Consider the following 112762-nt stretch of genomic DNA (forward strand, 5'->3'; position numbering starts at 1 on the left):
TCGAACCCGGAAGCTAAGCCTTTCAGCGCCGATGGTACTGCAGGGGGGACCCTGTGGGAGAGTAGGACGCCGCCGAACAATCTTTGTAAAGAGCCCTGCCAGGGGTTTAAATCCTTGGCAGGGCTCTTTTGCGTTTCCAGCAGGCCGGGCCTGCCGGGTCAAACTTCGCTGGGATCACTGGCGCCGCACCAGGCCCTGGAGTCCGGACGATTCGAGGTCGGGAGAACAAGCGCTGCGTACCCCCGTACCCCTGTGCGCGTGGGGCCTCCGTATACAGGTAAAGTCAGGACGCATCATTGGCACGTTCCACAGGAGGCCCCCGGGTGGAGGTCCAGGAGACGCGCGTCCAAACCGACCGCGTACTCACCATCCCGAACATCCTCAGCATGGCGCGCCTCGTCGGCGTTCCGCTGTTCCTGTGGCTCATTTTGTTGCCCGAGTTCGGCGGTCCCAAGGCTGACGGGTGGGCCCTGCTCGTCCTCGCGTTCAGTGGAGTCAGCGACTACCTCGACGGTATGCTCGCGCGGCGCTGGAATCAGATCAGCAACCTTGGCCGCCTACTGGACCCGGCGGCCGACCGGCTCTATATCCTCTCGACCCTCGCTGGCCTCACATGGCGGGAGATCCTGCCGCTGTGGCTCACCGCGGTGCTGGTCGCCCGTGAGCTGGTCCTCCTGGTGATGGTCGGCATCCTCCGCCGGCACGGCTATCCGCCGCCCCAGGTGAACTTCCTCGGCAAGGCCGCGACGTTCAACCTCATGTATGCATTCCCCCTGCTCCTTCTGAGTGATGGGAGTGGCTGGCTCCCGACAATCGCTGCTATTTTCGGATGGGCGTTCGCAGGATGGGGTACGACCCTCTACTGGTGGGCAGGAATCCTCTACGTGGTTCAGGTCCGCCGGCTCGTCAGAGCGGACGCCACGGCCGACTGAGCTCACCGATGCGCCAGTCCTGTAGGGGCCGGGTTGCCCTCATGTGAACTCCAGTGGGCCATCTGGATGGGCAAAGTCGGCATGACCGTCGTCTCTTCAAGGAGGACGCTTCCGACATGAAGGCCGTTGTAATGGCCGGTGGCGAAGGAACTCGCCTTCGCCCAATGACTTCGAGCATGCCCAAGCCGCTGCTGCCGGTGGTCAATCGACCGATCATGGAGCATGTGCTGCGCCTGCTCAAGCGGCATGGTCTAAATGAGACCGTGGTGACCGTGCAGTTCCTTGCCTCGCTGGTACGGAACTATTTCGGCGATGGCGAGGAGCTCGGCATGGAGCTCACCTACGCCAATGAGGAGAAGCCGCTCGGTACCGCGGGAAGCGTCAAGAACGCGGAGGAGGCGCTCAAGGATGATGCGTTCCTCGTCATCTCTGGTGACGCTCTCACAGACTTTGACCTGACCGAGCTGATCAACTTCCACAAGGAAAAAGGAGCACTCGTCACCGTCTGCCTCACCAGGGTTCCCAATCCCCTGGAGTTCGGCATCACCATTGTTGACGAGAACGGCAAGGTCGAGCGCTTCTTGGAAAAGCCGACCTGGGGTCAGGTCTTCTCCGACACCGTGAACACCGGCATCTACGTCATGGAGCCAGAGGTCTTCGACTACGTCGAGGCCGATACCTCTGTTGACTGGTCCGGGGACGTCTTCCCTCAACTGATGAAGGAAGGCAAGCCCATCTACGGCTATATCGCCGAAGGCTACTGGGAGGACGTCGGTACGCACGAAAGCTACGTGAAGGCCCAGGCCGACGTCTTGGAGGGCAAGGTTGACGTCGATATCGACGGCTTCGAGATCTCCCCGGGCGTCTGGGTCGCCGAAGGAGCCGAGGTGCATCCCGACGCCGTGCTCCGCGGCCCGCTGTACATCGGTGACTACGCCAAGGTCGAGGCGGACACCGAGCTGCGGGAGCACACCGTCGTCGGCTCCAACGTCGTCGTCAAGAGCGGTGCCTTCCTCCACAAGACTGTCGTCCACGACAACGTGTACGTCGGACAGCAGTGCAATCTACGTGGCTGCGTCATCGGGAAAAACACCGACATCATGCGGGCCGCCCGGATTGAGGACGGGGCAGTCATCGGTGACGAATGCCTGATCGGTGAAGAATCGATTGTCCAGGGCAACGTCCGGGTGTACCCCTTCAAGACCATCGAGGCGGGCGCGTTCGTCAACACCTCGGTGATCTGGGAATCGCGCGGTCAGGCGCACCTGTTCGGCGCGCGCGGTGTCTCCGGCATTCTCAACGTGGAGATCACCCCGGAACTGGCGGTGCGGCTCGCCGGGGCCTACGCGACAACACTGAAGAAGGGTTCGACCGTCACCACGGCACGTGACCACTCACGTGGTGCGAGAGCCCTCAAACGTGCCGTCATCTCCGCGCTCCAGACCAGCGCCATCGACGTACGTGACCTGGAGAACGTGCCGCTCCCCGTCGCCAGGCAACAGACCGCGCGTGGTAGCGCCGGCGGCATCATGATCCGTACGACACCGGGTGTACCGGACTCGGTGGACATCATGTTCATCGATGAGCGGGGTGCGGACCTTTCCCAGGCCGCGCAACGCAAATTGGACCGGGTGTACGCGCGTCAGGAATATCGGCGTGCTTTCCCCGGTGAGATTGGCGATCTACGTTTCCCCTCCAGCGTCTTCGACTCGTATACCGGATCGCTGCTGCGTGCCGTGGACACCACGGGTGTGGCCGAAGCCGGCCTCAAGGTCGTGGTCGATGCGTCCAACGGCAGCGCCGGGCTCGTCCTCCCCAGCCTGCTGGGCAAACTCGGCGTGGACGCGCTCACCATCAACCCCGGGCTTGATGAGTCGCGTCCGACCGAGACGGCCGATGGCAGGCGCGCCGGCCTGGTGCGCCTCGGCGAGATCGTGGCGTCTGCACGGGCGGCGTTCGGCGTGCGGTTCGACCCTGTCGGCGAGCGACTCTCGCTGGTGGACGAGCGTGGCCGCATCGTGGAAGATGACCGGGCCTTGCTGGTCATGCTCGACCTGGTGGCGGCCGAGCGGCGTAGTGGCCGGGTTGCGATGCCGGTGACCACGACCCGGATCGCCGAACAAGTAGCCGCGTACCACGGCACGCAGGTTGACTGGACGACGACGTCGCCGGACGACTTGACCCGAGTTGGTCGGGCGGACACCACCATTTTCGGCGGCGACGGGCGCGGTGGGTACATCATCCCCGAGTTCAGCAGCGTCTTCGACGGCACGGCGGCGTTCGTACGGCTGATCGGTTTGGTGGCGCGCACCCAGCTGACGCTGAGCCAGATCGACGCCCGCATCCCGCGGGCCCATGTGCTACGTCGAGATCTGGCCACACCATGGGCGGTCAAGGGCCTGGTGATGCGCACGGTCGTGGAGGCGGCCGGGGATCGCTCGGTGGACACCACCGACGGGGTACGGGTCGTGGAGGCCGATGGGCGTTGGGTGATGGTGTTGCCCGACCCCGCGGAGGCCGTCACTCACCTATGGGCAGAGGGCCCGGACGACGCATCGGCCGGGGCGCTGCTTGACGAGTGGGCGCACGTGGTGGACACCGCGGGCCGCTGATTCGGCACGGCCCCCGCTGGTTCCGACTGACCCCCGATGGGGTTGGTCCGGGCGGGCGGGGGCCTCGCCGCGTTTTCAGCGGGCTGAGCGGGCTGGTGCCTGGTGAACCGGCCAGCGGGCTGAGGCTCGCTCAACCGACCTGGGAGTACCGTCTCTTTGGCCCCTACCCGGCGCGCCGGTGGGGCCATTGGGTGACGGCGCTCCCGACGTGCGACGATGTGCGGCATGCCGCAGCAGCCCCCCGTTCGGAGCACCGCGTCTTGGCGCCCGCGTCCCGACGCGTCCATGTCGCTGCTGACCAATGTGATGGAGCACAGCCTCGATGACGGGTACGCCGAGGCAACGGCGCGGCGCCAAGCTGCCGGCAAGCACGGGTTGTCGCGTACGGTCAGCGCCAAGCTATGGCTCGCGGCAGGGCTGGTCCTCACCACGATCGTGGTGACCATCGGAGCCGCCGAGACACGGATAGCCGCGCCCACCGTCGCCAAGGAGCGCGGAGAGCTGATCGACCGGATCGAGTCGGAGACCTCGTCGGCCGACGCGCTGGAGGACGATGTCGATGCGCTACGCGACGATGTGGGTAACCGGCAGCGCGAGGCGCTGAAGGAACACGGCGGGGACAAGGGCGAGCTGGTGGCTCTGCTGGCGGGCGCAACCGAAGTGCGAGGCCCAGGCGTCGAGCTGGTCATCGATGATGCTGAGGGCGCTGGTGGAGGTGGCGGTGGTCCGCGGGAGAGCAACGGGTTTTCCAACACGGGCCGGGTGCGGGACCGGGACATGCAGCGCGTGATCAACGGGCTGTGGCAGTCCGGCGCGGAGGCCATGGCGATCAACGGTCAGCGGCTGACGGCCCTTTCGGCGATCAGAGCGGCGGGCGACGCCATACTGGTGGACAACAGGCCGCTCGTGCCGCCGTATACGGTGCTCGCGGTGGGTGATGGAAAGCGGCTGCGCACGGCCTTCGAGGACAGTGCAGACGGCCAGTACCTGCGGGTACTGCACGACAACTACGACATTCGCGTGCGGACCTCCGTCCAGGACGAGGTGCGGCTTCCGGTTGCCCCGACCCTGATCGTACGTAACGCGAAGCCACATACCGGTGCCGTGGACACGACCGGCACCGACACAGGAAAGGGCACACCTTGATCGCCGTACTGGGCCTCGTCGTGGGAGTCGTGGTCGGACTTGTGGTCCGCCCCGTGGTGCCAAACGTCGTTGAGCCCTACCTGCCGATCGCGGTCGTCGCCGCACTGGACGCGGTCTTCGGTGGCCTTCGCGCGATGCTCGACGGAATCTTCGACGACAAGGTCTTTGTCGTATCGTTCCTGTCCAACGTGGTGGTGGCCGCCCTGATCGTCTTCCTGGGAGACAAGCTCGGCGTCGGCGCGCAGTTGTCCACCGGTGTCGTGGTGGTGCTCGGTATTCGCATCTTCTCCAACGCGGCCGCAATCCGGCGGCACATCTTCAGGGCGTGAGGCCGATGTCCGACGATGAGAGCCCCGAGCGGTCCGAGCCGCCACACGGCCAGGAGAGCAGTCAGCCGCCGAACGCAGGCGATGGCGCGGCCGAGTCGCAGCACCAGGACTCCGAGCGGGCCGGGCATGGCAAGGAACACGGCCACCGCTTCGGCGGGCTTCGCCGCGCACTGCCCGCGGAGCGGCCCGCGCCGCGTACGGTCGCGCACCGCCCGCCGCCGCCCGAACAACCCGTCCCGGACGGTTCGATGACGGGCCGTCAACGGCTGCTGGCGAGCGTTTGGCCGCCCCGGGTGACCCGGCCGCAGCTCACCGTCGCGGTGCTGCTGTGCGTCCTTGGCCTGGGCTTGGCGATCCAGGTACGGTCAACCAACGAAAGCAGCGTGCTGCGCGGGGCGCGCCAGGAGGACCTGGTGCGCATCCTGGACGAACTGGATGACCGTACGCAGCGCCTTGAGGACGAGCGGCAGCGGCTTGTCGGGCAGCGCACCGAACTGGAGAACAGCTCGGACCAGGCCGAAGAGGCCCGTAAACAGACCAAGCTCAGGGAGCAGCAACTGGGCGTGCTCGCGGGCACGGTGGCGGCCCAGGGCCCTGGCATCACGCTCCGCATAGACGACACGCGCGGCGCCGTGAAGGCGGACATGCTGCTTGATGCGATCCAGGAGTTGCGGGCGGCGGGTGCCGAGGCGATTCAGATCAATGATGTGCGTGTCGTAGCGGGCACGTACTTCGCGGATGTGGACAGCGGCGTTGGCATCGACGGCCACAAGGTGGCCCGGCCCTATGAGTTCACGGTCATCGGCAAGCCCGAGGACTTGGAGCCCGCGCTCAACATTCCTGGTGGGGTGGTGCAAACTCTGGAGAAGGAGCAGGCGACCGTGTCCGTGGCGCGGCACAAGAAGATCGTTGTGGACGCCTTGCGGTCGGCGAAGCAGCCTGACTACGCTCGGTCATCATCGTGATGAGCGGGGGGCATATGAGGGGCCTGTGTCGCGCGCGCGAGGTTGCGGGGGGTCGGCGCACCAGAAGCGGAGTGCGTAAGGGAAACTGTCTGATGGTCACGGACGTTGTGAGGGTGTCCGGATCAGCCGGTGTGTGCATTGAGGATTTGTCCTGCCCCACGGGCGGGTCTGTTTCAGTCAAGGGGAATCGCCCGTGAAGTTGTTTGCGAAGTTGTTCGGCAAGAGCGCTCGCCAGGAGAGCGGTACTGCTCGCCACCGAGGGCATCGCGCTGCCGAAGGTGGCGGGGCCCAGGAGGAGCGCCCGCTGTTCCGGGACCAGATCGGTGACCTGTCCGGTGGGCACGGCGCAGCGTCTGGTGACCCGGCCGGAGCCCGCCCCATAGGTTCCGGTGGACCATCGACCCCACGCGCGGGTGGAGGGTCCGGGGCGCCTGTTTGTCCCAGGTGCGGGCACCAGACCGGTATGACCAGCAAGTTCTGCTCCAACTGCGGCACGCCGTTGCGCGCGGGAGCGACGGCCGAGCGAGCCTCGGAGACCACGTCCACCATCTCGATTTCTGGCCTTGAGGCCTACGACTCCGAGACGACGGGGCAAAATCCGCTGCCGTCGCTCACGCCAGAGGCGCAGGCCGCCGTGGACGCGCTGCCGGCGGGTTCGGCCCTGTTGGTGGTGCGCCGCGGCCCGAACTCGGGCAGCCGCTTCTTGCTGGACAGCGAGCTGACGACGGCTGGCCGTCACCCGAACAGCGACATCTTCTTGGATGACGTCACCGTTTCACGCCGCCACGTGGAATTCCGCCGCGGCTCGGATGGTGGGTTCACCGTTACCGACGTCGGCAGCCTGAACGGCACCTACGTCAACCGGGAGCGGATCGACGCGCTGGTGCTCGCCAACGGCGACGAGGTGCAGATCGGCAAGTACCGGCTGGTCTTCTACGCCAGCCAGCGCGGGTTCGGTATCTGAGGGAACCGAAGCACCAGGGAAGGTTCATGCATCACTCACCGTCAGGCGGTGCCGGGCGCGGCACCGCCTCCGCAGACGGCCGGCTGGTGAGCATCGGCACGGTGCTGAACCTGCTTCGGGATGAGTTTCCCGAAGTCACCATCTCCAAGATTCGTTTCCTTGAGACCGAGGGACTGGTCGAGCCGCAGCGCACCCCCTCGGGGTATCGCAAGTTTTCCGCGCAGGATGTCGAGCGGCTTGGCCAGGTGCTGCGTATGCAGCGCGATCACTACCTGCCGCTGAAGGTCATCCGGGAACACCTGGATGCCCTTCAGCGGGGTGAGACGGTGCCTTTGCCTGCGCCTGCTCAGCCCCGTGACCTGCTCGATGGGGAGAGGGGGGCGGTACCGCCGGAGCAGACGGCGGTCCGTATCGGCCGTGCGGAGCTGCTGATGGCTGCCGAGGCGGGCGAGGCGGAGCTGACCGAGTGGGAGTCGTACGGGCTGCTCAGCGCTGCCTCAGATGGCGCGTACGACGCTGGGGCGATCGGGGTGGCCAAACTCATCGCGGAGCTCGGCCGGGCCGGACTTGAACCGCGTCATCTTCGGGCCATCAAAGCCGCTGCCGACCGGGAGGCCGGACTGGTCGAACAGCTTGTCGCACCCCTTCGGCGGCACCGTAATCCGCAGACCAGGGCCCATGCCGAGGCCACGGCGCGGGAGCTTGCCGGGCTGTCCGTACGGCTGCATGCGGCACTCGTTGAAGCCGCATTGCGGGTCAGGTTGCACTGAGTGCCGGGGTGCCCGACTACCCAAACCGACCGACCAGGTCCTAGGGTTGCTGTGTGAATGAGCTCGACGTCGTGGGTGTCAGGGTGGAAATGCCTTCCAACCAGCCGATCGTGCTTCTCCGTGAAGTGGGAGGCGACCGGTATTTGCCCATCTGGATTGGGCCGGGAGAGGCGACCGCCATCGCCTTCGCGCAGCAGGGCATGGCCCCCGCGCGACCGCTGACCCATGACCTTTTCAAGGACGTGCTGGAAGCAGTGGGGCAGGAGCTCACCGAGGTCCGGATCACGGATCTGCGGGAGGGCGTCTTCTATGCGGAGCTGGTGTTCGCCAGCGGAGTTGAGGTCAGTGCCCGGCCGTCGGATGCCATAGCGCTGGCGCTGCGTACCGGTACGCCGATCTACGGCAGTGACGGTGTGCTGGACGATGCGGGCATCGCCATCCCGGACGAGCAGGAGGACGAGGTCGAGAAGTTCCGCGAGTTCCTCGACCAGATCTCCCCGGAAGACTTCGACACCAACAGCCAGTGAGCCGCCGCTGACGGCAGTCAGGCCAGGGCATTCGGCAAGCCCTTCCCGGAAGAGCGTCACCGAAACCACTCGTAGGGTGATTATCACTCGGCGTGCCGAGTGTGGCGATCGTTGACGCACCCCGAGTGACTGCCTACCGTCGAGAGGGCAGGTCAAGGACGGAGGTCGGCGTGAGAAGCACCGGCGAGGGCACGGCGGCAGGCGGTCCGTATCCGCTTCACGGGGGCGCGGCCGGCCCGGTGTCCGGGCATCCCGCCGCGGCACGGGCCGCGACACCCGAAGAACCCATGTCTGATGAGATCGGCTACCGCGGGCCCACGGCCTGTGCTGCCGCGGGCATCACCTATCGGCAGCTCGACTACTGGGCGCGCACTGGGCTTGTGGAGCCCAGCGTGCGGCCCGCGTACGGCTCGGGTAGCCAACGGCTGTACAGCTTTCGCGACGTGGTCGTCCTTAAGATCGTCAAGCGGCTGCTCGACACCGGTGTGTCGCTGCAAAACATCCGTGCGGCCGTGCAGCACTTGCGGCTGCGCGGGGTCGCGGACCTCGCGCAGATGACGCTGATGAGCGATGGGGCGACGGTGTACGAGTGCACGTCGCCTGACGAAGTCGTCAATCTGCTCCAGGGCGGACAGGGCGTCTTTGGGATCGCCGTGGGAGTGGTGTGGCGGGATGTGGAGGCCGCACTATCTCAACTGCACGGAGAGCGCGTGGACACGGGCGAAACGCTGACCCGACAGCACCCGGCCGACGAGTTGGCCAAGCGGCGTAACCGAGCGGTCTGAGCCGATTGTCAGAGGCGTACGGCACCATCGGTGAGTGTGAGAGGTACGCCGACGATTTTGCATTTGGACATGGACGCCTTCTTCGCCGCGGCGGAGCAGGCGGCCAAGCCCAGCCTGCGCGGCAAACCAGTGATCGTCGGCGGTCTAGGGCCGCGCGGCGTGGTGTCCACGGCCTCGTACGAGGCGCGCGTCTTTGGCGTCCACTCGGCCATGGCGATGGCGCAGGCCCGCCGGCTGTGCCCGAACGCCGCCTACCTCACACCGCGCTTCTCGTTGTACCGCCAAGTGAGCGATGTCGTCATGGAGCTGCTGCGAAAGCTGTCCCCGCTGGTCGAGCCGCTCAGCCTCGATGAGGCGTTCGTCGATCTGGAGGCGGGCGGTGTGGAGCCGCACTCACGGGCCGCCCAGGAGGTGGGGCACCAACTGCGTCGGGACATCGCCGCGGCGACGGGGCTCTCCGGCTCCGTGGGGCTGGCTGGCTCGAAGATGTTGGCGAAGATTGCCTCTGAGCGGGCCAAACCCGACGGCCTCGTGGTGATCGAGCCGGGCACCGAACTCGCGCTGCTCGGCCCGATGACGGTGCGGACGATTCCGGGCGTGGGGCCCGCGACGGCCGAGGCACTGCGGCGCGCGGGCATCCACACGATTGCCGATACGGCCGAAGCCGGTGAGGCGGAGTTGGTCAGACTGCTGGGCAAGGCCCACGGGGCGTCCTTGTTCGTCTTGGCCAGCGGGCGCGATGCGCGTCCGGTCGTCGCGGAGCGGGACACCAAGTCGGTATCCGTGGAGGACACCTTCGACGAGGACCTGACCGACCGCTCGCGGATGCAGTTCGAGGTCGCCCGGCTCGCCGACCGGTGCGTCGAGCGGCTGCGGGCTGCTGGGAGATCCGGGCGGACGGTCGTGCTGAAGGTCCGCCGGTACGACTTCTCGACGCTGACGCGGTCAGAAACCCTGCGCGGTCCCACGGATGACCCCTCGGTGGTGCGGGAGGCCGCAAGGCGGCTGATCGACAGCGTGGAGACCAGCGAGGGTGTGCGGCTCCTTGGCGTCGGCGTCAGTGGCCTCGCCGATTACACCCAGGAAGACCTGTTCGCTCAGGCGGCGAACGACCGCGAGGCTCAGGAAGCGGCACTGCTGGAGCGGGACGAGTCGCCGGGCTCGGGGGGCCAGCAAGGTGCCATAGAGCCGGAGAGCGGCGTCCACGCGCCCGTACGGGCCCCGTCAGCGCCCGAGCCGCCCCGGCGCTGGCTGCCAGGGCTTGACATCACTCATACGAAGTACGGCGCTGGCTGGGTGCAGGGCAGCGGCGTCGGGCGCGTGACCGTACGGTTCGAACAGCCCTGGTCGCCGCCGGGCCGGGTGCGGACGTTCGCGGTCGATGACCCGGCCCTGGAGGCGGCGGAGCCGCTCTCATTGATGCGCCCCGAGCCGCCCCCGGACGTATCGGCTGCCCCGAACGGCCCGCCCGCGCCGGACCCGCCAGCGCCCGAGATGGCGCGGCGGGCGTCCCTCCCGGCGGGTCAGCCGCCGGTGGCTGACCCACCAGGCGCGTCCTTCGAGCCTGAGATGTGCCCGAAGCCGGTGTCCGGCGGCGGGGCGGGGTCGCTGCGGCGGGAGGTGTCGAGCCCGTAATGCCGGTAGAGCTGCACCTCCTGCTCGGGCGAGAGGTGCCGGCCCACACCGAGGTCCGGGGCCTCCTTGATCAACGTACGGTCGAAGGGGACCCGCAACACCTCATCGACGACCTCGCTCGGCTCAAGCGGCACGAAGACGTCCCGGCCGAACAGGCCGGTGCGTACGGCCGCCCATTCGGGCTCGCCTGTGGCGTCGTCGAGATAAACCTCGTCCACGGTCCCAATCTTTGCGCCGTTGCGGTCGAACGCTTTGCGGCCTATCAACTGCCGTGGGTCGGTGTCCGTCTGCACCGTCCATCACCTCCAACAAGGTCATGACTGCCCTGTGACACCTACGTAAGGCCACATCATGCCGACTGGCCACTTGACGGAACACCTGGGATTGTCGCTGGTAGGCTGGCTGACGGCTGTTGACCCTGTACGGGAGAGCCCTTCGCAGCAACCGGGCGGGGGCGCCGAAGGAGCAAATCCTCCCCGGAATCTCTCAGGCACACGTACCGTACGGACGAGGTCACTCTGGAAAGTAGGGCGGGTCCCGGACTGGCATCAGCCCGGAGCCCTTCCTCACCGACGGTGAAAGCTGGGCCGCCACGCGGTCCGGTGAAGCTCTCAGGTTGAGATGACAGAGGGGGAGGCCGTACGGGTACCAGCGCCTTGGTGCCCCCCGAAGGTCGTATGACCAGGAGGCCTCCGCAGATGACCGCACACCGCATCTCCCTGACCGAACTGGAACGCGGCACGCCCTTCGATGAGCGCCACATAGGGCCCGACCGCGAGGCGCAAGCCAAGATGCTCGCCCAGGTCGGCTTCGGCTCACTCGACGAACTCACCGCAGCAGCCGTACCCGACGTGATCAAGAGCGCCGATTCGCTGCGGCTGCCCGACGCCAGGACCGAAGCCGAGGTACTCGCCGAACTGCGCGAGCTGGCCGACCGCAACCAGGTCCTCGCTCCGATGATCGGCCTCGGCTACTACGGCACCTTCACCCCGCCAGTGATCTTGCGGAACGTGATGGAGAACCCGGCCTGGTACACCGCGTACACGCCCTATCAGCCCGAGATCTCGCAGGGCCGCCTTGAGGCGCTGCTCAACTTCCAGACGGTCGTGGCCGACCTGACCGGGCTGCCGACCTCCGGCGCCTCCCTCCTCGACGAGGGCACGGCCGCCGCCGAGGCGATGGCGCTCTCTCGCCGTATCGGCAAGGTCAAGAGCGGCGTCTTCCTCATCGATGCGGACTGCCTGCCCCAGACCATTGCCGTCATCCAGACCCGCGCCGAGCCCACCGGCGTCGAGGTCGTCGTCGCCGATTTGTCCGGCGGCATCCCGCAGGAGGTTGTCGAGCGCGGAGTCTTCGGCGTCCTGCTCCAGTACCCGGGCGCTTCCGGCGCGGTGCGGAACCCGCGCGCCGTCATCGAGCGTGCCCATGAACTGGGCGCGGTCGTCACCGTCGCCGCCGATCTGCTCGCGCTGACGCTGCTGACCTCCCCCGGTGAGCTCGGCGCCGACATCGCGGTCGGCAGCACCCAGCGGTTTGGTGTGCCGATGGGCTTTGGCGGCCCGCACGCCGGGTTCATGGCCGTGGGCGAGAAGTTCGCCCGCAGCCTGCCGGGCCGCCTGGTCGGTGTGTCGGTGGACGCGGACGGCAACAAGGCGTACCGGCTGGCACTACAGACCCGTGAGCAGCACATCCGTCGTGAGAAGGCCACCAGCAACATCTGCACCGCGCAGGTACTGCTCGCCGTCATGGCGGGGATGTACGCCGTCTACCACGGCCCCGATGGTCTGGCCTCCATCGCCCGTCGTACCCACCGCTACGCCACGGTGCTCGCCGAGGGGCTGCGGGCCGGCGGAGTGGAGGTCGTACACGGTGCGTACTTCGACACGCTCACCGTGCGGGTGCCGGGCCGCGCCGCGGGAGTGGTGGCCGCAGCCCGTGAGGCTGGGGTCAACCTGCGGCTCGTGGATGCCGACCTGGTCGGCATCGCCTGCGACGAGACCACCGGCCGCGCGCAGCTCGCCGCCGTGTGGGGGGCCTTCGGCGTCAGTGCCGATGTGGAGGCGTTGGACGCCGCGGTGAGCGACACGCTCCCGCAGGAGTTGCTTCGCACGGGTGAGTACCTCACCCACCCGGTGTTCCACCAGTACCGCTCCGAGACCGCCATGCTGCGCTACCTGCGCAGGCTCGCGGACCGTGACTACGCGCTGGACCGCGGCATGATCCCGCTCGGTTCCTGCACCATGAAGTTGAACGCGACCACCGAGATGGAGCCGGTCACCTGGCCGGAGTTCGCCGCGCTGCACCCCTTCGCGCCCATCGAGCAGGCCCAGGGCTACCTCTCCTTGATCAAGGAACTTGAGGACCGGCTCGCCGAGGTCACCGGCTACGACAAGGTCTCCCTCCAGCCCAACGCCGGATCGCAGGGCGAACTGGCCGGCTTGCTGGCCGTGCGCGCCTACCACCGCGCCAATGGCGACGAACAGCGCACCGTGTGCCTCATCCCCTCGTCGGCGCACGGCACCAACGCCGCGAGCGCCGTGATGGCCGGGATGAAGGTCGTCGTGATCAAGACCGGCGAGGACGGCGAGGTGGACGCCGACGATCTGCGCGCCAAGATCGAAAAGCACAGCGCTGAGTTGGCCGTGCTGATGGTCACCTACCCATCCACGCACGGGGTGTTCGAGGAGCACATCGGTGACATCTGCGCGGCCGTGCACGACGTGGGCGGTCAGGTGTACGTGGACGGCGCCAACCTCAACGCGCTGGTCGGCCTGGCGCAGCCGGGGCGGTTCGGAGGCGACGTCTCGCACCTGAACCTCCACAAGACCTTCTGCATCCCGCACGGCGGCGGTGGCCCCGGTGTCGGCCCGGTCGGCGTGCGCGAGCACCTGGCTCCCTACCTGCCCAACCACCCGCTACAGCCCGCCGCAGGGCCCGAGACGGGAGTGGGACCGATCTCCGCCGCGCCGTGGGGCTCGGCCGGCATCCTGCCCATCTCGTGGGCGTATGTGCGGCTGATGGGCGGCGAGGGGCTGCGCCGTGCTACCCAGGTTGCGGTGCTCAGCGCCAACTACATCGCCAAGCGCCTTGAGGCGCACTACCCAGTGCTGTACACGGGCCCGGCCGGTTTGGTGGCCCACGAGTGCATCATCGATCTGCGGGGGCTGGCCAAGGAGACCGGCGTTAGCGTGGACGATGTTGCCAAGCGCCTCATCGACTACGGGTTCCACGCGCCGACGATGTCGTTCCCCGTCGCCGGCACGCTGATGATCGAGCCGACGGAGAGCGAAGATCTGCCCGAGATCGACCGGTTCTGCGAGGCGATGATCGCAATTCGCGCGGAGATCGCCAAGGTGGGGTCCGGCGCGTGGTCAGCGGAGGACAACCCGCTGCGGAACGCACCACACACGGCGGCGACGCTGGGTGGCGACTGGGACCGCCCGTACAGCAGGCAGGAGGCCGCGTTCCCGGCCGGCGTCTCTGCTTCGGACAAGTATTGGCCGCCCGTGCGCCGAGTGGACGGTGCCTTCGGTGACCGCAATCTGGTCTGCTCCTGCCCGCCTCTTGAGGACTACGACGGCTGAGCAGGTCGGGCCGGGCCCCGGGGTGCCCGCGCTGACATGCGATGGGGCCGGTGCGGCGGTGACGCCGGGCCGGCCCCTCATATGTCGGTGCTCCATGGTGCGTACATCGGTGTGACTTGCATGGTGCGTCGTGCCCCGTGCTGAGGGGCACCGTCGTACGGCCCTCCGCGTCTCAGCGGCCACTGTCGTACGACGGTGATGTGCTGACGTGCGTGTGAAGCGCGCCCGTCGTGGTGAACCTGACGTAGCTGAACCGAACTTACGCGGCGGTCATGATGTGCGCGGTGCCCAGTGGGCGACGCGGGTCGATGACCTGTCCGTTCGGCAGCAACTCCCCGGTGTCCTCGAAGAGCAGGACGCCGTTGCACAGCAGGCTCCAGCCTTGCTCGGGATGGTGGGCCACCAGGTGGGCCGCCTCCCGATCAGCAGAGTCGGCTGTCGGGCACGGTGGTTGGTGCTGGCACATGGAAGGGTTCTTTCGCTGCGATGCGGTAGCTGTCCTGCGGCTCGGTGCGGTGTCCATTGCCGCCCCCCGTAACTGTTGATTGGCCTCAGTCTTGCCCTGCGAGCGTGTTTTCGCAGGCATTTAGCGGCAGCACTTCTCTCCAGTGAGAGACGCGTCACCCATCGGGATGGTTGCTACAGACAAGACCATCCCGATGGGTGGTTCCTGGTAGCCAAATAGGACTAGTCCCTTTGGGCGGATGTGCGTGGGGTTTGCCGCACCGTTACACGCCCCGCGACCTGCGCCGTCGCGGGACGGTGGGTGCCCGGTTTCCTGGTCCTCATGCGGGCGACCCCAGCAAGGGCCCCGGGGGAAGCCGGAGCGTCAGCATCGGTAGGAGATCCGCGACCCGGTGCGGCACGTTGGGGGCTATCCCGGGAGGCGCCGGGGCAAGCGGCACCAGCAAGTCGGTCTGAGCCGGGTGACCGGCGCCGGCGTCGGCCGTCGTGTCGTGATGCAGCCACAGCGTCAGCATGTACAGCTCGGGCACGGACAGCAGCCTCGGCTGGTACGCGGTGGGCAACGCTTCAGCGCGCAACAGGGCATGTTCGGTCGAGGTCACATACGGGCCCTCACAGAAGTGCGAGAAGGCCCAGCCGTCGGGCGTGAGCATCGCCTCGGCCGCGGCGACGGCGCGATCCGCGCTGGCGATCAGGAAGCGCCAGCCGGTGAGCCGGGTGGTGGGCGTCGCGCCACGTTCGCCCCGCGGTGACACGCGGTCAAGGACGTGGACGGGCAGCGGACGTTCGGCGGTCAGTGGGCCCGATTCGGATCGCAGGGCCGGGGTGCGGGCCTCACGGACGGCGGTGGGGGAGCCGAGGGCCGTGAGGACGCTGCGTAAAGCGGGCGCTGGGGCTGGGGGGACATGCAGCGGCATAGTCGCCTCTCACTTCGAGACATGTGCTACGGGGTGCGGACGGCGCGGTCTGTGCGCGGGGTCAGAGGTGGGCCGGCACTCATTGCCAGGACGCCAACTCTCTGCCTCGATTGCAGAGTTTATACGAAGGGTGTTCCCTATACCTTTGGCGATGCACTCGCGGTCAACTCGCCAAGGCCATATCAGGCCCTTACGTTGTGGTGATTGATCCGTTTCTGTGCCATGCAATACGAAGCTGACCGCGGCTTTTATCGCGGAAGCGGAAGGCCGAAACCCGCCTGTGTTTTCTGCCACGAAAGGAGGGGCGAGCTGGTACGTCGCCTTATGCCTGCGGACTGTGCCACTGGACTCGTTATGCAGAGCTTAGCTGTCCCATAGCTTGGGCGGGGCGTTATCGATCACACTGCCTGGGCATCATCGACCGTGACTCATCCCGGCTCGGTAGCCCCAAGTCGGGCCCCATGCGGCTGCTGTGGCCGCGACCCAGTCTAGGAGGGACGCTTCTATGGGGGAGAAGGTCGTGGCAGGCGGGTTCGACCTGTCCGATCGAGAACGGCACCGCGAAAAGCTGCGGCAATGCCTCGATGCTTTCGTCCGACTGTTGAAAGAGAAGCGATTCGAGCGCCCAAAGAATCTCATGGGTCTGGAGATTGAATTGAATCTCGCTGGTTCCGACGGTGCGCCGAAGATGATGAACGCCCAGGTGCTCGAACGCATTGCGAGCGGAGATTTCCAGATGGAACTTGGGCAGTGCAACCTGGAGGTGAACATCGTTCCCCACCGTTTGCATGGACGGGTCCTCGACCAGTTGTCGGAAGAACTGCGCACCGGTCTTGCCTATGCCGATAGAAAAGCCGGAGAGGTCTCCGCCGGCCTCGTGATGATCGGCATACTGCCCACCTTGGGCGCGCACGACCTGGTCTCCGCGAACCTCTCCCGAGCCGACCGATATCGGCTGCTCAACGATGAGATGGTGGCGGCCAGGGGCGAGCACTTCACCATCGACATCGCCGGTGTGGAGCGGTTGACCTGCACCTCTGCCTCGATAGCGCCGGAGGCGGCCTGTACGTCAGTGCAGTTGCACCTCCAGGTGACGCCGAGCCGATTCGCGGCCGTGTGGAACGCGGCGCAGGCGATAGCGGCGGTTCAAATAGCGGTGGGTGCCAACTCGCCCTTCCTCTTCGGCCGGGAGTTGTGGCGCGAGTCGCGGCCCCCGTTGTTCGTCCAGTCCACTGACACCAGGCCACCGGAGTTCACGGCGCAGGGCGTACGGCCCCGTACCTGGTTCGGAGAGCGCTGGATCGATTCTGCACAGGACCTCTTCGAGGAGAACCTCCGCTACTTCCCGCCGCTGCTGCCCGTCAGCGGGGATGAGGACCCGCAGAAGGTGCTCGATGACGGCGGAACTCCCGAACTGTCGGAACTCACCCTGCACAACGGCACCATCTATCGCTGGAACCGACCGGTGTACGCGGTGTCCGGTGGGGTGCCTCATCTGCGGGTGGAGAACCGGGTGTTGCCCGCGGGGCCCACGGTCACCGACGTCATTGCTAACACAGCCCTCTACTACGGCCTGGTCAGGGCGCTCGCCGAGCAGCCGCGCCCAGTGTGGACGCGGCTTCCCTTCGAGGTGGCGACAGACAACTTCGACGTAGCGTGCCGGGACGGCATCGAGGCCAGCTTGCGCTGGCCGCGGCCTGGCCGCTCCGGGGCACTAGCGAGGGTGTCGGCCGTACAACTCGTGCAAGAAGAGCTGTTGCCGCTGGCCGCGGCGGGTCTGGACGCGTGGGGCGTGGAGCCGGCAGATCGGGACCGGTATCTCGGGGTGATCGCCGAGCGCTGTTGCAGACGGGTCAACGGCGCGTCCTGGCAGGCAGCTACCTACCACCGGGCCATGGCCACGGGCCTGGCCCGAGACGAGGCCCTGGCCGCCATGACACGCCGCTACTGCGCCTTGATGCGTACCGGGGAGCCGGTGCACGCCTGGCCCGTGGGGGTCGGGGACTGAGAGATGCGTTGGTGGCCATCGCGGCGGCGCAGGTGCCGGCCGGTCCCAGACCTCTGCCTGTGCGCCCCTGTTCCCGGGGGCGTGGGAGTTCAGTGCTGACGGATGTGAGTACGCCGACCTGTGGGAGGGGGCGCCGCGCACGGGCTCGGTGACCACCTCGCGGGCGTGGCCCCTGTGTCGTAGGGAGGCCGGTCGTCAGGCAAGCTAAGACCTTCCAGGTGGGGCGTCGCCCGCGTATCGCGTGGCCTATCGCGCCATCCCCGGCAGGTTGAGGTCTTGGAGGCAGGGCAGTGATGCGGTCGCAGGCGCGTGAGGTGACCGGTTCGGCTTCGGACGGCGGACTGTCGCAACGCACCCTGGGCACCGAGACGCTGTTGGTGCTGGCCGTGTCGCTGGGAGCGAGCGGGGTGTCCGCGCTGATCGACTTCGTTGGCTCCGCCACTGAGCCCGGAGGGCTCAGCGATCAGACCGCCAACCTCAACTCTTCCGAGGCGCCTGGCCGGCCCTGGCTCGACCTCGCCTGGCAGCTTTTTGGCATCTCGACGGCGCTGGTACCCGTCGCGCTGGTGGCTCACCTGTTGCTCAGAGAGGGCCCAGGGCTGCGGGCCATCGGATTCGACCTGCGGGCTCGCCGCTTCGACCTGGGCTGGGGCGCGCTCGTCGCGGCGGGCATCGGCGGCTCGGGGCTGTTGCTCTACATCGGAGCCCGCGCCGCGGGGGCGAACCTCACCGTGGTGCCCGAGTCGCTGCCCGATGTGTGGTGGAAATACCCGGTGCTCTTCGCGTCCGCCGCGCAAAACGCGGTACTCGAAGAGGTGATCGTGGTGGGGTATCTGCTGCGGCGGCTCGGGCAGTTGGAGTGGGGGCCGATGGCAGCGCTCGCCGCCAGTGCGGTGCTGCGCGGTTCGTACCACCTCTACCAGGGCATCGGTGGGTTCTTCGGCAACCTGGCGATGGGTGTGATCTTTGTGTTGCTCTACCGGCGGTGGGGGCGTGTGGGGCCGCTGGTCGCCGCCCATGCTCTGATCGACATGGTGGCCTTCGGCGGCTACGGGCTGCTTGAGGGCAAGGTCAGTTGGCTTCCGGAGCAGTGAGTAGCACGCCGTCGATGACGGTGACGGCTTCGCCGGCAAGGAGCGTACGGTCGCCGCGCAGCAGGGTGCGTACTCGCCCGCCGCGCGCCGAGGCCTGGTAGCCGGTCAGTTCGGTGCGACCGAGCCGCGGTGACCACAGCGGTGCCAGCGCGGTGTGGGCGCTGCCGGTCACCGGGTCCTCATCGATGCCGGACGCGGGGCCGAAGAAGCGTGACACGAAGTCATAGCCGGCATCGGGCGTCTGGGCGGGCGCGGTCACGATCACCCCACGATGTGAGAGGCGGGCGACTGCTGCCAGGTCGGGGGCCAGCTCCCGAACGGTGGCCTCGTCCGCGAGTTCCACCAGCAAATCTCCCACCTGCGGACCGGTGTCGTAGCAGGCCACCGGCTCGGCACCGAGCGCGGCGCGGAGGCCGTGCGGGGTCTGGAGGGCACGAAGCGGCGCGGTGGGGAAGTCCAACGTGATCGCGCCCCGGCCGGCGGCTTCCAGACCGGCCTCGGAGGAAGATGCCGTGGCGGTGAGTACCCCGCTGCGGGTGGCGAACCGAACCGTACCCGTGGCCACCCCGGTGGAGTGCAGCACATGGGCGGTGGCCAGCGTGGCGTGGCCGCACAGGGAAACCTCGGTCGTCGGGGTGAACCAGCGCAGCGCCCAATCTGCGTCCGGCGCGTCGGGCAGCGGATGGGCGAAGGCGGTCTCTGACAGGTTGACCTCGGCCGCCACCTGAGCGAGCCAGCCGTCGTCGGGGAAGGACTTCGAGTCGAGAAGGACGACCGCGGCCGGGTTGCCGGAGAAGGGACGGTCCGTGAAGGCGTCAACGATTCGGATACGCATAGAGCGAGCCTAAGTGGCCACTTGCGGGATGCACCAAGGCCAATGCGGCGTAGGTGGCGCTCTTGGGCGCGTAGTTCGCCGGATGGGTTCGTGGCCTACTGGGTGAGGTTGGCCTCGTACCTGTGCGGCTGAGTGGCCTTGCTCCAGCAGGGATACGCGGCTCGTGCGGACGTGGCTCTGACGGGGATGGGCGGTCACTTCGGCCACCCGGTGGAGGGCTGATCACACAGCGGGCCTGAGACACCGAAGACACACCAGTAACCGAAACGAGCATCTGTGCCGGGACACGAGAGTTGGCACTGATCGGTCCTCGTGAACTGGGTATTCCTACGGTCTGGCCACGCTACTTGGCACCGGCAATTAATTGGCGGGGTTGTTGGCACTGGCGAATCTGGCGAAGAGGGGACATCACAGTAGGTACCCTCGCGATGTCCACGGACCGTTCAGTTCCCTGGTCACCGCGTCGAGTGTCGGCCACGGAGGACCCTCTCGCAGCAAGTGAAGGACTTCTTCCCCGAATCGTCTCCCGTTCGGAAACTGGTCGCCACGGTCCCAACGCCATGCTGCGACCATCGCGAGGACGAGCTGACGGCACGTGTCCAGCAGTCCTTGGTCACTGCTCGGATAATGCTCGCAGACCGCCTCTGCGACATGAGCGAGATCGAACTCGACCGGTCCACGGCAGCACGTCTCAAGGTCGATGAACAACGGGCCGTTCTTCGTGGTGAGCACATTGCCCGGATGCGGCTCGCCGTGGAGCAACTGCTCCACGGCGCCGTGGTCTTCGATCACTCGTTGCAGGCTTTCTAGTTTGTTGCTGAGGAACACGCGGTCCGCGTCGGCGAGCTCCGGCGAGCGATCCGGGTTGGCAACGACTTCCTCCGCCTCCGCGACCCGATCTGTGAACCGTGGGCTCGGCACATCGACCTCGCGCATGCCGGCGTGTAGCCGCTCCAGCACCTCGGCGTAGCCGACTGCTGAAACGTGAGGTGTCACGGGCTCGTAGTAGCTCCATAACGTCACTGCGAAGCCATCGCGTGTGTACACACGCGGGTCCACCCGAGGCTCCAAGGCGCCCACGGGGCATCCGGCCTCGGCGAGCCGTTGAGCGAAGTCGACTTCGAGTTGTGCAGCCGGCCCCCTTGGGGCGACCCGGGCAAGGGTGTCGCACGGCGTCAGCCGCAGCGCGAGCCTGTTCGAGTTGTGGAGAACGACTGCGTCGTCGGCTGGCAGGTCGAGCGATGCGGCGACCGATGTTGCAGCCGCGATCGCGCGCGTGAGGTCGGATATCTCCACCGGCGAATCCTGGCATAGATGAGCGAGGGCGATACCAACCAGCACGGCCAGGTGCCAACTACCGTGTCCCGGCACATCATCGACCGTCTATACGGCGCGGCGTACCCGAAGCGGTCATCCCTCACTGAGACAAACCGGCGGGTTGCCGATCTTCGTTGAGACGAGATCCCACCAGTTCGACGTGCTTGAGATGGCATCAACGTTCATTGAGACGGGTCAGGGATGTGCTCCGACACCGAAGTCGGATTGCTTGCCACTGAAGTTGGACTGGTCAGTGCGACTGAGCACTTCAGTGGGCGAGTGAGCGCCTGAGTCGGCGATTGGAGCTGACTGCGTCGCGGTTCGGGTGAGCTGGGCGGCGTCGGCATCGAGCAGCGGCTTCATCTGCTGCTAGGAGGGCCGTTGCGGTCAGCCCCGGCGGCGATCGCTTCACCTGCGTGGATGATCGAGCTGAGCATCGCGTGAGCGTCTTGTAGTTGGTCGATGGAGCGGCTCAGGCGCTCGCGTTCGTGTTCGAGGTCCTGGGCCATTTCCTCGCAGGTGGGTGCCAGGATGGCTCCTTCTTCGGTCATGCAGGGCAGCACCTCCCGGATCAGGTCGGTGTTCAGCCCGGCCGCGAGCAAGATGCGGACTCGGCGCACCGCGGCCACATCCGGCTCATCGAACTCGCGGTAGCCGCTGGCCCGTCGCTGCGGTCGCAGCAACCCCTGCTGCTCGTAGTACCGCAAGCTCCTGGTGCTGACGCCGGTCCGCTTCGACAGCTCGCCGATGAACATGTGACTCCCGCCACAGAAGTTTGACTCTGACATTGACGTCAAGGTTTAGCTTACCTGCCATGACAACGAATCACAGCACCCAGGCACGTTCCACCATCGATCCGAAGCCCCTGGCGGGTAAAAGGGCTGTCGTCACCGGCGGCACCATCGGCATGGGCCGGGCCATCGTCCAAGCCCTGACCGACCGCGGCGCCGAAGTGGTGTACACCGGGCGCAGCGATCAGCGGCTCGCCGAGGCCCAGGTGGCGCTCGACACCCCGCTGGCCCACCCGGTGCGCTCCGACGCCACCGACATCAACGCCATCGCCGCCCTGCGCGATCAGGTCGCCGACCGCCTCGGTGGCATCGATTACCTGTTCATCAACCAGGGCATCGCCGAGTTCCAGACGCTCGAAGAGGTCACCGAAGAATCGTGGGACCGCATCTTCGACGTGAACGCCAAGGGCGCCTTCTTCACCGTCCAGCGACTGGCGCCACTGATGTCCGAGGGCGGGTCGATCGTGTTCACCACCGTCTCCAACGACCGCATCTTCCCCGGTCTCAGCGCCTACTCCGGGGCCAAGGAGGCCGTCGCCGCCTTCACGAAGGTGCTCGCCGCCGAACTGCTCCCTCGCAAGATCCGCGTCAACGCGATCGCCCCGGGTTTCATCCTCACCCCCACCATGGGCGTTGGCGAGCTGACCGACGAGCAACGCGCTGAGTTCATCGAACAGGGCAACGCCTCCACGCCGATGGGCCGGGGAGGCACCGTGGAAGAGGTCGCCGCTGCCGCGCTGTACCTGGCTGCCGAAGCCACCTTCACCACCGGCATCGAACTGCCCGTGGACGGCGGGTTTGGCCAAGGCCTCGGCGCATGACCGCCTCCGCCCGGTAGGTGCCGTTCTCCTGCGGTCGGCTGAGCAGGCCGCAGGAGAACATGGTGGCGGCCACATCGCCATCGCCCTGTCGATGGACACGTACACCTCATGTGCTCATGCGCCACCACCACGGGTGGGTAGTTCCCGGGTGTCACCGTTCGCGGAGGCCGGGCCAATCCGGGCGGCGCAAGCTTGTGTACCGGGGCATACCAGCTCGCTCGCCACGCCCACCGCTCAAGTCAGGCGTCGGCGGCGAGCTTCCCCTTCTTGCGGCGGTAAGCGCGCTTGGCTCGGCAGAAGTTCGAGCGGGTCAACCGGATCTGTCCGGTGGTCCTCTGGCAGCCGTGCCGCGATCAACCACCGCAGACACCGGCGCCGCCGGCAGCCGGCCAGGCATCGCATGTTCGGCATGAGGACCGGATCGGGCGTCCCGGCTGGGATGAATTCCCAGCCCACCGCCCGGCAGGCCAGTTCCATCGCCTCGAAGGCCTCGGCTGCACCGGCATCGACCAGGTCATCGGCCCGCACCTCCACGACGCGGGCGCGGCCGTCGGCGGGCCGCGCGACGTAGTCCGGCGTGTGCCAACGTCGCGGGTGCCGTCATGCCAGTGCGGCCAGAATGGCGGCGAGGCGATCGCCAGCACCTGCGGATCGCGGTCCATCAGGATGAGCTGATCCCCGCTCCAGCCACGACTCGTAGCCGACGCGGTCCCGGGCCTTTGCGCGGTAGTACCAACCCGCGAAGCTTTCCACCCCCTTGGCCCAATGGAAGTCCCGGACCGGTTCCACGGCCTCGAACGGCGCACTTCACCCCTGATCCAAGGTCTGCCGGCGCCGACGTCCCCGCTCAAGAAACTCCAGCTCCAAGACCGACAACGCAGCGTCCCCGTATGCAAGAGCCGGCGCCCCACGCTGCCCTCATCCCCCTCGGTCCAACATCGATGGCAGAAACGTAGTGGTTGTCCAACTCCCCTGGCATTCGGTCCATGTTCAGCGTCAAAGGACAAGGGAATCAACGCGCGCCGAACCTTGTCAGTCGATCGTTCCCGATATATCGTTGACGCATCGCGATCGATCAACGATGCGACGGTGGTGGAATGCGCCACCGAGCAAGCGCAAGGCAAAGGAGCGCGATCATGCGTGGGTTCGGACATGGACACGGCGGCGGCGGGCACTGCGGGCCAGGCCGGGGCGACGGCGAAGGGCGTGCCGCGTTCGGGCCGTTCGGGCCGCCCTTTGGAGGGCCGCTCTTCGGCGGCCGGGGGCGAGGCGGGCCGCGTGGCAGGGCGCGGCGCGGAGATGTCAGGGCATCGATCCTGGCACTGCTGCGCGATCGGCCGATGCACGGCTACGAGATGATTCAGGAGATCGGCGAGCGCAGTGGTGGCGCCTGGCGGCCGAGCCCCGGTTCGGTATATCCCACCCTCCAACTACTGGAGGACGAGGGGCTGATCACCAGTGTGAGCGAAGGGGGCAAGAAGCTGTTCACGTTGACCGACGAGGGGCGCGCGGAGGCGGCGGCCGGGCCGCAGGCGCCCTGGGAGGATGTCGGCCGCGGCGTGGACTGGGAGACCGCACAGGAGATGAGGCAGGCCGGGATCAGCGTGATGGAGGCGCTGGCTCAGGTCTGGAAGACGGGCACCAAGGAGCAGCGGACCGAGGCGCTCGCGGTCATCGGCGAGGCGCGTAAGAAGCTTTACCTGATCCTCGCCGGCGAAGACTAAGCCGTCGAGGACTGAGCGGCTGTCGCTTCCACGCCCGCGTCGCGGCCAGTCGGCGCGGTGCGGGCGGCCTGGCGAGCAGCCGTTCGACGTGGGCACGGGTCAGCCCGTACGCCGGGTCGATGGGCAGCAGTAGCCGGTCTCGTCGCCAGCGGCAGCGACGTACCAAACGCTCCGGGATGACATCGTCCACCCACGCGAATGGGCGCCCCGCCGCGAAGCGCAGCAAGGGTGCCCATTTGCGGCCCGCGAACAGGTCGATGGTGGGCAGCTTGGGGTCATCGGGCTGCGGCCGGTAGTGGGTGAATTCGACGACCGGTAGCGCGTCCATTCCGAGTAGCGGCGCGATATGGCGGTTGGCGTCATGCTCCCAGGTGGTCGCCCAGATGAGGTCGTACGTCTGGGAGAGCTGTCGCAGCCAGTCGGCGTGCTGGTCGGACAGTAAGACGGTGAAGTCCAGCACCTCGTGGGCGGTGAAGCCGGCGGCCGGAAGCACTGGGTTGAGCACGCCGTCGATATCGAGGAAGAGCAGCGGTCGGGTGGCCATGGGTCTCCTTAGCCAGTCGCGCGGCGAGCCGGTCGCGTGCGGCGCGAAGCCAGCCGCGTGCGGCGCGCCAGGCGGCGCACGCTGCTGTCCCGGGCGGCCCACAACCGTTGTCAGTGGAGGACGAGGCCGATACGGATAGCGGTTGCGCTCCAGGGCTGCGGGCGCCCGTGCGACCGCAGCCCAGCCCCAAGGCGTAGCACTGGCTCTCCTCCCCAAGGATGAGGCTTTGCCCGCTGTTGCCCAACCAGCGTTGGATGCCTCAATGCTCCCCTGCGCGGATGTTTCGGGCTGCGGAGACTGATGTGGTGGGAGTGTGCAAAGTCGTACTCCCTTCTCCGGCCAGGCAGGAACGGCTGGTCCGGCCGGCCCCAGCGGGCCCGGCGGCCCTGCCGGCCTGGACGGCGCCGATGCTGCTGTGCGCGGCGCGGGTGCCTCGGCCGTAGGGCTCAGCGATGAGCTGACGTCCGTGATCGCCGCCGCTCGCAGACGTGCCCAGCGCGATGGCGACCGTCAGATCGACACCGCACATCTGTTGCACACCCTGTTGGAGACGGTTCCGTGTGTGGCTGCTTCTCTCGAAGGCGGCCCGACCCAGGTGGCCCGGTTGCTGGGCTACTTGGCGCAGCGGACCATCGGCTACGGCCTGTCGTGGTATGGCACCGTCGAGGATTCCGGAGCCGTACCGCGGATGCGTGAGGGCGGCGCCCACTGGTCACCGACCGTGGAGGCGGCTGTGGCCAGAGCGGGCGAGCGGGCCAGAGCGCGCGGCGCCGTGCTGGCCCAGGGGTTTGACCTCTTTGTCGCGGTCACCGACGACCGCGAATGCCGCGCGGTGGAGGTGCTGCACCGTGCTGGCGTGGATCTGGACAGTCTGGCGTTGCGGTTGGCTGCGGAGTCGGCCCGGCTGGCTACTGAGGTTGCCAGGAGTCAACTCGATGACGGTCCTGTCAACGGCTGACATGATGTGCCGATGCACGTGTCTCAAGGAAGGGGCGCCGGCCTCGGCTACGCCCTGGCGTCGGCACTCACCTTCGGCAGTTCGGGCATCGCTGCCAAGCCACTCATCGAAGCCGGGCTCGAACCGCTTGAGGTGACCTGGCTGCGCGCGGCGGGCGCGGCGTTGCTGTTGCTGCCCGTCGCCTGGCACCACCGTCAGTTGGTGGTCAGGCGACCTGCGCTGTTGGCCGGGTTCGGTTTGTTGGCCGTCGCGGGTGTGCAGGCGTGCTATTTCGCGGCGATTTCCCGCATCCCGGTAGGTGTCGCGCTGCTCATCGAGTACCTCGGGCCGGCGCTGCTGCTCGGCTGGGTGCGCTTTGTACAACGCCGGCCGGTCAGCCGCGCCGCTGCCGTTGGTGTGGCACTGGCCGTAGGCGGTCTGGCCTGCGTCGTCGAACTGTGGGCGGGACTGAGCTTCGACGCCATCGGGCTCCTCCTCGGCCTCGGGGCGGCCTGCTGTCAGGTCGGCTACTTCCTTCTCGCCGACCATGGCGGCGGTGATGCGGAACCGGTCGATCCGCTGGGTGTCGTTGCGTACGGCCTGTTGTTCGGGACGCTCGTTCTCACCGCCATCGCCCGGCCGTGGGGAATGGACTGGTCGGTGCTCGGTGGGCGGGCGCAGCTGAACGACGCCCGGGTCCCGGCCGTGCTGCTGCTGGCCTGGATGGTGCTAGTGGCCACCGTTGTCGCCTACCTCACCGGGGTCCTCGCGGTGCGCCATCTGTCACCGCCCGTGGCTGGAGTCGTCGCCTGTCTTGAGGCAGTGGTGGCAACCGTGCTGGCCTGGGTCTTGCTGGGGGAGCAGCTGTCGGCGCCCCAGATCTTCGGTGGCGCCGTGGTGCTCGTAGGCGCGTTCATCGCCCAGACCTCGGCCCCTCAACGCGCCCCGGCCACGCCGGTTGCGGGCTCGGTGCTCGCCGAGGCGGCCAGTGCGGACGGTCGGCAACCGTACGCGGACACCCGCCACGAGGAGCGCCCCACGACAGGCGACGGCCGTGCGCGCGGCGAGGGCGGACCGGATGTCGAGACGGAGTTGTCCGGCAACTCGCAGATCACCTAGTGTGATCATCATGCCGATGACTGTTCTGCCGCCCCCTGCCGCATAAGGCGGGCGGCCACCACCGGAAGACCGAGTTCGGGGCGAGGCCCTGAGCGGTTCGACGCTGCCCGCATACGGGACGACGCGACCAACTCAAGCTGAACTCAGCTGTCTTCCGTGGGAGAACATTCGTGCTTACTCCTGTGCCCTCCGCCCTGCCCGTGGGCCGAGGGCTGGCCTACGTCACCTTCGCCGCCACCACCTGGGGCACCGCCGGTGCGGCGGCCTCGCTGCTGTACGACACCAGCGGCCTCGGCCCCCTCGCGCTCACCTTCTGGCGCACGTTGGGCGGCCTCGTCCTCATGCTTCCCGTGGTGCTGCTACGCGCCCGCCGCCGGGGGCCGATCGCACCGCGCCCGCGAGCCTCGCGGCGCGACCGTACGCTGCGCGTTCTCGTCACCGGCCTGGGGCTCACCGTCTTCCAGGCCGCCTACTTCGAGGCGGTTGAATCCACCGGGCTCGCAGTCGGAACCGTCGTCACGCTGGGCGCGGCCCCGGTGCTGGTTGCCCTGGCCGGGCGGGTCGTTGTCGGGGAACGGCTCGGCCTCGGCGGCGTGTTCGCCGTCAGCGGGGCACTTGCGGGCCTGCTGGTCTTGGTGCTGGGCAGTGAGGGGACTGGCGCTGTACGCCCGGCCGGGGTGGGGCTCGCGCTGCTCTCGGCCGCTGGGTACGCCACCGTCACCGTCTACACCCGCTACCTGGGTCGTGACGGCGGCGGCTCCGATCCGTACACCACCACGCTGACGTCGTTCGCCGTGTGCACTGCGTGCCTGTTGCCACTCGCGCTGGCGGAGGGTCCGCTACCGCAGGCGCACCACCTGGGCCACACGATAGGACTCATGGTGTACATCGCTGCGGTGCCCACGGCGCTGGCCTATGGCCTGTACTTCACCGGGCTGGCCGTGGTGCGCGCCACCACCGTCTCCGTGATCACGCTCATCGAGCCCGTCACGGCGGCAGTCATCGCCGTCGCGCTGCTCGATGAGCGGCTTACCACCGCGACGGTGATCGGCACCACCGTGCTGCTGTGCGCGGTCGCCGCCTTGGCCCTGGCCGAGGCACGGGGCGCTGGCGCGGCCGGAGGCGGCACCGCACCAGCCAGCTGAACGGCCTGCCGGCCGACCTGCCACGGGTCGAGCGCGCCGGCTGGACCGGCATGTTCGACCCGTGGGCGCCGGGTGCTTGACCGGGGCAGCCGAGTGCTGCACGTACGCACCGGGCCGGAGCGGACGGCCGTTGGCGGCACCGCTGGCACCGCTGGCACCGCTGGCACCGCTGGCACCGCTGGCAGCAACTGGTCAGCTCGTTGTGGGCTCCCAGGCGCCGCGCCGTACCTGGTGCGCTCGCGCCTGGGCGTCGCGCGGCGCGCCGCGCGAGGTCAGCGCGTCCGCCGTCCGCTGCCGGGTCCACTCCGACTTGTGGTTGCCGTACTTGAACTTCGCCCGTACGCCCGTCACCTCAAGCCGCACACCGCGGATGCCGGACAGGGCGCTGCCGTACGGTTCCTGCGCGGCGGCGACGGGCGCGGAGCCGCCCTCCGGCTGGAAGTGCGCGAGCTGGCGGGTGAGCAGCGCCGCCTTGGCGTGCGGATCATCGACGAGGTGCGCGGTGCAACTGAGCTGCACTGCCGCATAGAAGCTGGTGGGAACGCCGTGCTCGGGTGGTGTGCCGTCGGCGGCCATCCATGGGCCTGGCACAAAGACATAGTCGTCCGCGACGCTCAGCAGGACCTCCGGGTGCGCCTCGATCGCCGGCCAGATCGGATTGGGGCGAGCGAGGTGGACCAGCACTTCCTGGCGCTCACCGTCGTACGCGAAATGCGTGGGTTGCACCAGCGGCGGGGTGCCGGGTGGGCCGTTGACGGCCAGGTGGCCGAAGTCGTGGCCGGCCAGCCACGACTGCCACTCGGTGTCGTCCTGTGCGGCGTCCCAGGGATGGATCAGCATCTGTGCGCTGCCTTTCTTGCGGTTCTCCGTTGGTTCTGTGCTGGTCTCGCGCCCGGTCAGTGGCCTGGGAGATAGTCAGGGGCCGGGATGCCGGAGGCGAGGTCATCCGATGGCAGCGGCGTGCCATAGTGCCTGGCCACGGGCAGTACCCCGGCCCAGTGCGGCAGTTCGAGATCTTCGGGCTCGTCGTTGGGGCCGCCCTCGCGCCACTTCGCCGACACCTCCGCGAGGTCGAGGCGGAGCACGGCGGTGGCGGCCAATTCCCTGGCGTTCGCGGGCCTGCAATCAGCGGCGCGGCCTGGCACCACATGGTTGACCAGGGCGTCGAGTGCGGCGGTGCGCTCGGCCGGGTCGGTGACCTGGCGCGCGATGCCGTGCACCACGACGGAGCGGTAGTTGATGGAGTGGTGGAACGCCGAGCGCGCGAGCACCACGCCGTCCAGATGGGTCACGGTCAGGCACACCGAAAGGCCCGGCTGCTGCTCGGCCTGCCTGTCCTTTGGGATGGCTCCATCGGTGGGTGGGGCCGTTGGCGCAGGATCGGTGCCCGGGCCCGCGAGAGGTGCTGAGGGGCTTGCGGTTGCGGCCGGCGAGTTGGAGCTTTCCCCCGTGACCGATGCCGGCCTTTGCGCGCTTTCGCCGGCCGTCGCGGTCGGCGTTGTCCCCTCGTCGACGTCGGGCGCCGGCGCGGTTCCCTCGTCGGTGGCGGGTGCTGGCGTCGCTGCACCCGCCATGCGTAGCGGACGCGATCCCGTGGAACCGTGGACGTAGAGGCGCTCACCCACCCGGGCGTAAAGCGTCGGCAGGACGACCGGGGCGCCATCCCGTATGAAGCCGAGATGGCATACGTAAGACTGGTCAAGGAGCGAGTGGACCAGGTCGCGGTCGTACGAGGCTCGCTCACGGTCCCTGGTCGGGACGGTGCGGTTGGTCGGTTCGTACGCACCAGGCGCCGTGCCGTCGGCGGCCCTGCCGGACGCTGGCGGTGCGGCGGCGAGTGGGGGGACGGCGGATTCGGCGGCGGCCATTGCCTTCTCCTTTGTATTAGTGCATACTTGGCTTTGTGCTAGGAGAGTATCGGATCGAAGGGCGGCGTGCCGTGGAAATCGCCGCCAGCGTGGAGCGGGCCGTCGGGGTGGGCGGGCTCGCTCCCGGTGAACTATTGCCACCCATGCGGGAGTTGGCCGTCGAGCTGGGAGTCAACCCCAATACGGTGGCGGCTGCGTACCGGCATCTGCGTGACCGCGGCGTAATCGAGACGGCTGGGCGACGGGGTAGTCGAGTGCGACCTCGCCCGGCGAGCACGGCGCGGGAGATGATAGGCGTCGATGTGCCCGATGGCACTCGGGACCTGGCGACGGGAAACCCGGATATCGCGCTGCTACCTCGGCTCGGGCAGGCGCTGGCAGCGGCGGCTGAGCAGTACGAGGAGCAGCCCATGCTCTACGGGGCGCCGCTGATTTCCCCTGGCCTTGAGCGACTGGCGCGTGCCGCGCTGCTGGCCGATGGGGTGCCGGATGGGCCGATCATCGTTGCCTCGGGCGCGCTCGACGGGATAGAGCGCGTGCTCGCGGCCCATCTGCGACCGGGTGATGTGGTGGCGGTCGAGGACCCGGGATGGGGCAGCCTGCTCGACCTCATCCCCGCGCTCGGGCTGCGGCCCGTCCCGGTGGCGTTGGACGAAGACGGCCCGTTGCCCGCCCAGGTGGAGCGCGCGGTGCAGCAGGGCGCCAGGGCGCTGGTGGTCACCAGTCGTGCGCAGAATCCCACCGGAGCGGCGATCAGTGCCGCGCGCTCCCAAGAGCTGCGCGCCATGCTCGCCGACCAACCGGGTCTGTTGCTGATCGAGGACGATCATGGACATGGCATCGTGGATCTGCCCCTGCATCCGCTGGCCGGAGCCACCGACCACTGGGTGTTGGTGCGCTCGACGGCCAAGGCATACGGACCGGATCTGCGGCTAGCCACGCTCACCGGGGACTCGGTCACGGTGGACCGGGTAGGCGGCCGATCGCGCCTTGGGCCTGGTTGGGTGAGCCATCTGCTCCAAAACGCGGTCATATGGCTGTGGGAGACCGAGGCCGTTCGGCCGGAGCAGGTCGCGGCGTCGTACGCCGAGCGGCGCGACCCCCTCATCGAGGCGCTGGCGGAGCGGGGAATCGATGCGCTCGGCCGCAGCGGGATGAACGTCTGGGTGCCGGTCCCCGATGAGACCGGCGCTGTCTCCCGGATGTTGCATGCCGGTTGGGCCGTGGCCCCCGGGGCCCGGTTTCGGATGGCCTCCCCGCAGGGCATCAGGCTGACCATATCGGCGATCGATGTGGAGGAGGTTGAGGTGGTCGCGGACGCCGTAGCGGCTGCGATACGCCCGGCCCTCGCGGGACGCTACGGCTGACGGGGCTTCTTCGCGGGGCGCCCCTGGGTTGAACGGCGCGGGCCGCGCTGGGTGAGTGCGGCGCCCGCGAGGACGATGACCGCGCCGACGGGGGTGTTCCAGGTCAGCGCCTCATCCAGGACCAGGACGCCTGCTGCTGTCGCGATCACCGGGATGAAGTAGGTGACCAGGGTCGCCGTAGTGGGCCCCACCTCGGCGACCATGCCGTACTGGAGGAGGAAGGCCAGTCCGGTTCCGAGTACGCCAAGTGCCAGGACGGACAGCAGCGGAAGCATGGGGAGGGAGTCCGGGAAGGTGGCGAAGAAGGGAGTGACCAGGCCGAGTTGGGCCGTGCCGAGCAGCAGTTGGCCGCCGGCCATGGAGACATTGGAGTGCGGGACCTTCGCCAGGGTGCGGCGCACATAGATCCAGCCGACCGCGTAGCTGAGCGAGGCGATCAGCGCCATTACGGTGCCCCCCGGGTCTTGACCGGAGAAGCCCTGCCAGGCACCGAGCACGGTCAACACGCCGATGAAGCCCAGGCCGAGGCCGGCGATGCGGCGGCGGGTGGGGCGGTCCTCCGACAGCGCTACGAGGGAGAGGGCCATGCCCCAGAGCGGGGTGGTGGCGTTGCAAATACCGGCGAGCGTTGAGGAGATGTGCAGTTCCGCGTACGCGAACAGCGAGAACGGGAGGGCGTTGAGCAAAAACGCGGCCACAGTCAGATGGCCCCAAGTGCGGGCGCCGCGCGGCAGCCGCTCCCGCTTGATGGCCAGCACCACGAGCAAGACGAGCGTGCCGAACAGCAACCGTCCCAGGGTCACGTACAGCGGCGCGAAGCCGTCCGTTCCCACTTTGATGAACAGAAAGCTGAAGCCCCAGATCAGCGAGAGCACGGCGAACCGTATGCGCCAGTCGAAAAGCCGCCGGTGTCTGCCGGGAGGCGCGGACGCGGCCGTGCCTGACGGTTCTGTGGCCGTGGCGTAGGCGGTCTGCGCAGGTGTGGACGCCGATGCGTCCGGTGACTCGCCGGTCACCGCGGCCCGCCCATCTGGGAGCGGCGCGCAACCGGTGCCATGGGTCTTGGCCTGGCCCATTGCCGGGTCGGTGGTGATCGCTGCGGATTGGCCGGGCTGGGGTGGGGTGCTAGCGGAAAGGGGGGTGCCTGGGGTGGCGCGTGGGACGGAGGGTGTGCGCATGGTTATCACCATGGTGGTTGAAACCAATTAGGACAAGCGACTTTTCGTGGGCGCCATCACGTAGTATCGCTTACATGTTGAACCTGGACCGTCTACGGACGCTCTACGCTGTCGCTCGTCATGGCTCCGTCAGCGCCGCCGCCGATGGACTGCACGTGACCACTTCCGCCGTGTCCCAGCAACTGGCCAAGCTGGAGCGCGAAACCGGTCAGCAACTCCTGGCCAAGAACGGCAGAGGAGTGCGCCTAACCGATGCCGGGCGACTCCTCGCCGATCACGCCTCGCGCATCCTGTCCCAGGTCGAACTGGCCCAGTCCGATCTCGAAGCCCAGCGTGGTCAGGCCGTGGGGGAGCTGCTGCTGGGTGCCTTCCCCACCGCAGCGCGCGGGCTGTTTCCCGCCGCACTCGTCCGGCTACGTGAAGAGCACCCTCAACTCCGTGCCCGTCTTCGGGAAATGGAGCCCGACGAGGCGGTCCCGGGAGTCGTGCGCGGGGATGTGGACCTGGCGGTGGTCCTCGACTGGTACAACAAGCCCCTCCCCATGCCCGGTGGCTTGGTCAAGGCGCCGCTCCTCGACGACCCTGCCGACGTGGCGTTGCCGGCCTCGCACCCGCTGGCTAACCGGAGCGAGGTGGACCTGGAGGAGTTCGCGGGGGATGAGTGGGTCTCCTGGCCCAAGGGTGAGTTCTGCCACGACTGGTTGATGCTCACGCTGCGCGGCGCGGGCATCGAGCCCCGTATCTGCCATATGGCAGAGGAGCACCACACACAACTCGCGCTCATCGCGGCCGGGCTAGGGGTGGCGGTCGCACCGCGACTCGGACGTGGACCGATTCCGGAAGGAGTGCGGGTGGTGCCGGTACGGCACACCATGCGGCGGCATATCTACGCCATCTGGCGGGCGGACGCCGACCGTAGACCGTCCATCCGGGCGGCCGTAGACGTACTGCGTACGGCCGCGGCGGAGCTCGACACGAGAGCAGACGTGGGCCCCGCACGGGCGGTGGGGTCCACGGGACCGGCAGAGCCGGCGGAGCGAACGAGGCTGGCGGAGCCTGTGAGGCCGGCCGTGCGGGGCGGTGCCGGGGCGGGGGAGCATCCTGCCTAACGACTCCGAGCCCGGTGGGCGGCCCGGAGCGAGGGGAACCCGGAGCGTGGCGGCGCCGGAGCGTGGCGGCGCCGGCGGCGGGGCGGCGCAGTAAAGACCCCGCCCAACTGCTGCGCGTCCGCGCGGGCGCCTCGCCCAAAAGCGCCCACGGCAGCCCGGAGCGGCACTCGGTGTGAGCCAAGGTGCGGGGGAGAATGACCGCGCGGCTCGAAGGGGCACGGTGCGGGCGAAGGTGGTCGAGTGTGCCGGCGCGGCCCGCCCGGCTTAGGAGCAGGCGGGGCCGGCAGGCATCAGGTGGGTCAGCTCGGTTGTCGGGTGGGCATGATCGTGACCTGCTGGAGGTTCACGCGCGGCGGCAGCGTGGCGATGAAGCCGACGGTCTCGGCGATGTCCTGCGGGGTGAGCCACTCCACCGTTTCCTTGGAGCCCTCCAGCCACTCCCGCACCCCGTCGTCGGTGACGTGGCTTTGTAGTTCGGTGCCGACGATGCCCGGTTCCAGTGCCGACACCCGTACGTTCTTAGCGCCCAGCTCGACCCGCAGATGACGCGAGAGGTGGGTGACGTACGCCTTGGTCCCGGAGTAGACGGCGAAGTTCGGGAAGATGTTCTGTGCCGCGATCGACGAGGTGTTGATCAAGTCGGCGACGCCACGCGCGTCGGCAGCCTTGACCAACTGCGGGGTAAACGCGCCGATGGCGTTCATCAGCCCGGTGATATTCAGGTCGATCTGCCGCTGCCACTGATCGGCGGCCAGTTCCTCGATGGGGGCGGGCAGCATCACGCCCGCGTTGTTGAACAGCAGGTCAGCGCCGCCCAGTTCGGCCGCCACCCGGTCGGCAGCCGATCGCACCGCCGCGGCATCGGTTGCGTCAGCGGCGATCGCCAGGGCGGTGCCGCCGTTGTTCTCGATCCGGGCGACCAACGTGCTCAGCCGGTCCGCGCGTCGAGCCAAGACGGCGACGCGTGCCCCCAGCCCCGCGAGGTGCTCGGCCGATGCCTCGCCGATGCCGCTGGAGGCGCCGATGACAACCGCCACGCGACCGGTCAGGGGCTTGGCGAGGGTTTCTATGGACATGGGGCACACCTTCCGAAGGGAGCTGAAGCAAGGAGCGGGGCCGTGGCGATCCATCGGCCTCGGCCACCAGCACACCACCCTCGAAGCTGCATTGAAGGTGCTCTAGCAGGCCCTCAGCAGGCAGGTACCGAGGAGGCAGGTACTGGCAGGGCCACCCGGCGAGGAGTCGGCAACGCACAGGTGATTCACACTGGGGGCATGGATCGTAGAAGCGAGATTTCTGATTTTCTGCGCTCCCGTCGAGCCCGCATGACACCCGATCGGGCGGGGCTGGCAGCGGACGGTCGGGCCCGACGGGTGCCAGGTCTGCGCCGCGATGAGGTCGCTCGCCTTGCCGGCGTGAGCACCGAGTACTACACCCGTCTCGAACAAGGCCGTGCGGGGACGCCCTCCCCGGAGGTCGTCGAGGCCCTTGCCCGCGCGCTTCAGCTCGATCTCGCGGAGCGCGAGCACCTCACCGATCTGCTGGTACGGCACGCCCCGGCCCGGCGCACTCCCGCCAGTCCGCAGCGGGTCCGCCCGGGCCTGCATCTGGTGCTCAAGACCCTGGAGCACGTCCCCGCTTTCATCCTCGGCCGGCGCACCGATGTGTTGGCCGCTAATCGCCTGGCGCGCGCGGTCCTGACCGATTTCGACGCCCTTCCCGTCCCACAGCGCAACCTCGCCCGCTACTACCTCTTGGACCCGGACGCCCGAGACCGCGTAGGGGATTGGCCTCAGATCGCCGCCGAGACGGTCGCCGTCCTGCGCCTCGAAGCGGGTCGCTATCCGCATGACCGGCGGCTCGCCGACCTCGTGGGCGAGCTCACCCTGCGTTCACCCGAGTTCTCCACCTGGTGGAACGACCACCGCGTCCTGCGCCGAACCCATGGCACCAAGCACTATCACCACCCCGTGGTCGGCGATCTACACTTCGCCTACGAGTCCTTCCAGCCTCCCGGCGACAGCGACCAGACCCTGTGCGTCTACACCACCGAACCCGGCTCTCCCACCGCCGAAGCCCTACGCCTGCTGAGCAGTTGGGATGCCCCAGGACCGCCGGCGCACACTCCATCCGCAGACGCACGCTAAGCGTGCAGGGCATCACCCGTGTCGAACGTGCTGCCGTGCCAACAACAGTGGCCGGAGCTCACGGTGCACCCTGGCCAGGCGGGCGTTCGTAGGTTGCGTACGGACGCGGTGGCCCGGCGTTTAGCCGCTGAGGGACTGGTGGAGGAAGTTCGCCTGGAACCGCAGCAGGTTTTCGGTGACCGCATGGTCCGCGGGCAGATGGGTGGCCCCCGGGAGCGGCAGCACCGTGTGCGGCCGTCCGGCCGCCAGTAGTTCCGCCGAGAAGCGCAAGGTATGGGCCACCACGACGTTGTCGTCCGCGAGCCCGTGGACCAGCAACAGCGGGCGGCGCAGCAAATGCGCATGGCCGACCAGCGAAGAGCGGTCGTACGCCGCAGGCTCCTCAGCCGGATGGCCCAGGAAGCGCTCCTTCCAGTGTGTGTCGTATAGCCGTTGATCGGCGGGGGCGGCGCCGGCGACCGCGGCGTGGAAGACCTCCGGTCGGTGCAGCACGGCCGCAGCCGCTAGAAAGCCGCCGAACGACCAGCCGCGGATCGCCACCCGTTCGAGGTCGAGGCTGGGGTGGTCGGCGGCTGCCGCGTGCAGGGCGTCCACCTGATCGTCCAGCGCGAAGGTAAGCTGGTCGCGGTGGATGGCCTTCTCCCAAGCCGGTCCGCGCCCCGGGGTGCCCCGGCCGTCAGTGACCAGGACCGCGAAACCCTGCTCGGCGAACCACTGCGATACGCATGACCACCAGCCGCGGCAGCGCCGTACGAGACCTATGCTCGGTCCACCGTACGGATCGACTAGCACGGGCAGCTTTTGGGCACCGGGCGTGTGCCACGAGGGCAGGTACAGGGCGCTGCGCAGCTCCCGCTCGCCGAGTTGGAGGAAGGTTGGGCGCGGCGTGAGCAGTGGCTCCTCGGCGTATGAGTCGATGCGCCCCACGGGTGCGCCGTCCCGCAGCACCGTCACGGCGTCCCCTTCGAGCGTGCGGCTGTCGAGCACCACGGTTCCGCCGCCGCACACCGCGTCGTGCACACCGGGGCCCTCGCTGATGCGGCGGAGGCCTTCGCCCGGCGCGAATGACCACACATGGCGTTCGGTCGGTTCCTCGCTCGCGGCGAACAGCACCCGCTCGCCATCGGTGCCGAGCACGGCCTCGACCTGGAGCCCGGCGGGTGTCTGCGCCACCTGCACGGTCATCGTCGCCCCCGCGCTGTGGCTCCCGGAGCAATCGTCGTTCGCGACGGTTTGCGTGGCGTCGGTGCCTATCGGCGCCACCCGTAGCCCTCGGGTGTCGGCAGTCTCCGTTGGCCACACGCGGGCGCCGGAGGTGGTGCGTGCGGGAATGCCGGGCACGATCTCCACCCATGCCGGGTCCCGCCGTTCGTGCAGCACGCGGGTCTCGCCGGTGTCCGGGTCGGCAGTCAACACCCGCATCGTGCGCTGGTCGCGGCTCTGTACGGTCAGTACGGGCCGGGGCCGGACGGCCCCCGGCGAGCCAGCAGCCGGGGCGGCCCCCCGCGGGGAGCCCGCGGCGCCGGGCCGTACGCCCCCTACCGCCGTCTCCCAGCCAGCGGTCACCAGGTACTCAAACGCCGCCCGGTCCCAGCGCACTTCGGTGCGCTCGCCGTCGAGGGGGAGGACGTGCAGCGAGACGTCCGCGTTGGCGGTGCCGGCCGAGGGGTAGCGGACGGCACGTGGCCGCTGGAGGGGGTTCGCCGCGTCGCCGATGAACCAGCGCTGTACGGGGGTGACATCCACCCGTGCTACGAGCAAGGCCCGGCTGTCCGGCGCCCACCAAAAGCCGCGGCTGCGGCCCATCGATTCGGCGGCGACGTACTCGGCTAGTCCGTAGCTGACCTCCGGGCCCTCCGGTGCGAGCAGTAGCCGATCCGTTCCACCGCCTTGCCGGGGCCCGGGAGCCCCGGCCGAGCTGGGCGCTGCCGCGCTGTGTGGCGGCTGCGAGGCCTTCCTTGCTGTGCTGCCGCCCATCCGGTGGGCACTTTCGTGCGTTGCCGGGCTTGCCGGCGAGGTCAGTTCCACTACATGCAGCGCGCCCGCCGTGACGTAGCCGATCCATCGCCCGTCCGGGGAGAGCTGGGGATCGACAACCGGGCCAGCGGCCGAGACGGGGAACGGCGCACTGCCGTCAGTGCGTACGGCCCACAGCGCGCCCCGGAGCGCGAAAGCGGCCACATGCCCCCGGCGGTCGGTGCTGTAGGAGACCACGCCCTCCGAGCGCTCCCGGGCGCGCTCCCGGCGCAACCGTTCCGCCGCCGGAACCTCGCCGCCTACGCCCGTGAGCAGCCGGGGGTCGGCGAGCGTGCGCTCCTTGCCAGCTTCCCAGACCCAGAGCGAGCTGACTGGATCGCTGCCGCTCGCTGAGCGGACGAAGAAGACGCGACTGCCATCGGCCGAGACGGTGAACTGCCGGGGAACGCCCAGGGCGAAGCGGTGGGTGCGAGCGAACTGGGCCGGGAAATCGGTGGCGTTGTCCATCCCGACACTCTTCCAGGCCAGACCATGCTAAAACCACAGAACTGATCTTGGTCAGTCAGCGGGCTTTTCCCAGATGGAGACGTGCTGCTGGCTCTCGCCGGTGAACGGCGCGCGGGACCACCCCTCCCACCGATCACGCAGCCGCAGCCCGGCGAGCCGGGCCATCAGGTCCAACTCCGCGGGCCACACGTACCGGAAGGGGACGGACCAGTACGTGGCGCGCTCGCCGGCGATGGTGACGTAGTGCGAACTCATCGCCTGGGTGGCCACGTCGTAGGTGTCGAACGCCCACTGCGTCGGGCTGATGCGAAACGGTACGGCGTTTTGCCCCGGCGGCAGGCGGCGTAGATCCGGGACCCCCACCTCCACGACAAAACAGCCCCCGGGCCTCAGTTGGGCGGCGACGTTGCGGAAGCAGTCCACTTGGGCATCCTGCGTCGTCAGATTGTTGATCGTATTGAAGACGAGGTAGGCCACTGAGAACGTGCCTCCCACTCGCGTCGTCGCGAAGTCACCGATGGTCACGTCGATGGCGTCGCTGCCCGGCTTGGCGCTGAGCCGGGCGGCCATGGCGCGGGACATTTCGACGCCGTGCACCGAAACCCCGCGGTTGGCCAGTGGCAGCGCGATCCGCCCGGTGCCGATGCCGAGTTCGAGTGCCCGCCCAGCACCGGCGAGTTCGGCCAACACATCAACCGCCGGGTCCACCACCTCTGGCCGGAACATATCCGCGGCCGACTCGTCGTAGTCGGCCGCGATGTCTTCCCCGAAGTAGCCGTCCTCAGCACGCATCCCGCGACGGTACCGCCCGCGGTGTACTGGACGCGCCTGGTTTTCCACCGGGGAAGCGGCGGCATGGCGCGGACGCACCGAGGTCGTGCCGCAACCAGGTAACGCGAGGCGCGGATAGGGGACTTCGGGCCATCGGTCGGCGCCGAGAGGTACCGGACACCCGCCCCGAAGTCTCGTGCCCTGGAGCCGCTGGCAGCGCGCGTCAGCGGCCGTTCCAAGCTCCCCAGTCGTCGATGGCCGCGAGACAGCGTTCGACAATCGGCAGCCGAAGCGGCCAGTGGCGGCCCTCCCGCTGGATTCCCATGACGTGCAGCGCGAGGGGAGTGGCGAGGTTCCACGGCAACGCCGCTCGAATGTCGTCCACACAGCGGTCGAGTTCGTACCCTTCGACTCCGCGCGCCACGAGCGTGCCGTGGTACTCCCGCACCAGCGCGGTTTCGATCTCGCGACGTACCTCCGTGCGCAGGCTGGTGGCCAGCAGTCTGGCCACGTCCAGTGGGCCGCAACCGTGCTGCACGAACTGGAAGTCGATGAACCGGGCATCGTGCGATTGGCCGCCCGAACCAAAGGCGATGTTTTGGCTGTGGAAGTCCCCGTGCACGACGGTACGGGGTGACGCGCCCAGCCGAGCAGCGAGCTTGTCGTATCCCGCCAGCAGCCGGCGCGGGGCGTCCCCCAGTGCGGTCGGCCATGGACCACCGTACGAGCGAAGCCACCGCGCGCAGAAGCCGGCGACCGCGGAGTCCTGGGGCGCGGTGAGCCAACGCAGATCGCGCGGCAGGTCGCGTCCCCACCAGTGGGCGTGCAGGACGGCAAGCTTGCGGACCGCAGCCAGCGCCTGGCTGTCGGAGTAGCCGTCGATTTGTCTGACGAAGCCGCTGTCGCCCAGGTCCTCAAGCAATAACCAACTCTGGCCGGTTCGCTCGTCGAGTCCGCTGCCAACCACCAAGGGGGCGAGCGCCTCGGGCAGTGTGGGAACGACGCCGCGGTAGAACTTCACCTCCATAGCGGCCAGTTGTGGCCCCTCGTCGAAGACGTCGGATGCGGTCTTCAAGACCAACGACGCGGGCCCAGCCGGCTTCCCCGCCGCGTACTCAAGGTGCACTCTGGCGACCGCGCCCACCAGCCCGGACCCGCCCATCCGAGCCACTCGCGACGCCACGACGCGACCATCGCCGGGCAGCGCGCCTCCGTCCCGCAGGAGACCGGTCAGCGTCTCGGCGCTCTCGGCGGCGTTCGCTTTGTCGAGCACGGAAGAGAGACGGGGGCTGGGTGCCACAAGGCCACCTCACGTGTCGTTTCGCAATGCGAAGGGCGAAGACGCTGATCGCTCGTCATGTCAGCACCGTAGAGCCACGGGGGCTGCGTGCAGAACATCGGCCTGGTGCTGTGGCATGTGAAGCACGACGGCTCGGCTGCCTGGGCATGTCTGGGCCCAGGCGGAGCTCAGCGGAGGGCGACACCCGGGGTGTCTCCGTGGCCGAAAGGCTGCGGGGGTGTACGGGGCGTTGCCCGGCAGAGCCCGCGCACGCCCCTGCGACCTGCCGCGCGCCCGTCACTCAACGTTTAGCGAGCGCACTCGGGCCTCGCTGCGAGGGGTCACCTTGGCGGCGGGGCCCCGGAGTGCTGTGTCGAGTGAACGCCCACACCACGAGCCCCAGGCAACTGAACGCGGCGCCCAGTGCGCATACGGCACCCCAGCCGGCCACCGTGTACAGGGAGGTCGCGGCGATGGCGCCGGTGGCGCTGCCGACCGAGTAGAAGACCATGTATCCGCCGATCAGCCGGCTGCCCGCGGTCGGGTGCAGCGCATAGATCAGTGTCTGGTTGGTGACATGGACCGCCTGCACGGCGAAGTCGAGCAGGATCACCCCGATGACCAGGGCCCACAGCGAGCTACGGGTGAAGGCCAAAGGCAGCCATGAGGCGGCGAGCAGCGCCAGGGCGATGCCGGTGGTCCGCTGGGAGAGTCCGCGGTCATTCAGGCGGCCCGCCACGGTCGCGGCCAGGGCCCCAGCGACACCGATCAGGCCCAGCGCCCCGATCGCGCTGTGGGAAAAGAAGTACGGGGCCTCACTGAGCGGCAGTGCGACGCTGCTCCACAGAGTGCTGAAGGAGGCGAAGATCAACAGGCCGAACAGGGCTCGGAGCCGCAGCAGTCGTTCTCGTGCGAACAGGGTGACCGTGGAGCGTAGGAGCTGTCCGTAGCGCCAGGTCGCCGGTGGAGCGTCGCCGTGGCGCGGCAGCACTCGATACAGGACCAGGGCGAGCAGGGCGGTGAGCGACGCCGAGGCGAGGTAGACGGTGCGCCAGCCCGCGAGATCGGCCATGAGGCCGGATGCGGTGCGGGCGAGCAGGATTCCGATGACCACGCCGCTGGTCACCAGACCGACGACCCGTCCGCGCCCGGCGGGATGGGCCAGTGCTGCCGCGAAGGTCAGCAGCGTCTGCGTGACGGCCGCAAGAAGCCCCATCGCTGCCATGCCCGCGAGCAAGATTGCCGCCGTGGGGGCGGCGGCTACCACGGTCAGCGCCACCACTAGGAGCAGCAACTGGGCCACGATGAGCCGTCTGCGGTCGGCCACGTCGCCCAGCGGCACGAGGAAGAAGAGCCCCATTCCGTATCCGACATGCGTGAGGGTGACCACGCTTCCGACGAGTGCCGGGCTCATGGCGAGGTCGTGGCCCATGGTCACCAGGAGCGGCTGGGAGAAGTAGACGTTGGCCACCGCGGCCCCGCAGGCGACGGCGAACAGCATGACGACGCCACGGGACAGGACGAACGCGGAACCTTCCCCGCTGTGGTCCTGGCTGTGTTGTGTCGCAGCCTCACCGTTACCGGGCATCAGCACTCCTCCGTACATCTGGTTTCAACTTGCTACCAGTGGCGACGCTAGCCTTTTTGGTAGCATGTTGCAACCGATGTGAGAGAAGGAAGCCATGGTGACCAGGACGCGTTTTGACGACAGCGAATGTCCCGTCGCCCGATCCGTGGACGCGATCGGCGACTGGTGGTCCCTGCTGATCGTGCGGGACGCCTTCGACGGAAGCCGGCGCTTTGGAGAGTTCCAGCGCAGCCTTGGCGTGGCGAAGAACATCCTCACCGCGCGGCTGCGCACCTTGGTCGCCGGTGGTGTCCTTGAATCCGTCCCCGCCTCGGACGGCAGCGCCTATCGCGAGTACGTACTGACTCCGAAGGGCGAGGCGCTTTTTCCCGTCATCGTGGCGCTGCGACAGTGGGGCGAACAGAACTTCTTCGCCCCTGGTGAACCGCACTCACAGTTGGTCGATCGCCGAGGGGGACATCGCCTGCGTGCACTCGAAGTGTTGTCTGCGGACGGGCGACGGCTCGACCCCGACGACACCACCGTCCATAAGATCTCCACCCGGTGACCTGACGTGCTGCTCCAACTCCTTGCTCCGCACAGCGTCGTGCCCGCCCCAGGTGATGGAGGCCACCTGGGGCGGGCACGCGCGAAACGAGAACGATGCGAGGTGAGCTGGCCGTTGTAGTCGGGGAGCTCGAAGCCCCGCTCGTGCTTCTTGAATTCCGGCTCGCCCGGCCGGTTTCCGACATGTATGGGCATGATGCGTTGTCGAGCAGGCCGCGCGCCGCCACTTATCGACCTTGCTCATCAATGGGTCGATCGCGGGGCATCTCGATGCCCAGCCGCAGAGCCCGGCATGCTGATTACTGGATTGGGCAGCGTTGGCCTGTTCGCCAGTTCGCCGTGGCGGCGGCAATGACAGTGCTCAGCCTGTCCCGGGCGTCCACCAGATCGCCGATCCGGCTGTCGATGCGATCCCGTTCCGCCGAAAGCCGGTCGAGCAGCTCTGGCGTGGCCTCACCGTTCACGACACACGGCAGCAGATCCGCGATCGCCTTGCTCGGTAGCCCGGCGGCGTACAACTGCTGGATCAGCTGGACACGGTCGGCCGAGCTGTCCGGGTACTGCCGCTGGCCGCTGGGGCTGCGTTGTGAGGCGAGCAAGTTCTGTTCCTCGTAGTAGCGCAGCGCCCGAACGCTGACGCCTGTCCTGGTGGCGAGCTCGCCGATACGCATCATGTCTCTCCGATGTGAGCCGGACCACACTTCTTGCCTCTGACGTCAGCGTCAGGTTTTAGCGTATCTCGCGACGGCTCACTCCCTCCGCCGAGGCGCAGGACGAGACCGTGACCACCCTGTTCGACAGCATTCCCAGCGGACATGCGAAGGAATATCAACTGATGACTGCATCAGACGCGGCAGCCACGAACGTCGCCATCACCGCCCCCGCCCCCGCCCCCATCGTCTCGGTGAAGCCAGTGGTGCTGGAAGCACCGGGCCGCGGTGAGGGTCTGCACGTAAGAATTTCCGCGCCGACAACCGGGAGCGAACTGCCGATCATCGTCTTCTCGCACGGTTTCGGGTCGTCGTTGCACGGCTACGGTCCTCTGGCCGACTTCTGGGCTACTCACGGTTTCGTGGTGATTCAGCCCACCCATCTGGACTCCAGGACCGTGGGTCTTCCCCAGGGCGATCCCCGCACACCGCGGCTCTGGCGCTTTCGCGTCCAGGACGTAAAGCGCATCCTTGACCAGCTTGATCTGCTGGAGGCCGCCGTTCCCGGTCTCAGTGGGCGCCTGGATCGAAGCCGCATTGCCACGGCAGGACACTCCTTCGGCGGCCAGACGGCGGGTAATCTCCTGGGCCTTCGCGTCCTCGATCCGGTGAGCAACAGTGCGGAAGACCTGTCCGACTCGCGGATCAAGGCGGGCGTGCTGCTTGCTACGGCCGGCAGGGGCGGAGCCGACCTGACCCCCTTCGCGGCCGAGAACCTCCCGTGGTTGAAGGGGCCGGACTTCGCGCACATGACCACGCCGACCCTCGTGGTCGCGGGGGACAAGGACGAATCACCGCTGTCCGTCAGGGGGCCGGAGTGGCTCACCGACCCGTACCACCTGAGCCCGGGGCCCAAGAGCCTGCTCACTTTGTTCGGGGCGGAGCACTCCCTCGGCGGAATCGCCGGCTACGAAGTCCGGGAGACGACGGACGAGAACCCCGAGCGCGTGGCCCTGATCCAACGGGTCACCTGGGCCTACCTTCGCCACGCACTCGCCATCGAGGACGCCAACTGGACCGCCGTGCAGAAGGCTTTGTCGGAGAGCATCGCCCCCATGGGGCGGATCGAATCCAAGTGAGGCGCTGAGAGCAGCGGAGCACCTCCGGGGCGGTCGCAGCACTTGACGCGGCGTCAGCCCTGCGACCGCGGCGTCTGGCACCCGGGTGCACGAGCTCGGCGATACTTCCTGGAGACCGGTCTGGCCGACCACACCGACGCACGCTCAGATGCCTGTAGGTCGGCGGCGTCCGTCCGTACTCGGGGGCCCGGAAGTTCGACCGCGGCGAGGTGGAGGCGGGCGTCCATACCGAGGTTGACCTCCCCGTACGGGCGTACGTGAGACCAAAATGGCCGCGATGGCTACACGCAAGGCGTCCGCGAACGGCCCCCGCTCCAGCAGCCGAGCCAGCTCACTGATGAGCGGGTCAGCCGCAGGTCCCGGGTGCCATCGAGCCGTTTCCACCATCGAAGGTCCCGCGTCCAGACGCCGCCGCCACAAAAGGCGCGGCCGACCCTAGGGCGCCGATCCGTGGCGGGGACCGCTGCGCGATGGTCGGGCCGTGGTGTGGGCCGGTGCGGATCAGTGCGAGCGCTGGGCGATGAGTAGGCCCAAGCCGTCGAGGATGCGTTGCAGGCCGAACTCCCATGCCTGGTCCTGCCCGCCGTGCTGGGTCGCCGAGGCCAGCGCGGCGGTCACGGCGGGGTAGCGCTCGCCGTGCGCCTGCATCAACTCCCCAAGGGTGACGCTGAGTTCTGCTTCGGGGTTGCTCGCAGGACCCGCCGCGCGAGCCTGCTGGGCAATGGCACGTACGTGGCCGGCCAGCAGCACCACCGCATCCATCCGCTCGGCCCCCGAGAGGCCGGTGCCGTCCAGCGCGGCGATGGCCCGCTCCATCCAGGCAAGTTCCTTGGGCCCCACGATCCTGGGTCCGACGGTGGCGTCCAACAGCCACGGGTGCTGGTGGAAGACAGTGACCAGTTGGCGGGACCAGTCGCCGAGCTGCTCTCGCCAACCGCAGCGTGGCCCCTTCGGCGGTGTGGCGTCGCCGATCGCGTCTTCCACCATCAACGCGACCAGTTCGGCCTTGCCGGGTACGTACCGGTAGAGCGCCATCTTGGTGACGTCGAGCAGTCCGGCAACCCGTTGCATCGACACGCAGATCAGCCCCTGCGCATCGGCGACTTCGACGCCAGCCCGCGCGATCCGGTCCAGGCTGAGCGCCGGCTTGGGCCCTCGCGCCGGCTTGGGGCGGGGGCCCCAGAGCAGCTGTACGGCCGCACTCCGCTCATCACCCATCTTCTCCGCTCCCGTCCTCGGTCTTGCAAGCTGCCAAAACTGTGTCTACCGTACACACTCACAATCAGTGTCCAGTGGACACAGTTTGCAGGGAGTGGTTCCATGAGCAAGAGCGTCCTCATATCCGGTGCGAGCATTGCAGGCCCCGCGCTGGCCTACTGGCTCGGCCGCTACGGCTTCCAGCCCACAGTGGTCGAGTTGGCGCCGACCATCCGAGGCGGCGGCCAGGCGGTTGACTTCCGCGGTGAGACACACCTGAGCGTGCTGGAGCAGCTGGGCGTGCTCGCACAGTTGCGCCGAATCCAGACTGGTGGCAGTCCCATGCGCTTCGTGGACGAGCGCGGGCGGCAGTTGCTGCACCTGCCTGCCGAGTTCGCCGGCGGCGACGTGGAGGTGCCCCGCGGCGACCTGGCCGGGGTGCTCTACGAGCACAGCCTCCCGTACGCCGAGTATCTCTTCGGCGACTCGATCACCAGCCTCACCGAAACTGCCGAGGGCGTCCAGGTGGGCTTTCGGCACGGCGCCACGCGCCAGTTCGACCTCGTCATCGGCGCGGATGGGCTGCACTCCAACGTGCGGCGGGTTGCCTTCGGACCCGAGGAGAGGTTCGTCCGACACCTCGGCTACTACGCCGCCACCTGGCAGTTGCCCAACTACCTGGGCCTCGGGCCGGGCTCGGTGGCCTACAACACGCCGGGGCGGCTCGCCAGCGTCGGTGCAGACCACCGCGATCCGGCGAAGGCCGGCGCCTTCTTCGTCTTCGCCGCGTCCCAGCTCACATACGACCGGCATGCCCCGAAGCAGCAAAAGGCGCTGGTCACTACGGCGTTCGCCGATGTCGGCTGGGAGGTGCCACGGCTCCTCGACTCTATGCAGCAGGCCCCGGAGATGTACTTCGACTCGATCAGCCGGGCGGACGTGGACGTCTGGTCTCGTGGCCGGATATGCCTTGTGGGGGACGCCGCCTGCGGCGCGACCATCGGCGGCATGGGCACCGGAACCGGCGTGGTGGCCGCCTACGTGTTGGCCGGCGAACTCGCGCTGGCCAACGGCGACCACCGTGCGGCCTTCACTCGCTACGAGAACGCGGTGCGAAGCTATGCCCGAGGTTGTCAGAAGGGTGGCGAACGCACAGGGAAGTTCCTCGCTCCCGGCACCGCAGTCGGTCTCCGCGTCCGCAACAGTGTGCTGAACAGGCGCTTCCTGCTGAACTGGATGCTCAAGGAAGGGCAGAAGGTCAGCACCCTCGCCTTGCCCGACTACCGAGCCGAGCTCGGCCAGCTCAGGAGGTGACCAGGCGGATCACTGCTGAGCATGGGAAAGGTCGGGTAGGCGCCTGTTCAGCACTGCCGCAATGCGCCATCGCCCCCCTTGAGATGTGTCGGTGAACGATGAGATCGGTCGGCAAACGAGGGCACCGGCAAGGGTCCATGAACGGTCGGGGCTAGGCCTGGTTGGCGGGCGGTGTGGCGGCGAACTCGACGTCGCGGGACCTGCGCAGCACCCGGACGGCCTCGCGCTGGACCTTCCCTGATTCGGTGCGCGGCAGGTCGTCCACGAACTCCAAGAACCGTATGAGCTTGGGCGCGGGCAGATGTGCCCGTAGGTGCGCGAACAGTGCCTCTGCGGTGGCCCGGCTGGCGTTCCAACCGGCACAGAGCACCACGTACGCCTTGGGTACCAATGCCGTGCCCTCGGACACCGGTACGACGGACAGTTCGGCGACGGCGGGGTGCAGCACCAGCACGTGCTCCAGTTCGAGCGGCGCGATCAGTGCCCCGTCCAGCCCCTCGAACACGTCCTTGCGCCGCCCGAGGTAGACCAGGGACCCGTCGCTGTCCCACCGGGCCAGGTCACCGGTTCGGTAACGGCCGCCCGCGGTATGGCTGGTGGCGTTGTCCTCCGGGTCCAGGTAGCCGCGCATCATGCCGACAGGTTCGTTGGCCAGGTCAAGGCACAGTTCGCCCTCCTGCGCCGGCTCGTCGGTGCCGGGCCTGACCACCACCAACTCGTAACCCGGTAGCGGGTAGCCCATGGATATCGGGTCGGCCGGGGACGCGGCGGTAACCCCGGCCATGGCGGTGACCTCGGACTGGCCGAACCCATTGCGGACGGTCACCCCGGCCAGCGTGCGGACCTGCGCGACCACGTCACCCATGAGCGGCTCGCCGACGCTCACCGCATGCCTCAACCCGGGCAGGCCACCGGGCAACCCGGTTCGGATCAGCGCGCGCCAGGTGCTGGGCGGCGCGCAGAAGCTGGTGATCGTCCCGGCCTGAAGCACCTCCAAAAGCCGCTGCGGGGTGGCGTCGGCGCTGTCCATGGACACCACGGTGGCCTCGGCATTCCAGGGGCCGAACAGCGAGCTCCACGGGTACTTCGCCCAGGCCGGGGCGGAGACGTTGAGGTGCACATCCCCAGGCTCCAACCCGTTCCAGTACATGCTCGCCAAGTGCCCGATGGCGTAGCTGACGTGCGTGTGCACCACCAGCTTCGGCCGCGAGGTGGAGCCGGAGGTGAAGTAGTAGAACAGCGGCTCGTCGGCCTCGGTGGGTCCCTCCGGTACGAAGTCGCCCTCATGCTCGGCCGAGGCGGCGAAGTCAACCCAGCCCTCGTGCTGCCCACCCACGATGATCTTGGTTTGGAGTCCGTCCGCGGGAAGTCCCGGCACGATCCGATGGTCAGCGATCACATGCTGGGCCCTGACCCTGCCGATCCTGGTGCGCAGTTCCTCGGACGAGATGCTGATGAAGGCGGGCGCGACCACGGCCCGGATCTTGATCAGCGCGAGCATCAGCTCCCACAGTTCGATCCGGTTGTCCATCAGCAGCATCACCACCTCGCCCCGCCGTACGCCCTGGGACAGCAGCCAGCTGGCGACCTGGTCCGCACGTCGGGACAGCTCCTGGAAGGTCAACTCGCTCTGCCCGACGATGCGCAGGGCCACCCGGTCGTTGCCCTCGGCGATTCGGTCGAACCAATCGATCGCCCAGTTGAACTGCCGTGGCCGCGGCCACCGAAACGCCTTGCGCGCGGCGTCCTGGTCCTTGGCGTGCAACAGAAGGTCCCGCGCGGCCCGGAACTCCAGATACGCATCGTCCTGCCCAGACAACTTGTCTCCGATCGCTAAAAGGCGTTGGACTTGGCCCGGCGTAGCACGCTGAGCGCGATCACGTCGGCGTCCCTGGAGTAGGAGGTGAGCACGCCTGGCCGGCCGTTGCCGATTTGGGTGAACCAGCACACTCCTTCGGTGGGGATGCCCAACGCGTAGATGGCCCGATGCGGCCGGTCGTCGGCGGAGATCACCCGACGCTCGGCTGGGGTGATGTGCAGGGCGCCGGTGTGGAACACCTCTTCGGCGTCGCCGTGCACGAACCCCACGGCCATCCGCTCAGCAACCAACTGGCGCATCAACGGGTCGGTGTTGCGTACGAGACCGGGAATGGGAATGCGTGAGTCGATGAGCACGTCGCAGTACCTGCGTGACCCCTCGACGGCCGGCGATTCCAGGAAGAATCGATCCTGCTCGGCGTCACATCCGTGCACCGCATCCGGCCCTACGATGTCGAGCACCCTGGCGTCGATCAAGGCGAGGAACTGCGCGGTGCGTTCCAGCGGCGGACCGGTGAACAGTGATGAGGTGCGCGAGCCGAACCGGTCGAGGAAGTCGGCCCGTTGGGAGCGCGGGGTCAGGCCACCGAAGTCCACAGCGTGCCGAAGCACCTCGCGAGAATCCCGGATAGCGTCCAGCGCGGCCTTGAGCGGACTGTCCACGTTGCCCTGACGCGCCTCGGCGATGTCGGCTCGTAGGATGCGCCTCACCTCGGCGACCAGGCTGGCACCGGAGTTGAACCGCTTGGCGTGCAACGGCCTGGACAGCTGATCCAGGTCAACCGGTTCCACGTCGTGGAGTGCGTAGCGCACAGCCACCTCGCGCCATCTCGCCAGTCCGGGGCCGAGTGTACGGAGCTCGGCGGCTACCGCTTCGGCACGTTCCGGTCCGTGCTGGGCCCTGGCCTGGGTCGTGTAGTACACATAGTTGATCTCGGCCTGTAGCAAGGGGAGCACGTCGTGGTCGAAGTCCAGGGCAGGGCTGCCCCGGTGCTGGAGGCTGCGCTCGCGCAGCCGGCCGATGGCGGCCGAGGTGAGGAACTTCGGCGCCGCGCGGTCGGTCACCCCCTTTTGATTGCGGCCCCGCGAACGGATCGGCAATCCGCTGCGCGAACCCGCGACTATCCAGGGCTCGTTGCCGCTGGGCACGTAGAACATCGCCCCGTCGATGCTCTCCTTGAACTTCCCACCGCGGCCAACGGTGAAGGACATCAAGATGTCGTAGAAGGACAGACCGAGTCCCACCACACCCACCGCGGTGCGCGGCGCGATCGACGGAATGTCCAGGTCGGCGGCGGAATCCCCGCTGAGGTAACGGAGTTCGGCCCGGCCCTGTGCGAATCGCGCCAGCTCACACTGGTGCTTGGACAGCTCCGCCTGGGCGTGCCCGGTGGTGATCACCACCGCGTCGGTGGTCACGGTGAGGTCATCGTCCGCGGTGGACACGCGAAGCTCGTAGCTGTTCCCCTCCTCCCGTAACGAGGTGACCTTGCCGACCACCTCGACGACCTCGCCGAGTCCGGACATCCCACGTACCACCGAGTCGTACACATACCGCAGGTACCTGCCGTAGGCGTACCTCGGTGCGTAGTCATCGTGGCCAAGACCGGCCAGTGCTGGGTCCGGCTGCGCGTGTAACCACTGCTGGAAGGACAGGCCGGCGCCCGGCCGACAGGGCTCACCGTCGGAGACCCCGGAGAACATGCTGATCTCACCTACCACGGTGTTCATCAAGAAGCAGGTCTCCTGATCGGTTCGCCAGATCCGACCCGCCCCCAGTTCCACCGCGTCGATCAGCCAGATTCTGACGCTCCGCGGCTCTGGCTCGGCCGTCAGGTTGGCCGCGATCCGCTCGAACACCGAGATCCCACGCGGACCGGTGCCCACGATGGCGACGTCCAGTACCTCTTCACTCATGTGTCGCACGGGCCTGTCCCCCCATCCGTGATGCTCGTTCTCAGCGGGCTGCCGCGCCCAGGTCGTCCATGACCGGCAAGCGGTCAAGCGATGCGGCGATCAACTCGTCCGAGGCCGCCATGTCGGTCATGTTGCCGCTCAGGAACTGTTCGTAAGCCGACAGGTCGAGCAGCCCGTGACCACTGAGGTTGAACAGGATGACCTTCTCCTTGCCCTCCCTCTTGGCCTGGAGTGCCTCGTCGATCGCGGCCCGGATGGCGTGCGCCGACTCGGGGGCCGGGATGATGCCCTCCTCGTTGGCGAAGGTGATGCCGGCTTCGAACACGGGGCGTTGTGGGTAAGCCACCGCCTCGATCAGCTTCTGGTGGTACATGGCGCTTACCAAGGGTGCGGCGCCGTGGTACCGCAGGCCGCCAGCGTGGATGCCTGGGGAGACGAAGGTGTGCCCCAAGGTGTACATCTTGGTCATCGGCGTGATGCCGGTGTAGTCGTTGTAGTCCCAGGAGTAACGGCCCTTGGTGAGCTTCGGGCATGCGTCCGGTTCGACAGCGACGAACCGGGTCTCCAAGCCCTCGCGCACCTTCTCGTGGAAGAACGGCAGCGCGATGCCGGAGAAGTTGCTGCCCGCGCCAACCGAGCCGATCACCACATCCGGGAAGTCGCCGATCGCGTGGAACTGCCGCACCGCCTCCTGCCCGATCACGGTCTGGTGCAGCAGTACGTGATTCTCCCCGCTGCCCACCGAGAGGTTGCAGCGCTCGACTTGGCGAGCGTGCTCGAAGGCCTCCGCGTTGGCGATGGACAAGCTGCCATCGGTGTTCGGGTCGCGGGCCAGCGCGGCGCGGCCGGCCTCGGAGTGCTCGTTGGGGCTGGAGATGACCTTGGCGCCGTTCATCTCCATCATGATCCGGCGGTAGGGCTTTTGCGCGTAACTGACCCGAACCATGTAGACGGTGCACTCAAGGCCGAAGATACGGCAGGCGACGGCGAGGGCTGAGCCCCACTGGCCGGCGCCGGTGCCGGTGGTCAAGCTGGTGATGCCGGCCTGCTTGTAGTAATACGCCTGAGCCAGTGCGGTGTTCAGCTTGTGGCTGCCGGTGCTGTTGGTGCCCTCGTACTTGTAGTAGATCCGAGCTGGGGTGTCGAGCAGCCGCTCCAGCCGACGTGCTCGGTTGAGCGGAGTCGGCCGCCAGCGCAGGTACTCCTCGCGCACCGGCTGCGGGATCTCCACGAATCGCTCGCGCCCCATGCTCTGTCGGTACATAGACAGCGGGATCTGCGGGGCGACCGCGCCGCCATCCTTGCGGGTCTCCGGCCTTGCCTGGCGCAGCTTCGCCGCGTCGTCAACCCCGGTGAGGTCGGATAGCACGTTGTACCAGTGCGTGGGAACGATGTCTTCAGCGGTCAGCGAGGACTCTGCATTCGCCATTGCTTTTCCGATCGTTGCTTTTAGGAATTGCCCACGTGGGACTGGACCAGCTGCACGAGATCGCCAACCTGCTTTAGCGGAATCTGGAAGATCTCGCTGTCACCGATCCTGATGTCACATTGCTTTTCAACTTGGACGATGATTTCGAGGATGGTCAACGAGTCGACTCCGATTTCGTGCAACTCGTCATGGGGTCCGATGTGAGCCGGCGCGGACGAACCGAGTACGGCCGCGATGATGTCGCGCACCTGAGTTTCAACCTTCTCAGGAGACGTCACAACAATCCCTCTTCTCTGGGCAGTGTTCATTTTTCCGGGCCGTTCCTTTAGGCTGTGGGACCCGACATCACTGCGGTGCGCAATCCGAGTAGTAATAAGACCGCCCCGCTTACCCAGGCAAGTCCCGTGCGCACCGCCGGTTTTGCTAGCAGCTGCCTTGCCAAGCCGACCAGGATGACCACCACCACGTACCAGCCGGCGCTGATCATGATCTGCACGGCGGTCAGCGTGACCACATCGGCGGGCGAGCCGCCGTCGGTCGGTAGAAACTGGGGGATCAGTGCCAGGTAGACGGTGGCCATTTTGGGGTTGGCGGCACTGGTGACCAGCCCTGACCGGTAGGAACGCCACAAAGTGGCCGTGCTGTGCCCCGTTGGCACGTCCGCCGGTTGGTGGCCGAAGTTCCGCCGGTTGCGCACCGTCATTACCGCGAGGTAGCACAGGTAGGCGGCCCCAGCCAGCTTGAAGGTGGTGAACACCAGTTCAGAGGTCTGCGTCAGCGCAGCCAGCCCAAGGGCGGAGGTCGCCGCCCACATGAGCAGTCCGGTGCTGCTACCGAGAATGGTCACCAATCCGGCGCCGCGCCCGAAACGCAACGTCTCATTCACCAACACCACGAATGTCGGTCCTGGCGCGGCCACCATCGCGAAAATCGTCGCGATGTAAACCCCGTTTACCATGGGGCTGCCACAATAGTGATTGCTATTCGACCGGGGTGCGTCGCTAATGCTCGCGCAGCCAATCGAAATGCCTCCTTCGCGGTCCGACATCTTTGGTTCTCGATCACCACCGATTGCACGTTATCGGCTTGGGATGGTTCAGGCAACGGGCCCCTGAATGAGCTCCAGCACGAGATGGGAAATTACGGACTCGCGGGCACCTGATTTTGGCCACCGTGAAGTGCGGCCACGAACGCGCCACGTCGGATGTACTCATCAAGTAGTGCACATTCAGCCGTGATGTGTGTCCTCGCCGGTGTGCTGAGCTCCTTGTCCCGCACCACACTTTGTCGGCCCGCGTAAATACCGCACGGCAGTAATCGGCCGTCAGGTCGCCTCGCGGGCCGGTGCGATCTAGCTGATTTATCACCGGTGGCGCGTGCGTCCGGGGCAGGGCCGGTAGGTCGAGAGCGGCCGTAAGAGTGGGCTTGACCAGGGCTGTCCGGCGCGCTAGACCCATGGCCCACGGCAGGTGCCGTGCACGATTCCAGCCGGCTTCCCACGATCCCAACTGGGCTTGTACATGACGGTGCTTGGGGCGCGCGCTCGCCAGTGACCTCTTGTAGGGCCGCCGCCAGGCTTGCGGTCGATCGCTGGCACGTAACGGCCCCATGCCGGTGCTCAGTAGCGGTGCACTGACGTCGCCGGGCAACGCACCACCCGAACGGCGCCTTCGTGTTGGCCACACCGATGGCGAAGGCTCGCCTCCGCGGCCGTCATCCCGCTGGGTAAGGAGCTGTGTTACGCGATTTGCCAGTGTGGTCCGAGGTGCGCCGCAGCCACTCTGCCGAGGGACTTCCTGGCCGACTGCTCCGGCCTAGAATTTTGCATACTGGCCGTCAGCTCCGCGCATGCAGGAAAAATGTAGGACGCCATATGCACATAGGGGCAAGCCAGCGATAGTCGTTCAGATGAGAGGAGTGGGGTCATGGACTTCCGCAACGGCGTTGGGGCGCAAGAGATAGCTGGGGCTGAATGGTTCAAGAGCAGCGCCAGCGAGGGAGTGGGCAATTGCGTTGAGGTCGCCGAACTCGCCAGCGGAGGCGTGGCGATGCGCAACTCGCGTGACGCGTCAGGCCCGGCACTGATTTTCACCGCCGACGAGATGCGGGCCTTCTTGATCGGCGCGAAGACTGGGGAATTCGACGGTCTGTGTGACTGAAGTCGACTCGATGGCAAAGTAGTTCGGCGGACGTGTGGGCGTGGTCCTGCAATACTGGCTCACCCGTTTGCTCATGGTGTACGGGCCCTTGTAAGGAGCCTATGTGTCCGCCGAACCCACCCGTGATCCATCATCCGTACCCGCCGTCACGGCCCTGTCGCAGACCGAATCACCGGACCGTCTGATCGGTGCCGCGCTGCGCCAACTGCGGTTGGAGCGGGAGATGACGCTTCAGGAGGTCGCCGCGGCCCAGGAGATCAGCGTGTCCTACTCCAAGCTGTGCAGGATGGAGACAGGCAAGTCGCCGGTCAAGGAGCGGGACCTGCGGGATCTTCTGCGGCACTACCGCGCCCCCCGTGAACGCCAGGACATGATCGCGGGGCTCCTGCGTGAGGACCGCCGTACCCGGGGCGAGAAAACGATCAGCGACCTCACTCCTCAGTGGCTGGAACGGCTCATCCTCTTGGAAGACAGTGCCCGCCGCATCACGGCGTTCGAGCGCAATGTCGTCCCTGGGCTGCTGCAAACCCGCGAGTACGCGCGAGAACTGGTCCACAGTGAGCTGAAGGCTGAGGGAGCCGCACACGACGAGGTCACCGTGGATTCGCATGTGAGGCAGCGACTGTGGCGCTGGGACTCCTTCGAGCAGCGCGCGGACTGCGAGTTAGAGGTCATCATCGGGGAAGCATCGCTGCGGCAGCTCGTAGGCGGTTACGCGGTCATGCGCGAGCAGATGGAGCGCCTGCGTGAGGTAGCCACCGGGCCGCGGGTCATCCTTCGTATCCACCCGTTCGACGGGGGCAGCCTGCTCGCCCCCCGCCTGCCGGTGACACACCTGCAATTCGATGATGGCGGCCCCCAGGAGGTCGTGTACTCCGAGACGGTCGTCAAGGCGGAGTACATCGTTTCCCTGGCGCACGTGGAGCGGACCCGGGAGAGACTGATGCACGCGAAGGACGGCGCGCTCACCCGCGTGCGAAGTCTGGAGATGTTGGAGCATTACGTCGAGAAGTACCAGCGGCTGATGGACAGGAGTGCGGGGGAGAGCTAGCACCCGCGCCCGATGCCATGGGCGCGGCCACAGGCGTCATCGCACGATGCCGACGCCGCCCCACTCTTCCCAGTCCTGGGTGCGCTGGCGGGGGACGACCTCGGACACCGCACGCCACTGGGTGACGTTCATCAAGCCGGGTTCGACGATGTCCAGGCCAAGGTGCTCGAAGTAGGAGCGCACCTCTTCCTTCGTACGCACTCGGCCCCAGGTGTCGTGGGTGGCGTCCTTCATCAAATCGGTGACCCGGTCGCGGACGTCGGACCGGCCGCTGACCAACTGGCAGATGACGAAGAATGAACCCGGCTCCAGTTTTTGCTTGACCCGGTCGAGGAGGGGCATCACCTCATGGTCCTTGATGCAGTGCAGCACCGACACGAACAGAGCTGCTGTCCGCTCCCCGGGCCGGATGAGCCGCTCGACGTCGGGATGGGCGAAGATCGCATCGGTTCGGCGCATGTCGGCGCTGATGACGGCGGTCCGGTCGTTCCGGTCGAGCCGGGACCGGCCGTGAGCGAGCACGATGGGATCATTGTCGATGTAGACGACCCGGCAGTCAGAGTTGACGCGTTGGGTGACCTCGTGGACGTTATCCATGGTGGGGAGCCCGGACCCGTGGTCCAGGAACTGCCGTACGCCGTGTTCCTTAGCGAGGTATCCGACCACGCGCCGTAGGAACTCGCGGTTGTTCAGGGCCAGTGCCTTCGAGTCGGGGACGATCTCCAGCAGACTCGCGCAAGCGTCCCGGTCGGCCTGGTAGTGGTCGATACCGCCGAGCAGCCAGTCGTACATCCTGGCCACGCTGGGCGTGGCGATGTCGATGGTGCGGGAATCGGGTTTCGCCCCGTCGTGCATACGTCCCCCCGGCGGCCAGCGGCAGTGTCCCTACGCAGCAAGGGACCATGGTAGAGCTCGACTTGGCGAGCTACCAGGGGCGGGGGGAGCGCAGGGGGGAGCCTGGCGGGTGGTGGAAGCTATTTCGTGCGCCCGGAGCTCAACCGGTCCGCCGGGCGCATTCCCGGTCGGCTCGGACCAAGAGCACCTGAACACATGGGACGGTGACACCCATCACGTCGGCTATGTCCTGTAGCGGCATGCCCAGCTGACGGTGGAGTAGGACGGCGTCCCCATACGGCCCTGTGAGCCGGGGCCCTGGCGGGGCCTCGTCGCTCAGCTGGCGGGAGACCTCGTCCCGCAGGTGTCGCCACGCGGCCTGCGGGGCGGAGGCGCTGCTCAGGAACTGCGGCCAGCTGCGCCGGATGCCGGTGAACGCCGCATCGACCGCGGCCTGGGCCAGGCCCGGTGCTTTGAGGCGGGCCTGCGCGTAGCGCAGGTAGGTGAGGTGGACCAGTTCCCGGAAGGCGAGGAAGTCCACCGGGTCCTGCCCCGTGCGGAATTTTTGCGCGTTCACGGCCCGTCCCAGGGAGCGTGGGAGCTCCGGCGCCCTGACAGCCCGGCGCAGGGGCAGGCGTCCGGCGTGCTGAGGAAGCGATAGTGCACCCGTTCCCGGGCCGAGCGGACCAGGCCGGGGTGGGCGTCCAGCGCCCGCGCCAAGGAAGGGGTCTGCGTCCCGGCGGATGCCCAACTCCCCTCCAGGGCTGCCCATATGCCCGCCGGCGACAGGCCGGTGGCGTGCGCCAGCGTGCCCGGTGCAGGCTCCCCGGCGGCGCGGTGCAAGACGGCGAGTACCCTGCCTGAGTTCTCGACGGCGGCTTCGAAGGCCACCATCCCCGGCCCTGCCGGCAGGCTCTTCTCCAGCCCGGTCGCCCATCGGGCTGCCTCGGTCGCGAGCCTGCCCGTGGTCACCAGTTGACGCTCACCGATGGCACCCGCCGCCATGTGGTCGGCACGTTCCTCAACGAGCGCCCGGAGTCGCTGTACCACCGTCGCAAACGGGTCCAGATCACGGAGCGAGGCACGCTGCTTCGCGCGGCGCCGTTGATCGCGCCACTGACAGGCAGTGCCGCAGTAGGCGGAGGGCAGGCCGGGGCAGGAACGCTGCTCGAACTCGGTGTCGCACGAGGCGCAGCGGGACGTCAGGACAGGGGGGATCGAGGGGCACACGCCGGGGGTCCTTCGCTGTCGTGAGGCCAGAAGGGCGGGGCGTAAAGGGCCCACATTCGCGCGGGGCAACGGGCTCGCCCGCGGTTAGGGGTCGGGTACAGCACCGCGTCCGTCCACCCGGCATCCAGGCCCCCGCCGGTCATGAGAGCGAGGTCCACCGTGCGGGCGGCAACGGCCATAGTGGGCGTGCTCGCCCCGGTTTGGGGCCAGACTCGGTGCGGGACACTTCCGTAACGGGACTCGGGGGCCCCGCACGCGGAGTCTCCTGTGGATCGGGTCAAGCATCGCGGGACCTTCTCTGCCTGATCAGCCCTGGACCGGTAGTGGCCGGCCAGGGCCCTTTTTGTTCCTCCAGATCGGCGCATGAGCCGACTTGGCGATGAACGTACCGCCTCAGGCAGGCCCGAAATCGCAGTTAAAAGCGCAGGTCCCCGCCTTGCGTCATGCAAGAGGACTTGCCTATTCCGCAAGGAAGCCCATCCCAAGGCAGCGCTCCACAGCGGACTGCGGCGCACGGTTATCCGCATGATCGGAACTGATTGTTCCGCCGCTCGAAAAGTCCACTAGCGGACCGTTAGTGACTCATGTGCACCACGGCCCAGCGATCTTTGCCATATGCGAACTCGGCCGCCGCGAACCTCCGATGCCGCACCAAAATGACGGTTCACTCGAACGAAGGAATTCGAGCAGCCGATCGTGGTGATTGAGTGCCTTGGGCTGACCTCGTGGTGGGTGTGGCGGCATCGGGCGCCAGAGCGGAGGCTGCGTAGTTGTACCGCGATGTCCTCGCGGTTACAGGTCGGGCCGGCGGATAGGTCACCACCACGCCGCGCTCGCCGACGACCTGGCTCTGCAACTGCGGGCCCAGTGACTGGACGAAGCGGGGGCATGGCGACTGCGAAACGAGCGGGTGCTGTCGGCCACTGCGGGACGAGCCTCGCGCTGGGCTTGTCGAGTGGATGCTGCGGGAACACGACGAACAGGCTGCCGCGGCGGCGAGCGCGTGCCCCCGGGCTAGTTTGCGGCTGGTGTCTGAGTTAGGACTCCAGGGCCTAGGACCGAAGCGCCACGAGCCCGACGTGACGGATACGGACAGGGGAGCGCCGGTGGCGGAGCCTCCCGGAGCCCTTCCATGTGCTGTCCGGCTGCTCCTTCGCGTCCAGCAAGGAGATGGACGCCGCCTTCCTGGCATGGGTGCCGGCTTTGACTGTTTCCGGACAGGCGACCTTGACGGCCCGTCAGGACCCGTGAGGATTGCCGGACACGCACGTTCCTTCCATCTAAGGAGCATCATGCGCAGACGGATGCAAACAGTTCTGGCGGTTGCCGGCATCGTGCTCGGCTCCGCGTTGGCGGGGGTCGCCCCCGCCTCGGCCGAAGCGTCTCCCGCTGCCCGGCATGCCACCAGTGCCAGCATCCCGGAGTCGGTGGTGACCCAGCTTGAGAGCGCCGTGCAGCAGGCCCGGAAGGACGGCAGGTCCGCCGCAGCCCCGGTAGTCTGCTACACGGTGCACATCCGGGATTACGGCTGGCAGTCGCCGCGATGCAACAGTGAGACTGCGGGTAGCGTGGGGCAAAATACCCCTATTGAAGCCATTTTGATCCAGACTGCCGGAACGGGCGGGTTCTGCGTCAACGCCCACCTCCAGAACACCGGATGGCAGGGAACGAGATGCGGCGCTGACGACGTACAGGTACCCGCAGGTTCCACTGGCCAGGCGGTGTCGGTGGAAGCCCTGGACATCAACCTCGGCTGGACCCGCGGAGCGAACACCGGTGCCCAGGGCCATGTTCAGAACTACGGGTGGCAAGCCGCGCAGTACAGGGACTGGGTCCGCGTAGGCACTACAGGTGAAAACCGCACCCTGGAGGCCGTCCGCATCTGGCCCTAGTCTCGCCGACCCGACCCGACCCGACCCGACCCGGCACCGGAGCAGCCTTCTGCGCCGAGCCGACCGCCGAGGGCTACGACTTCCTCCTGGTCCTTGGCGGTGGCGGCGAGCCGTACACGGCGGTGCTGTGGGACGTGGAGTAAGCGCGGCTGCTGCTGTTGGCTGGGGAGGCTCAGGCCGTCACGGTGCCGGCGGAGAAGGTGATCGGGCACATCCGGGAGTGGCCTTGGATGTGGGTGGGGTGCGCCGCCTGGCCGGCCTCGTCCGTGCCGCTGGCGGAAGCGTGGACGGTCCGGAAACCGGGGGCGGAAAGATGACCAAGATGGCCCGGCACACGCCGCCGCTGTCCGCCGACCGCGTCCGCACCGGCTGGCAGGGCCCGGCCGGGACCCGCTTCCACGTCCTGGCCCGCGGCCAGGACGTGGAAGCGGCGAACGCGCTGACGGCCACCACCGGCGACGGCGTCAGGATCATCCCGGTCCTGCAAGCCGCCATCGAGGACGGCTCGGCGGCCTGCGCCATGCTCGCTGGGCTCGGCGGCGGCTCGAAGACGTACCACGATGCCGCCCCGCCCACACCTTCACCGACCGGCCCATGAACGAGGCCATGACCACCGTTTCCCTGACGCTGGTTGCCACCGACGAGCGCGACCGCACCGTCGGCGTGCTCTCCGCCACCGCCCCCCGGCACCCTCATCGGCATGGCCATGAGCAACGGCTACCCGGCCGACAAGACCATGGCCCTGAGCCTGTTCGTCGCCAAGATCCACGGCCTGGCCGTCACCGAACACGCCCGCGGCCAGGGCATCGCCGCCGTGCGGCTCAAGCGGACCTGACAGGTCCACCAGTTGCTCGGCTACTTCCTGCTGTACGGCTCTTACGAGACCGACCGCGGCCTGGCAGCCTTCTACGCCCGCCGCGGCTACACCGTCCACGCCCCTGGCGAGACCTTTCCCCTGGACCGCATCGCCCTGCCCCTCCGGCTCGGCGCAGGCGATGACCAGCGCGTCTTCACTCGCTAGCGCCCTCGTCACTGATGAGGACGCCGAGTCGGGGCCCGCTCACCGTCCGGCTCAACCGCAGGAGGATCACCGCTCTGCGGGGTCACCATCACCACGAACCGGCGGCCAAATCATCACGCTGAGCTACATGTCGTTTGGTTCGTCGTTGGTTAACGGCACCCCGACGTACGGCACCGGCCGCCACATCGAGGTCCTGGCGATGCCGTACCTCCTGAACGACAAGACCGCGCCGCGCAGTCCATACCTCCAAGCCGGAGTAGCCGACCTCAATCCCGCGAACATCACCGTCTGCCGGGGCCGGTACCGGGTGATCGACGCCAGCGGCATCTGAAAGACAGCGGACCCAGCCCCTGAGCATCACCGATGGCTATACGCCACCTGGCCGTAGCTATACGAGAACAGGGCCGGCTCGGTGACCTCGGCAACGACGCCGTTCGGCTGCCTCTTGCGGATCGTCTTTGAGACCAGTCTCGCCTTCCGCGCCGTGCTGGTTTCGGCCGACAGCCGCAGGGAGTCGATGCCTGGGTGGTGGCGTTCGAGGTCGGGCCAGAAGTCGCTGGCCAGCACGGTGGACAGAAGCTGTAGTCCTGACTCGGCTGGCGTTCTGACAGGTAGTCGACGATGAGGTCCGTACCGGATCACACCGAAGGTGGCAGCGGTCCACGAGCCCGGCGGGGCCGACCTGGCCTGAGTGGTTGACGATGGTCAGAAGAGCGGCTGAGGCGTTGGGCGGAAAGTGGCCGAGGTCGCGGAGCCAGACGTAGGCGAGGCGGATACCGCGGATTGCGGATCGGCACCCCTGGAGGCGGGCCAGGCAGTCTCCGACGGTGAAGTCCTGAATCCTTCCGCCGTAGGCCACCATGATCTGCGCGATCGCTTTGCGCGCCCCCAACGCGTGACGTCCCCGCTGGTCGGTGGGAGGTCCGGCGGTTTCCCATCGCGCGAATCCTTCGGGGTCGGGGACCGCTTGGATAGCCGGCCGAAGAAATTTGGACGGATTGGATACGAGCCAGGGCAGGCCAGCCTCGCCAATATCGCGGCGCCTGGTCGGCCCCCGTCCGTCTTCCTTCGAGCTCAACATCCGCTTGCGCAAGACGCTCGGCTGGAAGGCGCCAGCCGAGCGTCTGTCTGAACCACTCGCCGCTTGATCAACTCACCGCGTGTGGCAACGATCCTCGGATCTGCCCGGGGCCGGGGCAGATCCGAGGCCCGGCCTCAGGTCATGCCTGTGCGTAGGGGGAGCGTTGTGGTTCGTTTTCAGCGCACCCGGTAGAAGCGCTGGGTGACTTTACCGTCCCCGGTGACATCGAAGTGCCCGTAAGCGGCGATGCCGTTCAACTCCTCTGACGTGCTCTCCACGAGAATCCCACCGACCCACTTGATGCCCCCGCGGCCATCGGATCGTCCCCTTCCGTACCCCTTCCAGACGGCGATCACCTCGCCGTCCGGCGAGCTGACAACAACCTCCGCCGATCCTTCGAACACGCCCGTCGGACGTGCCCTTTGCACGTAGGTGACGATGTCCTCCACCTGCCTGCCAGCCATAGTGCCGGAGTCGATGGTGCTGATCTCGATGACCGGGTATGGCGTTTCCACGTTCAGGACACGCCGGGCCACGACCTTTCCTGTCACGCGGATGAACTCGCTTTCACTTACGTCACTCACGCTACCTCCTCGGGTCAGTCGTCTTATGAAGAGGAAATAGTTGTTCGGTAGATGCTGCAAGCGCATCTACCGGCCATACCGTCACCCAATGATTATTCCTGAGTGAAGGGCTTTTGGGTGGTCAAAGCAGATGAGGAGATGCCGATCTCGGAATAAATATTAAGTGAGGCGTTGATCCAAACTCGCCGAAGCCCCTCCCATCGTCTGAGCTGGGAGTGAGCCTTCGGAAAGGTCGGCAGGTAACCGGAAGCTGCACCTCACGAAGGCCCGCAGCATCTTTCGCAAGCCCCGACTTCGGCCCATTGCAGGGGACATGCCGCGGTGTTGGAACAACAGGTGGGTGAAGAACGCGACTGCGTGTGGCTGAATCGTCGATGGTGCTCGGGTCGGCGTCCAACCTGCGCCCCTGTCTCACCGATCTGCGGCCGATTACGGAGGGCGTCTCCGCTCGGAGGTTGGAGACTCCCAATTCCATGCGTTTGAGCCAACCTTGAGATCGGCTTCCGCGTAGGAGAAAGGGCATTTTCGGGGGGCGTCGTATCCGGCATCGCAAGGAAAGCCCGTGGTGTCGAGCTTTCGCTTTACACCAGGGGAGGGGAATGTCCAGTAAAACAGGAGACAGATGAGGCACATCATGCTGACGGAAATCCAGCACCCTGTGCGACCGCTTCTGCCGAAGGTCGTAGTGTGCCGGGAAAACCAAACACGAACGCAGCCGTCGGTGATTGTCCCGGCCGGTGACTATGCGTACCCGGCCGGGTCATCGCCGGACGACGCTGGGCTGATAGCGCGGAGCTCGCGCGCGGTCGATCCCCACGCCCGAGCCGCGCAACGGGCATAAAGATCACTTACCGCTGCGTACGCACCATCACTCGCGAGGTGCACTCGTTGGGCCGGAACCGGCGGCCAGAGGCGCCACACATGCCCCTCACCTGCTGCACAGGGTGCCGGGCGAACAACCTTGCCCTCTCAACGGGAGACATCCCATGAGCACTGCCAGCATCGCCCTCGACGCCAATGAGGTGCGTCAGCATTTCCCTTACTTCACTGACATCTCATCCGCGCTGTCACCGATCTACCTGGACAACGCCGCCACCTCACAGCGTGTCCAGGAGGCGATCGGCGCCGTCGTGTCGTCGATGACGCACCGCAACTCCAACGTGCACCGCGGTACCTACGATCTGGCTGTCGCCGCCACCGAACAATTCGAGGCCGACCGGCAGACGATCGCCTCCTTCGTGGGTGCCCAGGCCAATGAGATCGTCTTCACCAAAAACGCCACCGAGGCTCTCAACCTGCTCGCCCACTGCCTGCGGGAGGCCGACGCCCCCTACGGGCTACGGCAGGACGACACCATCGTGGTCACCGAAATGGAGCACCACTCCAACATCGTCCCCTGGCGACAGGCCGCCCGTGCCACCGGATGCCACGTGCGTTATATGAGGCCAGCTGCGGACGGCCGCGTGGACATCAGCACCCTGCACGACGCGATCACCACGCGCACCAAGATAGTTGCGCTGGCCCACGTCTCTCACCTACTGGGCACCCTCACCGACCTGGCACCGATCGTGGAACGAGCCCACCAGGTAGGGGCCATGGTCGTAGTCGATGCCGCGCAATCCGCTCCCCACCTGCCCATTGACGTCACCGACCTGGCGGCGGACTTCCTCGTCTTCACCGGCCACAAAATGTGCGGACCGACCGGGATAGGGGTCCTGTGGGGCCGCACCGAACTGCTGCACGCCCTGCCCCCCTTCCTCGGCGGCGGCAACACCCTGGACGACCTCTCTTTGACGGACATGACCTTCGCCGCACCGCCCCAGCGCTTCGAGGCGGGAACACCTCCCATTGCGGAAGTGGCCGGGCTAGCAGCCGCCGCCACCTTCCTGAGCTCGCTAGGTATGGAACGCATCCGCCGACACGACCGCACGCTGACCGCACACGCGCTGCAGCGCCTGCGCGCCGACCGCCGGGTCGCGGTCCTGGGACCGTACGACCCCGAACAGCGAGGCGCGGTCATCTCATTCGTCATGGAAGGCCATGACCCGATGCACCTGGCCCAGCGGCTCAGCGCCGCCGGCATCGCCGTCCGCGCGGGAAACATGTGTGCCCAACTGGCTCACGACCGTCTGAACCTTCGCTCTTCCATCCGCCTGTCGACCTACCTCTACAACACCACTGACGACATCGACGCCCTCATAGACGCCCTCCCCTCTCCCCGGATGGTCCTCACATGAGCCAGTGGCAGCATCGTTTCGCCCACGCCCCCACTGACCGCGTCCGCCTGTACGACCAGGTGCTGGCGCCCGCCGTCTTCCACCCGTGGGCCTGCTACCTGGCCGGCGCCATCGGCCCCTGTACCGGCGCCCAAGCCCTGGACGTAGCCTGCGGAACCGGCACACTCACCCGCGTACTGGCCACCTCCATCGGCTCGGAAGGCTCGGTCACCGGTACGGACATCAGCGACGGCATGCTCGGCGCCGCCCGCGGCACAGCACCCGCGCTCGGAGCCCCCCAGCGCTACCTCCAATCACCAGCAGCGCCCTTGGACCAGATCGACGACGGGCGCTTCGACCTGACGTGTTGCCAGCACGGCCTACAGTTTTTCCCCGACCGCCCCGCCGCGGCCCGCGAGTGGCACCGTGTGACTAAACCCGGCGGCACCCTGGCCGTCGCCATCTGGGCGCCCCTGGAGCACAATCCCCTGTTCGACGCGCTCCACCACGCTGTCGCCGTCACGCTGAGCGCGGACTATGCCGAGAAGTTCGCCCACCCCTGGAGTCTGCCCGCGCCCCAAGCCCGCGCTGTTATCGAGGAGGCCGGCTTCACTCATGTTCGACACCACCGAGCACTACTGCCCACCACCTTCCCCGGCGGGGCAAAGGACCTGCTGACCGTCTACCAGTTCTCCCCTATAGCCGACGTCATCACAGGCTTGGACCTCCACGCCCGACGCCACCTGGAACAAGCCGTGGACCACCGGCTTGCTCCTTTTCAAGATGAAACCGCGATCACTGCCCCTACCAGCGTGGAAATCATCGTCGCCACCCGCTGACACCACAGGCCTGACTACATCGAGCAGTAGTGAGTTCTGGCGCAGATCTCGGGGGGGCGGTCGCGGAGCGTCACCTCAGCGTTCGATTGCGAGGGGACAGGCTCGCGTGAGACCGCGCACGCCTTACCACCTGGAAACGGGAAGTGACGCCCCATCGGGTTCATGGTCGTCGCTGTCGTGGTCGGCTTTGGCCGGTGATGGTGCTGGTCATGCTGAACGATGCATCGTTTTGGAATTCGCTTGTGTTCGAGGGGATCGACGACGTGGATGTCGGGTGGTGACAGTCGCGTTCGGCACGGTCGAAGTCCTTGGCGACCTGGCCGACCGAGCGATCGCCGCGACGGCACAGTTGCACTATCTCGGCCTTGAACTCCGACGTGAACGAGCGGCGAGCGCGACGAGGCTTCTTCCCATGCTCTCCATGATGGACATCCTCTCCCGGGGATGAACCGCCGATCTCGAATGTCCGTCGAACCGGAACAAGCTCAGGGGGTGTCCGGGATCGAGAAGTAGAAATTATCGCGGCTGAGGGCGAGGAACCCGCTGGGGGTTTCCCCATAGGTCGATATCGCGCGGTAGACCGTATCGAAACCAAGAGCAACGGTGGTCATCGCGCACACGCTCATGAGACGACATGGCTCAATCATGGGCGGAGAGGGCAGGATTCGAATCTGTGAAGGCCATAAGACCCGACCAGAACGAGAGCTCTGGCCCCCGATCGGCCACTCCGGGCACCTCTCCTTAGCTCCGGTTCGGTTTCCCTTGCCGTAATACGACCCATCCTGCCAGGCACCTCTGACTTTTCGGTGACGCGGCGCTGACGCCCTGTCGGGGCGGTGCGCCGCTGGCCGGCGCGCCGCCCCGAATGCCATCCGGGCGAGGTCACAGCCGCTTGAGTCCGATGTACTGCAGAGCGGCGAATCCGCCGACCACCAGGCTCTGTAGCACGATCCAAACCGCGCCGACACCGGTCGGGGACAGGGCGTCGGAGACCACCACCACCAAGCTGAGCGCGAACCACATCAGGTTCGCCGCGATCACCGTCGTCAGCCCTGTGCGACTGATCTCCTGTCGCGTCGCGATGGCCAGCACTCCCAGCACGTAGAGCAGCAGGAACGCCCCCACCAGGTACTGGACCCCCGTGCTGACACCGAAGAAGGAATCGAGGACCGTAGCGAGGGCCAGGTAGGCGATGCCGTTGAGGCCGGTGACCACCGCGTCCAGCTTGAGCACCAGTCGGGCGAAATCGTCGGATGCCGTCGCCGTCGCGGGTGAGGCCGCCCCGTCGTACTGCGTCGAAGCCACTGTCGTCTTCCTCTCGTACGTCAGGGAGTTGCCCGGATACGGAAGTGGCTCGTTCAGAGCCGCCGGCCGTAGCTGAACGGTAGGCGGCGCCGGAACGGGCCATCAATTACTTCTGAGGTAATCAGCCGGTTGCGTTTAGTGGCTCGCGCTGCCAGTCGAGGACCCCCGTTCTGCGCCGCCCCTCGACGGAAGAGGTTCCGCGCAGGGTCAGCCGCTCAACTCCAACCGTGTCCGGACGGTTTGGGCCGTGCTGCCCACCTAATTGCCCACGAAGACCACATTCGACGATCGCGCCTAGCACCACATGCTCGCCCCCGCAGCCACCCACGCTCTGCCCGAACTCGCTCACCTCACCAGCTCAGCTACCGCCGGTCTCGCCCACATACTCCCCGCCTTCGGCATTGCGAAAGCCCTGTCCGGGCCACGACCGGCTGCCGTCGGTGCGCTGCTCGCCTCGGTATCCGCCAACCCGTCCCCGTCTACTTTCCGATTCACCACAAGGTCTGCCCACGGCACGGAATCTGGCTCAGCGATCTCGGAGAACTCCACCTCGGCCTCTCCGTATGCCCCGAGATCACCGCCGCCCAGCACCGGACGAACCGGCTTCTCCGCCGCTTCGCAGCCCAGCAACTCACCCTCGCCCACCAAGCCGCGGTCAACACCGCCCCACCCTGGCCGGCCTCCCCAGCCGCCGTAGCGCATTGCTGTAGATACCGGCTCCTCGCATTGCAGACCCACAATTGCCGACGCGACATCCCGGCCGACTTCGATACCTACGCTCACGCCGCGATTTACCCCGATGCCATCGAACTCACCGCGGCAATACTCGCCAAGATCCCTCACGGTCCAGCAAGATCCACTGGCGAAGATCCTCGGCATTTTCGAACGGTGGGCCCCCGTGGGTCACGGTCACTTCGCCACTGGACATCCCTCGTCGCAGGTCACAACGACCGCCTCCGGGACGCCCCGGTGACACAGAACAGCAGGTCCGTAGCATCGACCGGCGCACGGGAGAGCCCGGAGGGCGTTGACTCGACAACGGGCCGGAGCAAGGACGGCTTGTGGTCGGCGGATGCAAGGCCGTCTTGGCCAGCTGGCCGGCGCGGAGGGCGCGGCGGTTGCGCAGCCACATGTACAGCCTTTTGCGGCCGAGCCGGCGGAGGGGTGTTTGATAGCCAGCCATCAAGGCGAGCAGGCCAGTGTTGGTGAGTCGAGCGCGCGGTGGTCGGCGGCCAGACAAGCCACTGCGTAGTGGTCGAATGACGGGCTAGGTGTTCCGGAATCTGGGAAGCGGCCCCTTTGCGGGCATGTACGGATGGGAATCGGGCACCGAGTGCGTCCTTTTTGTCGCAGATCATGAACCTACCTGTGGGCTTGCCGGCATGCATCCGGAGATATTCGGTCAATAAATGGTCATCATTCCACTGACCGTGAGGGTATTAGCTTGTGTATAAAAGGATGCACAGCCTCAAACGGGATCGATACAGGCGCTGCCTAAGCACTCGGTCATGACGACCTGATGCAGGGGCGCCAGCTCGCTAATGGAATGCACACAGGAGGTTTAGTCATGCGATTACGGACCATCCTATTGGCAGCCTTAGGTGCGGGGTGCGCTCTGGTGGGGCCGCTGTCCGTCTCCGCTTCCGCTGACGGGCAGTCGCGAAACGTGAACGTGGCCACGGGCCGGTGCCTGGACAGCAACCGCGGAGGTGACGCCTACACACTGGGCTGCAATGGCGGCAACTATCAGATCTGGGCGGTGCAGTACGACGGCCGCGAGGGTGCACAGGTCAAGAGCCTGGCCACGGGAAAATGCTTGGACAGTAATGGCGCCGGCAATGTCTACACGCTGGGCTGTAACGGCGGCAACTACCAGCGCTGGGTGGCGCACAATTCAGGCGACCACGTCGTCGTATGGAAGAACGTGGCTACGGGCAAGTGCCTAGATAGCAACCACGCCGGTCATGTCTACGCGCTGGGCTGCAACGGCGGCAATTACCAGCGCTGGGGATTGTGAACTTCGGGCAGGGCCGCACTGTAAAGACCCCACAGCCTCACCGCGAAGTGTGGAGAGCCTCACCGCGAAGTATGGAGAGTCCAGGCACGCGGGACGGTTGCTGATCCGCCGGCCCTCCCGGCTTAGCGCTGGAGCTCCCTCCCGCACGGAGCGGTCTGAGGCAAGGTCGCGAAGCAAGGCCGCGAAGCCAGTTGGACGGCCACTGAGGTCCTACCTCAGCGGCCGTCCGCACCGCGTCAAGTGCTGGTTCCGGACTCCGCCGCTCAAGCGTCGCGCGGCAAGCGCGACGCGGCCTGTTCCCGTCCCGCCGCAGTTCGTAGGCATGCTGCGTGCCCATGTGCTGAGCGCACTTCTCGCCTGGCCAAGCGGCCTTGCGATCTCCGGCACGCCGGGAACTCGTTCTGGCTCTACTCCGGAGTGGACCCGGCCGAGTGCGTCCGCCGCGCCGGCCAGAGCGTCGAGGTTCTCTTTCGCCACTACGTCACGTTCCTTGACGGCCTTCGAGAACAGGCGAAGCGTCTCATCGAGCAGTCCATGAACGAGTGGCAGCGCGTCAGTCAAGGTGCGTACCCGAGGGCTGAACCGAGGGTTTGGTCCGTGACTGGTCCGGAAGCACTGGTCAGCAGGGGTGCAGTCATGGGAGGAATTGGGAGTTAGCGCGCGCTGGGCCCGGTCGAGAGCAAGTCGCGCGAAGGGCGCCTGACGGACAAAAGTCCAGTTCAGGCGCCCATTTCCCGCTTCTAGAAGAACCCCAGCGCCTTCGGCGAGTACGACACCAGTCTGCTGGCGGTACACCATGTGCAGCGCTCTGACCTGTAGGGGAAGAGGTGCTTGTGGGACGGGTGTTGGACTGGCCCGGGACTGGTCCGGATCTTGTGGACCATGCGCTTGCGCGGGGGAGCAAGCGCGGCCGATCCACCGCGACCCGGTGTCACTGGGTCCATTCCCGTGTGTGCAGGGAGCATGGAAGAACGGTGGCCTGGTGAAGCTGCGCACTGGGTAGTCGTGTCTCAATGGACATCGCGTCGATCGAGGCGCCGGGTCGCTCGGTGCCGTCGGCGTCGTAGGCCGGCGTCCACGCCTTCTTCGGGATCTTAAGCACGGCCTGGTGGATGGCGTCGGTGATGGTCATTGCGATGGAATACGAAAGCCACCGGCCAGGCTTGGAGAGCCAGTCGAGAAAGGCGTGGGTGCCGCCGGCGGAGTCGGTGCGGATCAGCGTCTGCCGGCCCCGCCGCAGGTGTGTGGGGAGTTGCGCCAGGGCGAGTTGGGTGGTCGCGATGTGGTCGCAGGCGGTGTTGGACCCGGCATTGCTGGGCCGCAGCAAGGTGGCTACCGGCTCTCCGGAACCGGCTGGGCCGTGGTCGCGAACGCGACGAGCGGGTGATGGCCGAAGGTCTTCTTCCAGGTCGCGGTGGCGTCCTGCTTCTCACAGTGCGCAAGGACGAGTACGCCGTCGATGTCCACGATCACCTGCCCGTCGGCGGCCGGACCGTTCGCCCCGGCCAGTTCCCCAACACGCGACCGCACTTCGGCCCGCGCCGACCGGATCGCTGTGAGGGCCTTCGGTCCGGCTGCGGCAAGGGCGTCGATGAGCCGGGAGACCGTGGGGTCGGACGCCACGGGGCCGAACATGTGGGGCTCGGCCCGCAGCATGGCGACATCGGCGAGGCAGTCGTCGCCCAGAGCCGTTGCGAGCGCGACATCCAGCAGGACTTTCCCCGGCTCGTGCACGGCCCGCGGCTTGCGCCACGGCGCCAGTGCCGCCGATACCGCGGTGTCCAGCCCCACCTTGCGGACCGTCTCGACCATCAGCACCGATCCGGCCTGGGAGACCGCCCCGCTGCCACCGCCCTCGACTCGGACACGCGGGTACAACCCGATACGCTTGCTCACCTGGAGAGTGCTTCTTTCCGTGCAGCCAACAGGACCCTAGACAAGTCCCATCGTTGCAGGTCAGGGGCGCTCTCCGCTTATTTGATCAAGACATGGACGAGCACGCTCATGAAAGCGCGAGGCTAGTCGCACGAGGTCGTTCGACACTATAGGGACAGTTTTTACGATGACTGTCGATGTACCAGTACTGGTTTGAAACTTCGAACCTCGGGGGCAGAGCCTGTCTCAATGAGGGAGAGCAAGGTATCGGCGATTTGTTTGGGCGTGGGAGCGTCAAGCGCAACGGACGTCAATGCGGGGCGCAGAAGCGAAGACTGGACAAGGTCGTCGGCGCCTACGACGGCGACGTCTTTGGGGACGAGATAGCCTTTGTTCTGCAATGCATGTAGCAGCAAGGACGCATAATTGTCGTTGAAGGCAAAGACCGCGTCCAGGTTGCGCTCGGCCCAATCGTCAGCCAATGCTTCAGCGGACTGGGCGGTATAGGCCATGCTCAGCGCTGTTACGGTGGCTGCTGTCTTCGATGCCACCTCTTGAGCGCCACGCAAACGCGGCTCGGCAATGGCGAGCAAACCGCGCTCTTCTGGCATGATGATGCCTATTGTCTGACGGCCTCGAGCCACCAGGTGTTCCACAGCGGTAGCCCCGACGCTCGCGTGATCCAGATCAATCGTAAAAACACCATCGACCGGCCGACTGGCTAGAGACACAACCGCTTTGATACCCGCTCGGCGCAATATCGCAGCACCCTGCGCAGTCAAGTTCTCGGCTTCCAGGACGATGACCCCGGCCGGCCGTATTTCCGCCCATGAACGGGCAGCTGTGACCGGGTCGGAAAACCGTCCCACATGCAGCACCAACGTGTACCCATGCTGCTCGAACTCGCTCTGCAAGCCATCGATCCAGTCGCTGACCGCCGTGCCGATGGCCATCGCGGCTACAGGCATCAACACGAGATGGCTCCGCCCTGCCCGGAGCGACCGTGCAGCGGCATGAGGGACATATCCGAGCTGATCAGCAGCAGCCAACACCTTGGCCCGGGTTGCTTCGCTCACTCGCTGCTGCTGGGTGTTGTTCAGTGCGAACGACACTGTGGCTCGGGAGACGCCGGCCAGCCGCGCCACATCCGCACTCGTAACGACACGACCTGTCTTCTCTTCTCCCATAACGCCCCTCCGCAGCCCTCGGCTCAGGTCCAAGCTACACGGGTAACCGGGTAGAGAGACGTGCGCGGTGCCGGGCCGATCGTTCCTGGATCTGCGCACTCGGACTCTGGGGCCCAGGACCCGGCCGTCGCTCCGTCCCTTCGACGCCAGGGGATTTTCTCAGGTCTCCTGGCAGAAGACCCCTCTGCGGTGATGGTCGCGTACAGCCATGGATTCGCCACGGTGCGTCATTGAGGGCCGCTATTCTTCCCTGCTCGCCATCCAGGTGCTACACAGGAGTCACGGCGCTTTATTACTCGTGTAACTAACGAGAGCGCAAGTCCACATCTCGCCTGGATGGCAGCCATGCACCACCGCACTGCTCCTTACGTCGCCACCGAAACCGCCACGCCGCCTCTTGGCGCCTCTCGGCCTCCCCCGACAGTGTCGCCGGGTGCGCTGATGCTGCCGGTGGCCGGCCCTTCGGTCTCCGAAGCGCGGCGCCATGTGAAGCAGACTCTGCGTGAGCGACACGTGTTGCCGGATGTCATCGACACCGCGTGCCTGCTCGTCTCGGAGGTCGTCGGCAATGCCGTGAGGCACGCACGAAGCCATGCCGGCATAGAACTGTGTATACGGACGGAATCGGCGCGGGTCATGGTCAGCGTCCATGACGGCGATCCGCAGTTGCCCGATCAGTGCAAAGCTCCGCCAGGCATCGAGGAATTGGGCGCCGAACAGGAAAGCGGTCGTGGGCTGTTGCTGCTCTCCTCGCTCGCCGACGAGTGGGGAGCGCAGGCTGGCCGTTCCGGCAAGGATGTGTGGTTCACACTTCTTAGGTGAGTTGCTCACGGCGAGTGCTGGAACAACCCCCTTCCTTCGTCCCCCCACCGGCTGTGGCGAACCCCGCCGTTAACGTGCTGGCAGCACCGTACTGGATCATTGCTATCGATTGTGGCGAATGGGTGGCATGTCACCCGAATATGGCAGTCAGAAGCGGTTCTGCTGAGTAGGAGATCACTGAAGTGCTGCCTGGCGCTGCCATCGACTGCAGAGTTCCGGAATCCACTGCTGCCCAACATCTTTCGCAAGACACCCCGAGGAGAGGCCTTATGCCCCGACCCGAACATACGCAGGTAGCCATCGTCGGCGACGGCCCCGTCGGCCTGTTGCTCGCACATCTCTTGCATCTCGAAGGAATCGACACCGTTGTCCTAGAGGTGCGCGACCGAAGGTATGTGGAGCAGCGCCAGCGCGCTGGCATTTCGGAACAGAACACCGTCGACACACTGCGAAAGGCTGGTGCCGCCGACCGGCTCGATCGTGAGGCCCTGCCCCATGACGGCAGCGAGCTCCGTTTCGATGGGCGTCGGCACTGCGTGGACTTTCCTTCCCTCCTCGGCTTACGACGAGTGTGGGTCTACGCGCAGACCGAGGTGGTCCAAGACCTGATCGCCTTGCGCCTGGCCGATAGCGCGCCGATGCTGTTCAACGCCCCCGTGCGCTCCGTTGAGGGTGTCACCGGCGACCGATGCGTCACGGCTTACACCCATAACGGCATGCCCAAGAGACTGACGTGCGATTTCGTGGTCGGCGCAGACGGATACCACGCAGTGGTCCGCCACGCCGTCCTCTCCACCGCCCGCCGCACCCACGAACGGACCTATCCCTACTTCTGGCTGGGCGTCCTTGCCGAGGCACCCCCCGCCTCCCAGGAGCTCATCTACGCTCACTCCCATCGGGGCTTCGCTCCGGCCAGCATGAAATCATCCACGGCGAGCAGGCTGTACCTGCAAGTGCCCAACGGCGAGGACCCGGCCGCCTGGCCGGACAAGCGCATCTGGGACGAACTGGACACTCGCCTGGCAGTCGACGAGTCATGGCAGCTGAATCGCGGTCCCATCACCGCCAAGGCCGTCCTCCCCATGCGGAGTTGGGTTACTGAACCTCTCAGGTACGGCCGGGTGCTGTTCGCTGGCGACGCGGCCCGTACCGTCCCTCCTACTGGGGCCAAAGGTCTCAACCTCGCCGCCTCCGAGGTCACCGCCCTCGCGGCTGCCCTATCCAGCTGCTATGCCACTGGCGCTTCCGATCTTCTCGACGCCTACTCGGACACCTGCCTGCAGCGGGTCTGGCGGGCGGAACACTTCTCGTACCTCATGACGACCACCATGCACATCGCTCCCGGCCTGTCCACTCGAGACAGCGCTGTAGCTGTCCCAACTGGACCGATGGGCAACCTCGACGACCGCCGCCGCGGAGCTCGCCGACAACTACGTTGGCCCCCCGGCTTCCGCAGCGGGAGCCCAAGCCGGCCGTCGCGAAGACCAGCGGTGAGTGATCGGCATACCTCCGCACCCGGACGCGGCTGGCCCGCCCGCAAGTCATCGGCTGATGCGGGTCCACCGCTGGTGCCGCACTGTTCACTGCGACTGGTGGTCAGTGGTCGGCGCAGGGCGTGGACGCCCACCACGCGGTCCTTCTGGCTGGCCAGATCCTCGGGGTCCGCTTCCTGGCCGGACCCCACCGGAAACCTTCATCCGGCGAGCCGGACGACATCGCGCTGCTCTCCGTCCAACGTGATCGCATGCGAGCCTTCACCGCCGCGGTCGGTTCACTGCGAGGGCGTGTGTGCGGGAGCCTCCTCGCCGGCCCGTAAACGGACCCCAACGCATGCAGCCGAACTCTGGAGCACGCGGTCCGGCCTGCGACGTCCGACGAGTTCGGAATGGAGGCCCCGCTGCTTAAGTGGGAATGGGGAGAAGCCGCCCCGACGCTGCTCTTCTCATTCCGGCCGTGCGGTGGTAAAAATGGAGCCATATCAGGTAACACGTGTTACTACGGCCGTTGCGCAACACCTTCTTGACTCTCCGTTCTCATTGTTGCCTTTCGGTCGGCCAAGCTCGCGGATCGGACACGATGCGGACCGCGGTCACACGGGCACCGCTACCCGCGCGCCCGGCCTTTCAGGAGAGTCGCTGAGTGTCGAAGTTCGGGGCGCCGATCGCGCCCGTACCGACACAGGCCACTCCGTGCAACCCGACGTGGTCGGTGCAATGCACGGATCGGGGGTCGCAGTGCCGGCGAGTCCTGGAGGACGTCACTGGGCACAGCAATACCGATGTCCCTTCGCCAATCGCCGATGACTTCGACGGGGCGCTCCACGGTTGTGTCGATGCGGCACAGTCGGCCCTCGGGCGAGCCTGCCTGACGCCACCGACGGCTTAGCCGCGTTGCACGTTTGCACCATTGCAAGGACAGAGTTCGGCGGCATGGGCCTCGCTGATCCGCTCACTCAGCAATTCACTTCAGGCTATGACTCGCGAAATTTGAAGCCCAGTTCTCAGGAAGAAGACGGAGGCGGAGTATGCAAGGGTTCACTCGTCGCAACCTGATAGGAGCGGCATGTGCTTTGGGTGGGGGTCTCACCTGGGGCTCCCTACAGGTCGATAGCGCCACCGCTGCACCCTCGGGGAATCCGGTAGGTGCCTGGACACACGAGGGCGTGCTGCGTGGCATACGCCAAGGCGCCGTGAACGTGTGGAAGGGAGTACGGTTCGCCGAGTCGCCGACCGGGGAGCACCGGCTCGCTCCTCCGCGCCCGGTTGAGCGTTGGGCAGGCGTACGTGACGCGACCGAGTTCGGTCCGGCCGGCCTCCAGCCGACCGGGGCGTTCCCGGGCCCCCAGCCGCCTGGCATGCGGCAGAGTGAGGACTGCCTGTTCCTCAACGTCTGGTCACCATCCACATTCGGCAAGCGACCGGTCATCGTGTGGATCCACGGCGGCGCCTTCGTGATGGGTGCCGGCAGTCACTACGACGGTTCGGTTTACGCGGCGCGTGGAGACACAGTTTTGGTCACCATCAACTACCGGCTCGGCGCATTCGGAGGTCTCGCCCTGCCGGATCGTCCCGGGGTGGCCAACCTGCGGCTGCTCGACCAGATCGAGGCTCTGCGTTGGGTGCGCCGAAATATCGGTGCCTTCGGTGGTGACGCGGGAAACGTCACCGTCATGGGTGAGTCAGCCGGCGGCATGTCGATCGGAGCCCTCCTAGGCGCGCCAGCGGCCAAGGGCCTCTTCCGGCGGGCCATCGTGCAGAGCGGCGGACCACGGCCGGTGCGCGACCACGCCTACGCGCGAAGAATCACAGAGGCCATGATGCGTGCACTCGAGCTTGACGCCCCGGAGCAGATGATGCAGGTTCCGGCCCAGGACCTGCTCGCCGCTTCCATGACAGTGCACGAGGCTCCAGCCTCGCTGGAGCCGTTCGCTCATGTGACCGATGGCTTCGTCCTGCCGACACACCCTCTGGATCACATCGACGGCGAGGTCGACCTTCTGATCGGCACGTGCGCGAAAGAGGCTGATCTCTTCATGCCGACGCCTCTAGGCGTCAAGCTCGAACGAGGCGCCAAGGCCGCACTCGGATCCGCATGGGACCGTATCTTCGCGGTGTACCGCGACACTGCGCTTCCGAGGCAGCAGGCCGTCCACGACCTGATCAGCGGATGGTTCGCTGTCATGCCCTCCGTTTGGCTGGCAGAGGCCGCGCACCTCGCGGGAGGCCGAGTGTGGCAGTACACCTTCGACTACACCGACGCCAGCCCTGCCGGGGCTTGCCACGGATCCGACGTTCCCTTCACCTTCGGCACGGTTGAACCGGAGCGGCTGGCTCCGAACGCTGATCCCGTCGAGGCACAGTCCCTTTCCCACAGCATGCTCGATGCGTTCGTAGCCTTCGCGCGTACCGGCAACCCGTCCCATCCTGACCTGCCGGCCTGGCCCCGCTTCCGGCCCGACCGGCGGGCGAACATGTCCTTCGGTGCCACTTCACGAGTCGTCGATGACCGGCTCTCGCGCGTGCGCCGTCAGGCGTGGGCGGGCATAGACCCTCACCGCGTCTGCTGACTGTTGCTCCAGGCTGGCTGGGATGCCGCAGTCGGCCATTCCGGCGCGTGCGGTTTTCGATGAGGGAGGGCCGCTGCTCACCGGCCCGCCTGCAACTATTTGCATGCCCTTGTCGCAGGTAATAGGGCATGCGCCGCGGCAGTGCGCGGCACACCCCGCTCTGCCTGTGTCATCGCAGCCACGACACACGGGCGGCCTGGCATCGCGCATGGCTGTAGCCCTGTGACGCTCATGAGCGCATTCTGCGGCCCGCAGGCCATGTAGGCTCGCGGGCCGCCCGCATGCGGCCCCCGCAAAGTCACCACATGAAATGCCTCTTGAGAAACGCGTGCTATATGGCGACGTGCCAGCTGGGACACGCATCGAGTGGGTGTAAAAAAGTGACCTCACGCCGTTGACACGTGTTACATCCGTGCCTAGATTCCCTATTTAGTGCTCATTCTGTCTTGCCTGACAAACCGCTTCATGGCCCACGAGTGCTGTCCGTACGCCGACACTGCCTCGGCTCGCCGTCTTTCGCCCCCGACTTCCGTGACCGGAGATCCCATGGTGCACAGCAAACTTCTTTCTGCTCCGTCCTCGCGAGATGTGAGTGGTATACGTGCGGTGACTGCCGCCTTTGCCGCGGTCGGCCTCCTCATGACTGTGGGGGCGTGCAGTGGCGCCGACGCGAACAATCAGGCCGTAAGCCGCCAAACGCTTACCATCGGAGCGCCCACGCCGCCTCTCAGCCTTGATCCGGCAAAGAACGGTGGCGGTGTCAACGAGTTGTTCGTCGATCTCGCCTATCAGGCACTTATTCACGCCAAGCCCAATGGCAGCTACACTCCGATGCTGGCCGAGAGCTTCGGGTATGTGGGTAAGGGGCATCGACAGTTCGAAATCACACTCCGCCCAGGAGTGACATTCTCAGACGGCACCTCGCTGGACTCTGCGGCAGTCAAGACGTATCTGGAGTACTTCCGTTCCGCCGGCGGTCCTTTCTCCGCCACTGCGAAGAACATCACGGCAATTGAGACGCCGGACGCCAAGACCGTGGTGCTGAGACTGGCTGGCCATGACCCCGACATGCCGCTGAACTTCTCGGAAGCCGGCGCCTGGGGCAATGTGGTGAGCCCCAAGGTCCTCAAGGAGCGCCCCGCCACGCTCGGCTCCTCGACCGCCGGCGCCGGGCCCTACATGCTCGACACCGCCGCTTCCGTGCAGGGCTCCACCTACACGTATGTGCCCAACCCCCGTTACCGCGGCCCCTCGACACGGCAGTACAGCAAAGTCGTCATCAAAGTCATCCCCAACTCGACCACTGCTTTCCAGGCGTTGCGTTCCGGCCAGATCCAATTCATGCAAGGGGATACCACCCTGCTGGCCAAGGCCAAGCGCAACGGGCTGAAAACCCACGAGCAGGGCGCAGGTTTCGTCGGGCTGTTCCTCCAGGACCGTGAAGGTAAGAAGGTGGAGGCGTTGGGTGATGTGCGTGTGCGACAGGCCATCAATCACGCCATCGACCGTAGATCGCTTGCCAAGGCCATCGGCGGATCGACCGGCGAGCCCTTGTCTCAGATCATCGCTCCAGGTGCCGCCGGCTATTCGAAGGATCTGGAAAAGCGCTATCCGTATGACCTCGGACGTGCCAGGAAGCTGCTGAACGAGGCCGGGTATGAGGACGGCTTTTCTTTCACTGTTCTGACGGGTGCATTCGATCCGGTCAGTGCCAAACTCGCCGCCGGCATCGCCGAGCAGCTCAAAGCAGTGGGCATCACGATGACCATTGAATCCAAGACTGCCTTTCCCGACTACGCTCGCGCACAGGAAAGTGGCGCTTACCCGGCGAACGTGGCCAACTGGGGTGCGACAACTATGTATGCGGCAGCGACGCAGCTCGTGCTGCCGGAGGGTGTGGTCAACCCGTTCCACACCTCCGATGAGCAGATGGAAAAGCTGTACAGAGAGGCTGCAGCCCTTCCCGCGAGCAAGTCCAGTGCGAAGTGGCGTGCGCTGTCTGCTCGCGTTTCCCACCAGGCCTGGTTCGCCCCGGTGATGATGCAGAAGGCTGTGTTTATCGCCCCCGAAGGTCTCGAGGGGTATAGCGACAACGCCTCCTACCCCAATCCGGTGTTTATCCGCAACAGCTGATCCAGTACCGCTCTAGGCGGCGGCACTACTCTGCCGACCGGCGGTCCCGACATCGAGGTATCCCCTGTGGGCACGTTCCTCCTCAGACGCCTTATGCGATCGGCAGTGCTGATCGTTGTGGTGACCTTCCTTACCTATTTCCTCGTCTCTCTCACCCCTGGGGACGCCGCTTACACCCTGCTGGGTGCGCGAGCCACCCCAGAGCAACTCCAAGCCCTGCGACATGACATGGAGTTGGACCAGCCACTGGTCGAGCAGTACTGGCGTTGGCTTTCTTCGGCGCTGCACGGAGACTTCGGCCGCTCCTTGCTCACCCAGCAGTCCACGTCCGAGGTGCTGTCCCAGCGGCTGGAACCGACCGTGTCCCTACTGGCCGGAACGGTCCTGGTCAGCGTTGCCCTCGGCTGCCTGTTCGGCGTGCTCGCCGCTGTGCGCGGCGGATGGCTGGGACGGCTGGTCGACCTGGTCGGCCAGATGGGGCTGGCCGTCCCCAACTTCGTCCTTGGCCTCATTCTCATCGCGGTCTTCGCGGTGAACATGCGACTTTTCCCTGTTAGCGGCTACATCGCGTTCGCCGAAGATCCGGGGCTGTGGATCCGCAGTCTGGTGCTACCGGTCTGCGGGCTGGCTTTCGGTGTGATCGGCGTGATGGCCCGTCAGTTGAAAGTGTCCATGGAGGAGGTGATGCAGCGCGAGTTCATCACAGCTATGCGGGCCAACGGGTACCCGCAGCGGTCGATCATCTACCGCCACGCGCTGCGCAACGCCGGTCTTCCCGTCGTAGCCAACCTCGGAGTCATCGTGGTCGGCATGCTTTCAGGGTCTGTCCTCATGGAATCGGTCTTTGCGCTTCCGGGGCTGGGCAGCCTGCTCGTTCAGGCTTCCGCCCAAGCGGATCTTCCCCTCGTCGAAGGAGTTGTGGTGGTCATGACCGTCATCATCGTCGCGGTCAACATCGGCGTGGACCTGATCTCCGCCTGGCTCGACCCCCGGGTGGTGCGGCCATGAGCGCAGAAATCCTTTCCTCGACACCCGATCCGGACAGCGCCGCCGGACAGCGTCCGAAGTTCCTCTCAAAGGAACGCGCGCGTCGCGGCCCGTACCGGCCCGCGACGCTGCTGGCAGGGGCGTGGCTGATCCTGATCACCGTGGCCGCCGGCGCCGCGCCCCTGCTGGCGGGGCACGACCCTCTGACTCAGGACCTGGCGCAAGTGCAGGTGGGGCCCGGAGGCGAACACCTGCTCGGCACGGACTCCCTCGGACGCGACCTGCTGGCGCGGCTGCTGCACGGCAGCCGCACCACACTCCTTGGAGTCGCCGTCGGCGTCGGGGTATCGGTGAGTATCGGTGTACCGCTGGGGCTGTATGCAGGCTACCTGCGCGGCCGGGTCGACAAGGTCGCGTCGGCGGTCGCGGAAATCCTGATGTCACTGCCTGGACTGATCATTCTGATCACCGTTCTGGCTGTGTACCCCTACAGCATGATCGCGGCGATGGTCACCTTCGGTGTGCTGTCCTCGGCGGCGCTGTTCCGCATCGTCCGGAACGTCACCATGGCAGTCGCTCAGGACCTGTACATCACTGCCGCCAAGTTGGCGGGACTGTCGAGGAGGCAGATCCTCCTCCGCCACATCCTGCCTCGCATCCGCCCCACGGTTGTCGCCCAGACCGCTATCGTGGCCGCACTCGCGCTCGTCACCCAGTTGGGCCTGGGATTCCTCGGCATTGACACGCGACCACCACACGCCACGTGGGGCGGTGTCCTACAGGACGCCTCGACCGTCATCGCGGTGTCGAGCTGGACCGTGGTCCCCCCGGTGGTCGTGGTCACCTTGACCATTCTGGCGTTCGGCATTCTCGGGGACACGACAACGAGCCAGCCATACCGTCTCACTCGCGCCCGCACCCGCACAGGACGTCCTCAGGCTCCCCGCACAACCCGACGGGCGCCGGCCGATCAACTGCTGTGTGTTGAGCACCTCACCGTGGTACTCACCCGCGGTGGTGGTGGCAGCATCCTGGTCGACGATGTGTCGTTCGGTATCGGGCGCGGTGAGATCGTCGGACTCGTCGGCGAGTCAGGTGCCGGCAAGTCGGTCACATCCCGCGCGATCCTCGGTCTTCAACCCACCCAGGCCAAGGTCGATGGTTTCATCGACTTCGACGGCCTGAACCTGCTCGACCTCACCGACAAGGAACTCCACCACCTCAGGGGCCGCCGCATAGCGCTCGTGGGCCAGGAGCCCATGGTCAGCCTCGACCCCACGATCCGCATCGGCGCTCAGCTCGCAGAGGCAGTCCGTGCCCACCAGAAGGTGGGGCGCAAAGAATCCCACCGCCTTGCCCGGCAACTGCTGACGGACGTGAGGATATCGGACCCCTCCGCGGTGGCCGATCGGTACCCGCACGAGATATCCGGGGGTATGGCTCAGCGGGTGTGTATCGCCGTCGCTCTCGCAGGGAACCCAGAGCTGCTCATCGCAGATGAACCGACCACTGCCCTGGACGTGACCGTGCAAGCGGAGATTCTGGACCTGCTCCGCGACCTGCAGCGTGAGAGGAACATGGCGGTCCTCCTGGTGACACACGACTGGGGTGTGGTGGCGGACCTCTGCGACCGCGCCATCGTGCTCTACGCGGGCCAAATCGTGGAACAGGCTGCCACCGAGCGACTCTTCGACCATTCGTGTCACCCCTACACGGCTGCGTTGCGCGCTGCTGACCCCCATCAGCAGCAACCGGGTCGCCGGCTGACGACAATCGGCGGCAGCGTGCCACCCCCTGGTTCGTGGCCCCCCGGCTGCCGCTTCGCCGATAGATGCGTGTCGGTGACCGAGGAGTGCTCCAACGCGGCTGTGCCGCTGCACCTGGTGGCGGAGGGCCACATAACCCGGTGCATCCACGTCCGAGCCGACGACAAGGAGGCGCATCGTGTCCCGTGAGTCGTCCAGCGTGCCAGTGCTGGAACTGGAAAATCTCTCCGTCACCTATCGTCGGCGTCGGCAAGCTCCGTTCGAGGCTCTGAACAACGTGCACCTGCGCCTAGAAGCCGGGGAGACACTCGGCTTGGTGGGGGAATCCGGCTCGGGCAAGACGACGATGGGCCGCGCCCCGTTCGGTCTGGTGCCCATCACATCGGGCACCGTCCGGTTGGACGGTGAGGACGTTACCCATGCGACCGCCAAGGAGCGGACACGATTGACGGCGCGCATGCAGATGGTGTTCCAGGACCCCTACGGGTCGCTGAACCCGGTGAGAACCATTCAGGACACCATGGTCGAGCCGCTTTTGGTGCACGAACCCGGTACGTCGGCCGCTCAGCGCGCCCAGCGCGTCGCCGAGGCGCTGGACCGTGTTGGACTGCCCCGCCGGGCCGCCCAGCGGCTGCCTCGTGAGTTCTCCGGCGGCCAGCGGCAGCGCATAGCCATTGCCAGAGCCCTGATGCTCAAGCCCCGGCTGTTGGTGTGCGACGAGCCCGTGAGTGCACTGGACCTGTCGGTTCAAGCCCAGATACTCAATCTCTTGGCCGACCTGCGTGCTGAACTGCAGATCAGCTACCTGTTCATATCGCACGACCTCGCCGTGGTACGCCATATCGCCGACCGGGTGATGGTTCTGTACCGCGGCCACGTGGTCGAGGAAGGCGACGCAGCCGCCATGGCCGCACGCCCGGGTCATCCCTACACCCACGCCCTGCTGTCCGCCGCACCCGTTCCCGACCCGAGAACCCAGCGCACGCGGCGTCAGCAACGCCAGGAACGGCTCACCGCGCCCCTGCCCACCACGACAGGCGGATGCGTGTTCGCGCCCCGTTGCCCCCACGTGATCGATGCTTGCGACACGCCGCCACGGCTGACCCCCTTCCGCACCGGAGGTCTGGCTGCATGCCACCGCATGGAGGATCTGCGTCTTGATCCGCCGCCAGGCACCGCCGCGGCCGATCACCCAGCCTCATGATGAAGGAGTTCTCCGATGACCGCTGACGACTTCACCGCTCCCCGGCCCCGGTACGGACCTGTGCCGGAGGCCAGAGTGGATGGGAACCACGTGCTCTATGCGGACGCGATCGTCGCCGAAGTGCCCGGCTTCCGCCCCCTCACCCTCGACCTCGTGCGGCCTGCCAAGGCGTCCGGCACGGTTCCGCTTGTTATATGGATCCACGGAGGTGCCTGGCTCGAGGGCACGAACAAGAGATTCATCCCGCACTTCTCCGAAATACCCAGCCGGATCGTTCGCTCAGGCTACGCCGTAACCTTCATCACCTACCGTCTCAGCGGTGAAGCCCACTTTCCAGCGCAGCTGCACGATGTGAAGGCCGCTGTGCGTTGGCTTCGCCATCACGCTGCGGAGCTGGCCATCGACGCGTCACGGTTCGCCGTGTGGGGGGAGTCCGCCGGTGGTCATCTGGCTGCCCTGCTCGCCCTGACTGGGGACGACCCCGAACTGGCTGGAGACGTGGGATCCATCGATACGTCGGACCGGGTGCACGCCGGAGTCATCTGGTACGGGCCGACGAACCTGCTCAGCATGCAGTCACAGGCACTCCCTGATGCGGTACTCGACCACGATGCACCTGATTCGCCGGAGAGCTGCCTTCTGGGCGCCCCGCCCCAGCACGATGCGACACGTGCCGCGTTCGCCAGCCCGGTCAGTTATGCCTTGCCCAACGCGGCGCCTGTCCGGCTGGTGCACGGGACCGCTGACCGCATAGTGCCGTGGCAGCAGAGTCAGGAGCTGTACCAGCATCTGCGCAGCGCCGGAAGCGAGGCCGAACTCCATCTGGTTCCCGGTGCCGACCACTGCTTCATCGGTGTGCCGGCCGAGCCTCTCATCGACGACGCCTTGGACTTCCTCGGACGCGTGCTGGACAACCGATGACCCATATCGCCCCTGGTTTCGAGGCCGTCAGCGAACGCCTGGCCGCGTTCACTCAGGCCGACCCCTCTTACAGCGCGCAGGTCTGCGCCCTGCGGCACGGCCGGACCCTGATCGACCTCGCCATGGGACCACGCCTGGCCGTTGACAGCCTGATCGGCGTGTTCTCCAGCAGCAAGGGGGTGGCCGCCATGTGCACCGCTCTGCTCATCGAGTCGGGCGACCTCGACTTGGACGCTCCCTTTGCCCGGTACTGGCCCGCTTTCGCGGCAGCGGACAAGGCTGAAGTAACGGTACGAACGGCCCTGTCTCACCGAGCCGGCCTTCCTGTGATCGCAGGCGGCTTCACATCCGAGGATCTCGAAGAACACGACGAACTGGCCGCCCGCCTGGCTGCGGCAAGGCCGCTGTGGGTGCCAGGCACCAGCCACGGGTACCACGGAATCACCATAGGCATCATCATCTCCGAACTGATTCGACGAATCACGGGAGCGACTTTCCGTGACTTCTACAAGGAGCGACTGCAAACCCCTTTCGGCATCGACTTCCATTTCGGCGTTGACGACAAGGTGCTACCCCGTGTGGTCGACACATTGCCCCAGTTGCCGCGTAACGAAGAGGAGGTCCGAATATTGGCTGCGGCAGGAACCGAGCCGTTTCACCTCCTTAATATGGTCGTCAATGTAGACGGTTTCCCGCCGTTCGCCGAACAGGCCAACAACCCCGTGATCAGGCGATCGGGTCCTGCTGCCATCGGAGGGGTGGGAAATGCGCGAAGCCTCGCTCACCTGTACAGTCACTGCCTTCAAAGCGCCGACGGGCCGGAACCGTTGGCTCCAAAAGCTCTCGGCGTGATGAGTCAAGTGCACAGCTCCGGAACGGACCTGGTGCTCGGCATCCACAACCGCTTCGGGATCATCTTCGAAACGTCCGATGCACGGTTGGACTTCGGTAGCCCTTGGGCGTTCGGACATGACGGCGGCGGCGGCTCCATAGGTTTCGCGGACCCCGCTACCGGCCTCGCGTTCGGATACACGACAGGTCGTATGCCCATCCCCGGCGGCGCTGACCCCCGCGGGCTCGAACTTGCCCGCGTCATCCGTAACCGGATCCGTTCGATGCGCTGAGGGAGGCATCGGGTCGTTAAGCCCGGGAAATGGACGCATGTCTTGCCCCTGGGCCGGTCGGCACTCGACAGTGCTGCGGGGCGCTGAAGTGGCGGGCGCCCGAAGTGGAATCCCGGTGAGCGCGGACCGCCCGGGGGCGGTGAGCAACGATAGGCGATGGACGCTGTCAGCGAAGAGAGTTGCCTGGCCACAGTGCGGCATGTGCTGAGCCGCCCACGCAGCGGCTCTTTGGTGGTCCGTGTGGAGGGTCCGGCTGGTACGGGCAAGTCACGACTCGTCGGACGCGTCCGGGCGCGGGTGCCCATCGATGTGGCTTTTCACGAACTCGGTCCTGCCCCGATGCCGGATATGCGGGCGCAGACTGCGGAAGGGTCCTCCAGGCAGGCCCTGTGAGTGTTCGAGGACGCGCACCTGGCCGACGAGGATGACGGGGAGCGCATCGCACGAATCATACGCGGGCTGTGCCCGGGGCGTGTGATGCCGGTGACCTACCGCCCTGAGGAATTCGCGGTGCCGGGGCTGGTGTTCGGTCGACGGTTCGACTATCCGCCTCGGACCACGGTGCTGCGTCATAAGACCGGGCCACTCGCTCTCGCGACGGTGCGGCGGGTGATGCAGAAGACCGAATTGGTCCCGGCCGCCCGCGGTCCGACGGGGCTCGAGTGGTTCCGACAGGCGCTGGCCGCGGTTGAGGCCGGGCACGCCAGGGGCATGCAGTCCCGTGGCGTCCAGGTGGGTCGCGGCGGAGAAGCCCTGGTCGTGGCCGAAGTGGAAGACGGCAGTTCGCCCCAGATGGCCATCGGCGTAAAGGCCGGGCCCATAGAGGTAGGGCGGGTGGTCGCTGGGCTGGTAGTCGAGGATGCAATGCAGGGGAGGACCAGGACACCGCGAAGCGTCGCACGCTGCTGGGTGGCGCCGCTATGGGTGTGAGCGCGACTGCCGAGCCCTGGGGACGACTCGCCTTCGCCCTCAGTAAGGGGTCCAAGATCTATTCGCCCTCCGCCGTCGCGCTCATCGACCGGGTTGCCGAACTGCACGTCCAGGAACTCAACGTCAGCGCCCGGCGCCTACAAAGCACAGTCGAGTCGCATCTTGACGCGATCACCGCGGCTCTGCCTCATGCCGGCGAGCACGAGCGGGCGATGCAGCGTGGTGATCAGGCGGAGTGCCCGGTGTGCGGCAGGTCGTGGACGGTCGGGTTGGACCGGCAGCGTTCGACCACGTATTGCTCGCCGCGGTGCCGGTCGCGAGCCTGGCGTCTTCGGCGGGCGTAACGCGATTCCGTCGCGGTGACGCCGTAGCCGAACACCGCAGGTCAGCGCCGGGGCGCAAGCGCTTCTGACGGGCTTTGGCGTGCTTCGAGCGCCGTCCCTTTGCGCCCAGTGCCCCCTGCCGCGCCTGTCGTGATCTCGTCACGCTGGGCTGTGACCAGGGCCGATGTCATCGCGCTCGTGCGGGTGTCCAGACCGGCCCAAGGCGGCGAGGGGTGGTCACCATGTCGGACCGGGTCGGGAACGTCACGCGGAAGCGTTACGAACAGATCGTGGCGGAGGCCCGCGAGCTGATCGCGGAGATGGCGCGGGCGCAGTTCGCGCTGGGCGACAAGGCGCTGGAGATCGAGCCGATCCGTGGCCATGGGGGTTCGACGGCTTGTCGCCACCGGCGACCACCCAGCCGGCGCTGGGCGGCGGGACGGCGGAGGCGCTGGTGAGGGTGAGCGGGATCGCGACCATCGCGGCACCGACGGCGAGACCGACGCCGATACGGGAAACGCCATGACTTCATAATTCCTCCATGCGGTCGTGGTTACTGGGGTGGGACGCGGTCACTGCGGTAGAAGTGCACGGTGTGGCGGAACTTCTGCGAGGCCGGTACTCGTTGGCAACTGTCCGCAGTCCTGAAGCCCGGCCCCGGCTACCGGGAACCGGCGCTCACTCCGTCCAGCGGCAGCGCACACCGACCATCTGGTGGCGAGGGAGAATGTGGTCATGCCGCAGGTCGAGGGAGGTGGCCGGATGATCCTGGTGGAGGTGCTCGGCCCGTTCGCCGTGCGGCGGGACGGGGTCGAGGTGCCGCTCGGGCCACCGCAACAGCGTGCGCTGCTCGCCGCCCTGGTGCTGGCAGAGGGTGTCCCCCTGTCGTCGGCGGCGCTGGCCGCCGAGATCTGGGAGGGCGAGGCACCGGCCAGCGCCGTACCGGTCATCCGCAAGTACGTGCACCACCTGCGCCGCCTGCTCGGCGACGAGCTGACCGTCGAATCGTCCCGGCGCGGGTACGCACTCACGCTCGCACCGGGCACGCTCGACGCGGACACGTTCGCCGACGCCGTCCGCGCGGCGGAACGGGCGCGCGCCGGGGGTGATCCCGACACCGCCGGGGACCGGCTGCGCGAGGCGCTGGCGCTGTGGCGCGGGCCCGCGCTGAGCGGGGTCACCGGCCCCGGCGTCGACCGGCACCGGACGGTACTGGACGGGCGGCACCTGGCGGCGCGGCGCAGCCTGCTGGAGGTCGACCTCGAACTGGGCCGCGAGCAGCGGATCCTGCCGGAACTGCGGTCGTTGGTGGACACCCATCCGCTGGACGAGCACCTGCGGCTGCTGCTGATGACGGCGCTGTACCGAGATGGCCGCCAGGCGGACGCGATCGCCGCCTACCAGGAGTGCCGGAAGTTGCTCCGCGACGAACTCGGGGTGGATCCGGGCCCCCGGTTGCGGGAGCTGTACGGCCGAATCCTGCACGCCGACGAGACGCTGCTGGCTGCCCCGGCCGCCTCCTCGGTACCGGCGCAACTGCCGGCGCCCAGCGCGGCGTTCGTCGGCCGGGAGGAGGAGCTGCGCCGGATGGGCGCGCTGTCGGCCGGCGGCGTCGTGGTGATCTCCGGCATGGCCGGGGTCGGCAAGACCACGCTCGCGCTGCACGGGGCACACCGGATCGCCGACCGGTTCGGCGACGGTCACCTCTACGCGGACCTGCACGGATTCGGCCCCGGCGGGGAGCCGACGCCGCCCGGGGAGATCCTCGACCGGTTCCTCCAGGCGCTCGGGGTCGCGCCCGCCGACGTGCCCGGCGATCTCGCGGTGCGCGCCGGACTGTTCCGCACGCTGACCACCGGGCGCAGGCTGCTGATCCTGCTGGACAACGCCGCGGGGGCCGACCAGGTGCGCGACCTGCTCCCTGGCGCTGGCCCCGGCCTGACCGTCATCACCAGCAGGGGGACGCTTCCGACGCTGCTCGCCCGCGTCGGTGCCCGGCCGCTGGTGCTGCGACCGCCGGACGACGAGGAGGCGCTGGCGCTGCTCGTGGCGCGGGTCGGCACGGACCGGACACGCGCCGAGCCGGTCGCGGCGCGCGAGATCGTCGCCCGTACCGGCGGCCTCCCGCTGGCGCTGGCCGTGGTCGCGGCGCGGGCCGTGGCGCAGGAGCACCTGCCGCTGTCCGCGATCGCCGCCGAACTGCGCGAGGCGCACGGCACGCTGGACGCCTTCGCGGGCGCCGACGACGAGGTGCGCTCGGTCCTTTCCTGGTCGTACCGCGCGCTCGAACCGGAAGCCGCCCGCGCCCTGCGCGTCCTGGGCGCACACCCAGGCCCGGACGTGAGCGTCGCCGCTGCGGCGAGCATGCTGGCGCTGCCGGAGCCGCACACCCGCACGCTGCTGCGGGCGCTGGTCGCGGCGGCGCTGCTGGTCGAGCACCGGCCGGGCCGGTTCGCCGCGCACGACCTGGTGCGCGCGTTCGCCGCCGGGCTGCCGTGGTCCGGCGACCAAAAGCGCCGGGAGGCCGTGCACCGGCTGCTCGACCACTGTCTGCACACCGCGTGCGAGGCGGTCATGGCCGTCTTCACGGCCCGGCCCAGTATCCCGCTCCCGCCCGAGTTGCCGGGCGTGGTGGTTTCGGCACCGTCGCCGGACGCCGCCACGTGGTTCGCGGACGAGTACCCGGTACTGCTCGCCGCGCACGATAACGCCCACCGGGACGGGTTCGACGGGCACTCGTGGCGGCTGGCCTGGGCGCTGCGCGACTTCTTGAGCAGGCAGGGCCTCTGGCACCACCTCCAGACGTCGCAGCAGCTCGGACTGGCGGCGGCGCAACGCCTGGGGGACCGGCTCGCCGAGGCACACTCCCGGCGCGGTCTGGCGCTCGTGGAAGCGAACCTGGGCCGGTACTCCGCGGCCCGCGAGCAGCTACGGCAGGCGGCCGAGGGCTTCGAGGCCGCGGGGGCGCGGGAGTTCCTGGCCGAGACGCACCGCTTCGAAATCTGGGTCCTGGACTGCGCCGGTGACCACGAGCCGCAACTTGAGCTGGCCGAACGCCTGCTGGAGATGTATCCGCCCGGCACCGCGGCGAGCTACCGTGCCTCGGCGCTCAACTCGGTGAGCTGGTCGGAGATCCGGCTCGGCCGGTTCGGCCCCGCACTCGCGCACGCGCGGGCGGCGCTCGCGTCCGGCGAAGGGCTCGGGCCGTACTCGCTGGCCGACACCTGGCACACGCTCGGCAGCGCGCAGGCCGGGCTCGGCGACCACGAGGCGACGGAGCTGAGCTTCACCCGCTCCGCGGAGGTCTACCTCCGGGTCGGCGCGCACGCCCTCGCCGCGGTCGCGCTGCGCACGCTCGGCGACGTGCACCGCGACGCGGGCCGGCACGACCAGGCCGACGCGGCCTACCGGCGGGCCCTGGCGGCGGCGGGCGGGTCCGACGACCCGAGGGCGGCGGCGATCAGCGCGGAACTGGCCGTCTATCGCACGTGAACGGCACGGGAACCGGCCGCTCCTAGGGTCGTGCGGAACCGTCCCACCAGGAAAGGACCGACCACCCATGTCCGCACCCACCCCACCGCCCGGCATCGCGATGACGCAGTTGCTCGGCGGCTTCCAGGTCTCGCAGGCGCTCTACGTCGCCGCGAAGCTGGACGTCTGCACCATGCTGGACGACGGTCCGCGTACCGTCGCCGACCTCGCGGAGCGCAGCGGCACGCCGGCGGACCCGCTCGGCCGGTTGATCCGCACGCTGACCATGGTCGGTGTCTTCCGCAGCGAGGGCGACCTGGTGGCCACCACGCCGCTGGGCGCGCTGCTGTCGCGCAACCATCCGGGGTCGCTGGCGGGCGTGGCCGAGCTGTGGATGGAGACGCACTACGCGCCGTTCGAGGGTCTGCTGGAGACGGTCCGGACCGGGGTTCCGGGCGCGACGCGGCACTTCGGCAAGCCATTCTTCGAGTGGCTGTCCGAGGACCCGGCGCGAGCGGAGCTCATGACCCGCGCGATGGCCAACATGACCGGTGCTCGGGAGGGCATGTTCGACGGGTACGAGCTTCCGCCCGGCCGGGTCGTGGCGGACATAGGCGGCGCGGATGGTTCGGTGCTGGTGCAACTGCTCGCGGACCGGCCGGAGCGTAAGGGCGTCATCCTTGATCTCCCGGCGGTCGGACCGGCGGCCACCTCGAACCTAGCGAAACAGGGCCTGAGCGGCCGGATCACGTTCACGGCCGGCGACTTCTTCGAGTCGGTGCCCGCGGCCGACATCTACGCGCTCGGCTTCGTCCTGCACGACTGGGACGACGACTCCTGTCTGCGCATCCTGGAGTCGATCCGCAAGGCCGCGAACCCGGGCGCCCGCCTGCTGGCGCTGGAGGGCGTGATCCCGCCCGGCGACACGCCCCACATGATGAAGATGATCGACCTGACCATGCTCGGCATGCTGCCAGGCCGGGAGCGCACCGAGCCGGAGTTCCGCACCCTGCTGGAACGGGCCGGGCTCACCCTCGACCGTGTCGTGCCCACCCCAACCCCCTTCTCGATCGTCGAAGCGTCCGTGAACGGGAGCTGACCGCGGGCCGTACCCGGCGGCCGGCGGCCGGCGCCGTCTTGCCCGGGGCGCCGGGGGTGGAGATGAGGCGGGGGACGGCCGGGTGGCACGCCACCGGGCCCGGCTCCCCACGGATACGCGACGCGGCTGAGGCCGACCGGAGGCAGAGGGGGTGTCCGGCCGGGTTGGCGTAGACCCGTCCGCCCTTCTGACCGAGAGGACACCACGATGACCACGGCGTACGACTCGACCGACTGGCCCGACGACCCCAGCGTCGCCGAAGTGCGCACGCTCGCCGCACACATCGCCCACCAGGTCGAGACGACCGTGCTTGCCGACGCACTCGACGCACCCGACGCCGCCGAGGTCCGGCAGCTCCTGGCGACCGCGCACGCTGACGACGACGGGCGGGGCTCGACAGCGCCCGTGCCGTCGGCGAGCAGATGGAGACGCTGCGGGCCCGCTACTACCACCAGCCCGTCGGCGACGCCGCGAACGACCTGCTGCCCGCGGCCATGCGCTTGGTGCGGACCGTGCGCCAGGCCGCCGTCGGCGGATGCCGCCGGGGCGGCACCGGCCCCTGCTCCGGAGACGATCGGGTGCGCGTCGTCGTGTACGACGGATTCGTCGACGTACGCGACCCGGCGTGCCCGGAGCACGCGGCCGAGGAAGCAGAACGCTGGGACCACGGGCGCAGTGTCGAGGTACTGCTCCTCGGCGCCCGCGAGGCCACAGTCACAGCGCACGTTGCTGCACGGACTCACCCCTTGCCGCGCTGCGTCACTGCGCTCCCCGCGTAGTTCCACGACCATCGGCGCGGTCCGTCGTAGACCATCGGTTCTACTTTTCGGCCCTCAAATGAGGGCCGAAAAGTAGAACTTGCCCGGGCCAGAAGCTTGTCGCTTATGGCGGTTCCGCGCGACCGACGCTCAGGAGCGAGGTGAGGGCAGAGCAGGAGCGTCCCCGGCGACGAGGGAGTCGCGGCCCTCCGCCAGCTCAGGGACGTACTTGTAGATCGTGTTCCGCGAGACACCCAACAGCTTTGCAATGGACGAGATGCTGTTCTCCGGACGGGCGAGCAGCGCGCGAGCGTGCCGGATCTTCTCCTCGTCCATCGCGGGCGGACGGCCGAGTCGGGCGCCGCGGGCGCGCGCCTGAGCGAGGCCCTCGTGCGTGCCCTGCACGATCAGTTCCCGGATGAACTCCGCGAGCGCTGCGAAGACGTGGAAGACGAGCCTGCCGCCGGGCGTGGTGGTGTCGAGCGCCTCATACAGCGACTGGAAGCCGATCCCGCGCTTGCGGAGGCCGGACACGATCGAGATGAGGTCTTGGATCGAGCGGCCGAGTCGGTCCAGGCTGGGCACGACGAGGGTGTCCCCCGGGCGTCGGTATCTGCGGCGTGACCCCCGCGGACTGGGCCCAGGCCGGCGGGCTCTTCCCCAGTGACCAGCGCCGTGGGCTATGCCGCCACCCAGATCGCCCTGCGCTACGGCGCCCGGGTGATCGCGACCACCGGAACGACGCACGCCGACGCGCTACGCGGACTGGGCGCCGAGGTCACCGGCTACGGCGAGGGAATTGCCGAACGGGTACGCGAGCTCGCCGGCGGCCCCGTCGCCCTGGCCTTCGACGCCGCCCCGGTCAGCAACTCCCTGCCCGAGATAGTGCGCACCGTCGCCAACCCCGAAGACGCCCTGACCATGAGCGACTTCGCTACAGCTCAGGAACTGGGCGTGCGCTTCCAGTCCGGCGAGGAAGGCCACGAGTACCACCACCACGTCCTGGGCGAGTACGGGCGGATGGCGGCCGACGGTCACTTCTCCATCCCGCTCGCCGGCACGTACCCGCTGGAGCAGTGGCGCGAGGCAGCCGAGCTGAGCATGTCCGGCAAGCCCGGCCGCAAACTCGCCCTACAGGTGCGCTGAGACACCCCACCCCTGGCGAGACCGTCGCCCGGACACACCGCGATGGCTTGAAGCCCACCACCACGACGGCCGTGACGAGCGGGGCCTCCACGACGACTGACCACTCATCGCCACTGCCAGACCTGAGCGCTTCCGCCGGCCGCTCTCGTGCTCAGCTCGGCGTTGATCTCAGCGTTGACCTGCCGGGTGTGCCTTGGTGGTGTGACCATGTGGCGTCGGGTCGCGCCGTGGTCTTGCGGTTACCTCTGCTTGGCCAGGAAGGGCAGTACGACTTCGGCCATCTCGTCGGGTACCTCCTCGGCGAGGTCGTGTCCGGCGTTGAAGACGTGGCCGGTGACGTCGTGGGCGAACAGCTTCATCTGGGACTCGTTGCGGTCGCCGATGAAGGCCGAGCCGCCGAGGGCCAACACCGGGATGTCCAGCTTCTTTTGGGCTGCTTGCCGGTTCTGCTCGGCGTCGACGAGCATCGCCCGGTAGATCGACAGCATCGCGCGGATGCCACCGGGCATGGAGTAGCAGCGCACGTACTCTTCGATCGCGTCGGGGGTGGCGGTGTCCGGGTGGCTGCGCTCGTATTTGATCATGTAGGTGATCAGTTCGCGTTCGTGTCCGGCGATGAGCATCTCGGGTACGTCCGGCTGGAAGTAGAAGCCCAGGTGCCACAGGTGCATGCCGCTCGCGACGTTTTCCTGCGTAAGTGCGGTGTGGTCCTCGAAGCCGAACCCGGGGAACAGCGCCTCGGCGAAGATCAGGGCGTTGACGTGATCGCCGTGCCGGGCGGCGACCTGGTAGCCGATCACTGCTCCCCAGTCCTCTCCGATCACGCTGTAGGTGTCATGTCCGAGGTGGCCCATCAGCGCGGCGATGTCGTCGCTCATCGTCGCGGAGTCGTAGCCGTCTGCGGGACGTGCGGAGTCACCGAGGCCACGGAGGTCGGGCACGACGACGGTGTGGTGCGGCGTCAGCTTCGGGACGAGGTGCCGCCAGTGGTAGCTGGTCTTCGGCACGCCGTGCAGGAGCACCACGGCCGGCCCGGACCCGCCTGTCCGGTAGTGCAGACTCGTTCCGTTGACGGTGGCCCGGCCTGTGCGAACGGGCTTTTCGTGATGGTCGAAAATCATTCCTTCTTCACCTTTTCTGGGGTGTCTCGCGAAGAACTCGCGGGAGGTCGCGGTGCTCACCTCGGGAAGTTGCTCCCTCGGCCACCGCCGAGGGCTGGTGCGGTCACGGTGAGCGAGGGGACATGGGGCATCCGGTGTCGTGGCACGAGGCGTAGGCAGCATCGCCGGCATCGCTGTCGCGCCGGGCGCTTATCTGGATCGACCGATACACATTCCGGGCATGAAGAAATCAGTCGAGCGTGGTCAGTGCGACCTCCACGAGGGGTTCGAGGGCGCGGGCGTCCGGAGTGATCTTCGCGGAGACGAGGAGCCCGTTGAGGAACGTGACGAGGAAGGCGGCGAGGGTGGGCGGGTCGTGTCGCGTCGAGAGCTCGCCGCGCTCCGCCGCCGCTCGCAGCAGGTCAGCGAGCGCGTTCTGGTTGGCGCTCAGTACGTCCTGCAGGGTGCGCCGGGTCGGCTGGTCCTGTGGCAGGCGCTCGGTGGCGGCATTGACCAACAGGCAGCCCCTGCCGCCATGTTCGACAGCGATCCGGATCCGCTCGACCAGTAGCGCGCGAATCGCCGATCGGGCACCCGTCCCCTGTTCGAGGCTGCGCAGGGCGGCCGCCGCGAAGGTGGCGCGGTAGTGCTCCAGTGCAGCCCGGTACAGGCCGTCCTTGCCGCCGAACGCGGCGTACAGAGAGCCCAGTCCGATCCCGAGGCACTGGGTCAGGTCGTGCACCGAGGTTGCCTCGTATCCGCGCACCCAGAACAGCTCCATCGCGCGACTCACCGCCGCCTCGGTGTCGAATTCCCGGGTCCTCGCCATGCGCCCACCGTAGTCGATCTGGATCGATCGCTCAAGAATGCAGTGCGATCGCGGAGACGACGCCGACATCGAAGAGCCGAAAACCCACCCCGCCGACGGGACGACCAGCAGGCGTCACATCTTGTCGGGCCACGCTGGCAATCGCCGTCCTTCGGCCATCTGAGGCGCTCAGTCACAGCCGCCGGGGCGGTGTTCGGCGTTTCTTGAAGGCCGGGAGGTGCGGGTCGGCGTCACCCGACGCTGTACGGGCGCGGCCGTCCGCCGACCGCCTCGGCCATGTCGGCGGCCTTGTCGAGCATCTGCTGCACCCGCTTGCGGCTGAAGGAGACGAGGAGGAGGGCGAGGGCGTAGTCGGTCAGAGTGTGGATGCGGTCGCGGACCTCCAGCGACCCTCCGTCGATCAGCTCTCGCATCGCCAGCTCGCCCCGGGCCAACTGGCGGGCAGCCGTGGTGGCGGCGAACTCGTGCTCGGTCGGCGCGAAGCGAGCCAGGGCATCGACGTCCCGCACGAGGGACGCTGGGACGTACGGGCGGCCGGTGTCCCGGAGCATCTGGAGGGTGTCGTTGTAGAAGTTCGCGGTCTCGCCCCTGGCGAACTCCAGTTGGTCTTCCTCCAGGTGCGCGAGGTGTTCGGCGACCGCGGTGCGGTCGCGTGCGGCGTAGGCCCGCCACAGATCGTGGGCCCGCCATGCGGCCTCGTGCATCCAGGGGTCGGTGATGTCCTGGAAGTCGTGGAACTAGGTCATCGTGTCTCCGTGACGGGTCGGGCGGCGGTGTCCGCCGGGGTGCGGGGGCGGGGCACGGTGGCGGCCGGCACCAGGTCGAGCCGCTTGTTCATGTCCAGGCGGAACGTGCCGTACGGGTTGATGTTCGACCAGAACAGCGCGGTCAGGTCGCGCCGGTCCTCGGTGCTCAGCTTCTTGGCCCCCTTCGGTTCGGCCAGGACCTGCTGGAGGTGCAGGGTGTTGACGTGCACGAGCAGCAAGCGATTCTTCTCGAAGAGCTGATACATCCACGGCACCATCGTGGTGACCTGGAACAGCCTTCGCATGTTGCGATACCACGCGGCAGCGACGTCCTTGGCCGCGACGAAACCCCAGTACAGGCGCTGGGCCAGGCCGGCATTGGCCTCGAACAGTTCGCGGCGCGCGACGACGGTGTGCATCATCGGGAAGATGCCGGTGCGGCGATACCAGTCTCGTTCTCGGGCCTCGTGGTCAGTGAACAGCGGGGCGATGTTCGACGAACCGGCGAGGTAGGTCGAAGGCGCGTTGGAAGTGAAGAGCGCGTCGATTTCGCCGCGGTCGAGCATCTCGGCGAGGGTGCGGCCCGGCGGCGCGAACCCGACGTCGACGCCCTGCGGGTGCGGGTGGGTGGTGAACTCGAAACCGGCAGTGAGCGAAGTCTCGAGCCCGCCGATGACCCAGCGGTTGTTCTCCGGCGCGAAGCCGTAGTCCTCGGCCAAGATGCCCTTCGCCCAGATATCCGAATCCTGACCGTAGATGCCGAACTCGCCGATCGTGCGGCCGACGAGGTCCGCCGGGCCGGTGATCCCCTTGGTCGTATTGACGAAGACAGCTGGAATGCCGGAACACCCGTGCGGGGTAGACCGGGAAGGCGAGGAGATCCGTGCCGGTGTCCAATGCGCGCAGGTAGTGGGTCAGGCCGAATTCGGCGAGGTCGAACTCGCCAGCGGCCATTCCGGCGAAGATCTCGGAAATGGCGGGACTGTGCAGGGTGACGTTGAGGCCGTCGAACGTCACGGTGCCGTCGAACAGGGCCCGCGTGTTGTCGTAGCCGGTGACGGCTATGTCGAGATGCGGCGTGGTCATGTGTCCAGCAATTGCGGGGCGACGATCTCCTCGACGGTCCAGCGGCGCGCGGAGAGCCCCTGCTCGTAGTGGTAGCGCAGGAAAGTGTCGAGCGTGTGCAGGTTCGCCTTCACCCCGTAGGGCCACCAGTCGTGTCCGAACAACTCGTCGTTCCGTTCCATGAGCGCGTTAGCCCAGGGCAGCATCACCGGGGTCTGGTAGAGACGACGGAACCGCCGGTAGCGATCGGCACCGGCTTCTTTCGCGTCGTAGAAGGCGTTGTAGACGGCGCGGGCGAGTCCGGGGCGGGCGTCCAGCAGCCCGCGGCGGGCCACGACGGCGTGCATGATCGGGAAGTTCCGGGTCCGGCGGTAGTAATCTCGCTCGATCGGCTCGTAGTCCGGGAACAGCCGGGTGATGTTCGGCGAGCCGTCCAGGAACGGCTGTGGTGCGTTGGCCGTGAACAGCGCGTCGATCTCGCCGGTGTCGAGCATGGTGGACAGTGACTTGCCCTCGGGCGTGGTGGTGATGTCGACACCGTCGGGGCGCGGGTGGGTGGTGAACTCGAACGGCGGCGCGGGATGGTTCAGCCCGCCGATCACCCATCGATTGTCTTCGGGCCGGAATCCGTAGTCCTCGGCGAGGATGCCCTTGATCCAGACGCCGGGGTCCTGGCCGTAGACACCGAACTCGCCGATGTTCTTGCCGACCAGGTCGGTGGGCCCTGTGATGCCGCTGTGGGCGTTCACGAACACGGCCGAGTGCCGGAACATCCGCACGGGGAAAGCCGGGATGACGGCGTACGGGACGCCTTGGTCAAGGGCCCGCAGCAGGAACGTGAGACCGAACTCTGACACGTCGACGTTCCCATGCACGAGGTAATCGAAGACCCCGGGCAGGGTTGCCGCGGTCGAGATCGTGGTGCTCCGCACTCCGGCTACTGCTACCGTCCCGTTGAACAGCGCCTCGGTGTTGTCGTACCGGAAACTCCCGATACGCAGGTCCAGATCGCTCATGTGCCGCTTCCTCATCGCTGGTAGCGCTTTGGATCTCGCCGGCTCGGCCTTAGGGCTCGAATTGGCTGCCCGTGACATGGGCCGGCATGCTGCTTTGCTTCGCAGCCTCTTGCTTCGTCAGTCGGTCTGGTAACGGTTGGCCACGTCTGGGCTTTGGCCGCCGAACGCTGCGAGGTCGGCGGTAGAGACGTCCATGAGCAGTTGATAGTCCTCGACTCCGGGTGCGATGACGACCTCGCCGAGCTCCAGGCCGCGCAGCGCGCCTGTCACGAGGTCGTCGGCGCTCATGCGGGGTATGGCGCTGAGGTCCATGCCCTGCGAGGAGTGGAACTCGGTGGCCACCACGCCGGGACATACGACGTGGACGTGAACGCCGGTGCCCTCCAACTCGGCGCTGAGGGTCTGGGACATGGCCACGAGGTGCGCGAGGGTGCCTGCGTAGACAGCGCGGCGCGGCATGACGGACTTGTCGGCGGGTCCGCTGAAGGCGATCATGCCGGCCACGTTGATGATCGTGCCCGCGCCGCGGTGCTGCATGCCGCCGACGGCAGCGCGCATCAGCTGGGTAGGAGCGAGGACCTTGACGTAGACCAGTTCGTGGGCCTTGTCGGCGGGCAAGTCGGCCAGCGGCATGTAGTGGGACACACCGGCGTTATTGACCAGTATGTCCAGGGGTTCGTCGGCACAGTATGCGGCGACGGTGTCTATGCCCTCCTCGGTCGACAGGTCTGCAGGGACCGCGCGCACCCTGACGTCGGGGTGATCGCAGACGAACTGATCGAGGCGGTCCCGGCGGCGGCCGACGATGATCAGGTCGTGGCCGTCGGCGGCGAAACGCTCGGCGAAGGCCTTGCCGATACCGGACGTCGCGCCGGTGACGAGTGCGAGCTTATTCATAAGGACACGTCCTTAGGTGCGATCCGTTGTCGAGGTGTCGGATGCTGACAGCGGCGCAGGTAGCAGTGGTGCCCGTGTTGGTCTTCACAGGTGCCGTTCCGCGAACCTGGCCAGGTTCGCGGAACGGCCTTGGCGGGTCAGTTCGCCGGCAGGCTTGCGAGGGTGAATACCGATCTGGTCAGCGGATCGTGGTACAGGAAGGTGTCCATCTGGGAGTTGGTCACCACCAACCGGTTCCCGACCACGGCGATGCCGGTGGTGGTGTCGGCTCCCGGATAGGTGCGTTCAGAGACGACGGTGCCGCGGGTGCCGTCGCCGGACAGGCGCACGGTGGCGATCGTGTTGTCGACCGAGCGGGCGATGTACAGGGTGTTTCCCCGCCGCGCGATGCCGTCCGCGCTGTGCAGGGGCGGGTGCGCGACCTTGCGGATCTCGCCGGTGGCGAGGGTGAGCCGGTAGAGCGCGCCGCTGGACCAATAGCCGATGATCAGCGACTTGCCGTCGGGGCTGGTGACGATGCCGTTGCCGTTGGACTGGCCGGGCACGTAGTCCGGCAGGTGATAGGCGACTTGGAGAATCCGGTGGACGCCGGTGGCCGGGGCATGCACCTCGGCCGCCGGGATCCGGTACACCACGGCACGGAACGAGTCTGTGATGTAGACGTCCCCGTTGGCGGCGACCGCTGCGTCGTTCACGAGGGTCGGCTCGGTGGACGTGGGCACGCTGTAAGAGGAGACGAGCTTCCCGGTCTTGGTGTAGACGAAGAAGTTCCCTTTGAAGGCGCCCGCCACCAGCAGGCGGTCGCCGGTGGTCTTGATCCCGGTGGCCTGGGCGCGGCCGTCCTGACCACCGGGAAGGAACGGCTCAAGTGTCTTCGCCCCGATCCTCCCGCGGTAGATGGTGCCGTTGCTGATGTTGCCGGTGTAGATGTAGTCGTTGTCGGCCGCGATGCTTTCGGGGTAGGCGCACGGGTCGTCGATCGTGATCGTGCGGGCGTCGGTGTGCGCGGCGGTCGCAACGGTGTGCGTCACGGCGGTGTGTGCAGCGTTGTGGAGATAGGGGCACTGGTCGACAGTGGTCGTTCCGGCGGCGACAGTCGTGGCGCTGGCGGGGAACGTGAACGCGGCCAGAGCGGCGGACATCGTGGTGAGGGCGACCAGCGCGCGTCGCCGGATCGCGCGCCGTGAGGTGGTGCGAGTGGACATCTTGTCGGAGGACCTTTCCGGATCGTTACGTCAGGGGTGCGTGGGTCTGGGGCGGCGCAGCGCGGCGGCGACCGCGTCGGTGACCAAGGTGGTGAGGCGTCAGGTGATGCGGCCCCAAGTCGCCCGTCGAAATGCGACTCGGCGTACTCGTACCGGCGCATGCCCGCCTTGAGCTGCGGAGCAGCCGGCACAAGCCCCCGCCGTTATCGGTGAATGATCTTTCACTTTTATTCTGGCGATGCCGGGTGCTACTGTCAAGGTGAATGATCGTTCGCTGACGGAAGGGGGTGTGGCTGATGCCCCGCATCACCGCCGAACGCCGGGCGGCCAATCGCTCGCGGATCGGGGCGGCGGCCCGTCGCCGCTTCTCACGCGACGGCTTCGACCAGACCTCGATGCCCGACATCGCCGCCGAAGCAGGCGTGTCGGTCGGCGCCCCCTACCGCTACTTCGCCGGCAAGGAAGAGATCATCCTCGAAATCGCCGGCGACGCGTTCCGGATGATGTTCGCGCCCGTCGAGCGCCTCGCCGACACAGCCGCCGCCGTGACGGTAGCCGACCTGGTCGCGGCGGCGATCGACCCGGTGAGCGGTGAGGACACCGTCGACGCGGCGGGTCAGGCCGTCCCCGTCGAGGAACTGCTGCGCTGCGCCGTCCAGGCCTGGGGACTCCTGCTGCGGCACGAAGCGCTGCAACAGCAGGCCCGAACGGGCTTCGAGGACGTACGCGGACGCATCGCGGAGGCGCTCCGCAACGGCCAGCGAGCGGGCAGCGTGCCGACCGAACTGGACCCCGATCGAGGCGCACGAGTGGTGATGGCGCTGCTGCACGGTTTCGTCCTCCAGTACACAGCATTCGGACTCGACGACATCACCGCCTTCACCCGCGACGTCCGCATCGCACTCAACGACACCGGACTGCTCCGCGAGGATCACTGAACACGTCCTCCGTCGGGCTGGGTCCGGTGTCCACCGGCCACCGGTCCCGTACCGAGCGGTGGTTCGCATCGATGATGCTCGACGTCAGACGGCCGGCGACCTCGCTCATCCAGTCGGCGGAGCCCTACCGCGCTGCGGCGCCGGCTCGGGACCACGATGCCACTCGTTGCGGGTGACGTTGCTGGCCTCGCTGCTGCACGAGCGGAAGCGGGAGATGACGACCCGCAGTCCCTGCCCCCGCTACACCGCCGGCCGGGACGCCGCCTTGATACTGCGCCTGGTGCCGATCCTGTACGACCGCACGCTCGACCGCATCCTCGCCGCCAACCTGCGCCGCCACTACCCGAAGGGAGTCGTCGGCCGACGATGACTCCACGAACAGCTCCGTCCCTGTGGTGCGGTCACCGGTGAGAAAGGAGGAGGGGCCATCGGTACCAGGGGTCCCATGACGGTGAGCTTCGTCCTCTCCAGACGAGGCCGACCAGCGGCTCAGCGCACCGCCAGTCCCGTTCCCGCTTTCTTGATCGTGCGATCCAGATAAGTTACGGTGGAGTCATGGCAAGGACCCGGGAGTTCAACACCGAGGCGGCGGTGAGCCGCGCGATGGAACTGTTCTGGACGCGCGGCTATGAGGCGACCTCGGTGCGCGATCTGACCCAGCACCTGGAGATCGGACAAGGGTCCCTGTATGCGGCGTTCGGCGACAAGGACGGCCTGTACAGGGCCGCGCTGGAGCACTACCGCACCACCCTCGCCGCAGCCGCCCTGCGCAGCCTGGAGGAGGGGGCGGACGCCCGCGCGGCGATCCGTACGCTGCTGACAGAGCGGATCCGCATCGCCGTCGGGCGCGGCGGCCAAGGCTGCCTGGCCGTCAATGCCGTCTGCGAAAGGCTGCCTCAGGACACGGTGACCCGCCGCACCGTGCGCGACATGCAGGACGCGAGCCGGGAGGCGTTGACCGAGGTGCTGCGGGCCGCGATGGAGCGGGGCGAAATCGCGGCGCGGCACGCCCCACACACAGTCGCCGCGTTCCTGGTCACCTTCCTCAACGGGCTGCTGGTCTCCTCGAAGATCACGCCAGACGCCTCCGCACTCGAACCCCTCGTGGACGTCGCGCTGACCGCTCTCGACTGAGGGTGCGCGGCCTCGGCCAGGCGTTTCCCGTACCTCGAATCCGTAACGATCGATCAAGAAAATGGGGCGCCCGGCACCGCCGCGACGACAGCGTCCCCCCAGCGCCGACCCACCCAGGACAGGAAGCACCCACGTCATGATGTACGACCACACCGCAACGCCCCTGCGCACCGGCCGTGCCGCCGTCAACGGAACGAGCCTGCACTACCGGACGGCCGGGTCCGGCCCCGCCGTGGTGCTGCTGCACGGCGTGCCCAAGACCGGCTACCACTGGCGCCACCTCGTCCCGAAGCTGACGCCCCGTTACACCGTCGTCGTACCCGACCTCCGCGGCCTCGGCGACTCCGCCCGCCCCGCGTACGGCTACGACTCCGCGACGATGAGCGACGACATCGCCGAGCTGATGACCCACCTCGGACACGAGACGTACGCCGTGATCGGAGAGGACTGGGGAGCGGTGATCGGCTACCAGCTCGCCGCCCGCCACCGCGACCACGTCCACGCCCTCGTGTTCGCCGAGGCCCTCCTCCCCGGCTTCGGCTTCGAGGACCACACCGCCCTCACCCCCGAGAACGCCGCCGGCCTGCACCTGTGGCATCTGGGCTTCTACTTCCAGCCGGACGTGCCCGAGATGCTGATCGCCGGGCACGAGCGCGAGCTGATCACCTACATGATCAAGTTCGAGCGCAGCCACCCCGACACCGCCACCCCCGACGCGGTCGACGAATACGTGCGCTGCTACTCCATGCCCGGCGGCATCCGCGCGATGCTCTCGATATACCGGGCGATGCTCGTCGACGCCGAACAGAACCGGCAGGCCGCACAGAAGAAGCTGGACATCCCGGTGCTGGCGCTCGGTGGTTCGGCCTTCATCGGCGACCGCAACGAGTCCCAGATGCGGCTCATGGCCCACGACGTCACCGGGCACGTCCTCGACGCCGGACACGACCTCGCCGAAGAAGTACCCGACGAGATGGCCGACGTGGTCCTGCCCTTCCTGGCCGGGAACTCGTAGACGGTCCAGGCCGCGATGCCGGCCGCCCGCCGGCGATGAAGGGGGAGCGGGTACGTCACGCCCGCGACCTGCTCGCCCGCCCGGAGAACACCGTCACCTCGATCGCGAAGCTCCTCGGCGTCTCAGAAACACGATCCACAACTATGTGCCCGAACTGAAGGGCGGTCGTCTCGTACTCGCTGAGGCGACGACACGCCGGAACTGCCCCAACCCACCAGGTCCGAGGACTGATCACCGCCGTTTGCGGCTGGGTTGGGTCGGGCCGGGGCGCGGTACTGGCCTTGCGACCAGCCCGTTTCCCCGACCCGCCCGCCGCACCCGCCGTGCGGGTCTCCACGCAACGGGCGTTCCACGTGCCTTGGCCGGTGGTCAGCCCCCGGTGTTGGCGACTGCCGGTCGTGGTGTCCACGGGGTCGGGATGTTGCTGCCGCGATAGCGGTAGCGGATCACTTCGACGCTGGACGCGCCGGTGAACTCGACTCCGTCGCAGATGAGCTTCCAACTGCCCGGTCGGCAGAACCGGCGGCGCAGTTCCCTCCAGCTGAGCCGGGAGTGCTTGTGGAAGATCCAGCGGACGATGCGATGCCACGCGTGGTCATCGACCGTGCTGAATACCGCCTTCGACACCCCGTGCCGGAAGTAGTTCGCTCACCCGCGCAGGGTGCGGTTGAGGCTGGCCAGCAGCTCGTCCACGTCCCTGTGCAGGTCTGATCTGCGTGTCCTGTCTTTCACCTTGTCCTCGATCGACTGGATCGCCTTCTTGGACGGCTTGGTGTAGACGTAGTGCTTCTGCGTTCCTGGTTTCCGCTGCCTTCGGATGTGGAAACCGAGGAAGTCGAAGCCCTCATCGATATGGACCACCTGGGTCTTCTCCGGTGCCGGCCGCAACCCCAACGGGGCGAGCACGCCGGCCACCTCCTCGCGCAGGCTCTCGGCGTGGCAGCGTTCCCCGGAGACCATCAGTACGAAGTCGTCCGCGAAACGGATCAGCCGCCAGTTGCCCAGTCCGTGCTTCCTGCGCGTGACCCGCCGCTTGTAGCTGCCCATCTCCTGCTGCCACTGCCGGGCGAAGTGCTCGTCCAGCGCGGACAGTGCGATGTTGGCCAGCAGCGGGGAGAGAATCCCGCCTTGCGGGGTGCCGGTCAGTGTCTCTTCTCGGTCGCCGGAGGTCGTCATGACTTCGGATGCCTGGCGAACTCCCCGCCCCACGCCCGGCCGAGCAGCCGAAGCCCGCCCGGTGACCACCTACCGCGTCACCTTGCAGTTCGAGAAGGACGGCCCGTCCTCCAGCGGCTGGTGGGCCGATCTCGCCGTCGCCGAGCGGAAGTTCACGGCGTGGCTCGGCACCTACGGTTCGCTCGACGGCGTGCTGATCCAGCTCGCCGAGGAGACGGACGACGGCCGCGACAGCATCCTGAAAATCTGGACCAAGGAACACGGTGAGACCTTCGGGCCCGCGTGACGCGCAGCGCCATCCCCGGGTGTCAAATCATGTGACAGCAAACTGCACTCTCTGCATGGTTCCTACTCGACCCCCATCCCGGTGGGGACTGGCCGCCGACCCGGCGGAGATCACAGCTCTGACCGACCTCGCCGCCGAGTGCACCGATAATGGCCTCACCGTGGAACTCGCCTGCTAGGTCACCGTGCCCGCCCTCGCTCGGGCCGGGGAGTAGCTCGGTGACTGGTGGTAGCGGTGGCAGACGGGGTAGTCCACGGCGAAGGGGTGGTCCTTCTCGCCCTTCAGGTTCGCCGCGCGCTGGCGCCAGCCGTCCCGTTCGGTGATGGTGTCCTGCCAGGGCGAATCCAAGGGGGACACCCCACCGAACTGAAGGAGATCTGAGCATGGCCATCACGCCCGCCGCCGAGATCTGTGACCAGCACATCGCCGACCTGCGGGGCGCCCTGGCGCAAGCGGTCCGCCTGCTGTCCTTCTCCGCCGGACAAGTGGCGCCCGGCGACCCAGTCGTCGCCGAGCGGCTCATGCCCACAGCCGATGAGATGACGCAAGTCCTGAACCGTACCGCCCCCGAGTGACAGGGCCCCGGGTGGCGTCGGCCAGCGGCGTTGCCGCCTTTTTCGCTCGTGTCAGGACCGCGGCGCCGATCCCGAGCTGGTCGCGACCGGCGCCCACACGTAGGTCACGCGGCGGCCGGCCCAGCCTCCTCGTCGCGGTCCGGGCCCTGTTCGTCGTCGGCTCCCAGACCGTCCTTGGTGGGCGCAGTGCCCGGGGTGGGGGCGGTGCGGTCGTCGAGGGTGATGGTGACCGGTTCGCCGTTGGGGGTGAGGCCGATCAGATTCTCTTCGACCCGCTCGTACAAGGTGGCGGCCAGTTCCCGGTCGCCGTCTCCGTCGGTGGCGGTGTTCTCGATGGAGTGCAGGCTGATGAGCAAGGCGATCAGCGAGCGCCCTGACAGAGCGGCGCGGATCCGATCGTCTCCCTCGTCGGCGACCTGCGGCGGCACGCGGAAGTGCGGGTGCCGCCCGGCGCGGGTGGTGACGAACTCCCAGATGTCGCGGTGGCACAGTAAGCTGGCGCAGGAGACGCGGGCCGCCGTTTTGAGTAGGGCGCTGTGTCCCTCACTCACCTGCGCGGTCACGGCTTCGGCGGTGGCTTGGGGCCGGGGCCGCAGCTGTGCCACCGCCGTTTCCAAGCCCTCGATCCCCTGGCGTAGCAGGGCGAGCTCGGATCGAGTTCCCTGCACAGCTGCGCTGAGCTCTGCTGTGATCTCCCCGGCTGTTTGCCGCAACTGGTCTGATAGGCCCTGCTGATAGTCGGCCGGGCCGGTGCTGCTGTGGTCCGGTCCGGTGAGTAGGGCGAGCACGGGGGTGAGCTCTTCGGCCAGGACCTCGCGGACGGCCTGGCGAACCGCGCCCATGGACACAGTCGGGGAGGCATCGTCGGCGGTGTGCTGCGCTGGGACCGCGGCAATGAGGTCGGCTTCTTCGGGGGGCTCGTCGGCGTCAGGGACTGCGGGGGCCGGCGCTGGCGCGGGCTCGGTGTCGTCGCTGTGGGCGCGGTATTCCTCATGGAGGTAGGAGGCGGGATCGGGATGCGCCTCGGGTGGGGGCGGTACGGGCGGGGTGAGGTCCGCGAGCGCGATGCGGACTTCGCGTAGTTCGGTGCGCAGCTGATCAATGACGTTGTAGACGGCGGTGTTGAGCGCTTCACCGTTGGAGTTCAGCTTGTTGTGGACGTCGCGGAAGTTCGTGCGCATCCGGCCGAGCTCGTCGACGACTTCCTTGGTCGTCGCGTCGTACGCCGCTTGGCCAGCCGACTCCAGTTTCGTGACGCCCTTGTCGAGCGCCTCCCGGATACTTTTGTCCGTGTGCAGTACGGCGGTGTGAATGATCGTCAAGGTGCTGGCGAGGTCCGGGTTCGGCTGACGGGCCATCTTCCCCCACTTCATCGCAGTAAGTAGTTGATCGAGTTCGCTGCGTATGCTGCCCTGGGTGCAGCCCGCCAAGCGGACATCGGCTCAACTGGCTTGAGAGCGCTGGTCGTTGAGGCTGAAATCGATCAGGTCGGGCGACGCGCCAGGCGCAGGAGCAGGTGCAGGAGCAGGTGCTGGATCATGGTGCGCCTTTTTCGAACCGGAGGTGTTCGGGCCGGTGAGCGGTTGTTGTCAACGTCCTGGGCCCACCTCGTTTGTGTGGTGGGCCCCGAGTCAACCAAACGGACGGGTCCATCCCCGCGGCGCGGGGAGTAGTGCCGACCAGGCGGCCCCCCGGGCCGATTGGTGGTTGCCGGTCCGGGGCGGCGTGGCCGTGCGCGAGGGGGTCAGCTGGTCTCGTCGTGCAGGAATTCGGTGAGCGCCTTGCCGGGGCGGAAGGCGGCGGTGCCGTTCTCGCCGTGGAAGCTTCCGAAGCTCCCGAGGGTGACCGTCTCACCCTCTTTGAGCGCGCCGGCGATGACCCCCGGGCGGTCCACGGTCCCGAACACGGTGTCGAGCACCCGCTCGACCTGATCCACAGCGAGCCGCCGCCCGCCGTCGTCCCCGACCGTCTCGTCCGTGGTGGTCCTGACCAACTGGGACTTGTCCATCCGTGGCACCCGCTTCCGTTCCGTTGTGGCTGTATGCCTTGCGCTCCACGATCGTGGCCGACCGGCCGTCGCGCACCTTCGGCCGTGCGCGCGGTGGGGCGCCGGGGCCACGGACGACACCCGGGCCCGGCACGGACGGGCGCGGGCATGCCGGGCACGGCGCCAGGCTGAAGCCGCGCGAGCGACTGAGTCAGTTGGCCTCGGTTTACGAGGGCGTCGGCGGCCAGGCCGCGCTGGCGACCCTGGTATCGACGCCCGCGTCGCGCCCGGCCGCCACGGTTGGCTTTGTTTGAACGCGGTGGCAGCGGTCAGGCGCTGGTTGTACCTGATGTCCAGTAGAGCAAGGTGTGAGTGACATGGCTGCCGACAAGAAGACCCAGGCCAAGACCGAACAGGCCAAGGGCAAGGTCAAGGAAGCCGCCGGGCGCACCGTGGGCAACGATCGTCTCACCGCGGCGGGCCGGGCCGAGCAGGCCAAGGGAGACGCCCGTCAGGCCAAGGAAAAGGCCAAGGACGCCCTCAACGACTGACATCACCCCATCATCCCTCACACTTTTGGGCCCCTGCGGACTGCCAGTCCGCAGGGGCCCAAATGCTGTCGTGGCACGGTCGTATGGGAGCGGACACGGGCGCAGGCACCTGGCTGTACAGGGCATGACCCGCCGCTGGGGCGCCTGTCGCGGCTGCATCGGCTGGCTGGTGTGGGCCGGCCTATGACCCTCGACCTAGCTGTTCGGTCTGGTCGCCAGCTTCGTCCTGGCGACGCTGCTACCGGAGTCTGGCTCATCTCGGACCGGCACCCAGTTCGCACATAAGTAACTGTTCAGCTGTCGAAGGAGCACTTCGTCGACGGCGGCTACCTCTCCGTCGCGCTCAAGCAGCAGGTCGCCCGCGAGCACGGTGTCGGCCTGGTCGGACCGATCCGGGTCAGAAGTATTCGCCAGTCCCGCAAGGGCAGCGTCTTCCACCGCGAAGCCTTCGCCATCGATTGGGACGCCAAGCAGGTCACCTGCCCACAGGGCAAGGTCAGCCGCCGGTGGTCGCACCGCCGTCCCTCGCGCCCTACGCCAACGCCGAGTTCTCCCCGGCCGACTGCCAGCAGTGCCCGGTGAAGGCCGCCTGCACCCGCACCGACGCCCGGAAGTTTCCTTCCTGCCCCGTGAGCTCTACGACATCCAGTCGGAGTCACGGACCGAGCAGCAGACCCAGGAGTGGCTCTCGCGCTACTCGCTGCGGGCCGCCATCGAGGGCACGATCAACGAGTTCGTCAGCGGCCACGGCATGCGCCGGTGCCGCTACCGCAGCGAAGAGACGACCCACGTCCAGCACGTCCTGACCGCCATCGCGGTCAACCTCCTCCCCTTGGCAGCGCTCTGACCGTGACCGGAGGGGGCAATCCGGCCTTTCCCCTCAAGCGTCATGGGGAAGGACCTCCGCCGGGGGAGCAGCACAGGGAGCAGCCGGGCTGCTCCCTGTCTTTGTGCGCGCGCTCTGTTCCGCAGAGACGTCGCGCCGCCGCTACGCGGCGGGAAGGCGCAGCGCTCCGTACTGCGGGGCCGGTGGGCAGCTGGTGGAGGCGCCGTAGCTGTGCGGGTGTCAGTGCTGGGTGCGCGCCGCCACTGAGAGTCAGTGAACTGACTCTCAGTGGCGGGGGTCAGGGTGCACTCCTCATGTCCCGGGACCGCGCTGTGTGGTCTGGGGGTGTGAGGCGGGGCACCTGGTGGGGCGGGGTTACGGTGTTCCGTTGGCGCCGCTCGCGCAGGGGCTGCCCACGCCGAACGTTCCGCCCGTTCCGCCGGTCCCGCCGCGGAAGAGTATGCCTCCTGTGGCGTTGCCGCCGGCGCCGCCGATCCCGCAGGTGCCGTCGACGCTGGCACCCGACTTCACTCCGCCGGTGCCGCCGGTGCCGCCGTTGCCACCGGAGTTGTTCATCCCTCCGGAACTCACGCCGCCGGCCCCGCCGATGCCCGCGGCTCCACCGGCATAAGCTCCGCCGGTGCTGCCGTTGCCGCCCTTTCCGGCATCGCCACCCTTACCTCCGTTGCCGGAGGCGTTGGTGCCGCCGGCGCCGCCGTTGCCGCCCGCGCCGCCGCCGTGGCCGATGCCGCCGTTACCGGCGTTGCCGCCCGCACCGCCGGTCGATCCACCGACGCCGCCCAGGCCGCCCTTGCCGCCGGCTCCGGCGCTGGCACCGGAGTTCCCGCCGGCACCTCCTATGCCGCCCGCAGCGGCGTTGGTGCCTGCGCCACCCGCACCGCCTGCGCCGCCCGCACCGTTGAGGCCGCCGTTGGCACCGGTGCCACCGTTACCGCCCATCGCGCCGCTGGAGCCACCCGTGCCGCCGGTGGCACCTGCACCGCCGGATCCGCTGCCCACGCCGATCCCGCCGTTGCCGCCCGCACCGCCGACTCCGGTGGCGAAGCCGTTGCCGCCGGGGCCGCCGGCACCGCCCGCACAGTTGCCTGTCCCGGTCGCAGCGCCGCCCGCGGTGCCGGGGTAGCCCGCGGGGTGGCCGGCGGTGCCGTTGGCACCCGCGATGCCCGCAGTGCCCGCGGTACAGGCCAGGGCGGAAGCGGCGGCAGGGGTGCCGAAGAAGAGTGCCGCGCCGGTGAAGAGGGTCGGGAGGGCGAGGAGAGCGGTGGTCTGTTTCCTGTTCACGGTGTTTCCTCTGGCTCAGGTGAAGCGAGGGTCGATCCGGAGCGCGAAATCAGGCCGGCACACGGCACCTAGAAAAGTAATTTCTCTCGAACGCTTTCGTCCACCGCATGCCGTAACGGCAGTCCGAGAATTCCGCGATACTTCCATACGACACGCATGTCCAGATATTTGTAAGGGAACACGGCGTGCGATTGCCACCAACAATCACCCGACAGTGCAGTACGCCATCCACAGGAGAAAACATCCCCTCGCAAATTTCGTTTAGCCACTATTCGCCAATATGACCGACCGCTATGACGCGAAGTCGCCAATGTGAAATCTCTCGCTCCTGCAGCCTCTGAACTGCGGGTTCTGGATATCGGCAGTCGAAAAGGCGCTCGGGAACCTCCGCCACCCAGGGTCCAGTCGGCGCGTCGCACGGCGCAGTCGCAGGTGCGGCGAGGTGAGACGTCTCCACAACTGGCCTTCCTCTGACGTGCACGGAGTTGGCCGAATTTACGGAGGTCTCGCATATGTGACCCCTTTTCGATGAGGAGGGTACTCCTCATGCATCCGATGAGCATCCGGGGCCGGAAATGCCGGGGATGAGGGCCGGGGCTTCGACACCAGAATCTGTGGCTGTATTTCGAGGCCGATGACGAGGGGGTGGGCCGCGCGGCAGGTTGAGGTCCGGGGGCGAGACTCGCGTCCGGTGACGGAGGCCTCCTTGGAAGAGGTGCTGCACTTGCGTGATCATGCAGATCTCGCGGCGATGTTCCGCTATGAACGGCAGTACGGCGTTCTCGCCGAAGGTCCCATGGACGGCTGGCAGGGCCAGCCGCAGGCGGCCGAGATCTCCGCGGAGGAGTTCGAGCGGCTGTGGGCTGAAGCACGGCTGGCTCTCGGCGATTCAGCCTGACTTGGCGGGTTGAGGTTCGTAGAAGGTTCCGTCGCGGAGCATCGCGAAGAGGACGTCTGCCCGTCGTCTGGCGAGGCAGAGCAGGGCTTGAGTGTGGTGCTTGCCCTGGGCGATCTTCTTGTCGTAGTAGGCCCGCGATGCCGGGTCGCCCAGGGCTGCGAACGCGGAGAGAAAGAAGGCCCTCTTGAGCTGCTTGTTTCCCCGTCGCGACGGCTGTTCGCCACGGATCGAGGACCCGGAACTACGGGTTGCCGGGGCGAGTCCGGCGTAGGCGGCGAGGTGGCCGGCGGTCGGGAAGGTGCTGCCGTCGCCGACCTCGATCAGGATGCGGGCTCCGGTCCTGACGCCGATTCCCGGGATGGACGTCAGGACCTTGGAAAGAGGGTGGGCATCCAGGAGTTCCTCGAGCCGGTACGGGTGCGGACACACATCTCGGACCTCCGAAATCGCGGGCGCCAACCGTCCCACCCACCCCGATCACGAGGACCGTGGTTCCGGGAGCGGCTACCACGAACGGGTGAACGCCTTCGACGCACCCTGGCTCGCCCGGCTCGGGTGGCGGGTCGGCCAGCCCTCGTGCTCGACCCCAGGTCTTCCTGGTGGGCGCGAACCGCCTCAGTCAGCCGCCCGGCGCCGTGCGCGCGCATGCCCCACGATGGCGGGGCCGGCGACACCGATGATCGAAGTGAAGCAGATGCACAGCACAACGGAGTCGGCGGTGGTCCCGCCAAGGCGCTCGGCCGAGACGGGCGCGGCCCAGCCATGCGGGTCCACGGACACCTCGGCAAGCTCACCTTCGCTGGCCTGTTTATGTGGGCCGTGAATCATCCAGCCGAGATCGCGGTCCGTGCCCACCTCAACGAGCCGATAATGCGTCTCCCTGGGCCAGGTACCGCCACCGAGCGGGCCCGCCGGGATTCTCTGTCCTCCGTGTGCTTAGTGCCGACGATGACGGCCTCGGTCCGCTCCCCGACGTACCCGTGGTAGATCTGCGACGCCTTATGTGAGGCCACGAGCAGGGCCATTAACCAGGTGAAGAGCACGATGAAGCTGAACCCCGCCGCGGAACGGTGATCGAGGAGCACGACGAACCACCACACGCACACCACGAAACCGGCGGCCGCGACGACGTGCAGGACGTCTTGAGTGGGGAAGCGGCCCTTGGCCGATTCATCGACGCACAACGCCAGCGTGGCCGCCCAACAGGACAGCAGCGCCAGCGGCGCCAGACATAGCACCAAGGTCCGTCGCATTCCGCTCCCCTTCGGTCACGCCTGTCCTACCCCACCGGTCTAGGGAGGGGTCCCGAACCGGACGTGGCCATAACGGGGGCGACGCTCGTTGCCCGTGTCCGGGGGCCAAAGGTCGCCGGCCTTGGCCTTGGTGATGGTGTTGAGTCAGCCTGGGGCGCGGTTTCGGCGTTGCCGCCGACCGGTTTCCCCACGCCGCTCGCCGCACCCGGCGAACGGTTGAGTGACCGTACCGGGCGCTCCACGGTCTGTGCTGTCAGACGTGGTCGTGCAGGGGCCAAGGGCGGCGATTCCCCGGTATCGGTACCGGATGATGGAGACTGCGGCGCCACTGGATGTGGAAGCCCAGGAAGTGACGACTGGCCTACTGCGGAGGCCGGGGAAATGCTGAGCCTCTTCCCTGCCCGGGAACGGGGGCCGTCCCTCTCAACGAGCCGCCCTCCTGCGCGTAGCGCTCCGGTCGGCGGCCGGAGAAGCGGCAACACCCCCAGAGCCACCTTGCCCCGTGCATCGTCGCTGAACATCCGAAACCTACCAGCGGGCTACTTGTTTCCTGGTGTCCGAGCCGGGATCACAGAGCCTGTCCCGTAGGGGATAGGGCAGCTGGCGTCCCCTACGCGTCCCGAGGGGGTTTCCCCCCTTTGCGGCCCGGGGGGTAGCTCCATGTCCCAGCGGAGCGACCGACGGGCATGATCCATCCATGACTTTACGGCGAACAAGTATCCGGATTATGGCTGGTGCGGCGGTCCTCGGCAGTGTGTCCGCCCTGGTGGCTCCGGTCTCGGCGGCGGCCGGCTCTCACAGTGAGCGGGTACAAGGCGGGGCCGTCGTCTCCGTCGAGCAAGCGGCCGACCTTACAGCGCAGGAAGTGGCCGGGGAGCTCCGGGGAAAGATCGACTCGTCCCAGGTCCGCTTTGGCGTGACCGCCTATCGGGTCACCTACCGCACCACTGACAGCGCGGGCGCCCCCACGACCGCGAGCCAGCTCGTCGTCCTGCCCAAGAACGGGGCGCGCCACCTGTCCACCGTCTCCTGGCTGCACGGCACCACCGTCTATCGCAAGGACGTCGCCTCGGAGAATCCGAAGTCGAACGACCGGCTCGTCGCCCTGCTGTTCGCCTCGACCGGGCGGGCCGTGTCGGCGCCCGACTACGTGGGCCTCGGCTCGGGCGAAGGCTTCCACCCCTACGGTGACCCTCGGGCCACCGTCGCGGCCTCGGTGGACGGCCTGCGCGCGGCCCGGACCTTCGCCCACCAAAACGGCCGGGAGCTGAAGCGCAAGGTTCAGGTAAGCGGGTTCTCGCAGGGCGGCCCCGCGACCATGCTTGTAGGCCGGGCGCTTCAGCAGGAGGGCGCCGACCGCTACTTCCGGCTGGGGGCACTCGCCCCGGTCAGCGGCCCCTACAACCTCTCGGCCTTCGAGGCCGCCGCAGCCGACGACAAGATCGCCAAATCCGGTCTCTACCTCGCCTACTTCGTCACCGCCTGGAACAAGATGTACGGCCTTTACACGTCACCCGGCGATGTCTTCAACTCCCTCTACGCCAGCGAGGTGGAGGGTCTCTTCGACGGCCATCACACCACCGGGCAGATCGCCAGCGCACTCCCGTCGGCGTCCAAGGACCTGTTCACCGAAGACTTCCTGAACAAGATCCGCAAGCCCGACGGTGTCCTGAAGGACAAGCTGCGTCCGATGGACAACACGTGCAACTGGCGGCCGAACGTACGGGTGGAGATCTTCCACGGCCGGGGCGACAAGGACGTCGACTTCAGTCACGCGGCGTACTGTGCCGACCAGTTGACGAGGAACGGCGCTGCACGCCGGCTGACCGACGTCGGCGACTACGACCACAACGAATCGGTTCGGCAGGCCGTGCCCCGGATCGTCAGATTCTTCGACGAGTCGGCGAAGACCAACTGAAGCACGCCACCGGCAACGGCTGGGAGCAGGGGATGTACGCGCAGCGGCGCGCCCGCCCGACCCATGCCTCTGCCGCACGCCCGGCGCCAGTCACGCGGAGGAGACGCGGTCACGGGGATCGCTGGAGGGCTCGTCGAGGCGAGGAAGGAGGAGGTCCGCCCAGCACGCCCTCCTGCCGGCCGGCGACGGTGTGCTGAGCATCCCGGCAGCCCTGAAGACGGAGCAGGCCCGGCTGCG

107 protein-coding genes, 1 tRNA gene, 1 rRNA gene, 5 pseudogenes and 1 riboswitch are annotated in these 112762 nt (G+C 67.5%); of the genes and pseudogenes, 64 read left to right on the forward strand and 50 right to left on the reverse strand.

Annotation, left to right across the window (positions count from 1 at the left end; genetic code table 11):
- The 11 genes from rrf to FHS42_RS26785 all read left to right on the forward strand — a co-directional run.
- Positions 1-78: ribosomal RNA gene (gene rrf / locus FHS42_RS26735) — 5S ribosomal RNA — on the forward strand; the annotation flags it as partial.
- A 245-nt stretch (positions 79-323) separates the two neighbouring features.
- Positions 324-932 carry a cardiolipin synthase ClsA gene (clsA, locus tag FHS42_RS26740; protein ID WP_184576333.1) on the forward strand — a complete coding sequence of 203 codons (609 nt, stop codon included), beginning with the start codon at positions 324-326 and terminating at the stop codon, positions 930-932.
- A 116-nt stretch (positions 933-1048) separates the two neighbouring features.
- Positions 1049-3544, forward strand: a complete 2496-nt coding sequence (locus tag FHS42_RS26745) for a mannose-1-phosphate guanyltransferase (RefSeq protein ID WP_184576335.1) — start codon at positions 1049-1051, stop codon at positions 3542-3544.
- Between the two features lie 225 nt (positions 3545-3769).
- Complete coding sequence (locus tag FHS42_RS26750; RefSeq protein ID WP_376772706.1) at positions 3770-4690, forward strand: DUF881 domain-containing protein; 921 nt, start codon at positions 3770-3772, stop codon at positions 4688-4690.
- Positions 4687-5019, forward strand: a complete 333-nt coding sequence (locus FHS42_RS26755; RefSeq protein WP_184576338.1) for a small basic family protein — start codon at positions 4687-4689, stop codon at positions 5017-5019. The genes FHS42_RS26750 and FHS42_RS26755 overlap by 4 nt, the downstream gene beginning before the upstream one ends.
- A gap of 5 nt (positions 5020-5024) precedes the next feature.
- Positions 5025-5984, forward strand: coding sequence for a DUF881 domain-containing protein (locus FHS42_RS26760; RefSeq protein WP_184576340.1), 960 nt, complete (start codon positions 5025-5027; stop codon positions 5982-5984).
- Positions 5985-6177: 193 nt separating this feature from the next.
- A complete protein-coding gene (locus FHS42_RS26765) occupies positions 6178-6948 on the forward strand; it encodes a double zinc ribbon and FHA domain-containing protein (RefSeq protein ID WP_312867050.1) in 771 nt (256 codons plus the stop codon).
- A gap of 26 nt (positions 6949-6974) precedes the next feature.
- Positions 6975-7718, forward strand: coding sequence for a transcriptional regulator FtsR (ftsR, locus tag FHS42_RS26770; RefSeq protein WP_184576342.1), 744 nt, complete (start codon positions 6975-6977; stop codon positions 7716-7718).
- A gap of 53 nt (positions 7719-7771) precedes the next feature.
- Entirely contained in the window at positions 7772-8245 is a 474-nt protein-coding gene (locus FHS42_RS26775) for a bifunctional nuclease family protein (RefSeq protein ID WP_014044725.1), read from the forward strand.
- 170 nt (positions 8246-8415) lie between these two features.
- Entirely contained in the window at positions 8416-9030 is a 615-nt protein-coding gene (locus FHS42_RS26780; protein WP_184576345.1) for a MerR family transcriptional regulator, read from the forward strand.
- A gap of 36 nt (positions 9031-9066) precedes the next feature.
- On the forward strand, positions 9067-10665 hold the full coding sequence (locus FHS42_RS26785) for a DNA polymerase IV (protein WP_184576347.1): 1599 nt from the start codon (positions 9067-9069) through the stop codon (positions 10663-10665).
- Here the strand turns inward: FHS42_RS26785 and FHS42_RS26790 are convergent.
- Entirely contained in the window at positions 10554-10958 is a 405-nt protein-coding gene (locus FHS42_RS26790) for a PRC-barrel domain-containing protein (RefSeq protein ID WP_184576349.1), read from the reverse strand. The two genes, FHS42_RS26785 and FHS42_RS26790, sit on opposite strands and share 112 nt — an antisense overlap.
- A gap of 120 nt (positions 10959-11078) precedes the next feature.
- Positions 11079-11177, forward strand: a riboswitch (glycine riboswitch).
- A 186-nt stretch (positions 11178-11363) separates the two neighbouring features.
- Between FHS42_RS26790 and gcvP the strand changes: the two genes are divergently transcribed.
- Entirely contained in the window at positions 11364-14249 is a 2886-nt protein-coding gene (gcvP, locus tag FHS42_RS26795; protein ID WP_184576351.1) for an aminomethyl-transferring glycine dehydrogenase, read from the forward strand.
- Positions 14250-14508: 259 nt separating this feature from the next.
- Here gcvP and FHS42_RS26800 read toward each other — a convergent pair whose 3' ends face one another.
- Both FHS42_RS26800 and FHS42_RS26805 read right to left on the reverse strand, forming a co-directional pair.
- On the reverse strand, positions 14509-14715 hold the full coding sequence (locus FHS42_RS26800) for a DUF5999 family protein (RefSeq protein WP_281392872.1): 207 nt from the start codon (positions 14713-14715) through the stop codon (positions 14509-14511).
- Positions 14716-15034: 319 nt separating this feature from the next.
- Positions 15035-15631: a hypothetical protein gene (locus tag FHS42_RS26805; protein WP_184576355.1), complete on the reverse strand. Its 597-nt coding sequence runs from the start codon at positions 15629-15631 to the stop codon at positions 15035-15037.
- Positions 15632-16136: 505 nt separating this feature from the next.
- Here FHS42_RS26805 and FHS42_RS26810 point away from each other — a divergent pair.
- Both FHS42_RS26810 and FHS42_RS26815 read left to right on the forward strand, forming a co-directional pair.
- A complete protein-coding gene (locus FHS42_RS26810; protein WP_184576357.1) occupies positions 16137-17639 on the forward strand; it encodes a glutamate-cysteine ligase family protein in 1503 nt (500 codons plus the stop codon).
- A gap of 293 nt (positions 17640-17932) precedes the next feature.
- Positions 17933-18733: a CPBP family intramembrane glutamic endopeptidase gene (locus FHS42_RS26815; protein WP_184576359.1), complete on the forward strand. Its 801-nt coding sequence runs from the start codon at positions 17933-17935 to the stop codon at positions 18731-18733.
- Here FHS42_RS26815 and FHS42_RS26820 read toward each other — a convergent pair.
- The 3 genes from FHS42_RS26820 to FHS42_RS26830 all read right to left on the reverse strand — a co-directional run bounded on the left by FHS42_RS26820 (position 18711) and on the right by FHS42_RS26830 (position 21640).
- Positions 18711-19568, reverse strand: coding sequence for a PhzF family protein (locus tag FHS42_RS26820; protein ID WP_184576361.1), 858 nt, complete (start codon positions 19566-19568; stop codon positions 18711-18713). The genes FHS42_RS26815 and FHS42_RS26820 overlap by 23 nt on opposite strands.
- Positions 19569-19976: 408 nt before the next feature.
- On the reverse strand, positions 19977-20864 hold the full coding sequence (locus FHS42_RS26825) for a phosphotransferase (RefSeq protein WP_184576600.1): 888 nt from the start codon (positions 20862-20864) through the stop codon (positions 19977-19979).
- A gap of 380 nt (positions 20865-21244) precedes the next feature.
- The gene (locus tag FHS42_RS26830; protein WP_184576602.1) at positions 21245-21640 is read right to left on the reverse strand and encodes a MerR family transcriptional regulator; all 396 of its coding nucleotides are present in this window, start codon (positions 21638-21640) and stop codon (positions 21245-21247) included.
- Positions 21641-21699: 59 nt separating this feature from the next.
- On the opposite strand from FHS42_RS26830, the gene FHS42_RS26835 reads away from it, so the two are divergent.
- The 3 genes from FHS42_RS26835 (at position 21700) to FHS42_RS26845 (ending at position 24221) form a co-directional block, all read left to right on the forward strand.
- Positions 21700-22497, forward strand: a complete 798-nt coding sequence (locus FHS42_RS26835; RefSeq protein WP_184576363.1) for an SDR family NAD(P)-dependent oxidoreductase — start codon at positions 21700-21702, stop codon at positions 22495-22497.
- Positions 22498-22782: 285 nt separating this feature from the next.
- Positions 22783-23172 (forward strand): hypothetical protein, encoded by a 390-nt coding sequence (locus FHS42_RS26840; protein WP_184576365.1) that lies wholly within the window; start codon positions 22783-22785, stop codon positions 23170-23172.
- Positions 23173-23633: 461 nt separating this feature from the next.
- Complete coding sequence (locus FHS42_RS26845; RefSeq protein WP_184576367.1) at positions 23634-24221, forward strand: PadR family transcriptional regulator; 588 nt, start codon at positions 23634-23636, stop codon at positions 24219-24221.
- On the opposite strand, the gene FHS42_RS26850 is transcribed toward FHS42_RS26845, so the two are convergent.
- Positions 24169-24765, reverse strand: a complete 597-nt coding sequence (locus FHS42_RS26850; RefSeq protein ID WP_184576369.1) for an HAD domain-containing protein — start codon at positions 24763-24765, stop codon at positions 24169-24171. The two genes, FHS42_RS26845 and FHS42_RS26850, sit on opposite strands and share 53 nt — an antisense overlap.
- A 394-nt stretch (positions 24766-25159) precedes the next feature.
- Here FHS42_RS26850 and FHS42_RS26855 point away from each other — a divergent pair, with 394 nt between their 5' ends.
- From FHS42_RS26855 to FHS42_RS26865, 3 genes are all read left to right on the forward strand, one after another.
- Complete coding sequence (locus FHS42_RS26855; protein ID WP_221476928.1) at positions 25160-25723, forward strand: Clp protease N-terminal domain-containing protein; 564 nt, start codon at positions 25160-25162, stop codon at positions 25721-25723.
- Positions 25724-25735: 12 nt separating this feature from the next.
- A complete protein-coding gene (locus tag FHS42_RS26860) occupies positions 25736-26821 on the forward strand; it encodes an EamA family transporter (protein ID WP_184576371.1) in 1086 nt (361 codons plus the stop codon).
- Between the two features lie 170 nt (positions 26822-26991).
- Complete coding sequence (locus FHS42_RS26865) at positions 26992-27966, forward strand: DMT family transporter (RefSeq protein WP_184576373.1); 975 nt, start codon at positions 26992-26994, stop codon at positions 27964-27966.
- A gap of 192 nt (positions 27967-28158) precedes the next feature.
- On the opposite strand, the gene FHS42_RS26870 is transcribed toward FHS42_RS26865, so the two are convergent.
- From FHS42_RS26870 to FHS42_RS37485, 3 genes and pseudogenes are all read right to left on the reverse strand, one after another.
- A complete protein-coding gene (locus FHS42_RS26870) occupies positions 28159-28806 on the reverse strand; it encodes an FMN-binding negative transcriptional regulator (RefSeq protein ID WP_184576375.1) in 648 nt (215 codons plus the stop codon).
- A gap of 56 nt (positions 28807-28862) precedes the next feature.
- A complete protein-coding gene (locus tag FHS42_RS39415; RefSeq protein WP_446696885.1) occupies positions 28863-29540 on the reverse strand; it encodes a pyridoxamine 5'-phosphate oxidase family protein in 678 nt (225 codons plus the stop codon).
- Positions 29526-29756: pseudogene (locus FHS42_RS37485) on the reverse strand (pyridoxamine 5'-phosphate oxidase family protein); the annotation flags it as partial. The pseudogene FHS42_RS37485 and the gene FHS42_RS39415, both read right to left, overlap by 15 nt.
- Before the next feature lie 113 nt (positions 29757-29869).
- Here FHS42_RS37485 and FHS42_RS26880 point away from each other — a divergent pair.
- Positions 29870-31201 (forward strand): aminotransferase class I/II-fold pyridoxal phosphate-dependent enzyme, encoded by a 1332-nt coding sequence (locus FHS42_RS26880; RefSeq protein ID WP_184576379.1) that lies wholly within the window; start codon positions 29870-29872, stop codon positions 31199-31201.
- Here FHS42_RS26880 and FHS42_RS26885 read toward each other — a convergent pair.
- Positions 31192-32277, reverse strand: a complete 1086-nt coding sequence (locus FHS42_RS26885) for a DMT family transporter (protein ID WP_184576606.1) — start codon at positions 32275-32277, stop codon at positions 31192-31194. The two genes, FHS42_RS26880 and FHS42_RS26885, sit on opposite strands and share 10 nt — an antisense overlap.
- A gap of 176 nt (positions 32278-32453) precedes the next feature.
- Here FHS42_RS26885 and FHS42_RS26890 point away from each other — a divergent pair, with 176 nt between their 5' ends.
- On the forward strand, positions 32454-33488 hold the full coding sequence (locus tag FHS42_RS26890; RefSeq protein ID WP_184576381.1) for a LysR family transcriptional regulator: 1035 nt from the start codon (positions 32454-32456) through the stop codon (positions 33486-33488).
- Positions 33489-33787: 299 nt separating this feature from the next.
- Here the strand turns inward: FHS42_RS26890 and FHS42_RS26895 are convergent, their stop codons facing one another.
- The gene (locus FHS42_RS26895; RefSeq protein ID WP_184576383.1) at positions 33788-34564 is read right to left on the reverse strand and encodes an SDR family oxidoreductase; all 777 of its coding nucleotides are present in this window, start codon (positions 34562-34564) and stop codon (positions 33788-33790) included.
- 198 nt (positions 34565-34762) lie between these two features.
- Between FHS42_RS26895 and FHS42_RS26900 the strand changes: the two genes are divergently transcribed.
- Positions 34763-35635 (forward strand): helix-turn-helix transcriptional regulator, encoded by an 873-nt coding sequence (locus FHS42_RS26900; RefSeq protein WP_184576385.1) that lies wholly within the window; start codon positions 34763-34765, stop codon positions 35633-35635.
- Positions 35636-35755: 120 nt separating this feature from the next.
- On the opposite strand, the gene FHS42_RS26905 is transcribed toward FHS42_RS26900, so the two are convergent.
- The 4 genes from FHS42_RS26905 to FHS42_RS26920 form a co-directional block, all read right to left on the reverse strand.
- Positions 35756-38119, reverse strand: a complete 2364-nt coding sequence (locus tag FHS42_RS26905; protein ID WP_184576386.1) for a S9 family peptidase — start codon at positions 38117-38119, stop codon at positions 35756-35758.
- A gap of 51 nt (positions 38120-38170) precedes the next feature.
- Positions 38171-38911 carry a class I SAM-dependent DNA methyltransferase gene (locus FHS42_RS26910; protein ID WP_184576388.1) on the reverse strand — a complete coding sequence of 247 codons (741 nt, stop codon included), beginning with the start codon at positions 38909-38911 and terminating at the stop codon, positions 38171-38173.
- A 202-nt stretch (positions 38912-39113) separates the two neighbouring features.
- Positions 39114-40190: a phosphotransferase gene (locus tag FHS42_RS26915; protein ID WP_184576390.1), complete on the reverse strand. Its 1077-nt coding sequence runs from the start codon at positions 40188-40190 to the stop codon at positions 39114-39116.
- A gap of 280 nt (positions 40191-40470) precedes the next feature.
- Entirely contained in the window at positions 40471-41757 is a 1287-nt protein-coding gene (locus FHS42_RS26920; protein WP_184576392.1) for an MFS transporter, read from the reverse strand.
- A gap of 94 nt (positions 41758-41851) precedes the next feature.
- On the opposite strand from FHS42_RS26920, the gene FHS42_RS26925 reads away from it, so the two are divergent.
- Positions 41852-42304, forward strand: coding sequence for a winged helix-turn-helix transcriptional regulator (locus FHS42_RS26925; protein WP_184576394.1), 453 nt, complete (start codon positions 41852-41854; stop codon positions 42302-42304).
- A 298-nt stretch (positions 42305-42602) separates the two neighbouring features.
- On the opposite strand, the gene FHS42_RS26930 is transcribed toward FHS42_RS26925, so the two are convergent.
- Positions 42603-42974, reverse strand: a complete 372-nt coding sequence (locus tag FHS42_RS26930) for a MerR family transcriptional regulator (protein WP_184576608.1) — start codon at positions 42972-42974, stop codon at positions 42603-42605.
- Between the two features lie 164 nt (positions 42975-43138).
- Here FHS42_RS26930 and FHS42_RS26935 point away from each other — a divergent pair, with 164 nt between their 5' ends.
- Entirely contained in the window at positions 43139-44092 is a 954-nt protein-coding gene (locus FHS42_RS26935; RefSeq protein WP_184576610.1) for an alpha/beta hydrolase family protein, read from the forward strand.
- A gap of 501 nt (positions 44093-44593) precedes the next feature.
- Here FHS42_RS26935 and FHS42_RS26940 read toward each other — a convergent pair.
- A complete protein-coding gene (locus tag FHS42_RS26940) occupies positions 44594-45310 on the reverse strand; it encodes a TetR/AcrR family transcriptional regulator (RefSeq protein ID WP_184576396.1) in 717 nt (238 codons plus the stop codon).
- 102 nt (positions 45311-45412) lie between these two features.
- Between FHS42_RS26940 and FHS42_RS26945 the strand changes: the two genes are divergently transcribed.
- Positions 45413-46603 (forward strand): FAD-dependent monooxygenase, encoded by a 1191-nt coding sequence (locus FHS42_RS26945; RefSeq protein WP_184576398.1) that lies wholly within the window; start codon positions 45413-45415, stop codon positions 46601-46603.
- Positions 46604-46754: 151 nt separating this feature from the next.
- Here FHS42_RS26945 and FHS42_RS26950 read toward each other — a convergent pair whose 3' ends face one another.
- The 5 genes from FHS42_RS26950 to FHS42_RS26970 are packed head-to-tail and all read right to left on the reverse strand — an operon-like array spanning position 46755 to position 52815.
- Complete coding sequence (locus FHS42_RS26950) at positions 46755-48422, reverse strand: AMP-binding protein (RefSeq protein ID WP_184576400.1); 1668 nt, start codon at positions 48420-48422, stop codon at positions 46755-46757.
- A 14-nt stretch (positions 48423-48436) separates the two neighbouring features.
- Positions 48437-50338 carry an FAD/NAD(P)-binding protein gene (locus tag FHS42_RS26955; RefSeq protein ID WP_184576402.1) on the reverse strand — a complete coding sequence of 634 codons (1902 nt, stop codon included), beginning with the start codon at positions 50336-50338 and terminating at the stop codon, positions 48437-48439.
- Positions 50339-50378: 40 nt separating this feature from the next.
- Positions 50379-51767 (reverse strand): TrpB-like pyridoxal phosphate-dependent enzyme, encoded by a 1389-nt coding sequence (locus FHS42_RS26960; RefSeq protein WP_184576404.1) that lies wholly within the window; start codon positions 51765-51767, stop codon positions 50379-50381.
- Between the two features lie 20 nt (positions 51768-51787).
- Positions 51788-52075: an acyl carrier protein gene (locus FHS42_RS26965; RefSeq protein WP_184576406.1), complete on the reverse strand. Its 288-nt coding sequence runs from the start codon at positions 52073-52075 to the stop codon at positions 51788-51790.
- A 17-nt stretch (positions 52076-52092) separates the two neighbouring features.
- Positions 52093-52815 (reverse strand): LysE family translocator, encoded by a 723-nt coding sequence (locus tag FHS42_RS26970; protein WP_184576408.1) that lies wholly within the window; start codon positions 52813-52815, stop codon positions 52093-52095.
- Positions 52816-53692: 877 nt separating this feature from the next.
- Between FHS42_RS26970 and FHS42_RS26975 the strand changes: the two genes are divergently transcribed.
- Together FHS42_RS26975 and FHS42_RS26980 are read left to right on the forward strand one after the other, a co-directional pair.
- Positions 53693-53926, forward strand: coding sequence for a DUF397 domain-containing protein (locus FHS42_RS26975; RefSeq protein ID WP_184576411.1), 234 nt, complete (start codon positions 53693-53695; stop codon positions 53924-53926).
- Between the two features lie 103 nt (positions 53927-54029).
- Positions 54030-54977, forward strand: a complete 948-nt coding sequence (locus FHS42_RS26980) for a helix-turn-helix domain-containing protein (protein ID WP_184576413.1) — start codon at positions 54030-54032, stop codon at positions 54975-54977.
- Positions 54978-55013: 36 nt separating this feature from the next.
- On the opposite strand, the gene FHS42_RS26985 is transcribed toward FHS42_RS26980, so the two are convergent.
- From FHS42_RS26985 to FHS42_RS26995, 3 genes are all read right to left on the reverse strand, one after another.
- Complete coding sequence (locus FHS42_RS26985; RefSeq protein ID WP_184576415.1) at positions 55014-55832, reverse strand: SAM-dependent methyltransferase; 819 nt, start codon at positions 55830-55832, stop codon at positions 55014-55016.
- A gap of 139 nt (positions 55833-55971) precedes the next feature.
- Positions 55972-56388 (reverse strand): sigma factor-like helix-turn-helix DNA-binding protein, encoded by a 417-nt coding sequence (locus tag FHS42_RS26990; RefSeq protein ID WP_184576416.1) that lies wholly within the window; start codon positions 56386-56388, stop codon positions 55972-55974.
- Positions 56385-57041 (reverse strand): hypothetical protein, encoded by a 657-nt coding sequence (locus tag FHS42_RS26995; RefSeq protein ID WP_184576419.1) that lies wholly within the window; start codon positions 57039-57041, stop codon positions 56385-56387. Before FHS42_RS26995 ends, FHS42_RS26990 begins: the two co-directional genes overlap by 4 nt.
- Before the next feature lie 1292 nt (positions 57042-58333).
- Here FHS42_RS26995 and FHS42_RS27000 point away from each other — a divergent pair.
- The 5 genes from FHS42_RS27000 to FHS42_RS27010 all read left to right on the forward strand — a co-directional run bounded on the left by FHS42_RS27000 (position 58334) and on the right by FHS42_RS27010 (position 60285).
- On the forward strand, positions 58334-58933 hold the full coding sequence (locus FHS42_RS27000) for a hypothetical protein (protein WP_184576421.1): 600 nt from the start codon (positions 58334-58336) through the stop codon (positions 58931-58933).
- A gap of 220 nt (positions 58934-59153) precedes the next feature.
- Positions 59154-59531 (forward strand): hypothetical protein, encoded by a 378-nt coding sequence (locus FHS42_RS37490; RefSeq protein ID WP_246495458.1) that lies wholly within the window; start codon positions 59154-59156, stop codon positions 59529-59531.
- Between the two features lie 102 nt (positions 59532-59633).
- Positions 59634-59768, forward strand: a complete 135-nt coding sequence (locus FHS42_RS38310; protein WP_281392873.1) for a hypothetical protein — start codon at positions 59634-59636, stop codon at positions 59766-59768.
- Positions 59769-59780: 12 nt separating this feature from the next.
- Positions 59781-59954, forward strand: coding sequence for a hypothetical protein (locus tag FHS42_RS37495; RefSeq protein ID WP_246495459.1), 174 nt, complete (start codon positions 59781-59783; stop codon positions 59952-59954).
- Positions 59955-60081: 127 nt separating this feature from the next.
- Positions 60082-60285 (forward strand): hypothetical protein, encoded by a 204-nt coding sequence (locus FHS42_RS27010; protein WP_184576423.1) that lies wholly within the window; start codon positions 60082-60084, stop codon positions 60283-60285.
- Between the two features lie 26 nt (positions 60286-60311).
- Here FHS42_RS27010 and FHS42_RS27015 read toward each other — a convergent pair whose 3' ends face one another.
- Complete coding sequence (locus FHS42_RS27015) at positions 60312-60521, reverse strand: hypothetical protein (RefSeq protein ID WP_184576425.1); 210 nt, start codon at positions 60519-60521, stop codon at positions 60312-60314.
- Between the two features lie 690 nt (positions 60522-61211).
- Positions 61212-61619 carry a hypothetical protein gene (locus FHS42_RS27020; RefSeq protein ID WP_184576427.1) on the reverse strand — a complete coding sequence of 136 codons (408 nt, stop codon included), beginning with the start codon at positions 61617-61619 and terminating at the stop codon, positions 61212-61214.
- Positions 61620-62605: 986 nt separating this feature from the next.
- Here FHS42_RS27020 and FHS42_RS27025 point away from each other — a divergent pair.
- From FHS42_RS27025 to FHS42_RS39200, 3 genes are all read left to right on the forward strand, one after another.
- Positions 62606-63856 carry an aminotransferase class V-fold PLP-dependent enzyme gene (locus FHS42_RS27025; protein ID WP_184576429.1) on the forward strand — a complete coding sequence of 417 codons (1251 nt, stop codon included), beginning with the start codon at positions 62606-62608 and terminating at the stop codon, positions 63854-63856.
- Entirely contained in the window at positions 63853-64674 is an 822-nt protein-coding gene (locus tag FHS42_RS27030) for a class I SAM-dependent methyltransferase (RefSeq protein WP_184576430.1), read from the forward strand. The genes FHS42_RS27025 and FHS42_RS27030 overlap by 4 nt, the downstream gene beginning before the upstream one ends.
- 274 nt (positions 64675-64948) lie before the next feature.
- Positions 64949-65122, forward strand: a complete 174-nt coding sequence (locus FHS42_RS39200) for a hypothetical protein (protein WP_184576432.1) — start codon at positions 64949-64951, stop codon at positions 65120-65122.
- 37 nt (positions 65123-65159) lie between these two features.
- Here the strand turns inward: FHS42_RS39200 and FHS42_RS27040 are convergent, their stop codons facing one another.
- The 3 genes from FHS42_RS27040 to FHS42_RS27050 form a co-directional block, all read right to left on the reverse strand.
- A complete protein-coding gene (locus tag FHS42_RS27040; RefSeq protein ID WP_184576434.1) occupies positions 65160-65321 on the reverse strand; it encodes a hypothetical protein in 162 nt (53 codons plus the stop codon).
- 3 nt (positions 65322-65324) lie between these two features.
- A tRNA-Glu gene (locus FHS42_RS27045) sits at positions 65325-65415 on the reverse strand.
- 141 nt (positions 65416-65556) lie between these two features.
- On the reverse strand, positions 65557-65979 hold the full coding sequence (locus FHS42_RS27050) for a hypothetical protein (protein WP_184576436.1): 423 nt from the start codon (positions 65977-65979) through the stop codon (positions 65557-65559).
- A 1567-nt stretch (positions 65980-67546) separates the two neighbouring features.
- On the opposite strand from FHS42_RS27050, the gene FHS42_RS27055 reads away from it, so the two are divergent.
- The gene (locus FHS42_RS27055) at positions 67547-67996 is read left to right on the forward strand and encodes an RICIN domain-containing protein (protein ID WP_184576438.1); all 450 of its coding nucleotides are present in this window, start codon (positions 67547-67549) and stop codon (positions 67994-67996) included.
- 1033 nt (positions 67997-69029) lie between these two features.
- On the opposite strand, the pseudogene FHS42_RS27060 reads toward FHS42_RS27055, so the two are convergent.
- Together FHS42_RS27060 and FHS42_RS27065 are read right to left on the reverse strand one after the other, a co-directional pair.
- A pseudogene (locus tag FHS42_RS27060) lies at positions 69030-69892 on the reverse strand (transposase); the annotation flags it as partial.
- A gap of 161 nt (positions 69893-70053) precedes the next feature.
- Complete coding sequence (locus FHS42_RS27065; RefSeq protein ID WP_184576440.1) at positions 70054-71058, reverse strand: LacI family DNA-binding transcriptional regulator; 1005 nt, start codon at positions 71056-71058, stop codon at positions 70054-70056.
- A 441-nt stretch (positions 71059-71499) separates the two neighbouring features.
- Here FHS42_RS27065 and FHS42_RS27070 point away from each other — a divergent pair, with 441 nt between their 5' ends.
- From FHS42_RS27070 to FHS42_RS27140, 15 genes and pseudogenes are all read left to right on the forward strand, one after another.
- Positions 71500-71880 (forward strand): ATP-binding protein, encoded by a 381-nt coding sequence (locus FHS42_RS27070; RefSeq protein ID WP_184576443.1) that lies wholly within the window; start codon positions 71500-71502, stop codon positions 71878-71880.
- Positions 71881-72149: 269 nt separating this feature from the next.
- Positions 72150-73374: pseudogene (locus FHS42_RS27075) on the forward strand (4-hydroxybenzoate 3-monooxygenase).
- Positions 73375-74404: 1030 nt separating this feature from the next.
- Positions 74405-75946, forward strand: coding sequence for a carboxylesterase/lipase family protein (locus tag FHS42_RS27080; RefSeq protein ID WP_246495460.1), 1542 nt, complete (start codon positions 74405-74407; stop codon positions 75944-75946).
- A gap of 546 nt (positions 75947-76492) precedes the next feature.
- Positions 76493-78079, forward strand: a complete 1587-nt coding sequence (locus FHS42_RS27085) for an ABC transporter substrate-binding protein (RefSeq protein WP_184576447.1) — start codon at positions 76493-76495, stop codon at positions 78077-78079.
- Between the two features lie 66 nt (positions 78080-78145).
- A complete protein-coding gene (locus FHS42_RS27090; protein ID WP_312867052.1) occupies positions 78146-79087 on the forward strand; it encodes an ABC transporter permease in 942 nt (313 codons plus the stop codon).
- A complete protein-coding gene (locus tag FHS42_RS27095; protein ID WP_184576451.1) occupies positions 79084-81021 on the forward strand; it encodes a dipeptide/oligopeptide/nickel ABC transporter permease/ATP-binding protein in 1938 nt (645 codons plus the stop codon). The genes FHS42_RS27090 and FHS42_RS27095 overlap by 4 nt, the downstream gene beginning before the upstream one ends.
- A gap of 16 nt (positions 81022-81037) precedes the next feature.
- Entirely contained in the window at positions 81038-82036 is a 999-nt protein-coding gene (locus tag FHS42_RS27100) for an oligopeptide/dipeptide ABC transporter ATP-binding protein (RefSeq protein WP_312867053.1), read from the forward strand.
- Between the two features lie 15 nt (positions 82037-82051).
- Positions 82052-82957 (forward strand): alpha/beta hydrolase, encoded by a 906-nt coding sequence (locus FHS42_RS27105; RefSeq protein ID WP_184576452.1) that lies wholly within the window; start codon positions 82052-82054, stop codon positions 82955-82957.
- Positions 82954-84081: a serine hydrolase domain-containing protein gene (locus tag FHS42_RS27110; RefSeq protein WP_184576454.1), complete on the forward strand. Its 1128-nt coding sequence runs from the start codon at positions 82954-82956 to the stop codon at positions 84079-84081. Before FHS42_RS27105 ends, FHS42_RS27110 begins: the two co-directional genes overlap by 4 nt.
- Before the next feature lie 393 nt (positions 84082-84474).
- Positions 84475-85011 (forward strand): hypothetical protein, encoded by a 537-nt coding sequence (locus tag FHS42_RS27115; protein ID WP_184576456.1) that lies wholly within the window; start codon positions 84475-84477, stop codon positions 85009-85011.
- Positions 85008-85355, forward strand: coding sequence for a hypothetical protein (locus tag FHS42_RS37510; RefSeq protein WP_246495461.1), 348 nt, complete (start codon positions 85008-85010; stop codon positions 85353-85355). Before FHS42_RS27115 ends, FHS42_RS37510 begins: the two co-directional genes overlap by 4 nt.
- Before the next feature lie 221 nt (positions 85356-85576).
- Entirely contained in the window at positions 85577-85792 is a 216-nt protein-coding gene (locus FHS42_RS27125) for a hypothetical protein (RefSeq protein ID WP_184576626.1), read from the forward strand.
- Positions 85793-86069: 277 nt separating this feature from the next.
- Entirely contained in the window at positions 86070-88826 is a 2757-nt protein-coding gene (locus tag FHS42_RS27130) for an AfsR/SARP family transcriptional regulator (RefSeq protein WP_184576458.1), read from the forward strand.
- A 67-nt stretch (positions 88827-88893) separates the two neighbouring features.
- Positions 88894-89904 (forward strand): methyltransferase, encoded by a 1011-nt coding sequence (locus tag FHS42_RS27135; RefSeq protein ID WP_184576460.1) that lies wholly within the window; start codon positions 88894-88896, stop codon positions 89902-89904.
- Between the two features lie 422 nt (positions 89905-90326).
- Positions 90327-90683: a hypothetical protein gene (locus FHS42_RS27140; RefSeq protein WP_184576463.1), complete on the forward strand. Its 357-nt coding sequence runs from the start codon at positions 90327-90329 to the stop codon at positions 90681-90683.
- Positions 90684-90812: 129 nt separating this feature from the next.
- Here the strand turns inward: FHS42_RS27140 and FHS42_RS27145 are convergent, their stop codons facing one another.
- Complete coding sequence (locus FHS42_RS27145; protein WP_184576465.1) at positions 90813-91409, reverse strand: recombinase family protein; 597 nt, start codon at positions 91407-91409, stop codon at positions 90813-90815.
- On the opposite strand from FHS42_RS27145, the gene FHS42_RS27150 reads away from it, so the two are divergent.
- Complete coding sequence (locus tag FHS42_RS27150) at positions 91326-91808, forward strand: zinc-binding dehydrogenase (protein WP_184576467.1); 483 nt, start codon at positions 91326-91328, stop codon at positions 91806-91808. The genes FHS42_RS27145 and FHS42_RS27150 overlap by 84 nt on opposite strands.
- 239 nt (positions 91809-92047) lie before the next feature.
- Here the strand turns inward: FHS42_RS27150 and FHS42_RS27155 are convergent, their stop codons facing one another.
- From FHS42_RS27155 to FHS42_RS27185, 7 genes are all read right to left on the reverse strand, one after another.
- On the reverse strand, positions 92048-92929 hold the full coding sequence (locus tag FHS42_RS27155) for an alpha/beta fold hydrolase (RefSeq protein ID WP_184576469.1): 882 nt from the start codon (positions 92927-92929) through the stop codon (positions 92048-92050).
- Positions 92930-93158: 229 nt separating this feature from the next.
- A complete protein-coding gene (locus FHS42_RS27160) occupies positions 93159-93737 on the reverse strand; it encodes a TetR/AcrR family transcriptional regulator (RefSeq protein ID WP_184576470.1) in 579 nt (192 codons plus the stop codon).
- A 230-nt stretch (positions 93738-93967) separates the two neighbouring features.
- Positions 93968-94441 carry a hypothetical protein gene (locus tag FHS42_RS27165; RefSeq protein ID WP_184576472.1) on the reverse strand — a complete coding sequence of 158 codons (474 nt, stop codon included), beginning with the start codon at positions 94439-94441 and terminating at the stop codon, positions 93968-93970.
- A gap of 38 nt (positions 94442-94479) precedes the next feature.
- A complete protein-coding gene (locus FHS42_RS37515) occupies positions 94480-95202 on the reverse strand; it encodes a transposase (RefSeq protein WP_246495462.1) in 723 nt (240 codons plus the stop codon).
- Positions 95203-95565: 363 nt separating this feature from the next.
- A complete protein-coding gene (locus FHS42_RS27175) occupies positions 95566-96564 on the reverse strand; it encodes a substrate-binding domain-containing protein (protein WP_184576474.1) in 999 nt (332 codons plus the stop codon).
- Positions 96565-96681: 117 nt separating this feature from the next.
- Positions 96682-97461, reverse strand: a complete 780-nt coding sequence (locus tag FHS42_RS27180) for an SDR family NAD(P)-dependent oxidoreductase (protein WP_184576477.1) — start codon at positions 97459-97461, stop codon at positions 96682-96684.
- Between the two features lie 137 nt (positions 97462-97598).
- Complete coding sequence (locus FHS42_RS27185) at positions 97599-98666, reverse strand: SMP-30/gluconolactonase/LRE family protein (protein ID WP_184576479.1); 1068 nt, start codon at positions 98664-98666, stop codon at positions 97599-97601.
- Positions 98667-98962: 296 nt separating this feature from the next.
- Between FHS42_RS27185 and FHS42_RS27190 the strand changes: the two genes are divergently transcribed.
- From FHS42_RS27190 to FHS42_RS27205, 4 genes are all read left to right on the forward strand, one after another.
- Positions 98963-99604, forward strand: a complete 642-nt coding sequence (locus FHS42_RS27190) for a TetR/AcrR family transcriptional regulator (RefSeq protein ID WP_184576480.1) — start codon at positions 98963-98965, stop codon at positions 99602-99604.
- Between the two features lie 166 nt (positions 99605-99770).
- Positions 99771-99974 carry a hypothetical protein gene (locus FHS42_RS27195; RefSeq protein ID WP_184576482.1) on the forward strand — a complete coding sequence of 68 codons (204 nt, stop codon included), beginning with the start codon at positions 99771-99773 and terminating at the stop codon, positions 99972-99974.
- Between the two features lie 185 nt (positions 99975-100159).
- Entirely contained in the window at positions 100160-100738 is a 579-nt protein-coding gene (locus FHS42_RS27200) for a TetR/AcrR family transcriptional regulator (RefSeq protein WP_184576483.1), read from the forward strand.
- Between the two features lie 136 nt (positions 100739-100874).
- Positions 100875-101753, forward strand: coding sequence for an alpha/beta fold hydrolase (locus tag FHS42_RS27205; RefSeq protein WP_184576485.1), 879 nt, complete (start codon positions 100875-100877; stop codon positions 101751-101753).
- 369 nt (positions 101754-102122) lie between these two features.
- On the opposite strand, the pseudogene FHS42_RS36330 reads toward FHS42_RS27205, so the two are convergent.
- Positions 102123-102389 (reverse strand): annotated as a pseudogene (locus tag FHS42_RS36330) (group II intron maturase-specific domain-containing protein); the annotation flags it as partial.
- A 12-nt stretch (positions 102390-102401) separates the two neighbouring features.
- Positions 102402-102929 (reverse strand): reverse transcriptase domain-containing protein, encoded by a 528-nt coding sequence (locus tag FHS42_RS27210; protein WP_221476920.1) that lies wholly within the window; start codon positions 102927-102929, stop codon positions 102402-102404.
- Between FHS42_RS27210 and FHS42_RS27215 the strand changes: the two genes are divergently transcribed.
- Both FHS42_RS27215 and FHS42_RS38315 read left to right on the forward strand, forming a co-directional pair.
- Entirely contained in the window at positions 102928-103215 is a 288-nt protein-coding gene (locus FHS42_RS27215; protein ID WP_184576487.1) for a hypothetical protein, read from the forward strand. The genes FHS42_RS27210 and FHS42_RS27215 overlap by 2 nt on opposite strands.
- A gap of 55 nt (positions 103216-103270) precedes the next feature.
- Positions 103271-103393 (forward strand): hypothetical protein, encoded by a 123-nt coding sequence (locus FHS42_RS38315; RefSeq protein WP_281392874.1) that lies wholly within the window; start codon positions 103271-103273, stop codon positions 103391-103393.
- Here the strand turns inward: FHS42_RS38315 and FHS42_RS27220 are convergent.
- Complete coding sequence (locus FHS42_RS27220) at positions 103390-103572, reverse strand: hypothetical protein (protein ID WP_184576489.1); 183 nt, start codon at positions 103570-103572, stop codon at positions 103390-103392. The genes FHS42_RS38315 and FHS42_RS27220 overlap by 4 nt on opposite strands.
- Before the next feature lie 26 nt (positions 103573-103598).
- Here FHS42_RS27220 and FHS42_RS27225 point away from each other — a divergent pair, with 26 nt between their 5' ends.
- Positions 103599-103790 (forward strand): hypothetical protein, encoded by a 192-nt coding sequence (locus FHS42_RS27225; protein ID WP_184576491.1) that lies wholly within the window; start codon positions 103599-103601, stop codon positions 103788-103790.
- A 104-nt stretch (positions 103791-103894) separates the two neighbouring features.
- Here the strand turns inward: FHS42_RS27225 and FHS42_RS37520 are convergent, their stop codons facing one another.
- Together FHS42_RS37520 and FHS42_RS27235 are read right to left on the reverse strand one after the other, a co-directional pair.
- Entirely contained in the window at positions 103895-105163 is a 1269-nt protein-coding gene (locus FHS42_RS37520; RefSeq protein ID WP_246495464.1) for a hypothetical protein, read from the reverse strand.
- Positions 105164-105534: 371 nt separating this feature from the next.
- Positions 105535-105798 carry an HU family DNA-binding protein gene (locus FHS42_RS27235; protein WP_184576493.1) on the reverse strand — a complete coding sequence of 88 codons (264 nt, stop codon included), beginning with the start codon at positions 105796-105798 and terminating at the stop codon, positions 105535-105537.
- Between the two features lie 356 nt (positions 105799-106154).
- Here FHS42_RS27235 and FHS42_RS27240 point away from each other — a divergent pair, with 356 nt between their 5' ends.
- Together FHS42_RS27240 and FHS42_RS27245 are read left to right on the forward strand one after the other, a co-directional pair.
- Positions 106155-106328, forward strand: a complete 174-nt coding sequence (locus FHS42_RS27240) for a CsbD family protein (RefSeq protein ID WP_184576495.1) — start codon at positions 106155-106157, stop codon at positions 106326-106328.
- 571 nt (positions 106329-106899) lie between these two features.
- The gene (locus tag FHS42_RS27245) at positions 106900-107175 is read left to right on the forward strand and encodes a transposase (RefSeq protein ID WP_184576497.1); all 276 of its coding nucleotides are present in this window, start codon (positions 106900-106902) and stop codon (positions 107173-107175) included.
- Between the two features lie 354 nt (positions 107176-107529).
- Here the strand turns inward: FHS42_RS27245 and FHS42_RS27250 are convergent, their stop codons facing one another.
- Positions 107530-108456, reverse strand: coding sequence for a hypothetical protein (locus FHS42_RS27250; RefSeq protein WP_184576499.1), 927 nt, complete (start codon positions 108454-108456; stop codon positions 107530-107532).
- A 706-nt stretch (positions 108457-109162) separates the two neighbouring features.
- Between FHS42_RS27250 and FHS42_RS27255 the strand changes: the two genes are divergently transcribed.
- Positions 109163-109354, forward strand: coding sequence for a hypothetical protein (locus tag FHS42_RS27255; RefSeq protein ID WP_246495467.1), 192 nt, complete (start codon positions 109163-109165; stop codon positions 109352-109354).
- Here the strand turns inward: FHS42_RS27255 and FHS42_RS27260 are convergent.
- The 3 genes and pseudogenes from FHS42_RS27260 to FHS42_RS27270 form a co-directional block, all read right to left on the reverse strand.
- Positions 109346-109762 (reverse strand): annotated as a pseudogene (locus FHS42_RS27260) (transposase); the annotation flags it as partial. The gene FHS42_RS27255 and the pseudogene FHS42_RS27260 sit on opposite strands and share 9 nt — an antisense overlap.
- A 207-nt stretch (positions 109763-109969) precedes the next feature.
- Positions 109970-110134: a hypothetical protein gene (locus FHS42_RS27265; RefSeq protein ID WP_184576501.1), complete on the reverse strand. Its 165-nt coding sequence runs from the start codon at positions 110132-110134 to the stop codon at positions 109970-109972.
- Positions 110135-110178: 44 nt separating this feature from the next.
- Positions 110179-110607 (reverse strand): hypothetical protein, encoded by a 429-nt coding sequence (locus tag FHS42_RS27270; protein ID WP_184576503.1) that lies wholly within the window; start codon positions 110605-110607, stop codon positions 110179-110181.
- A 727-nt stretch (positions 110608-111334) separates the two neighbouring features.
- Between FHS42_RS27270 and FHS42_RS27275 the strand changes: the two genes are divergently transcribed.
- Positions 111335-112525: a lipase family protein gene (locus FHS42_RS27275; protein ID WP_246495468.1), complete on the forward strand. Its 1191-nt coding sequence runs from the start codon at positions 111335-111337 to the stop codon at positions 112523-112525.
- Positions 112526-112762 lie beyond the last annotated feature (237 nt).

It is taken from the genome of Streptomyces zagrosensis, assembly GCF_014203645.1.
In the GTDB taxonomy this organism is placed as follows: Bacteria; Actinomycetota; Actinomycetes; order Streptomycetales; family Streptomycetaceae; genus Streptomyces; species Streptomyces zagrosensis.

Coding starts and splice junctions, on each gene's coding strand:
- FHS42_RS26745 (WP_184576335.1), top strand. CDS start 1,049: ATGAAGGCCGTTGTAATGGCCGGTGGCGAAGGAACTCGCCTTCGCCCA.
- FHS42_RS26750 (WP_376772706.1), top strand. CDS start 3,770: ATGCCGCAGCAGCCCCCCGTTCGGAGCACCGCGTCTTGGCGCCCGCGT.
- FHS42_RS26760 (WP_184576340.1), top strand. CDS start 5,025: ATGTCCGACGATGAGAGCCCCGAGCGGTCCGAGCCGCCACACGGCCAG.
- ftsR (WP_184576342.1), top strand. CDS start 6,975: ATGCATCACTCACCGTCAGGCGGTGCCGGGCGCGGCACCGCCTCCGCA.
- gcvP (WP_184576351.1), top strand. CDS start 11,364: ATGACCGCACACCGCATCTCCCTGACCGAACTGGAACGCGGCACGCCC.
- FHS42_RS26800 (WP_281392872.1), bottom strand. CDS start 14,715: ATGTGCCAGCACCAACCACCGTGCCCGACAGCCGACTCTGCTGATCGG.
- FHS42_RS26805 (WP_184576355.1), bottom strand. CDS start 15,631: ATGCCGCTGCATGTCCCCCCAGCCCCAGCGCCCGCTTTACGCAGCGTC.
- FHS42_RS26810 (WP_184576357.1), top strand. CDS start 16,137: ATGGGGGAGAAGGTCGTGGCAGGCGGGTTCGACCTGTCCGATCGAGAA.
- FHS42_RS26815 (WP_184576359.1), top strand. CDS start 17,933: ATGCGGTCGCAGGCGCGTGAGGTGACCGGTTCGGCTTCGGACGGCGGA.
- FHS42_RS26820 (WP_184576361.1), bottom strand. CDS start 19,568: ATGCGTATCCGAATCGTTGACGCCTTCACGGACCGTCCCTTCTCCGGC.
- FHS42_RS26830 (WP_184576602.1), bottom strand. CDS start 21,640: ATGTTCATCGGCGAGCTGTCGAAGCGGACCGGCGTCAGCACCAGGAGC.
- FHS42_RS26835 (WP_184576363.1), top strand. CDS start 21,700: ATGACAACGAATCACAGCACCCAGGCACGTTCCACCATCGATCCGAAG.
- FHS42_RS26845 (WP_184576367.1), top strand. CDS start 23,634: ATGCGTGGGTTCGGACATGGACACGGCGGCGGCGGGCACTGCGGGCCA.
- FHS42_RS26850 (WP_184576369.1), bottom strand. CDS start 24,765: ATGGCCACCCGACCGCTGCTCTTCCTCGATATCGACGGCGTGCTCAAC.
- FHS42_RS26860 (WP_184576371.1), top strand. CDS start 25,736: ATGCACGTGTCTCAAGGAAGGGGCGCCGGCCTCGGCTACGCCCTGGCG.
- FHS42_RS26870 (WP_184576375.1), bottom strand. CDS start 28,806: ATGCTGATCCATCCCTGGGACGCCGCACAGGACGACACCGAGTGGCAG.
- FHS42_RS39415 (WP_446696885.1), bottom strand. CDS start 29,540: ATGGCGGGTGCAGCGACGCCAGCACCCGCCACCGACGAGGGAACCGCG.
- FHS42_RS26885 (WP_184576606.1), bottom strand. CDS start 32,277: ATGGGCCAGGCCAAGACCCATGGCACCGGTTGCGCGCCGCTCCCAGAT.
- FHS42_RS26890 (WP_184576381.1), top strand. CDS start 32,454: ATGTTGAACCTGGACCGTCTACGGACGCTCTACGCTGTCGCTCGTCAT.
- FHS42_RS26895 (WP_184576383.1), bottom strand. CDS start 34,564: ATGTCCATAGAAACCCTCGCCAAGCCCCTGACCGGTCGCGTGGCGGTT.
- FHS42_RS26900 (WP_184576385.1), top strand. CDS start 34,763: ATGGATCGTAGAAGCGAGATTTCTGATTTTCTGCGCTCCCGTCGAGCC.
- FHS42_RS26905 (WP_184576386.1), bottom strand. CDS start 38,119: ATGGACAACGCCACCGATTTCCCGGCCCAGTTCGCTCGCACCCACCGC.
- FHS42_RS26910 (WP_184576388.1), bottom strand. CDS start 38,911: ATGCGTGCTGAGGACGGCTACTTCGGGGAAGACATCGCGGCCGACTAC.
- FHS42_RS26920 (WP_184576392.1), bottom strand. CDS start 41,757: ATGCCCGGTAACGGTGAGGCTGCGACACAACACAGCCAGGACCACAGC.
- FHS42_RS26925 (WP_184576394.1), top strand. CDS start 41,852: ATGGTGACCAGGACGCGTTTTGACGACAGCGAATGTCCCGTCGCCCGA.
- FHS42_RS26930 (WP_184576608.1), bottom strand. CDS start 42,974: ATGCGTATCGGCGAGCTCGCCACCAGGACAGGCGTCAGCGTTCGGGCG.
- FHS42_RS26935 (WP_184576610.1), top strand. CDS start 43,139: ATGACTGCATCAGACGCGGCAGCCACGAACGTCGCCATCACCGCCCCC.
- FHS42_RS26940 (WP_184576396.1), bottom strand. CDS start 45,310: ATGGGTGATGAGCGGAGTGCGGCCGTACAGCTGCTCTGGGGCCCCCGC.
- FHS42_RS26945 (WP_184576398.1), top strand. CDS start 45,413: ATGAGCAAGAGCGTCCTCATATCCGGTGCGAGCATTGCAGGCCCCGCG.
- FHS42_RS26955 (WP_184576402.1), bottom strand. CDS start 50,338: ATGAGTGAAGAGGTACTGGACGTCGCCATCGTGGGCACCGGTCCGCGT.
- FHS42_RS26960 (WP_184576404.1), bottom strand. CDS start 51,767: ATGGCGAATGCAGAGTCCTCGCTGACCGCTGAAGACATCGTTCCCACG.
- FHS42_RS26965 (WP_184576406.1), bottom strand. CDS start 52,075: ATGAACACTGCCCAGAGAAGAGGGATTGTTGTGACGTCTCCTGAGAAG.
- FHS42_RS26970 (WP_184576408.1), bottom strand. CDS start 52,815: ATGTCGGACCGCGAAGGAGGCATTTCGATTGGCTGCGCGAGCATTAGC.
- FHS42_RS26975 (WP_184576411.1), top strand. CDS start 53,693: ATGGACTTCCGCAACGGCGTTGGGGCGCAAGAGATAGCTGGGGCTGAA.
- FHS42_RS26985 (WP_184576415.1), bottom strand. CDS start 55,832: ATGCACGACGGGGCGAAACCCGATTCCCGCACCATCGACATCGCCACG.
- FHS42_RS27000 (WP_184576421.1), top strand. CDS start 58,334: ATGCGCAGACGGATGCAAACAGTTCTGGCGGTTGCCGGCATCGTGCTC.
- FHS42_RS38310 (WP_281392873.1), top strand. CDS start 59,634: ATGGCCATGAGCAACGGCTACCCGGCCGACAAGACCATGGCCCTGAGC.
- FHS42_RS27010 (WP_184576423.1), top strand. CDS start 60,082: ATGTCGTTTGGTTCGTCGTTGGTTAACGGCACCCCGACGTACGGCACC.
- FHS42_RS27025 (WP_184576429.1), top strand. CDS start 62,606: ATGAGCACTGCCAGCATCGCCCTCGACGCCAATGAGGTGCGTCAGCAT.
- FHS42_RS27030 (WP_184576430.1), top strand. CDS start 63,853: ATGAGCCAGTGGCAGCATCGTTTCGCCCACGCCCCCACTGACCGCGTC.
- FHS42_RS27040 (WP_184576434.1), bottom strand. CDS start 65,321: ATGATTGAGCCATGTCGTCTCATGAGCGTGTGCGCGATGACCACCGTT.
- FHS42_RS27055 (WP_184576438.1), top strand. CDS start 67,547: ATGCGATTACGGACCATCCTATTGGCAGCCTTAGGTGCGGGGTGCGCT.
- FHS42_RS27065 (WP_184576440.1), bottom strand. CDS start 71,058: ATGGGAGAAGAGAAGACAGGTCGTGTCGTTACGAGTGCGGATGTGGCG.
- FHS42_RS27070 (WP_184576443.1), top strand. CDS start 71,500: ATGCTGCCGGTGGCCGGCCCTTCGGTCTCCGAAGCGCGGCGCCATGTG.
- FHS42_RS27080 (WP_246495460.1), top strand. CDS start 74,405: ATGCAAGGGTTCACTCGTCGCAACCTGATAGGAGCGGCATGTGCTTTG.
- FHS42_RS27085 (WP_184576447.1), top strand. CDS start 76,493: ATGGTGCACAGCAAACTTCTTTCTGCTCCGTCCTCGCGAGATGTGAGT.
- FHS42_RS27095 (WP_184576451.1), top strand. CDS start 79,084: ATGAGCGCAGAAATCCTTTCCTCGACACCCGATCCGGACAGCGCCGCC.
- FHS42_RS27105 (WP_184576452.1), top strand. CDS start 82,052: ATGACCGCTGACGACTTCACCGCTCCCCGGCCCCGGTACGGACCTGTG.
- FHS42_RS27110 (WP_184576454.1), top strand. CDS start 82,954: ATGACCCATATCGCCCCTGGTTTCGAGGCCGTCAGCGAACGCCTGGCC.
- FHS42_RS27125 (WP_184576626.1), top strand. CDS start 85,577: ATGTCGGACCGGGTCGGGAACGTCACGCGGAAGCGTTACGAACAGATC.
- FHS42_RS27130 (WP_184576458.1), top strand. CDS start 86,070: ATGCCGCAGGTCGAGGGAGGTGGCCGGATGATCCTGGTGGAGGTGCTC.
- FHS42_RS27135 (WP_184576460.1), top strand. CDS start 88,894: ATGTCCGCACCCACCCCACCGCCCGGCATCGCGATGACGCAGTTGCTC.
- FHS42_RS27140 (WP_184576463.1), top strand. CDS start 90,327: ATGGAGACGCTGCGGGCCCGCTACTACCACCAGCCCGTCGGCGACGCC.
- FHS42_RS27155 (WP_184576469.1), bottom strand. CDS start 92,929: ATGATTTTCGACCATCACGAAAAGCCCGTTCGCACAGGCCGGGCCACC.
- FHS42_RS27160 (WP_184576470.1), bottom strand. CDS start 93,737: ATGGCGAGGACCCGGGAATTCGACACCGAGGCGGCGGTGAGTCGCGCG.
- FHS42_RS27165 (WP_184576472.1), bottom strand. CDS start 94,441: ATGCACGAGGCCGCATGGCGGGCCCACGATCTGTGGCGGGCCTACGCC.
- FHS42_RS27175 (WP_184576474.1), bottom strand. CDS start 96,564: ATGAGCGATCTGGACCTGCGTATCGGGAGTTTCCGGTACGACAACACC.
- FHS42_RS27180 (WP_184576477.1), bottom strand. CDS start 97,461: ATGAATAAGCTCGCACTCGTCACCGGCGCGACGTCCGGTATCGGCAAG.
- FHS42_RS27185 (WP_184576479.1), bottom strand. CDS start 98,666: ATGTCCACTCGCACCACCTCACGGCGCGCGATCCGGCGACGCGCGCTG.
- FHS42_RS27190 (WP_184576480.1), top strand. CDS start 98,963: ATGCCCCGCATCACCGCCGAACGCCGGGCGGCCAATCGCTCGCGGATC.
- FHS42_RS27200 (WP_184576483.1), top strand. CDS start 100,160: ATGGCAAGGACCCGGGAGTTCAACACCGAGGCGGCGGTGAGCCGCGCG.
- FHS42_RS27205 (WP_184576485.1), top strand. CDS start 100,875: ATGATGTACGACCACACCGCAACGCCCCTGCGCACCGGCCGTGCCGCC.
- FHS42_RS27215 (WP_184576487.1), top strand. CDS start 102,928: ATGACTTCGGATGCCTGGCGAACTCCCCGCCCCACGCCCGGCCGAGCA.
- FHS42_RS27210 (WP_221476920.1), bottom strand. CDS start 102,929: ATGACGACCTCCGGCGACCGAGAAGAGACACTGACCGGCACCCCGCAA.
- FHS42_RS38315 (WP_281392874.1), top strand. CDS start 103,271: ATGGTTCCTACTCGACCCCCATCCCGGTGGGGACTGGCCGCCGACCCG.
- FHS42_RS27225 (WP_184576491.1), top strand. CDS start 103,599: ATGGCCATCACGCCCGCCGCCGAGATCTGTGACCAGCACATCGCCGAC.
- FHS42_RS37520 (WP_246495464.1), bottom strand. CDS start 105,163: ATGAAGTGGGGGAAGATGGCCCGTCAGCCGAACCCGGACCTCGCCAGC.
- FHS42_RS27235 (WP_184576493.1), bottom strand. CDS start 105,798: ATGGACAAGTCCCAGTTGGTCAGGACCACCACGGACGAGACGGTCGGG.
- FHS42_RS27240 (WP_184576495.1), top strand. CDS start 106,155: ATGGCTGCCGACAAGAAGACCCAGGCCAAGACCGAACAGGCCAAGGGC.
- FHS42_RS27270 (WP_184576503.1), bottom strand. CDS start 110,607: ATGCGACGGACCTTGGTGCTATGTCTGGCGCCGCTGGCGCTGCTGTCC.
- FHS42_RS27275 (WP_246495468.1), top strand. CDS start 111,335: ATGGCTGGTGCGGCGGTCCTCGGCAGTGTGTCCGCCCTGGTGGCTCCG.